Annotated in this window: 100 protein-coding genes (2 of these 100 only partly in view); 39 read left to right on the top strand and 61 right to left on the bottom strand. The window is 71.4% G+C overall.

Going from position 1 to position 115343, the window contains the following annotated elements; all coding sequences use genetic code 11:
- On the top strand, positions 1-283 hold the final stretch of the coding sequence (locus tag M1L60_RS05125) for an amidohydrolase family protein (RefSeq protein WP_253236110.1). Its footprint begins 659 nt before the window's first position; the window shows 283 of its 942 coding nt (coding positions 660-942); its start codon lies off the left edge, out of view; the stop codon is at positions 281-283.
- Here the strand turns inward: M1L60_RS05125 and M1L60_RS05120 are convergent.
- Positions 270-1070 (bottom strand): IclR family transcriptional regulator, encoded by an 801-nt coding sequence (locus M1L60_RS05120; protein ID WP_253236109.1) that lies wholly within the window; start codon positions 1068-1070, stop codon positions 270-272. The two genes, M1L60_RS05125 and M1L60_RS05120, sit on opposite strands and share 14 nt — an antisense overlap.
- 69 nt (positions 1071-1139) lie before the next feature.
- On the opposite strand from M1L60_RS05120, the gene M1L60_RS05115 reads away from it, so the two are divergent.
- A complete protein-coding gene (locus M1L60_RS05115; protein ID WP_253236108.1) occupies positions 1140-1463 on the top strand; it encodes a putative quinol monooxygenase in 324 nt (107 codons plus the stop codon).
- 83 nt (positions 1464-1546) lie between these two features.
- Positions 1547-3493, top strand: coding sequence for a hypothetical protein (locus M1L60_RS05110; protein ID WP_253236107.1), 1947 nt, complete (start codon positions 1547-1549; stop codon positions 3491-3493).
- Positions 3494-3498: 5 nt separating this feature from the next.
- On the opposite strand, the gene M1L60_RS05105 is transcribed toward M1L60_RS05110, so the two are convergent.
- From M1L60_RS05105 to M1L60_RS05090, 4 genes are all read right to left on the bottom strand, one after another.
- Entirely contained in the window at positions 3499-4653 is a 1155-nt protein-coding gene (locus M1L60_RS05105) for a sugar ABC transporter substrate-binding protein (protein WP_253236106.1), read from the bottom strand.
- A 318-nt stretch (positions 4654-4971) separates the two neighbouring features.
- Positions 4972-5571 (bottom strand): mycothiol-dependent nitroreductase Rv2466c family protein, encoded by a 600-nt coding sequence (locus M1L60_RS05100; protein WP_253236105.1) that lies wholly within the window; start codon positions 5569-5571, stop codon positions 4972-4974.
- A gap of 41 nt (positions 5572-5612) precedes the next feature.
- Complete coding sequence (locus tag M1L60_RS05095; RefSeq protein WP_253236104.1) at positions 5613-6296, bottom strand: class I SAM-dependent DNA methyltransferase; 684 nt, start codon at positions 6294-6296, stop codon at positions 5613-5615.
- A gap of 5 nt (positions 6297-6301) precedes the next feature.
- Entirely contained in the window at positions 6302-7729 is a 1428-nt protein-coding gene (locus M1L60_RS05090) for an NAD-dependent succinate-semialdehyde dehydrogenase (RefSeq protein ID WP_253236103.1), read from the bottom strand.
- 47 nt (positions 7730-7776) lie between these two features.
- Here M1L60_RS05090 and M1L60_RS05085 point away from each other — a divergent pair, with 47 nt between their 5' ends.
- Positions 7777-9210 (top strand): peptide MFS transporter, encoded by a 1434-nt coding sequence (locus M1L60_RS05085; protein ID WP_253236102.1) that lies wholly within the window; start codon positions 7777-7779, stop codon positions 9208-9210.
- Here M1L60_RS05085 and M1L60_RS05080 read toward each other — a convergent pair whose 3' ends face one another.
- The 3 genes from M1L60_RS05080 to M1L60_RS05070 are packed head-to-tail and all read right to left on the bottom strand — an operon-like array spanning position 9211 to position 10513.
- Positions 9211-9654: a DUF1707 SHOCT-like domain-containing protein gene (locus M1L60_RS05080; RefSeq protein WP_253236101.1), complete on the bottom strand. Its 444-nt coding sequence runs from the start codon at positions 9652-9654 to the stop codon at positions 9211-9213.
- A gap of 51 nt (positions 9655-9705) precedes the next feature.
- Entirely contained in the window at positions 9706-9948 is a 243-nt protein-coding gene (locus M1L60_RS05075; protein WP_253236100.1) for a hypothetical protein, read from the bottom strand.
- A gap of 31 nt (positions 9949-9979) precedes the next feature.
- Entirely contained in the window at positions 9980-10513 is a 534-nt protein-coding gene (locus M1L60_RS05070) for a GNAT family N-acetyltransferase (protein WP_253236099.1), read from the bottom strand.
- A gap of 3 nt (positions 10514-10516) precedes the next feature.
- Between M1L60_RS05070 and M1L60_RS05065 the strand changes: the two genes are divergently transcribed.
- A complete protein-coding gene (locus M1L60_RS05065) occupies positions 10517-11428 on the top strand; it encodes an NAD(P)-dependent oxidoreductase (protein ID WP_256516026.1) in 912 nt (303 codons plus the stop codon).
- A gap of 9 nt (positions 11429-11437) precedes the next feature.
- Entirely contained in the window at positions 11438-12061 is a 624-nt protein-coding gene (locus M1L60_RS05060; RefSeq protein WP_253236097.1) for an L-threonylcarbamoyladenylate synthase, read from the top strand.
- 1 nt (position 12062) lies between these two features.
- Here M1L60_RS05060 and M1L60_RS05055 read toward each other — a convergent pair whose 3' ends face one another.
- From M1L60_RS05055 to M1L60_RS05045, 3 genes are all read right to left on the bottom strand, one after another.
- Positions 12063-13451, bottom strand: a complete 1389-nt coding sequence (locus M1L60_RS05055; protein WP_253236096.1) for a WD40 repeat domain-containing protein — start codon at positions 13449-13451, stop codon at positions 12063-12065.
- A gap of 62 nt (positions 13452-13513) precedes the next feature.
- A complete protein-coding gene (locus tag M1L60_RS05050; protein ID WP_253236095.1) occupies positions 13514-18079 on the bottom strand; it encodes a PDDEXK-like endonuclease domain-containing protein in 4566 nt (1521 codons plus the stop codon).
- A gap of 41 nt (positions 18080-18120) precedes the next feature.
- On the bottom strand, positions 18121-19119 hold the full coding sequence (locus M1L60_RS05045; RefSeq protein WP_253236094.1) for an oxidoreductase: 999 nt from the start codon (positions 19117-19119) through the stop codon (positions 18121-18123).
- A 51-nt stretch (positions 19120-19170) separates the two neighbouring features.
- Here M1L60_RS05045 and M1L60_RS05040 point away from each other — a divergent pair, with 51 nt between their 5' ends.
- Together M1L60_RS05040 and M1L60_RS05035 are read left to right on the top strand one after the other, a co-directional pair.
- Positions 19171-19542 carry a MerR family transcriptional regulator gene (locus tag M1L60_RS05040; RefSeq protein ID WP_253236093.1) on the top strand — a complete coding sequence of 124 codons (372 nt, stop codon included), beginning with the start codon at positions 19171-19173 and terminating at the stop codon, positions 19540-19542.
- Between the two features lie 59 nt (positions 19543-19601).
- Complete coding sequence (locus M1L60_RS05035) at positions 19602-19817, top strand: hypothetical protein (RefSeq protein ID WP_253236092.1); 216 nt, start codon at positions 19602-19604, stop codon at positions 19815-19817.
- Between the two features lie 33 nt (positions 19818-19850).
- Here the strand turns inward: M1L60_RS05035 and M1L60_RS05030 are convergent, their stop codons facing one another.
- The 3 genes from M1L60_RS05030 to M1L60_RS05020 form a co-directional block, all read right to left on the bottom strand.
- On the bottom strand, positions 19851-20408 hold the full coding sequence (locus M1L60_RS05030; RefSeq protein WP_253236091.1) for a hypothetical protein: 558 nt from the start codon (positions 20406-20408) through the stop codon (positions 19851-19853).
- 67 nt (positions 20409-20475) lie between these two features.
- Positions 20476-20919 (bottom strand): HNH endonuclease, encoded by a 444-nt coding sequence (locus tag M1L60_RS05025; RefSeq protein WP_253236090.1) that lies wholly within the window; start codon positions 20917-20919, stop codon positions 20476-20478.
- Positions 20920-21088: 169 nt separating this feature from the next.
- Positions 21089-22051 (bottom strand): zinc-dependent alcohol dehydrogenase, encoded by a 963-nt coding sequence (locus M1L60_RS05020; RefSeq protein ID WP_253236089.1) that lies wholly within the window; start codon positions 22049-22051, stop codon positions 21089-21091.
- A gap of 58 nt (positions 22052-22109) precedes the next feature.
- Here M1L60_RS05020 and M1L60_RS05015 point away from each other — a divergent pair, with 58 nt between their 5' ends.
- Positions 22110-23948: a glycoside hydrolase family 5 protein gene (locus tag M1L60_RS05015; RefSeq protein ID WP_253236088.1), complete on the top strand. Its 1839-nt coding sequence runs from the start codon at positions 22110-22112 to the stop codon at positions 23946-23948.
- A 24-nt stretch (positions 23949-23972) separates the two neighbouring features.
- Here M1L60_RS05015 and M1L60_RS05010 read toward each other — a convergent pair whose 3' ends face one another.
- The 4 genes from M1L60_RS05010 to M1L60_RS04995 are packed head-to-tail and all read right to left on the bottom strand — an operon-like array spanning position 23973 to position 30081.
- Entirely contained in the window at positions 23973-24824 is an 852-nt protein-coding gene (locus tag M1L60_RS05010; RefSeq protein WP_253236087.1) for a carbohydrate ABC transporter permease, read from the bottom strand.
- Positions 24821-25738: a carbohydrate ABC transporter permease gene (locus M1L60_RS05005; protein WP_253236086.1), complete on the bottom strand. Its 918-nt coding sequence runs from the start codon at positions 25736-25738 to the stop codon at positions 24821-24823. The genes M1L60_RS05010 and M1L60_RS05005 overlap by 4 nt, the downstream gene beginning before the upstream one ends.
- Positions 25732-27057 carry an ABC transporter substrate-binding protein gene (locus M1L60_RS05000; protein ID WP_253236085.1) on the bottom strand — a complete coding sequence of 442 codons (1326 nt, stop codon included), beginning with the start codon at positions 27055-27057 and terminating at the stop codon, positions 25732-25734. The genes M1L60_RS05005 and M1L60_RS05000 overlap by 7 nt, the downstream gene beginning before the upstream one ends.
- A 12-nt stretch (positions 27058-27069) precedes the next feature.
- On the bottom strand, positions 27070-30081 hold the full coding sequence (locus tag M1L60_RS04995) for a family 78 glycoside hydrolase catalytic domain (RefSeq protein ID WP_253236084.1): 3012 nt from the start codon (positions 30079-30081) through the stop codon (positions 27070-27072).
- Positions 30082-30286: 205 nt separating this feature from the next.
- On the opposite strand from M1L60_RS04995, the gene M1L60_RS04990 reads away from it, so the two are divergent.
- The gene (locus tag M1L60_RS04990; protein ID WP_253236083.1) at positions 30287-31183 is read left to right on the top strand and encodes a helix-turn-helix transcriptional regulator; all 897 of its coding nucleotides are present in this window, start codon (positions 30287-30289) and stop codon (positions 31181-31183) included.
- 222 nt (positions 31184-31405) lie between these two features.
- Here M1L60_RS04990 and M1L60_RS48225 read toward each other — a convergent pair whose 3' ends face one another.
- From M1L60_RS48225 to M1L60_RS04975, 4 genes are all read right to left on the bottom strand, one after another.
- Complete coding sequence (locus M1L60_RS48225) at positions 31406-31606, bottom strand: pentapeptide repeat-containing protein (protein ID WP_369077212.1); 201 nt, start codon at positions 31604-31606, stop codon at positions 31406-31408.
- A 247-nt stretch (positions 31607-31853) separates the two neighbouring features.
- Complete coding sequence (locus M1L60_RS04985) at positions 31854-32531, bottom strand: TetR/AcrR family transcriptional regulator (protein ID WP_253236082.1); 678 nt, start codon at positions 32529-32531, stop codon at positions 31854-31856.
- 4 nt (positions 32532-32535) lie between these two features.
- Positions 32536-33144, bottom strand: a complete 609-nt coding sequence (locus M1L60_RS04980; protein WP_253236081.1) for a hypothetical protein — start codon at positions 33142-33144, stop codon at positions 32536-32538.
- The gene (locus M1L60_RS04975) at positions 33141-36140 is read right to left on the bottom strand and encodes a PEP/pyruvate-binding domain-containing protein (RefSeq protein ID WP_253236080.1); all 3000 of its coding nucleotides are present in this window, start codon (positions 36138-36140) and stop codon (positions 33141-33143) included. The genes M1L60_RS04980 and M1L60_RS04975 overlap by 4 nt, the downstream gene beginning before the upstream one ends.
- A 134-nt stretch (positions 36141-36274) precedes the next feature.
- Between M1L60_RS04975 and M1L60_RS04970 the strand changes: the two genes are divergently transcribed.
- Both M1L60_RS04970 and M1L60_RS04965 read left to right on the top strand, forming a co-directional pair.
- Entirely contained in the window at positions 36275-37159 is an 885-nt protein-coding gene (locus M1L60_RS04970) for a hypothetical protein (protein ID WP_253236079.1), read from the top strand.
- A complete protein-coding gene (locus M1L60_RS04965; protein ID WP_253236078.1) occupies positions 37156-37305 on the top strand; it encodes a hypothetical protein in 150 nt (49 codons plus the stop codon). The genes M1L60_RS04970 and M1L60_RS04965 overlap by 4 nt, the downstream gene beginning before the upstream one ends.
- Here M1L60_RS04965 and M1L60_RS04960 read toward each other — a convergent pair.
- Positions 37302-37901, bottom strand: coding sequence for a TMEM175 family protein (locus tag M1L60_RS04960; protein ID WP_253236077.1), 600 nt, complete (start codon positions 37899-37901; stop codon positions 37302-37304). The two genes, M1L60_RS04965 and M1L60_RS04960, sit on opposite strands and share 4 nt — an antisense overlap.
- Before the next feature lie 111 nt (positions 37902-38012).
- Between M1L60_RS04960 and M1L60_RS04955 the strand changes: the two genes are divergently transcribed.
- The 3 genes from M1L60_RS04955 (at position 38013) to M1L60_RS04945 (ending at position 39117) form a co-directional block, all read left to right on the top strand.
- Positions 38013-38201 carry a hypothetical protein gene (locus M1L60_RS04955; RefSeq protein ID WP_253236076.1) on the top strand — a complete coding sequence of 63 codons (189 nt, stop codon included), beginning with the start codon at positions 38013-38015 and terminating at the stop codon, positions 38199-38201.
- A gap of 67 nt (positions 38202-38268) precedes the next feature.
- Positions 38269-38688, top strand: coding sequence for a YidB family protein (locus tag M1L60_RS04950; RefSeq protein ID WP_253236075.1), 420 nt, complete (start codon positions 38269-38271; stop codon positions 38686-38688).
- 57 nt (positions 38689-38745) lie between these two features.
- A complete protein-coding gene (locus M1L60_RS04945) occupies positions 38746-39117 on the top strand; it encodes a VOC family protein (protein ID WP_253236074.1) in 372 nt (123 codons plus the stop codon).
- Positions 39118-39123: 6 nt separating this feature from the next.
- On the opposite strand, the gene M1L60_RS04940 is transcribed toward M1L60_RS04945, so the two are convergent.
- A complete protein-coding gene (locus M1L60_RS04940) occupies positions 39124-40041 on the bottom strand; it encodes an AraC family transcriptional regulator (protein ID WP_253236073.1) in 918 nt (305 codons plus the stop codon).
- 59 nt (positions 40042-40100) lie between these two features.
- Between M1L60_RS04940 and M1L60_RS04935 the strand changes: the two genes are divergently transcribed.
- Positions 40101-40982, top strand: coding sequence for an SDR family NAD(P)-dependent oxidoreductase (locus M1L60_RS04935; protein ID WP_253236072.1), 882 nt, complete (start codon positions 40101-40103; stop codon positions 40980-40982).
- A gap of 137 nt (positions 40983-41119) precedes the next feature.
- On the opposite strand, the gene M1L60_RS04930 is transcribed toward M1L60_RS04935, so the two are convergent.
- On the bottom strand, positions 41120-42736 hold the full coding sequence (locus tag M1L60_RS04930) for a glycoside hydrolase family 10-like protein (protein ID WP_253236071.1): 1617 nt from the start codon (positions 42734-42736) through the stop codon (positions 41120-41122).
- A gap of 102 nt (positions 42737-42838) precedes the next feature.
- On the opposite strand from M1L60_RS04930, the gene M1L60_RS04925 reads away from it, so the two are divergent.
- Positions 42839-43747, top strand: coding sequence for an NAD(P)/FAD-dependent oxidoreductase (locus M1L60_RS04925; RefSeq protein WP_438862071.1), 909 nt, complete (start codon positions 42839-42841; stop codon positions 43745-43747).
- 367 nt (positions 43748-44114) lie between these two features.
- Here M1L60_RS04925 and glgA read toward each other — a convergent pair whose 3' ends face one another.
- On the bottom strand, positions 44115-45314 hold the full coding sequence (gene glgA, locus M1L60_RS04920) for a glycogen synthase (RefSeq protein ID WP_253236070.1): 1200 nt from the start codon (positions 45312-45314) through the stop codon (positions 44115-44117).
- 135 nt (positions 45315-45449) lie between these two features.
- On the opposite strand from glgA, the gene glgC reads away from it, so the two are divergent.
- Positions 45450-46682, top strand: a complete 1233-nt coding sequence (gene glgC / locus M1L60_RS04915) for a glucose-1-phosphate adenylyltransferase (protein ID WP_253236069.1) — start codon at positions 45450-45452, stop codon at positions 46680-46682.
- An 89-nt stretch (positions 46683-46771) separates the two neighbouring features.
- Here glgC and M1L60_RS04910 read toward each other — a convergent pair whose 3' ends face one another.
- From M1L60_RS04910 to M1L60_RS04890, 5 genes are all read right to left on the bottom strand, one after another.
- Positions 46772-47788, bottom strand: a complete 1017-nt coding sequence (locus M1L60_RS04910) for an AraC family transcriptional regulator (RefSeq protein WP_253236068.1) — start codon at positions 47786-47788, stop codon at positions 46772-46774.
- A 27-nt stretch (positions 47789-47815) separates the two neighbouring features.
- Complete coding sequence (locus tag M1L60_RS04905) at positions 47816-48130, bottom strand: phospholipase (RefSeq protein WP_253236067.1); 315 nt, start codon at positions 48128-48130, stop codon at positions 47816-47818.
- A gap of 74 nt (positions 48131-48204) precedes the next feature.
- Positions 48205-49599, bottom strand: a complete 1395-nt coding sequence (locus M1L60_RS04900) for a DUF4331 domain-containing protein (protein ID WP_253236066.1) — start codon at positions 49597-49599, stop codon at positions 48205-48207.
- A gap of 10 nt (positions 49600-49609) precedes the next feature.
- Entirely contained in the window at positions 49610-49849 is a 240-nt protein-coding gene (locus M1L60_RS04895; RefSeq protein ID WP_253236065.1) for a hypothetical protein, read from the bottom strand.
- A gap of 118 nt (positions 49850-49967) precedes the next feature.
- The gene (locus M1L60_RS04890) at positions 49968-50873 is read right to left on the bottom strand and encodes a lytic polysaccharide monooxygenase auxiliary activity family 9 protein (RefSeq protein WP_253236064.1); all 906 of its coding nucleotides are present in this window, start codon (positions 50871-50873) and stop codon (positions 49968-49970) included.
- 109 nt (positions 50874-50982) lie between these two features.
- Here M1L60_RS04890 and M1L60_RS04885 point away from each other — a divergent pair, with 109 nt between their 5' ends.
- Positions 50983-51351 carry an FKBP-type peptidyl-prolyl cis-trans isomerase gene (locus tag M1L60_RS04885; RefSeq protein ID WP_253236063.1) on the top strand — a complete coding sequence of 123 codons (369 nt, stop codon included), beginning with the start codon at positions 50983-50985 and terminating at the stop codon, positions 51349-51351.
- A 63-nt stretch (positions 51352-51414) separates the two neighbouring features.
- Positions 51415-54135, top strand: coding sequence for an ATP-binding protein (locus M1L60_RS04880; RefSeq protein WP_253236062.1), 2721 nt, complete (start codon positions 51415-51417; stop codon positions 54133-54135).
- Here M1L60_RS04880 and M1L60_RS04875 read toward each other — a convergent pair.
- The 4 genes from M1L60_RS04875 to M1L60_RS04855 all read right to left on the bottom strand — a co-directional run bounded on the left by M1L60_RS04875 (position 54125) and on the right by M1L60_RS04855 (position 58311).
- The gene (locus M1L60_RS04875) at positions 54125-54664 is read right to left on the bottom strand and encodes a sigma factor-like helix-turn-helix DNA-binding protein (protein WP_253236061.1); all 540 of its coding nucleotides are present in this window, start codon (positions 54662-54664) and stop codon (positions 54125-54127) included. The two genes, M1L60_RS04880 and M1L60_RS04875, sit on opposite strands and share 11 nt — an antisense overlap.
- A gap of 1849 nt (positions 54665-56513) precedes the next feature.
- Positions 56514-56801 carry a hypothetical protein gene (locus M1L60_RS04870; RefSeq protein ID WP_253236060.1) on the bottom strand — a complete coding sequence of 96 codons (288 nt, stop codon included), beginning with the start codon at positions 56799-56801 and terminating at the stop codon, positions 56514-56516.
- 407 nt (positions 56802-57208) lie between these two features.
- Positions 57209-57829 (bottom strand): ribonuclease FAU-1 family protein, encoded by a 621-nt coding sequence (locus tag M1L60_RS47535; RefSeq protein ID WP_308208426.1) that lies wholly within the window; start codon positions 57827-57829, stop codon positions 57209-57211.
- A complete protein-coding gene (locus tag M1L60_RS04855) occupies positions 57826-58311 on the bottom strand; it encodes a GNAT family N-acetyltransferase (RefSeq protein ID WP_253236059.1) in 486 nt (161 codons plus the stop codon). Before M1L60_RS04855 ends, M1L60_RS47535 begins: the two co-directional genes overlap by 4 nt.
- Positions 58312-58403: 92 nt before the next feature.
- Here M1L60_RS04855 and M1L60_RS04850 point away from each other — a divergent pair, with 92 nt between their 5' ends.
- Complete coding sequence (locus M1L60_RS04850; RefSeq protein WP_253236058.1) at positions 58404-59264, top strand: UbiA prenyltransferase family protein; 861 nt, start codon at positions 58404-58406, stop codon at positions 59262-59264.
- Between the two features lie 66 nt (positions 59265-59330).
- Here M1L60_RS04850 and M1L60_RS04845 read toward each other — a convergent pair whose 3' ends face one another.
- The 4 genes from M1L60_RS04845 to M1L60_RS04830 all read right to left on the bottom strand — a co-directional run bounded on the left by M1L60_RS04845 (position 59331) and on the right by M1L60_RS04830 (position 62948).
- Positions 59331-60188 (bottom strand): carbohydrate ABC transporter permease, encoded by an 858-nt coding sequence (locus tag M1L60_RS04845; protein ID WP_253236057.1) that lies wholly within the window; start codon positions 60186-60188, stop codon positions 59331-59333.
- Positions 60185-61144 carry a carbohydrate ABC transporter permease gene (locus M1L60_RS04840; RefSeq protein WP_253236056.1) on the bottom strand — a complete coding sequence of 320 codons (960 nt, stop codon included), beginning with the start codon at positions 61142-61144 and terminating at the stop codon, positions 60185-60187. Before M1L60_RS04840 ends, M1L60_RS04845 begins: the two co-directional genes overlap by 4 nt.
- Before the next feature lie 70 nt (positions 61145-61214).
- On the bottom strand, positions 61215-62555 hold the full coding sequence (locus M1L60_RS04835) for an ABC transporter substrate-binding protein (protein ID WP_253236055.1): 1341 nt from the start codon (positions 62553-62555) through the stop codon (positions 61215-61217).
- Positions 62556-62735: 180 nt separating this feature from the next.
- Complete coding sequence (locus M1L60_RS04830) at positions 62736-62948, bottom strand: RNA-binding S4 domain-containing protein (protein ID WP_253236054.1); 213 nt, start codon at positions 62946-62948, stop codon at positions 62736-62738.
- A gap of 70 nt (positions 62949-63018) precedes the next feature.
- On the opposite strand from M1L60_RS04830, the gene M1L60_RS04825 reads away from it, so the two are divergent.
- Entirely contained in the window at positions 63019-63843 is an 825-nt protein-coding gene (locus M1L60_RS04825) for a DUF1775 domain-containing protein (protein WP_253236053.1), read from the top strand.
- A 152-nt stretch (positions 63844-63995) separates the two neighbouring features.
- Here M1L60_RS04825 and M1L60_RS04820 read toward each other — a convergent pair whose 3' ends face one another.
- Positions 63996-64934: an exopolyphosphatase gene (locus M1L60_RS04820; RefSeq protein ID WP_253236052.1), complete on the bottom strand. Its 939-nt coding sequence runs from the start codon at positions 64932-64934 to the stop codon at positions 63996-63998.
- A 127-nt stretch (positions 64935-65061) separates the two neighbouring features.
- Here M1L60_RS04820 and zwf point away from each other — a divergent pair, with 127 nt between their 5' ends.
- Complete coding sequence (zwf, locus tag M1L60_RS04815) at positions 65062-66555, top strand: glucose-6-phosphate dehydrogenase (RefSeq protein WP_253236051.1); 1494 nt, start codon at positions 65062-65064, stop codon at positions 66553-66555.
- Here the strand turns inward: zwf and M1L60_RS04810 are convergent.
- Complete coding sequence (locus tag M1L60_RS04810; protein ID WP_308208425.1) at positions 66552-67022, bottom strand: peroxiredoxin; 471 nt, start codon at positions 67020-67022, stop codon at positions 66552-66554. The two genes, zwf and M1L60_RS04810, sit on opposite strands and share 4 nt — an antisense overlap.
- 56 nt (positions 67023-67078) lie before the next feature.
- Here M1L60_RS04810 and M1L60_RS04805 point away from each other — a divergent pair, with 56 nt between their 5' ends.
- The gene (locus M1L60_RS04805; RefSeq protein ID WP_438862070.1) at positions 67079-67474 is read left to right on the top strand and encodes an STAS domain-containing protein; all 396 of its coding nucleotides are present in this window, start codon (positions 67079-67081) and stop codon (positions 67472-67474) included.
- A gap of 28 nt (positions 67475-67502) precedes the next feature.
- Here M1L60_RS04805 and M1L60_RS04800 read toward each other — a convergent pair whose 3' ends face one another.
- Both M1L60_RS04800 and M1L60_RS04795 read right to left on the bottom strand, forming a co-directional pair.
- On the bottom strand, positions 67503-69485 hold the full coding sequence (locus M1L60_RS04800) for a PPC domain-containing protein (protein WP_253236050.1): 1983 nt from the start codon (positions 69483-69485) through the stop codon (positions 67503-67505).
- 162 nt (positions 69486-69647) lie between these two features.
- The gene (locus M1L60_RS04795; RefSeq protein WP_253236049.1) at positions 69648-70691 is read right to left on the bottom strand and encodes an ROK family protein; all 1044 of its coding nucleotides are present in this window, start codon (positions 70689-70691) and stop codon (positions 69648-69650) included.
- 115 nt (positions 70692-70806) lie between these two features.
- Here M1L60_RS04795 and M1L60_RS04790 point away from each other — a divergent pair, with 115 nt between their 5' ends.
- From M1L60_RS04790 to M1L60_RS04775, 4 genes are all read left to right on the top strand, one after another.
- Entirely contained in the window at positions 70807-72318 is a 1512-nt protein-coding gene (locus M1L60_RS04790; protein ID WP_253236048.1) for a DUF1800 domain-containing protein, read from the top strand.
- Positions 72319-72324: 6 nt separating this feature from the next.
- Positions 72325-73560: a DUF1501 domain-containing protein gene (locus M1L60_RS04785; RefSeq protein WP_253236047.1), complete on the top strand. Its 1236-nt coding sequence runs from the start codon at positions 72325-72327 to the stop codon at positions 73558-73560.
- Between the two features lie 144 nt (positions 73561-73704).
- Positions 73705-75117, top strand: coding sequence for a DUF2252 domain-containing protein (locus M1L60_RS04780; protein ID WP_253236046.1), 1413 nt, complete (start codon positions 73705-73707; stop codon positions 75115-75117).
- 103 nt (positions 75118-75220) lie between these two features.
- Positions 75221-75628 (top strand): pyridoxamine 5'-phosphate oxidase family protein, encoded by a 408-nt coding sequence (locus M1L60_RS04775; protein ID WP_253236045.1) that lies wholly within the window; start codon positions 75221-75223, stop codon positions 75626-75628.
- Positions 75629-75658: 30 nt separating this feature from the next.
- On the opposite strand, the gene M1L60_RS04770 is transcribed toward M1L60_RS04775, so the two are convergent.
- The 4 genes from M1L60_RS04770 to M1L60_RS04755 form a co-directional block, all read right to left on the bottom strand.
- Complete coding sequence (locus M1L60_RS04770) at positions 75659-75940, bottom strand: DUF1905 domain-containing protein (RefSeq protein WP_253236044.1); 282 nt, start codon at positions 75938-75940, stop codon at positions 75659-75661.
- Positions 75941-76005: 65 nt separating this feature from the next.
- Positions 76006-77547, bottom strand: coding sequence for a dolichyl-phosphate-mannose--protein mannosyltransferase (locus tag M1L60_RS04765; protein ID WP_253236043.1), 1542 nt, complete (start codon positions 77545-77547; stop codon positions 76006-76008).
- Positions 77548-77991: 444 nt separating this feature from the next.
- Entirely contained in the window at positions 77992-78429 is a 438-nt protein-coding gene (locus M1L60_RS04760; RefSeq protein ID WP_253236042.1) for a hypothetical protein, read from the bottom strand.
- A gap of 1155 nt (positions 78430-79584) precedes the next feature.
- Complete coding sequence (locus M1L60_RS04755) at positions 79585-80538, bottom strand: pirin family protein (RefSeq protein WP_253236041.1); 954 nt, start codon at positions 80536-80538, stop codon at positions 79585-79587.
- An 825-nt stretch (positions 80539-81363) separates the two neighbouring features.
- Here M1L60_RS04755 and M1L60_RS04750 point away from each other — a divergent pair.
- The gene (locus tag M1L60_RS04750; RefSeq protein WP_253236040.1) at positions 81364-87906 is read left to right on the top strand and encodes a hypothetical protein; all 6543 of its coding nucleotides are present in this window, start codon (positions 81364-81366) and stop codon (positions 87904-87906) included.
- Here M1L60_RS04750 and M1L60_RS04745 read toward each other — a convergent pair.
- From M1L60_RS04745 to M1L60_RS04715, 7 genes are all read right to left on the bottom strand, one after another.
- The gene (locus M1L60_RS04745; protein WP_253236039.1) at positions 87890-88939 is read right to left on the bottom strand and encodes a GGDEF domain-containing protein; all 1050 of its coding nucleotides are present in this window, start codon (positions 88937-88939) and stop codon (positions 87890-87892) included. The genes M1L60_RS04750 and M1L60_RS04745 overlap by 17 nt on opposite strands.
- Positions 88940-89100: 161 nt before the next feature.
- On the bottom strand, positions 89101-89922 hold the full coding sequence (locus tag M1L60_RS04740) for an EamA family transporter (RefSeq protein WP_253236486.1): 822 nt from the start codon (positions 89920-89922) through the stop codon (positions 89101-89103).
- 26 nt (positions 89923-89948) lie between these two features.
- Complete coding sequence (locus M1L60_RS04735) at positions 89949-91133, bottom strand: ABC transporter permease (protein ID WP_253236038.1); 1185 nt, start codon at positions 91131-91133, stop codon at positions 89949-89951.
- Positions 91134-91194: 61 nt separating this feature from the next.
- Positions 91195-91893 carry an ABC transporter ATP-binding protein gene (locus M1L60_RS04730; RefSeq protein WP_253236037.1) on the bottom strand — a complete coding sequence of 233 codons (699 nt, stop codon included), beginning with the start codon at positions 91891-91893 and terminating at the stop codon, positions 91195-91197.
- Positions 91890-93212, bottom strand: a complete 1323-nt coding sequence (locus tag M1L60_RS04725) for an efflux RND transporter periplasmic adaptor subunit (protein WP_253236036.1) — start codon at positions 93210-93212, stop codon at positions 91890-91892. The genes M1L60_RS04730 and M1L60_RS04725 overlap by 4 nt, the downstream gene beginning before the upstream one ends.
- Positions 93213-93506: 294 nt before the next feature.
- The gene (locus M1L60_RS04720; protein ID WP_253236035.1) at positions 93507-94238 is read right to left on the bottom strand and encodes a L,D-transpeptidase; all 732 of its coding nucleotides are present in this window, start codon (positions 94236-94238) and stop codon (positions 93507-93509) included.
- Positions 94239-94370: 132 nt separating this feature from the next.
- Positions 94371-95423 carry a CAP domain-containing protein gene (locus tag M1L60_RS04715; protein WP_253236034.1) on the bottom strand — a complete coding sequence of 351 codons (1053 nt, stop codon included), beginning with the start codon at positions 95421-95423 and terminating at the stop codon, positions 94371-94373.
- 274 nt (positions 95424-95697) lie between these two features.
- On the opposite strand from M1L60_RS04715, the gene M1L60_RS04710 reads away from it, so the two are divergent.
- The 8 genes from M1L60_RS04710 to M1L60_RS04675 are packed head-to-tail and all read left to right on the top strand — an operon-like array spanning position 95698 to position 106264.
- The gene (locus M1L60_RS04710; RefSeq protein ID WP_253236033.1) at positions 95698-97065 is read left to right on the top strand and encodes an acyltransferase family protein; all 1368 of its coding nucleotides are present in this window, start codon (positions 95698-95700) and stop codon (positions 97063-97065) included.
- Positions 97066-97118: 53 nt separating this feature from the next.
- A complete protein-coding gene (locus M1L60_RS04705) occupies positions 97119-97622 on the top strand; it encodes a chemotaxis protein CheW (protein ID WP_253236032.1) in 504 nt (167 codons plus the stop codon).
- Entirely contained in the window at positions 97619-99031 is a 1413-nt protein-coding gene (locus tag M1L60_RS04700; protein ID WP_253236031.1) for a CheR family methyltransferase, read from the top strand. The genes M1L60_RS04705 and M1L60_RS04700 overlap by 4 nt, the downstream gene beginning before the upstream one ends.
- Complete coding sequence (locus M1L60_RS04695; protein ID WP_253236030.1) at positions 99028-99597, top strand: chemotaxis protein CheW; 570 nt, start codon at positions 99028-99030, stop codon at positions 99595-99597. The genes M1L60_RS04700 and M1L60_RS04695 overlap by 4 nt, the downstream gene beginning before the upstream one ends.
- The gene (locus M1L60_RS04690) at positions 99594-101066 is read left to right on the top strand and encodes a methyl-accepting chemotaxis protein (RefSeq protein WP_253236029.1); all 1473 of its coding nucleotides are present in this window, start codon (positions 99594-99596) and stop codon (positions 101064-101066) included. Before M1L60_RS04695 ends, M1L60_RS04690 begins: the two co-directional genes overlap by 4 nt.
- 1 nt (position 101067) lies before the next feature.
- Positions 101068-103203 carry a hybrid sensor histidine kinase/response regulator gene (locus M1L60_RS04685; protein WP_253236028.1) on the top strand — a complete coding sequence of 712 codons (2136 nt, stop codon included), beginning with the start codon at positions 101068-101070 and terminating at the stop codon, positions 103201-103203.
- Positions 103203-104276, top strand: coding sequence for a chemotaxis-specific protein-glutamate methyltransferase CheB (gene cheB, locus M1L60_RS04680; protein ID WP_253236027.1), 1074 nt, complete (start codon positions 103203-103205; stop codon positions 104274-104276). The genes M1L60_RS04685 and cheB overlap by 1 nt, the downstream gene beginning before the upstream one ends.
- A complete protein-coding gene (locus M1L60_RS04675; RefSeq protein ID WP_253236026.1) occupies positions 104273-106264 on the top strand; it encodes a response regulator in 1992 nt (663 codons plus the stop codon). The genes cheB and M1L60_RS04675 overlap by 4 nt, the downstream gene beginning before the upstream one ends.
- 3 nt (positions 106265-106267) lie before the next feature.
- Here M1L60_RS04675 and M1L60_RS04670 read toward each other — a convergent pair whose 3' ends face one another.
- The 4 genes from M1L60_RS04670 to M1L60_RS04655 are packed head-to-tail and all read right to left on the bottom strand — an operon-like array spanning position 106268 to position 112514.
- Entirely contained in the window at positions 106268-108517 is a 2250-nt protein-coding gene (locus M1L60_RS04670; protein WP_253236025.1) for an N-acetylmuramoyl-L-alanine amidase, read from the bottom strand.
- A 54-nt stretch (positions 108518-108571) separates the two neighbouring features.
- On the bottom strand, positions 108572-109204 hold the full coding sequence (locus M1L60_RS04665) for a GNAT family N-acetyltransferase (protein ID WP_253236024.1): 633 nt from the start codon (positions 109202-109204) through the stop codon (positions 108572-108574).
- A 41-nt stretch (positions 109205-109245) separates the two neighbouring features.
- Entirely contained in the window at positions 109246-111762 is a 2517-nt protein-coding gene (locus tag M1L60_RS04660; protein ID WP_253236023.1) for an ABC transporter permease, read from the bottom strand.
- Positions 111759-112514 (bottom strand): ABC transporter ATP-binding protein, encoded by a 756-nt coding sequence (locus M1L60_RS04655; RefSeq protein ID WP_438862078.1) that lies wholly within the window; start codon positions 112512-112514, stop codon positions 111759-111761. The genes M1L60_RS04660 and M1L60_RS04655 overlap by 4 nt, the downstream gene beginning before the upstream one ends.
- A gap of 155 nt (positions 112515-112669) precedes the next feature.
- Here M1L60_RS04655 and M1L60_RS04650 point away from each other — a divergent pair, with 155 nt between their 5' ends.
- Complete coding sequence (locus M1L60_RS04650) at positions 112670-113857, top strand: sensor histidine kinase (protein WP_253236021.1); 1188 nt, start codon at positions 112670-112672, stop codon at positions 113855-113857.
- Positions 113854-114492 (top strand): response regulator, encoded by a 639-nt coding sequence (locus M1L60_RS04645; protein ID WP_221379588.1) that lies wholly within the window; start codon positions 113854-113856, stop codon positions 114490-114492. The genes M1L60_RS04650 and M1L60_RS04645 overlap by 4 nt, the downstream gene beginning before the upstream one ends.
- On the opposite strand, the gene M1L60_RS47705 is transcribed toward M1L60_RS04645, so the two are convergent.
- From M1L60_RS47705 to M1L60_RS04630, 3 genes are all read right to left on the bottom strand, one after another.
- Positions 114489-114632, bottom strand: a complete 144-nt coding sequence (locus M1L60_RS47705; protein WP_253236020.1) for a LuxR C-terminal-related transcriptional regulator — start codon at positions 114630-114632, stop codon at positions 114489-114491. The genes M1L60_RS04645 and M1L60_RS47705 overlap by 4 nt on opposite strands.
- Before the next feature lie 68 nt (positions 114633-114700).
- Positions 114701-115222, bottom strand: coding sequence for an ATP-binding protein (locus M1L60_RS04635; RefSeq protein ID WP_253236019.1), 522 nt, complete (start codon positions 115220-115222; stop codon positions 114701-114703).
- Positions 115223-115278: 56 nt separating this feature from the next.
- Positions 115279-115343, bottom strand: the 3' portion of a protein-coding gene (locus M1L60_RS04630) for a hypothetical protein (protein WP_253236018.1). It continues 130 nt past the right edge of the window; the window shows 65 of its 195 coding nt (coding positions 131-195); its start codon lies off the right edge, out of view; it ends in the stop codon at positions 115279-115281.

The raw sequence follows: 115343 nt of genomic DNA, 5'->3' as shown, positions 1-115343 counted from the left end.
GCCCAATGTGTACGGCGGTCTGGCGGTGGCCCTGCCGTTCCTGCACACCCGGCCGCGCTACTTCGCGCGGATCATCGGCGAGCTGCTCTACTGGATCGGCGAGAACCGCATCCTGTTCGGCAGCAACTACGCCGTCGGGCACCCGAAGTGGCTGGTCGAGCGGTTCGTCGACTTCCAGATCCCGGACGACCTGCAGAGCGAGTACGGGGTCCTCACGCCGGCCATCAAGCAGAAGATCCTGGGCTTGAACGCCGCCCACCTGTACGACCTCAAGGTGGAGTGATGCGGCCGGTGCGGGCGGCGGTGGTGAGGGCGACGGCCCGCGTGGCGCGGACGGCGCCCAGCCGCACCGCCCGCTCGACCGACCACCTGTCCGCGCGCAGCCGGGTCGTCGGCATGGAGACGGCCACCGCGCCGACGAAACGTCCGGCGGCGTCCGTGACCGGGGCGGCCATGCAGCTCAGACCGGCCTGGAACTCATCCACCTCGACCGCCAGGCCGGTGCCGCGGACCTGCCGCAGTTGCCGGGCGAGCAGGTCGCGGTCGGTCACCGTGGCCGGTGTGACGGCCGGGGTGCCGGTGTGCTCGAGCAGGGTCTCGCGGTCGTCGGCGGGCAGCTGGGCCAGCATCAGCTTGCCGAACGCGGTGGCGTGCGGGGCCTGATGGAAACCGATGGCGAGCGGCTGGATGCGCGGGTGCAGGGCGCACTCGACGACGTGGGCGACGATCATCTCGGCGTCGCGCAGCGCGGCGTAGTAGGCCGCGGCCTGCGCCTCGCGGTGGATCACCGAGGCCACCCGCTGCACCTCGGGCGACGCCTCGATCTGGCGGTGCAGGCCGCGGGCCAGGTCGTCGACGCGGTGGCCGAGGGCGTAGGCCCGCTCGTCGGTCAGATGCACCAGATAGCCGCCGGTGACCAGCGTGGTGAGCAGGTGGTACGTGGTGGGCAGGGTCAGCCCGAGGGCCGCGGCGACCTGTTTGGCCTGCACCGGACCGGGTGCGGCGGCGATGTGGTCGAGCACGCGCATGGCCCGCTCGACGGACTGCAGGACCCCGGTGCCCTTGTTCATCACCCCAGCCTGCGGCCCTGGTACAGATGGTGGAAGACCGTTGACTGATCGCGCGAAAGGGAGTTCGACATGATCTTCATTACGGCCAAGTTCCCGATCAAGCCCGAGTTCGCGGACAGCTGGCCCGAGATCGCGGGCCCGTTCACGACCGCGACCCGCGGCGAAGCGGGCTGCCTGTGGTTCGACTGGTCCCGCAGTCTCGACGACCCGACCGAGTACGTGCTGGTCGAGGCGTTCCGCGACGGTGACGCGGGCGCTGCGCACGTCGGCTCGGCCCACTTCAAGCAGGCCCAGCAAGACCTGCCACAGTATCTGCGGGCGACTCCCAAGATCGTGAGTCAGACTGTTGACCAGGACGGCTGGTCCGAACTGGGGGAGCTCGCCGTCGAATAGGCGCACGGTCGTGCCCGACCGGAGGTTCACCGCACTTGAGAGCCCTTCCTACCGTGGGTCCCCCGGGACCCAGGAGGAGATTCGTGCGCGTGGCCCTGGCCGCGATGGTGGCGGCCGTGTTGCTGGCAGTCGGTGGCGTCGTCGTGTGGTCGCTCCGCTCGCCGGTGACGGCCGTCCAGGTCAGCGCGCTCCGGGGCGGCACGGTCACCACCGACGAGGGTGTCGCGGTGCGGTTCGCGCCCGGCGCGCTGAGCCAGGACACCGAGGTCCGGGTCGTGCCGCGGCCGAGCGTGGCCGCCCCGCACGGGCTGAGCTGGCTCACCGAACCGGTCGACATCGAGCTCGGCGGGGCCCGGCTGCTGACCTCGGCCACGCTGCGGCTGCCGCTGCGCGAGGCCGCCACCGACGACCTCATCACGGTGGTGTCGCGCGGCGAGGACGGGGTGTGGAGCGGTCAGGGCGGCCTGGTCGACCCCACGGCCCGCACGATCACGACGATCGTCGGCCACCTGTCGATCGTGTCGGCCGGGCACACGAGGGTCACCGCCCCCGACTTCTCGTCCGGGTCCGGCGCCGAGGACGCCCCGGACCCGGAGTGCGGCACCACCCGCTCCGACCGGTGGACCGCCCGGGCCGAGGGCGAGGCCGTGAAGACCTGCGTGGCCGCGGGCGCCGTCGACCGGCCGGCCCTGCTACGAGTGACCGGCAACCGGGCTTACGGCCAGTTCGCCGAGCTCGGCGCCTACCCGCCGATCACGGTGGCCCAGCCCGGCGACACCGGCCTGGCCGACGAGGTCTGGCGCGGGGTCGCCGCGGCCGATCGTGATCACACGTTCCTGCCCGGTCAGGGCGCCCTCGACCTCACGCTGCCGGGCAACTACCGCACGATCGAGTTCGTCACCCGCACCGGTCCCGACGTGGCCGTGGCCGAGTACGTCGTCGAGGTCATGAGCCGGGCCTTCGTCCCGGCCGAGGTGACCGTGCAGGCCGTCCGGTGCGTGCTGGACCGGCCCGCGGCCGATCCGGCCCGGGGCGATCGGGTGCTGCTGTGCGTGACCGCGGCACTGGCGGCCGAGCGGATCCTGCCCGAGAACGTCGCCGGAACCGACGAGAAGCTGGCCAAACAGGACCGCGACGGGATGGCCCAGGCCGTGCTGACGGCGATCCGCGAGCTGCCCGCCGGCGTCGCCGGCCGGCCCGACGACGGCGCCGGGGCGGGCTGGCGGGTGACCGCCGAGCGCAGCCCGGTCATCCCCCGCAAGGCCCTCAACGAGCCCGGCGGGTCCATCCCGGCCTCCGTCGTGGCGACCCAGGAGAAGTTGTACGCGGCCGCGCTGCGCGACGCCCTGCCCGGCGCGCTGCCCCCGCCCGGCCTGGTGTGGTCGAACACGACCCTGACCGGCCGGGCCGTCACCGAGGCCGTGGCCGCCCTGGTCACCACGCCGCCGCTGCGCTGGCCGTGCGACGAGACGGCCCGCGACGGGTACGTCTACGGCCTGGCCGACCCCGACCTGCTCACCTATCCGGCCCGCCTGTCCGACCTGGGCCTGCCGCCCGAGGACGTCGGCATCGTGCGGCAGACCGCCGCCGGTGGCCAGAACTACCGGCTGTGCGTCGCCCTCGACGGCACCTGGACCGCGCTGACCCACGACCAGCCGGCCGGCGGTTTCCCGGCGGACGAGGCGGAGCGGATCGGCGCGATGGGCCCGGGGGTCTGCCGGCCCGGCCTGGGCGGCGCGTTCGTCCCGGCCGACTCGACCTGCCGCACGTCGGTCCGGGCCGACCTCGACGGGGACGGCCGGACCGACACGGTGCTGATCTACGAGCGGGCCGGGACCTGGACGGCACGGGCGGTGCTCACCGCGGGCCAGGTCTTCGACCTCACGCTGCCGTACCGGCGGGACGAGAAGCCGGTTCCGGTCCGCGCCCTCGACCTCGACGGCCGGCCCGGCGCCGAGGTCGAGCTGCGGAGCGGCTCGACCTCACGGCTGCTCCGGTTCGACGCGGGCGGCCTGGCGCTGAGTGACTGACCGGCTCAGCGGTCCTCGTCGTCATCGTCGGCCTTGACGAAGGTGCCGACCTCGTGCTGCTTGCAGAGCGCGAGGTACTTGCCCTTGCACAGGGTGGCCTGCGGGACGTACTTGTCCTCGGCCACGACCTTGTTGATGTTGGCGAGGGTGATCGCCTGGGGCTCCAGGCTCACGAACGGCACGTACGCGCCCGACTCCGGGTCCTTCAGCTGGTTGGCCACGGTCGGCTTCTCGTTGTTGAAGAGCTTGACCGCTAGGCTGGCCGCGTTGACCGCCTCGAGCTTGGTCGCCTTGTAGACCGTCATGCACTGCTCGCCGGTCAGCAGGTTCTGCAGGCCCTCGAGCGTCGCGTCCTGCCCGGTCACCGGGACGATGCCGTTCAGCTTCTTCTTGCGCAGCACCTTGATCACGGCGTCGCCGATGCCGTCGTTGGCCGCGAGCACGCCCCGGATGTTCGGCGCCTGCGAGAGCATCTGCTCGAAGAGCTTGGTGGCCTCGTCCGGGTCCCAGTCCGTCACCCACTGGTCGGGGCCCTTGGTGAACTCGCCGGCGTCGTACTTCTCGTTCAGCGGGATGTCGTAGCCCTCTTTGAACAGGCGGGCGTTGTTGTCCGACGGCGAGCCGTTGAGCTGCGCGACGATCGGGTTCTGGGCGCCCTTGGCCTCGAGGCACTTGATCAGGCCGTACGCCTGGAGGCTGCCGACCTTGTTGTTGTCGAAGCTGACGTAGTAGTCGGCCCCGCCGTTCAGGGTCAGACGGTCGTAGTCGATCGTCGGGATCTTCTTCTTCTTGGCCAGGTCGAGGGCGGCCTTGCCGCTGATCGAGTCGAGGTTGGCGATGATCAGCACCTTGACACCGCTGTTGACCATCGACTCGGCGGTCTGCACGAACTTGGCCCGGTCGCCCTGGGCGTTCACGATCTCGACCGGCACCTTCGCCTCGTCGAACGCGGCCTTCAGGAACTTCGGGTCCTCGTTGCCCCACCGCTTCGAGCTCTCGGTGTCGGGCAGGATCACGCCGACCCGCGCCTTGCCGTTGCCCGACGACGTGTTGCCACTGCCACTACTCGTGTCACCCGAATCACCGGAGTCATCACACGCAGTCATGGTGGCCGTCGCCATCAGGCCGACGGCGGCGATAGCCAACAGTTTCTTGCGCATTTGGTGAGTCGTCCTCTCCGGTGAAACTCGACCTCGGCCCGGGCGATGGGCCGACCAAGTATCAGGCAGACCCGGGCGCGCCCGACAGGGGGTACGGCGCCGGGAAGAAAAATAGTTCATTTCCGGTCCGTGAGCACACTCGCATCACAGACTGTGCAGAACCTGACGATCTTGCCTGGTCATCTTCGTCGGCGAGGGTACTCGTCAAGCGGCCCGTCGCCGGCCGGCGGCGGAAAAGACGATCAAGTTCGGTACGGACGGACGATCGGACCGGCTCACCCGGCCGGGCGAATCGGTCCGATCGTCGTGGGGCCGCGCTCAGGTGAAGTTCAGTTCGCCCGTACGCGTGCGCTTGAGCTCGAAGAAGTCGGGATAACCGGCCAGGGCCACGGCGCCATCGAAGATCTTCGCGGCCTGCTCGCCGCGCGGGATGCTGTTGAGCACCGGGCCGAAGAAGGCGACGCCGTCGATGTGGATGGTCGGGGTGCCGACGTCCTCGCCGACCGGGTCCATGCCCTCGTGGTGGCTCTTGCGCAGCGCCTCGTCGTACTCGGTGCTCGCCGCCGCCTCGGCCAGGCCGGCGGGCAGGCCGACCTCGGCCAGCGCCTCGGCGATGACCTGCTCGAAGTCCTTGTTGTCGTTGTTGTGGATGCGGGTGCCGAGAGCCGTGTAGAGGTCGCGCAGCACCTCTTCGCCGTGCTGCTGCGCGGCGGCGGTGACCACGCGGACAGTGCCGAGCGAACGGTCGATCAGGTCGCGGTACCACTCGTCGAGGTCGCGGCCCTCGTTCAGCACGTACAGGCTCATCACGCGGAACCGCAGGTCGAGGTCGCGCTGCTGCTCGACCTCGAGGATCCAGCGGGACGAGATCCAGGCGAACGGGCAGGCCGGGTCGAAATAGAAATCAACTTTTGTCACGCCTCTACGGTACGAGGCGATCGGCTCGACCCGGCCGCCAATCATGACCCTTCTGAGTGGGCCAATTTGCGGGCCAGCAACAGGCCCGGCCGATGCTCCACGGTGAAACCGGCGGCCCGCAGATCCGCGGTGACTGCCGGCCGCGGGCTGACCCGGTAGTACATGACGAACGGGGGCCGCCACACCGCGTTGCGCACCCGCATGACCAGGTCGAAGCCGACCGTGGCCCAGTGCGCGAGCGAGATCACCGGCGGCGGCGCGCCCAGGGCCAGCGCGAACAGCCCGCCCGGGCGCAGCGCGCGCCACACCCCGTCGAACAGCGCGGGCCGTTCGGCCGGCAGGAAGTGGCCGAGCGCCCCGAACGACACCGCGAGGTCGAACCCCTCGGTGAACGGCAGCGCCCGTGCGTCGGCCCGGACCAGGGTGGCCCCGGGCCGGGCGGCACGAGCCTGCGCGAGCATGCCGGCACTGAAGTCGACGCCGGTCATCCGGTCGCACAGCGGCTCGAGCACGGACAACCCGGCGCCCGTGCCGCAGCAGACGTCCAGTCCGGCGCCGAACGGACCGAGGCCCGACAGCGCCCCGGCCGTGGCGGCGAGGATGCTGTCGGGCGTACGGAAAGGGGTGAAATCGAACTTCGGCGCCAGCAGGTCGTAGCCGCGTTCGACCGACGACAACGCCTGCACCGCGAGCTCGCGCAGCGACGGCCCCCGAGGTGAGAACACCGGCGTCACCAGTTGACGGCGATGTACTTCGACTCCAGGTATTCGAGCAGGCCCTCATGGCCGCCCTCACGGCCGATGCCGCTCTGCTTGACGCCGCCGAAGGGCGCCGCCGGGTCGCTGACCAGGCCCCGGTTGAGCCCGACCATGCCGGCCTCGATGTGCTCGCTGACCCGCAGGCCCCGGGCCAGGTCGCCCGTGTAGACATACGCGACCAAGCCGTACTCCGTATCGTTGGCCAGCCGCACCGCTTCGTCCTCGCTCGTGAACGTGACGATCGGGGCGACCGGGCCGAAAATCTCCTCGCGCAGGATCGGCGCGTCGGGCGCGACCCCGGTCAGCACCGTCGGCGGGTAGTAGAAGCCGTTGCCCTCGGGCCGGCTGCCCCCGGTCTCGGCCTTGGCCCCGGCCTCGAGCGCGCCCCGGACCAGCGAGTCGACCTTGGCCACGGTGTCCTCGTTGACCAGGGGGCCGACCTGCGTCGACTCGTCGGTGCCGGGACCCACCCGCAGCTGCGACATGCGCGCGGCGAGCCGCTGCGAGAAGTCGGCCGCGACCGACGACTCGACGTAGAACCGGTTGGCCGCGGTGCAGGCCTCGCCGCCGTTGCGCATCTTGGCGATCATGGCGCCCTCGATGGCCGCGTCCAGGTCGGCGTCGGCGAAGACCAGGAACGGCGCGTTGCCGCCGAGCTCCATCGAAGTGTTGACCACGCCCTCGGCCGCCTGCGCGAGCAGCAGCCGGCCGACCTCGGTCGAACCGGTGAAGGACAGCTTGCGGACGCGCGGGTCCTTCAGCATCCGGCCCACGGTTTTGCCCGAGCTGCGCGACGGCAGCACGTTCACCACGCCCGACGGCACCCCGGCCTCGGCCAGGATGGCCGCCATGGCCAGCGCGGTCAGCGGGGTGTCGCTGGCCGGCTTGAGCACCACCGTGCAGCCGGCAGCCAGGGCCGGGCCGATCTTGCGGGTGGCCATCGCGGCCGGGAAGTTCCAGGGCGTGACCAGCACACACACGCCGACCGGCTGGCGCGTGACCAGGATCCGGTTGGCCCCCGAGGGCGCGGTCGCGAACTCGCCGGCGCCCCGGACGGCCTCCTCGGCGAACCAGCGGAAGAACTCAGCCGCGTACGTGACCTCGCCCTTGGCGTCGGTCAGGGCCTTGCCGTTCTCGAGGCTGATCAGCTTGGCCAGGTCGTCGGCCCGCTCGGTCATGAGCTCCCAGGCCTTGCGCAAAGCCTCCCCCCGTACGCGGGGCGGGGTGGCCGCCCAGGCCGGGCCGGCCTCGGCCGCCGCGTCCACGGCCGCGATGGCGTCGCTCTCACCACCGTCGGCCACCGTGGCGATCACGTCGCCGGTGGCCGGGTCGAGCACGTCGAAACGGTTCCCGGACGACGCGGGAACCCACTTACCGCCGATGAAGAGTTCAGTTTCCACAGCCCCAGCATGGTGCAGGTCGCTTTTCGGCGCCACGGTTGTGGGGTATGCGACGCCGCATGACCTTCTTCGGGCAGCCGCGGCCCCTCGCCAACCTCTTCGGCGTGGAGCTGTGGGAGCGGTTCTCGTTCTACGGCATGCAGGGCATCCTGCTCATCTACCTGTACTACGAGTCCTCGCGCGGTGGCCTGGGCATCAACGAGGCCACGGCGACCAGCATCGTCGGGGCGTACGGCGGCTCGGTCTATCTCTCGACGGTGGTCGGCGCCTGGCTGTCGGACCGCCTGTTCGGGCCCGAGAAGGTGCTTTTCGGCAGCGCCGTCCTGGTCATGGCCGGGCACATCGCGCTGGCCGTCATTCCCGGCATTCCCGGCGTGGCGGTCGGCCTGGTGCTGGTGGCGCTGGGCAGCGGCGGCGTCAAGGCGACCGCGACCACGATCGTCGGCCTGCTCTACGAGGCCGGGGACGAGCGCCGCGACGCCGGCTTCTCGATCTTCTATCTGGGCATCAACCTGGGCGCCTTCGCCGGTCCGCTGCTGACCGGGGTGCTGCAGTCCGAGGCCGGGTTCCACTGGGGCTTCGGTCTGGCCGCGGTCGGCATGGCGATCGGCCTCATTCAGTACGCCGTCGGCCGCCGCAACCTGCCGCCGTCCGCCCGCGAGATCGCCAACCCGCTGCCGGCCGGTCGCCGCCCGCTCGTGTTCGGGGCCGCGGCCGTGGTGGTGGCGCTCGTGGTCGTGCTCGCGCTGACCGGCGCGGTCAAGGCCGACTGGCTGTCCAACATCGTGGTCGTGCTCAGCATCCTGGCCGCGGTCGCCTACTTCGCGGTGATCCTGACCAGCCACCGGATCAGCGACGTCGAGCGGCGCCGAGTGCTCGCTTTCATTCCGATGTTCATCGCCAGCGCCGCGTTCTGGTCGCTCTACCAGCAGCAGTTCACGGTGGTCACGATCTATTCGGACAAGCGCCTCGACCGCGACCTGTTCGGCTGGGAGATGCCGGTCTCGTGGGTCCAGTCGATCAACCCGGTCTTCATCATCATCCTGTCCGGCGTGTTCGCCGCGATCTGGACCCGGCTCGGCGACCGCCAGCCCTCGACCCCGGTCAAGTTCGCCGCCGGCACCGCCGTCATGGGCGTGGCGTTCTTGTTGTTCCTGCCGTTCGCCGGCACCGCGAGCGTGCCGCTGCTCGGCCTGACCGGCATCCTGCTGGTCTTCACGATCGCCGAGCTACTGCTCTCCCCGGTCGGCCTGTCGCTGACGACCAAGCTGGCCCCGGAAGCGTTCCGGACCCAGATGGTCGCGTTGTTCTTCCTGTCGGTCGCGCTGGGCACAGCTTTGTCGGGCACGCTGGCCGGCTACTACAGCGAGGACAACGAGGTGCCGTACTTCGGCATCCTGGGCGCGATCGCCATCGTGCTCGGCGCGGCCCTGCTGGCCCTGGCCAAGCCACTGCGCGAACTGATGGGCGGGGTCAAGTGACTACGGTTCGGCCTTCGGGGGCGTGCGCAGGTGCTCGATGTAGGCCATCGCCACGGTGACGGCGACCGGCACGGCCAGGGACCACCAGGCGCCGTACGCGAAACCCAGCACCACCGCCACCGGCAGCCCGAGCGCGAGGGTCAGGCAGCCGGCGAAGAACACGGCCGGCGGATCCTCGTCGTCGACGGCGGTCGCCGCGGGCGGGCCGGCGGGCGGCAGTTCGGGATGCGGAACGGGCAGGTCGGCGAAGATCCGCATCAACTCGGACTGGGTCCGGGCCCGTTTCGAGGCTTCCACGCGCCGCTCGTACTCGGGAGGGTCGAGTCGCTTCTCGGCCAGGTGATCCTCGAGCGCCTCGCGCGCCGACACCCGCTCCGGAGTGCCGATCAGCCGATCGGCCCCGGGCACGTAGTCCTCCGGAACGTCGTGCTCCACCCCCGTCACGACGACAGCGTAGCCAGCCCGGCGGGACAGCCGCTTCGGCCGAGCGGGCGGTTATTGCGGGGGTGGCGGGGCCTGGGTGACTTCGGCCAGGCGGGCGATGGCGGTGGCGGCACGGACAAAATCGTTGGCGGCGAGATCGCCGATCGTGGCGATGCCGAAGGCCAGGCGCAGCCCCTCGGCCTCCTCGTCGCTGACGCCGGAGAGGGCGGCGACGGGCGCGTTGACGAGCTCGGCCAGGGGTAGGTCGCGGAACGGTTCGTCGAGCAGGGCGTCCAGGTTCACTGAGACGGGCATGCTTCGAGCATCGCGGTCCACTGTGTACCCGTCAACCGCCGATCTGTTTGCGCATGCGAACAATCGGGACGGGGGCGCCGCCGCGGTCGTCCTCGATCCGCTCGACCTCGCGGAAGCCGTAATGGCGGTAGAGCGGCTCGCCGGCCAGGGTGGCCATCAGCTCGAGCCGCGTGTAGCCCTCGGCCGCAGCGGCCTGCTCGCACAATGTCAGGATCAGCCGTCCCACCCCGCGGCGGGTGAAGCCGGGATGGGTGTACATGGCCCGCACCTTGGCCGGGTCCTTCATGGGGTCGAGCAGGGCCGAGTCGCGGGTCGTGGAGTGGTCGCCGCCGTAGAGGGTGGCCCGGCGGCTCCACCCACCGCAGCCGGCCAGCTGCCCGTCCGACTCGATGACGAAGTACGTGCCGTCGTCGATCAGCTGGGTGTCGAGGCCCATGATGGCCACGCTGCTGCGGATCTGGTCGTCGCTCAGGAAGTCTTTCTGCAGTTCGGCGATCGCCAGGTTGACCAGTGCCTCCAGCGAGCCGATGTCGTCGCGGGTCGCCAGTCGGTGAGTGAGTGCCACCGCATGATCACACCACAGCCACGAACCGGCAATTGGCTGCCTCGGCCGGGCCGGGTGCGGTCGTACGGTAGCGGCATGACCGTGGGGTTTCTGGGGCTCGGCGTGATGGGGCGGCCGATGGCGGCCAATCTCGTGCGGGCCGGCGTCGATCTGGTCGTCTGGAGTCGTACGGACCGGGGTGACACTCCTCCGGGCGCGACCCGCGTGGCCGAGCCGGGCGAGGTGTTCGCCCGGGCCGAGGTCGTCATCCTCATGCTGGCGACCGAGCAAGCCATCGACAGCGTGCTGCCCGCGGGACTCAACGGCACCGTGGTCGTCCACATGGGCACCACCAGCCCGGAATACTCGGCCGCGCTGGGGGCCCGGATCCAAGCCGCCGGCGGACGGTACGTAGAGGCGCCGGTCTCCGGCTCGCGCGGGCCGGCCGAGGCGGGTGAGCTCGTCGCCATGATCGCCGGAGAACCGGAAGACCTTTCCCGCGTACGCCCGATTCTCGCGCCCCTGTGCCGCCAGGTGTTCGAGTGCGGCCCGGTGCCGGGCGGGCTGCTCATGAAGCTGTCGGTCAACACGTTCCTGATCAGCCTGGTCACCGGGCTGGCCGAGGCCTTCCACTTCGCCCGGGGGCACGGGGTCGACGCCGACCTGCTGCGGCAGGTGCTCGACGCCGGGCCGATGGCCAGCGCCGTCTCCCGGGGCAAGGGCGGCAAGATCGCCGACGGGGACTTCGCGGTGCAGGCGGCCATCCACGACGTGCTCAAGAACAACGAGCTGATCGTGGCGTCGGCCCGGCGCCGGGGCATCCCGTCACCGCTGCTGGACGTGTGCCGCGACCTGTACGCCGCAGCCGCCGCTTCCGGTCACGCCGAGGCGGACATGGCGGCGGTTGTGCACGCCTTCCCGGAACGGACTCACTAGGCTGCGCTGGTGGCGAAGTACTTCGACGTGCACCCGGACAACCCGCAGGCGCGCTCCATCAAGCAGGTGGTCGACATCATCCGGGCCGACGGGGTGATCGCGTACCCGACGGACTCGCTGTTCGCGCTGGGGTGCCGCATGGGCAGCAAGGCCGGGCTGGACCGGATCCGCGAGATCCGGCACCTGGACGACCGGCACCACTTCACGCTGATGTGCCGGGACTTCGCCCAGCTGGGCCAGTTCGTGCAGATCAACAACGCGGCCTTCCGCGCGGTGAAGTCGGCGACCCCCGGCCCGTACACGTTCATCCTGCCCGCGACCAAAGAGGTGCCACGGCGCCTGCTGCACCCGAAGAAGAAAACGGTCGGCGCGCGCATCCCCGACCACGTGGTGGCCCAGGCCATCCTGGCCGAGCTGGGCGAGCCGCTCGTGTCGACCACGCTGCTGCTGCCCGGTCAGGACGAGCCGATGACGATGGGCTGGGAGATCAAGGAGACCCTGGACCACGCCGTCGACGCCGTGATCGACTCGGGCGAGGGCGGCGTCGAGCCGACCACCGTGGTCGACCTCTCCGAGGGCGAGCCCGAGGTGCTGCGGGTCGGCGCGGGCGACCCGTCGCGCTTCTCGGCCTGAATCAGCTCGAGAGCGCGCCGTCCGCGCCCAGCGCGAGGATGACCAGTTCGCCGCGGTGGTCGGTCGCCGTCAGCCGCTGTTCGTCGAGCCGTTGCAGCGCGGCCACGCCGGCCGGGAACTCGCCGGCCGGGGTCGGGCCGACCGGCGGGCCGGACCAGTCGACGGTCCACGAATAGAGCCGGAACTCGTACGACGCGGCCACCACGACCGTGGTCTCGGGCGTGCCGAGCAGGGCCACCGTGCGTACGGGTTCGGGCGCCCGCAGGGTGATGCCGCGTTCCACCTCGTACGCCATCGGGTCGAGCCGGGCCACGCGCACCGCCTGATGGGCGGCCGACACGATCACCCGGTCGGCCAGCGAGTCGATCGCGCCGACCCGCAGGTCGTGCTCGACGACCACCGACCGGTTGTCGGGCGGCCCGGCCGTGACCACGCGCCCCTCCGCGGCCAGCACGCCGTTGCGGAACGGCCGGGTCGGCGCGGGCAGCGCGGGCAGCGACAGACCGGGCGTCAGCGGTACGCCGGAGGTGCCGTCGAGCAGGTAGGGCCGGGTGGCGAACGTGGCCGTGGCCAGCACCGGCCCGCCCACCGCGAGTGAGCGGGTGCGGATCGTCGGGTCGGTCAGCCGCCACACCGGACGGCTCGACGGGTCGAGGGCGAACACCGCGCCGTCGTACGCGCCCGCGAGCACGTGCCGCCCGTCGGCCGACCAGGTGACCGAGCGCAGCGGCGCGTCCCCGGCCCGCAGCGTGCGGATCGGGTCGAGGTGGGTGTTGCGCAGCTCGATCGCGCCGTCGCGACGGGCCAGGGCCAGCGTCGACGAGTCGGGCGACCAGGCGCAGGCCTCGACCGCGGGCGCGGCCCGGCCGGCCAGCGGCGAGCGGTCCTGAGCGAGGTCGCGCACGGCGACGAACCCGCTCGTGCCCACGGTGGCCACGAGACCGGCGGCGCTCACGTCGAGGCGTACGCAATCACCGATCTCGCCCAGATAGGTCTCGCCGAACGCCTGCCACACCGCCGCCCGCCCGTCGCCCAGCTGACAGAGCAGGTGCTGGCCGTCGGGCATCCAGCTGACCCCGGTGACGGGGGCCGGGTGACCACCCAGCACCTTCATCAGGTGGGGCGGCCGGTCGTCGACGACCCGCCACACCGCGGCCGTGCCGTCGGCCGACCCGGTGGCCAGCAGATCGGACGCGCCCGGGTTCCAGGACGCGGCCAGCACGGCCGAACGATGGGCAAATTCGGTCAGGGTCACGGGGCGGGCGGGGTCGCTGGTCTCCCACACGGTCACCGCGCCGGCCTGGGTGCCGCTGGCCAGCCGCCGGCCGTCGGCGCGGAAGGCGACGCAGCTGACCGGCGCGGCTGGCGCCGGGGCGCTCCCTGCTGTCACGCGACATATGCTGGACACCAAGGCGCAATGAGTCAATACCGCAGTCGGTCCTTAGCGGTCGGTCAGCCCACCGGCTGCAGGCGCAGCAAACCTTTGCGACGCGCGGGCAGCGGCCCCACGGCGGCCTCGATGGCCGCGCGCAACCGGTCCTGTTCGCTCACCCGGTCGTGGTGCCAGGCCGTGCCCCAGACGCGGTGCCGCCGCCAGCCGAGCCCGGTCAGCACGTCGTGGGTCAGGCGGTCGCGGTCGCGGGCGGCGCCGATCGCGCCGTAGCGCGGGCCGTCGCATTCGATGCCGAGCACGTAGCCGTGGCCCGGCGTCGGATGCCGCACGCCGATGTCCACGCGATACCCCTGACCTCCCACGGAGACGTTCGCGTCGTACCCCCACGACCGCACGGTCGCGAGCACCGAGGACACGAAAGGATCGGCGGTGACGGCCCGGACCGGGGCGGCGGCGAGGCCGCGCTCGGCATGTTCCAGGTACGCGGCCAGGTGTCGTACGCCCGGATTGGCCGACTCGGGCAGGTCGCGCGCGCGAATCGACGAGATGATCTCGACGCGCCGCCGGGCCCGGGTGATGGCGACGTTGAGCCGCCGCCAGCCGTTGGGCTGATTGAGGGCGCCGAAGTTGGTGCTGACCCGGCCCTGCTCGTCGCGGCCGTACCCGATCGAGAAGATCATCACATCGCGCTCGTCGCCCTGCACCGACTCGAGGCTCTTGACGAAGAAGCCGGTGAGCCGGTCGCCGTCGAGGAACCGTTCGAGCCCCGGATGCCGGGCGGCGGCCCGTTCCACGGCCGCCTCGATCGCCTCGGCCTGGGCCACCGAGAACGTGACCACGCCCAGCGACAGCTCGGGCCGCGTGGTCAGGCACGCGATGATCCGCCCGGCGACCGCCTCCGCCTCGACCGGGTTGTCCCGCGCCCCGCCCCGCCGGTAGACGCCGGCCGCCGGTACCAGCTCGACGCCGGTCTCGGGGTCGGCGTTGGCGCCCGGGAAGGTGAGCAGCCGGCCCTGATAGAAGCGGTGGTTGGCGAACGCGATCAAGGCCTCGTGCCGGCTGCGGTAATGCCAGCCCAGCCCGAGCCCGGGGAACGCGCCGCACGCCTCGGCCAGCTCCAGCACGGACTGGAAGTCGTTGACGTCGGTGCCGTCGTCCCGGTCGGACCGGGTCGAGAAGAACGACGTCGGCGGCAACTGACGGTCGTCGCCCGCCGCGATCAGCGCGCCGGCCCGGTAGATGCAGTTGATGGCGTCGGCCGGCGCGATCTGGGACGCCTCGTCGAAGATGACGACGTCGAACGTCAGGTCGGGCGGCAGGTACTGGCTGACCGCGAGCGGCGACATCAGGAAACAGGGCTTGGCCGTCTGCACGGCCGTCCGGGCCTGGCCGATCAGATCCCGTACGGGTAGATGCCGGCTCTGCTTGCGGCCCTCGCGCCGCAGCAGGGCGATCTCGTCCGGCCCGCCGGCCCGGCGCGCGTCGACCGCGGCGCCGATGACGGCGGGCGCCTCGACGGCCAGCGCCGCGTCCAGGGTGCGGAACTCGTCGACCAGGCGGTCCCGCTCGAGCCCGTCGACGGGTCGCAGGCGCTTGTCGTCGCGGACCACGGCGTCGACCCAGGCCGTCCACAGTGCTCGCTCGACGACCGGCCGGATCTGCTCGGACGGCAACTCCAGGCAGAACTCGGCCGTGCTGTCGGCCAGAACCGTCCGCGCGTGCGCGTAACCGAGCCACTCCTGCTGCCCGTGCGGGTCGTCCCGCAGCCGGGTCAGAAGGTCCTCGTCGATCTCTGTGCCGGGGGCGAAGGCCGCGGCCACGGCGTCGCGGGCGTTCTCCCAGGCGTCGACACACCCGGTGAGGGCCGGGCCGTCGCCCTCGATGAGCGTCTTCCCGCGCGCCTCCCGGGCCCAGGCGACCGCATCCTCGTCGACATCGGTCGCGTGGAAGACCACGGTGGCGCGCAACCGGGCCAGATGGTCGGCCTCGGCCAGGTCGACGTGCCGGCCCAGGGCCGTGTCGAAAGCCGCGAGAACCGTGGCCGCCTCGGTCAGCGGCCCGATGGCGGCGCGGCGACGAGCGGCGGCGTAGCTCAAGGTCTCCGCAGGCGCCTCCCACCCGGCGACGATCCGGGCCTGGGTGGCCAGCCGGGCCAGGACGGGGTCGGGGCGGCAGATCAGGTCGGCCGCGGCCGGCAGCGCGTCGGGCGGGCACAGCCGCACCAGGTCGGCCGCCGTCCGCAGCGCGTCCTCGACCGCGAACTCGTCCCGCCGGTAGCGCCCGAGCAGCGGGGCGTACTGGCGCTCGGCCGCGGCCCGTTCCCGCAGCGCCCGCTGCCAGGCCACGGCCGCACCGACATGGGCCACGGCGTCGCCCGGCGACACCGAGGGCAGCGCGAACCCGGCGACGGCGTCCCAGTCCCGGCGGTACGCGGGCAGCAGCTTGCGCAGGCCGCGGTGCTCATGGGCGAGCCGGTCGGCCAGCTGCTCCACCGGCTGGTCGACGATCGTGTCGAGGAACCAGCGGCGGCACTCGGCCCCGGTCGCCCCCACCGCCTCGGCGCAGCGGCGCAGCACGGCCGCGGCCTCGGCCACCCCGCTCAGCACACCCGGCCCGAACCAGAACGGCTCGGGCCGGTGGGTCCGGGCGGCCAGCTCGGCCAGCGCCCCGAACCGGGCCAGCTCGGCGAACGTGGCCACCTCGGTCAACCCGAGCCGGACGGCGAGCGGGGCCGCCTCGCGCAGCATCTCCTCGAGGGCGGCCGCCTCCACAGTGTTGCGGCGGGCGGCGGCCTCGGCGGCGGAGGCGGTCAACGTGGTCTGTTCCAGGGCGGGCGGATTGAGGTCGGGCAGCTCTTGCCAGTCGACGCCGGCTGCTTCGCGCGCCTGGCGGGCCGCGTCGGTGAAACTGCGCAGCTGGTCGGCGGCGCGGTCGATCGGGTCGGTGGTGGGGGCCGACAGCCACTCGTCGGGAACGGTGGTGGGGCGGTTACCCGTGAGCGTGACCAAGGCGGCCAGGGTGCGAGGGTCGTGCGTCTCGTCGTACGGCTCCAGGGCCGCGTCGAGAGCGCGTCGTGCGGCCGCGGCTCGGCTGACTGTGTCGTGCAGGGGCTCGGTGGCGATGACTCCGCGCCAAGGGAAGTCCTCGGCGGCCGCGCGGCGGCAACGGGCCAGCTCGTCGGCGGCGTCCAGCATCTGGCGCAGGCGTTCCGGGTCGAGTCCGGGGTCGGGGGGCATGGGGGCGGCGGGGAGGTCGGCCAGGCGGACGCACTCCCCCAGGGCCTCGTGGAGCGTGCGGCCCAGGGGGTCGCGGCGCTCGTTCATCGCGCGGGCGTAGTCGTCCAGGAGCCGGGTCAGCTCACGCAGGCGGGCCCGGTCCACCCGGCCGGCGGTGGGCGGGACGGGTGTCCGCTCGATCGAGTCGGCCAGGGCCCGGGCCACCTCTTTGCGGGTCGCCTTGTGGCTGTGCAGTTCCAGCAGGTACGGGTCGAGGCCGACCGCGGCCAGCCGGTTCCGCACGACCTCGAGGGCGGCGGCCTTCTCGGAGACGAACAGGACGCGCTTCCCGGCGTGCAGGAGGCAGCCGATCATGTTGGCGATCGTCTGCGATTTACCGGTGCCGGGCGGGCCGTCGAGCACGAAGCTGCGGCCGGCGACGGCGGCCTCGACACAGGCCCGTTGCGTGGCATCCGCATCGAGCACGAACGGCAGCTCGAAGACGCCCGGGCTGTTCACGGTCCGCTCGCCACTGTGCACGGCCCGCCCACCAAGGGTGGGGGAGGTGGTGGCAGATTCTACGCCGCCAAACTCGTCAAAAACCGTTTGTCCACAGGCAATCCCGCCCGCAGCCGTGCCAACTTCTGCGCTCCTGCCCTCGCCCAGCGCCGCCCCGCCCAGCGCCGCCCCGCCCGGCGCAGCACCGGCCGGTGCCACCCCGGCCAGCGCCGCCACCAGCGGATGTCCCACGATCCGCGCCTCGTTGTCGAGCAGGTCGCGATACATCGCCTCCTTGTGGAAGCTGAAGCACGACAGGATCAGGCTCTCGTCCGCCCGCCAGTCCCGGTTACTGACAGTCGCGCGCAACTCCTCCAGGTACCCCCGCACGTCCAGCCCCGAGAGCCCCGGCGCCACGATCCCCATCCGCCGCAACCGCAACACCAGCGCCGGATTCACCACCGCCTCGTCGTCCCGCCCGCGCAGCTGCGGCACGTCGCCCGGCCCCCGTGTCACCAGCTCGACCGGCAGCAGCAGGACCGGACTGGCGTACGGAATCTCCTCCTCGTCCCGCCAATGCAGCGCCCCCACCGCCAGGTGCAGCGTGGCCACCCCCCGATCGAGCAGGTCCTGCCGCGATCGACGCAGCAGCCGCCGCAACGTCGTGCCGAGCGGCACCGCCCCCAGCCCGGTGCGGAACAGGCACCCGGGGGCCGGTTTGGCGCCGGCCGGCAGGAACCCGTACGCCCGCCCCTCCCCCAGCGCCGCGACGAGCTCCGGGGCGGCGGGCCCGGTGATGGCCAGGCTCCCGGTCGCGGACGGGCGGTGGTTCAGCAGCCGGTTGCCGGCGTCCAGGTTGACCAGCCCGTCCCGCCAGGCGCGGACGGCCGCTCGCGGCGTTTCTGCACCCATGGCGACAATTGCACCAAGCGGAGCACACGTCCCGCTGGATTTCAGGAGTACTGGTCCTGGTCAGCCTTGCGGTAGTCGTTGATCTCGTCGAGCCGGCCCGCCTCGGCCAGTCGCACCCAGGCCGGGTTGCCCAGCAGCACCCGGCCCAGCGCCATCAGGTCGTACTCGCCGCGGGCGCGCCGGTCGAGCAGTTCGCGCATCCGGTCGGAGCGGGCGAAGTCGCGGGTGAGCCCGATCGAGCCGACGGTGATCGCCGGCAGGCCGGTGAGGTGTTTGGCCCAGCCGGCCAGGTTGCGGTCGCTGCCGTCGAACACCGGCTCCCAGAAGCGGCGTTGCGAGGCGTGCAGCACGTCGGCGCCGGCGGCCCGGAATCCCTCCAGAAGGAGGCCCAGCTCGTCCGGCGTCGAAGCGATGCGGGCGCTGTAGTCGCGCTCCTTGAACTGGGAGAACCGGACGATCAGCGGCACGCAGGCGGGGATCTCGGCCCGGATCGCCCGCACCACCTGGGCCGGGAAGTCCCGGTGCCGTCCGCCCGGGTTGGTCACCGGCCACAGGAACTCGTCCAGCAGGTAGCCGTGCGCGGCGTGCACCTCGACCGCGTCGAATCCGGCCCGGACGGCGACGCGAGCGGCTTCGGCGTACGCCCGGAGGAGGGTTTCGCGGTCGGCCGTGGTCATGGTCCGCGGCGTCCAGGCCTGGTCGCCCTCGAACTGGCTGCCCAGGTGCCACAGCTGGGCCGCGATCCGGCCGCCGGCCGCGTGCACCTCGGCCGTGACGTGGCGCCACCCGGCCTCCGCGGCGCCCGGCGTGAGCCGCGGGACGTCGCGCTGGTGCCCGGCGCTGGGGTGGTCGACGAGCACGCCCTCGGTGATGATCAGGCCGACCCCGTTCTCGGCCCGGCGGCGGTAGTAGGCGGCGACCTCCGGCGTCGGCACCCCGCCCGGCGAGTGTTCGCGGGTCATCGGGGCCATGACGAAGGGGCTGGTCAGCGACAGGCCGGCGAGGGTGACGGGCTCGATCAGGGCCGATGTGGTGGTCATGGCACCACGCTAAAACTTGACATCCGTGTGAGGGTCAAGCACTTTCGGAAAATGCGTATCGGCGATCTTTCCGCGGCGACGGGGGCGAGCGCCCGCTCGTTGCGCTACTACGAGGAGCAGGGCCTGCTGGCCAGCACCCGCAGCGGCGGCGGGCAGCGGCACTATCCGTCGACGGCGGTGGACCGGGTCTCGCTGATCCAGTCGCTGCTCTCGGCCGGTCTCAACAGCGCGGCCATCCTGGACGTGCTGCCCTGCATCAGCAACGAAGCCATCCGTACGCCTTGGCTGGCCGACCGCCTGACCTCGGAACTCGACCGGGTGAACAAACAGATCGAAGACCTCCACCGGACGAGGGACATCCTGGCCGGCCTGGTCGAGGAATACCGCGTGGACCAGCCCCGGTCTCAGGAAACAGCCAGCTAGGTCACAGGCTGTACTGGACTTGGCCACCTACCGTGGTAGTCACCAGTCGAGGAGGCACGTTGAGCGGTTCCATCAAGAGAATGCTGATGTCGCTGATCGCGTCGAAGCTGCAGAAGCGGGGCCACCACGGTCACTACCGCCAGGGTGGCTACGGCCACGGCGGCTACGGCCACGGCGCGTACGGGCCGCCGCCCACCTACGGCCATCACGGCCACTACAAGCATCACGGTCACTACCGGCACCACGGCCACTACAAGAAGCGCCGCCGCTGGTAGCAAGCCGGGGCCGTCCGTCCGTTGGTCCCCCGGCTACGGACGGGCGTGCCCTGTGAACCGCCCCGGCGCTGCGCCAGCGCGCCGGGGCGCCTTCGTGAGCTGAGCCTTCGTGAGCTGAGCCTCGACCTCGCGCCAGGTTCGGGTGGGCACGACTCCGGCCGGTGCCGGGGCTCGCTGCGGCCCGAAGAGATACCTGTGCTCCACGATGCCGCGCAGCGCCGTGTGCACGTCCGCCTTGTCGTCGACGAAGTGCGTGATCCTGAGTTCGGCGCAGTGGATCGCCTTGTCCGGCCGGCGCCGGCAGAAGCGCAGGTGGTCGCGCGGGATGCCGGTACGGGCGGCGAAGTCGTGGTGGTCGAGCCACTGCCGGGTGCGGCGCTGCACCCGCTCGCCGCACTTCGAGATCAGCCACACTTCCTCGAAGAGCGGCACGAGCCGGGCCAAAGTCTCCAGAGCTTCCGGTACGGCCGGAGTCGCCAGCATCCGAGCCGTGTCCCCGCTGAAGAACTGTGTGTCGGCCCCGCCCGGGCCACCACCGTCGATGATGACCCGGCCGATGTCGACGCCGAGTCGTGCGTTGCCTGTGGTCATGACGATCAGCGTGGCGGGGCCGGCACTGCAGCGGAACTATTGATGACGCTTGAGCAATAGTGAGCGGTTATAGCCGGGCGAACGACACCCACGTCGGGCCGACCGGCGTGACACGCAGGGGCATGCGCGCCTCGGCCGGCGTACGGTCGCCTTTGCGCTGGTTGCACGCGTAACAGGCGGCCACCGTGTTGAGCCAGCTGTTGGCGCCGCCGCGCGAGCGGGGCAGCACGTGGTCGATCGTGGACGCGGCGCGGCCGCAGTAGGCGCAGCGCCGGCCGTCGCGGGCCAGCACCCCGGCCCGGGACCACGAGGGGCCCCGGCTGTGACGCCAGCGGGTCACCACGTACGAAACGAGCCGCACCACCGTCGGGACCGGCCACACGCCGATGACACTGTCGGGGCGGGCCTCGTGCACCTCGGCCACCTGCCGCACCAGCATCCGCACGGCGTGGCGCAGACTCACCCGGTGCAGCGGCCCCAGGTCGGCGTTGAGCACCAGCACATCACTCACCGGGTCACCTCCTTGAACGTACGTCCGGGAAGCGCCGCTGGAGCGTCACCCGGATATGCGGTCGGGACACACGGCGGCCACGCCACCGTGCGACTTGAGAAAGAGCATCCGAACTCCCGACCCGTTGGTGATCTCTACGGTAGGGTCCGGCTCGCTGCCGGACAATGGATTAACCGTTGGGGTGGACAACCACCTTCAGGCCCGTACGCGCGGCCGCCGCCCCGAACGCATCGGCCACCGCCGAGAGTGGATAGCTGTCGCTCACCACCGAGCCGAGATCGACCAGCTTCTGTTCGGCCAGGGCGATCGCCCGCGGATAGACCTCACCCATCCGCCGGGCCGTGACCAGGGTCAGCCCCTTGCGGCGGGCGATCGAGGCGCTGAACGTCGTGGTGTCGCCGTCCGGGATGCCGACCAGCACCACCCGCGCCCCGGGCCGGGCCACCCGCAGCGCCCGGTCCACGGCCGCCTCTGAGCCCGACACCTCGAACACCACGTCGGCGGCGGCGTCGTCCTCGATCGGGACGGCGCCCATCTCGACCGCAGCGGCCAGCCGGTGCGGCAGCGGTTCGGCCACCAGCACCCGGGTCGCGCCACCGCGGAACGCCAGCTGCACGAGCAGCAGGCCGATCGGGCCGCACCCGACGACGGCCACCGTCGACGCCATCCGCACTTTGGCCAGGTCGTACGCGTGCAGGGCCACCCCCAGCGGCTCGAGCATCGCGCCGTCGTCGTCGGAGAGCGAGTCGGGCAGCCGGTGCAGGCGGTTCGCGGGCCAGGTCAGCAGCTGGCGCAGGCCGCCGTCGGTCGCCCCGTGCCCGGCGAAGACGATGTTCAGGCAGAGGTTGGGCCAGCCGGACAGGCACGGCTCGCAGTGGTGACACGGGATCGAAGGGTCGATCGCCACGCGTACGCCGTCGTCGGCCCCACCGCGGATGACCCCGGCCATCTCGTGCCCGAGCACCAGGGGCTTCGCCGGCACCGCGTCGCCTATTCCGCCCTCGGTGAACCAGTGCAGGTCCGACCCGCAGATCCCGACCGAGGTCACCTCGACGAGAGTGCCGTCGCCGGACGGCTCGGGCTCCTGGTGCAGGCGTACGTCACCAGCGGCGTGCAGACGGGATACGAGCATGCTGCAACGTTACGGGAAGCCGGAAGGATCGCCTTCGGCCGCCGGAGACGATATATAGATGCTCATGCGTGTCCCGCTCGTATTGGCCCTCGTTGCCACCGCTCTGCTCGTTCCGCAGCCGGCGCAGGCTCAGGAAACCGGCTGGACCGCCCCGCTGAGCACCCGCGGGCGCTACATCGTGGATGCCGACGGCCACCGCTTCAAGCTGCGCTCGGTCAACTGGCACGGCGCGAGCGGCACCTGGAACGGCTCCGGCGACGTCGACACCGACGCCAACCACCACGCCGGCGAGAACTCGGGCCGGGTGCCGATGGGCCTCGACCGGGCGCCGATCGCCGGCATCGTCGACAGCTTCCGGGCGATCGGCGTCAACAGCGTGCGCCTGCCGTTCTCCAGTGCGATGGTCTCCGATGCCACCCCCGTGGCCGACCGCTACGTGGCCGCCAACCCGCAACTTCGCGGCAAGACCCCGCTTCAAGTGTACGACGAGGTGGTGGCCGCCCTGACCGGCGCCGGGCTGGCCGTGATCCTCAACAACCACACCAACACGACCCGCTGGTGCTGCGCGGTCGACGGCAACGAGCGCTGGAACACGTCCCAGAGCGCCCAGGTCTGGGCGGACACCTGGCTGACTATGGCGCGGCGCTACCGGGACAACCCGCGTGTGGTCGGCGCCGACCTCTACAACGAGGTGCGCCGCACGGTGCTGGACGACCCGAACTGGGGCTGGGGCAACGACCACGACTGGTTCGCGGCCTCGCAGCGCCTGGGCGACCGGATCCTGCGCGAGGCCGACCCCGACCTGCTGATCATCGTCGAGGGCATCAACTGGACCGGCATCCCGGTCGACGGCTTCGCCCACGAAAGGCCCACCCTCAAGCCCGTACGGTCGTTGTCGCACACGCTCGTGCGATCCGGCAAGCTCGTCTACGCGGCCCACTTCTACGACTACACCGGCCCCAACCACAGCGGCGCCACCGGCACCGGCGAGACGACCGATCCCCGCTACCGCGACTTCAGCCGCGACGAACTGTTCCAGGTGCTGCAACGCGACGCTCTCTACGTGGCCACCGAGGCCGGGCAGCACTTCACCGCGCCGGTCTGGATCAGCGAGTTCGGCGTGGGCGGCAACTCGCCCGCCGGCTCGGCCCAGCGCACCTGGTTCACGAACTTCACGGACTTCCTGATCCGGACGGACGCCGACTTCGCCTACTGGCCGGCCGTGGGCTTCACCGAGCAACGCGGGAGCAATGGCTGGGGCCTGCTCTTCTGGGACAAGGCGGGCGTGCTGAGCGGCTTCGACGACTGGCGGACCCCGATCTGGAACCGCCTCGTCGCCTCGGGCCGCACGGGCCCGATCGAGCCGGTGATCCCGTGGTCGATGCTCAGCCCCGATCACGGCGACTTCATCGCGTCGCAGCGGATGCGGTCCGAGCCCGACTGGGACAGCGGCGCCCGCAAGGCCACCTGCCCCGACGGCCAGCGCCTGGCCGGGCTGGCCCACACCGGTAACCGCGCCCTGTGCACAGGCGGCTCGCCGTGGACCGGCTATCAGGTCGTGAAGGGCGAGCAGCACGTGACGACGGACTGGGCGAGCGGTTACACCAAACTGCAGTGCCCGGCCGGTTCCCTGCTGGTCGGTCACGCCGTACGCGGGGCCGCGATGTCGAGCGTGCTCTGCGGGTCCTCCCCCACTGCGGCCGCGGGCACCGGGCGCGCGGTCTGGTTCGACCGCGGCGACAACCGGCCCGCCGGCAACCCGGGCGGGGAGTTCGCGACCGGCAACTACAAGGGGCAGTGCGCGGCCGACGAATACGCGGCCGGCGTCGCGTACACGGGAAGGATCTTCTCCTCCCGGACGCCGGACGCGCTGCTCTGTGTGAGGGGGCCGCGCTGAGGCAACAGCGCGACCCCCGGCTCGTCAGCCCTTGATGGCGCCCGCGGTCATGCCGGCCACGATGCGCTTGTTGAAGAACAAGAACATGATCAGTGGCGGGATCGTGATCAGCAGGATGTCCATGAAGAGCAGGTTGTACTGGGTCGAGTAGGCGCTCGAGAAGTTGTAGAGCGTCAGCTGGACCGTGGCGTTCTGGTCGCCCGGCAGGAAGTACAGCGGGTTGACGAAGTCGTTGAAGACCGTCACCGACTGCACCACCACACACGTGATGATCACCGACTTGAGCAGCGGCAGCACGACCCGGAAGAACAACCGCATCGGCCCGGCGCCGTCGATGATCGCCGCCTCGTCGAGCTCGCGCGGGATGGTCGCGATGAACGCGCGGAACAGCAGGATGCAGAACGACAGGCCGAACGCCACCTCGACCAGGATCAGGCCGGGCATCGTACGGAAAAGGCCCAGTTTCTGCAGAACCCAGATCGTCGGCACGACCGCGGGCGGAATGATCAGACCCGACAGTACGAGGAAATTGACGAACCCGGTCCACCGCGTGCGCCGCCGCTGCAGCACGAACGCCACCATCGCGGCCAGCACCACCATGATGCTCACCGAGGCCACGGTGAGGATCGTGCTGTTGATGAACGCGATGATCAGCATGTAGTCGCGGGCCTGCACCACGTCCACGAAGTTCTGCACGAACTGGAACTGCGTGGGCCACGAGAAGTCGAGCTGCGAGGCTTCCTGCCGGCTCTTCACCGCGGTCAGCAGGATGAACGCGAACGGCACCAGGAACACCACGATGGACAGCAGGATCGCCACCAGGCTGAGCACGACGTTCTTGCGCGGCTTCCGGCGCACTTCGACCGCGGCGGTCACAGGTCCACCTCCTTCTTGTTCAGGTACCGCGACAGCGGGAAGATGATCGCCGTCACCAGCAGGAACAGCACCACGTTGCCCGCGGTCGACAGGCCGTAGAAGCCGGCCTGGTACTGCTTGTAGATCACCGACGCGATCACGTCCGAGGTGAAGCCCGGACCGCCGCGGGTCATGGCCCAGATCAGGTCGAACGACCGCAGACCGCCGATCAGCGACAGCAGGATCACCGTGAACGTGGCCGGGCGGGCCAGCGGCAGCACGATGCTGCGGAAGTTCTGCCAGGCCGTGGCCCCGTCGACCCGGGCCGCCTCGAAGTACTCCTGCGGGATCGAGACGATGCCGGCGATGTAGATGAGCGTGGCCAGGCCGACGCCCTTCCACACGTCGACCAGCGCCACCGAGAAGAGCGCGAAGCTCGGGTCGGTGAGCCAGCCCGGGCCCTGGATGCCGATCAGCGACAGGGACTCGTTGATCAGCCCCTCTTCCGGGTCGAGCAGGATCGTGAAGGTCAGGCCGACCCCGATCGTGCTCACCAGCACCGGGAAGAACACGACCGAGCGCAGGTAGCCGCGGCCGATGATCTGCGAGGTGAGCAGCACGGCCAGGCCGAGGCCGAGCACGACCTTGAGCCCCGAGGTGATCACCGCGTAGACCACGGTGTGCCACAGGCCCGAGACCAGCGCGGGCTCACGGAAGAACGTGACGTAGTTGTCGAACCCGATGAACTGGGAGTCGAAGATGCTCCACCGGGTCAGGCTGAAGTAGAACGACGTCACCGTCGGCACCAGGAACAGCACCGCGTACACGATCGCGGCCGGCAGGTAGAACCAGCTGGGGTACGGGCTCCGCTTGCGACCGGCGGCCGGGGCCAGCCCGGCCACGCTGGTGCGTGGCCGGGCCTGGGTGCTTACCAACCCTCGAGTCCCAGCTGCTGGGCCTGCTTCTTCACGTCCTCGTCGTAGAGCTTGGCCGCGGCGTCGGCCTTGCGGATGCCGGAGCCGACCTCGACGCAGATCTGCTCGAGGGCCGGGCCCTTGACCGGGGAGAGGAACTCGAGGGCCAGGCTCGACGCGCCCTGCTTGTCGATGTAGGTCTGCATGTCCTTGACCGCCTGCGGCACCGAGTCGGGCAGCTTGCAGCCGGTGACCGCGTACGGGCCGGTCGGGGTGGACGCCTTGCCCATCGAGGCGCAGCCGTCGGGGCTGGCCACGAAGCCGGCGAACTTCTTGGCCGCCTCGAGCTTGTCCCCGGTGGTGCTGCTCGGGATGTAGAGGCCGTTGGGCGCCCACACGGTCAGACCGTTCTTGGCCGCGTCGGCGCCCGGGATGGCGAACAGGCCGATCTTGTTCTCGCTGCCCGGGTTGTCGGCGATGAGCTGGCTGACCATGGCCGACAGGATCGGGTACTGGGCGCCCTGCCCCTTGGCCAGCTTGTTCAGGCCGTCGGTGAGCTTGGCCGAGGCGAAGTCCTTGTTCACGTACCCGGCGTCGTGCACCTGCTGCAGGTGGTCGAAACCGGCCTTGGCCGCGGGCGTGGTGGCGTACTTGGCCTGGTTCTTGGTGTATTGATCGGCCCAGCCCGGGGTGGCCGCCTCGACGTTGTGGTAGTCGCCGAGGATGAACAGCTGCGAGGTCCAGGTCTCGCCGTAGGTCTGGATGACCGGGTCGACCCCGGCCGCCTTGAGCTTGGCGTTGTTGGCCTGGAACTCGTCCCACGTGGTCGGGACCTTCAGCCCGTTCTTGTCGTACACCTCCTTGTTGTACAGGATCGCGCCGGCCATGTAGTTGCCGAACGGGACGCCGTAGATCTTGCCGTCCGAGCCGACTGCCTTCTTGAAGTTGTCGTCGAGCTGACCGGCGAAGTCGTCCAGCGCGGTCAGGTTCTTCTGCGGCGCCAGCGCCTGCATCAGCGAGCCCGAGTTGTACATGAAGATGTCGGTCATGTCGCCGGTGGAGAGCCGGGTCTTGACGATGTTGTCGCCCTCGGTGCCCTGCGGCCGGGTCTCGACCTTGATCGTGATGTCGGGGTTCTTGGCCGTGAAGTCCGCGGCCAGCCCTTCGGCGATCTTGACCGTCTCGGGCTGGTTGTCGGTCAGGAACGAGAGCGCGACCTTGCTGCCGCCGCTGCCTTCGTCGTCGCTGCTGCCGAGGCTGCCCGCGCTGCACGCGCCGAGGGCCAGGGTGGCGGCGGAGAACACGGCGATCGCTATGCGTGGTGTGTGGCGTCGTGTCATGGAGTGGCTCCCTTATTTGTCGGAAGAGGGGGAGAGAAGGGCGGTCAGTCGGGCGGCGAGCTGGTCGCCGCCGGGGATGAAGCCGTGCGCGGTGGCGGCGTCGGCGAATTCCGTCGCGGGCGCGTCCAGGTAGCGCTGGACGCTGTCGGCCAGCGCGGCTTCGCCGTCGACCACGCCCGCTTCGCGAGCGGTGGCGACGAGCTTGTCCCAGGTCGGCGCGTGATCCATGAGCTGCCGGATGGTCGGCTCGGCGGGTAGGGCGGCTTCCCCGGCGTACGGGTCCTCGACCACCCACGCGTGCGTCCCATGGCGTACGTCTTCTTTTTCGCCGCCGGGCAGGTGCACCGAGGCCGTCGCGCCGACCGGCACCACCACCTCGAGCCGCAGCTCACCGCCGTCGCGCTGCCAAGAGACAGAGGCTTCCCCGTACGGGGTGAGGTGCTTGGCGGCAGCGCGGGTGAGCTGCCGGTCGGGCTGCGGGCGCACGTCGATCCGGCGGTAACCGGGTTCGCCGGGCGCGAGGCCGGCCACGCGCCGGTGCAGCCAGTCGGCCACCGCCCCCAGCGCGTAGTGGTTGAACGAGGTCATCTGGCCCGGGTTGATCGAGCCGTCCGGGAGCATGCTGTCCCAGCGCTCCCAGATCGTGGTCGCGCCCATGGTCACCGGGTAGAGCCAGCTCGGCACGCCCGTCTGCAGCAGCAGCCGGTATGCGAGCTCGGGCTGCCCGGCGTCGGTCAGCGCGTCGGTCATCAGCGGGGTGCCGACGAAGCCGGTGCTGATCCGGAACCCGGACGCGCGGACCAGATCGGCCAGCCGCTCCCCCGCGTGCTTGCGCTGCTCGGGGGTGGGCAGCAAAGCCCACTGCAGGGCCAGGGCGTACGTGGTGGTGGCGTCGCTGAGCACCCGGCCGCCCGCCGTCACGTACTCGCGGGCGAACGCGGCCCGCACCTGCTCGGCCAGCTCGCCGTACTCGCGGGCCACGTCGTCGTCGCCGATCGCCCGGGCGGCCCGGGCCACGATCTCGGCCGAGCGGGCCAGGTGCGCGGTGGCCACGACGTCGGGGTCGGCCTTGGCCCGGAACGGGTCCTCGGGCGGGGCCGCCGGGTCGAGCCAGTCGCCGAACTGGAAGCCGCCCGCCCACAGCCGGCCCGCCCCGGCCAGACCGGCGATCCGGTCGACCCAGGCCCGCATACTCGGCAGCTGCCGCTCCAGCAGGCCGGCGTCGCCGGTGCGCTGGTAGACCACCCAGGGCACGATAGCGGCGGCGTCGCCCCAGGCCGCGGCGGCCGGGCCGGTCTGCCGGATCACGTCCGGCACGACATGCGGCACCGAACCGTCCTTCTGCTGCTCGGCGGCCAGGTCGGCCAGCCAGTTGGTGAGGAAACCGGCCGAGTCGAACAGGAAAGACGCAGTGGGCGAGAAGACCTGGATGTCGCCGGTCCAGCCGAGGCGCTCGTCGCGCTGCGGGCAGTCGGTGGGCACGTCGACGAAGTTGCCGCGCATGCCCCAGACGACGTTCTCGTGGAACCGGTTCAGCAGCTCGTGCGACGATTCGAACCAGCCGGTGCGGCGCAGATCGGAGCCGACGACCACGGCCTCGATGTCGGCCGTTTCGAGGTTGTCGACGCCGGTGACCTCGGCGTACCGGAATCCGTGGAACGTCAGGCCGGGCTCGAGCACCACCTCATCGTCGTCGCTCAAGATCCATTCGTCGGTGGCTTTCGCCTCCCGCAACGGGCGGACGCCCAGCTCCCCGTCCTCGAGCACCTCGGCGTGCCGCACTGTCACGGGCTGACCTTGCTGGGCGCCGCGCACGGTGAGTCGGACCCAGCCGACCACGTTCTGGCCGAAGTCGACCAGCGTCCTCCCGGACGGCGAGGTGGTGACGGCGACGGCCGGCAGCACGTCGGTGACGCGGACGGGCGGGCCGTCCGGCGCCACCAGCCGACCGAGGTCGGCGTCGAGGACGTCGACCGGGCTTTGCGGGCCGAGCTCGCGGCGCAGGTCGATGTGCTGGCCGTTGTAGAGGTCGTCGCTCGTGGTGGTGCCCTCGCGAGCGGTCCAGGAGCCGTCGGTGGCGAGCGTGTGGACGCGGCCGTCGGCGGTCTCGACCTCGAGCTGGGCCAGCAGCGCGAGGCGGTCGCCGTAGAGGCTGTGCTGGTTGCGGAAGCCCAGGTAACCACGGAACCAGCCGTTGCCGAGCTGCACCTCGAGCCGGTTCACACCCTCGGCGAGCAGCGCGGTGACATCGTGCGACTGGTAACGCAGCCGGTGTTGGTAGGCGGTCCAGCCCGGCGCGAGCTGCTCATCGCCGACCCGGGTGCCGTTGAGCGTGGCCTCGTAGAGCCCGTGCGCGGTGGCGTAGAGACGCCCCTTCACAACGCCGGCCGGCAGCTCGACCGTGCCGGTGAGAATCGGCGACGGGCTTCCCCAGGCGCCGATCTCCCGCGCGGCGACAAAGCGGGCGCTCCAGTCGGCTGCGTCGAGCAGCCCGGTCTCGACCGTGGCCGCCTCGCTCCAGTCGCTCCAGCCGTCGTCGTCCCCGACCCGCACCCGTACGGATGCCGCCTCCCGCGACACGAGCGGCGCCCCCGGCCACGGCACCAGAACCTGCTCCCCCGACACAACCGTGAAGACCTCGGTGGCCGCGCCACCGGCCGGCGCGCTGCTCGCCTGGGCGGCCGGCCCGCTGTCCGCGCTGCCTTCGGCACCCAACTGGGCGGCCGGGCCGCTGTTCCCGCTGCCTTCGGCGGCCGGCTGGGCGGCTGCGCCGCTGTTCGTAGACGCCGGGGCGGCCGGACCGCTGTTCCCCCTGCCTTCGGCGGCCGGCTGGGCGGCTGCGCCGCTGTTCGTGGAGGCCGGGGCGGCCGGGCGGGTGATCTCGATTTCGTATCGAGTCTGTGTGTAGGTGGCGGGGGCGGACGACACCTGCCAGGAGAGGCGCGGGGTGGGATTGCCGAGGCCGAGCACAGGGGCGGGGTGATGGTCGAAGCGAAGGGCGGCGGGTGGAGAAATGTCCGGCATGTCACTCCTGTGCGGGCGTTACGTACCGCCTTCCGCCGGTGAAACGATTCAAGAACCGACGCGACGAGAAGGCGATCACAATGTTTCGTTTTGGTGGCGAGAACGTTTCGCCGTGCCCCCGATCCTCTGGGTCGGTGTGGCCCACGACATAGCCCGTGATGAACCGGAGGTAGCACGAAATTCACCTGGGGGCCTACGGTGAGGCATGACCGAAGAGCCCCCGGTCGAGAACACCCGGACGTTGCTGCACTTCATCGACGGTTCGGTGGCGTACGCCGGCCACTATCTGCACGAGGACACACATCCCGTGCACACGCACAGCTTCGTCGAGATCGCCGTGGTCATGTCCGGCTCGGGTGTCCATCACAGTCTCGCCGGCCGCCAGGAGCTGCAAGTCGGCGACGCCATCCTGCTCCGCCCCGGCGTCTGGCACGGCTACGAGAACTGCCGCCACCTGGACCTTTACAACTGCTGCTTCTCAACGGAGTTGCTCCAACGCGAGCTGGCCTGGACCCGCCAGGACCCGCACCTGGGCCACCTGCTCTGGACCGGCCCCTACGCCAACCAGCGCCGCGGCATCCTCTACACCCACCTGCACGACGACGCCCTGACAGCAAGCCTGGAACACCTGGACGGCCTGCAGAAACTCCGCACGCTACCCCCCGGCAACTACCGCGGCGACCTGATCGGCCGCCTGATGCTGTTCCTGAGCGGCCTGGCCCGAGCCGTGGCCGACACCGACCAGATCGCCGAGGTCACCGCCGGCACCCACACCGCAGTCCTGGACGCCATGCGCATGATGGAGGACCGTCCCGCCCACCAGTGGACCCTGACCGAGCTGGCCGCCGACCTGCACCTGGCCCCCGGCTACCTGGTCCGCCTGTTCAAGTCGGCGACTGGCCTGCCGCCCATGGCCTACCTGTCCCGCTTCCGCGTAGAACTGGCCGCCGACCGCCTCCTCCACACCGACCAGCCCATCAACCGCATAGGCGAGTCCGTCGGCTGGCCCGACCAGAACTACTTCGCCCGCCGCTTCAAGTCCCACTACGGCCTGAGCGCCTCCACCTACCGCGCCCGCTTCACCGGAGCCGTCAAACACTGACCCCCGCACCCCACACCCCGCCACCCCACACGCGCCACCACAACACCGCGCCACCACAACACCGCGCCACCCAACACCGCGCCACCCAACACCGCGCCACCCAACACCGCGCCACCCAACACCGCGCCGCCGAACACCACGCCACCACAAAACCGCGCCACCCAGCACCACGCCACCGAACACCACGCCACTTAGCACCGCACCACCGAACACCACGCCACTTCACACCGCACCACCGAACACCACGCCACTTAGCACCGCACCACCGAACACCACGCCACTTAGCACCGCGCCACCGAACACCACGCACTCATCGCCGCGCCACCGAACACCACGCCACTTAGCACCGCACCACCGAACACCACGCCACTTAGCACCGCACCACCGAACATCGCGCCGCCCCAACACCGCGCCACCCAGCATCGCGTTGCCGAACATCGCGCCGCCCTAATGCGGCCCTGGTCGACGGATCGCCGGTCTGGGTGCGCCGACGCCGTACGCACGAGAACGCCCTGCTCGCGGGGCCTACGGCACCGCGCGCCGCCCCGCATCGCGCCGACCCAACACCACGCCGCACAACCCCGTGCCGCACAGCATCCCGCCGCACAGCATCCCGCCGCACAGCATCCCGCCGCACAGCATCCCGCCGCACAGCATCCCGGGGTTCCGGCTATCGCCGCTCGACGCGGTCGGGTTCGTCGGCCAGCTCGATCGACGGTGTGTTGCTGGAGGCGAGGCCGGTGCGGAACTCCCAGCCTGGTTTGGCGGTCCGGTCCGGAGCAGGCGCGCCGAACAGCAGGTCGAGGTGGGCGTCGAGGGCGTCGAGGGCCTGTTCGGCCTCGTACTGGCCGCCGAGCAGGTAGACGCCCAGACCCTCCATCAGCGCGAGCAGGCCTGTGGCCTGGCGGATCTCGCCGCTCGGCAGCTGGCGGGCTATGAAGTGGACGAACTCGGCCGTGCTCGGGTGCAACTCGGCCGACGCCGCCGGCCGCACCGCCGTGTAGGCCAGGAACGCGAGCGCCACCCGCCCGTCCTCACGGGCCGCGTCGTCGAGCGGCAGCAGCGCGGCGATCATCGTGCGCAACAGTGCCCGGGGCGGCGGGTCGGCCCCGAGCGCCCCCACAGCGACCCGCACCCGGGCCTCGCTACGCTCACTCACCGCCGACAAGGCGAACGACATCATCTCGTCCTTGGTGCGGAAGTAGTGCTGCACCATCCCGGCCGAGACCCCCGCCGCGGCCGCCACGTGCCGCAGGCTGACCGCTTCGAGCCCCTGCTCGGCGGCCACCCGCATCAACGCGTCGGCGATGAGCCGGCGACGCTCGTCATGGTCGACCTTCTTGGGCATGTCGTCACTCCGCGTACGCCTCGAGGTGGGCCCGGGCGGCCCGCACCAGACCGTCCGGATCGTCGGCGTACAGCCGTACCTCATCGACCTGCTCGCCCGTCCCGCGGGGCAGCTCGAACGACAGCGGCCGCCGCAGACGCACGTCGACACTGGTCTGACTGCCGACCACGATATGCAGCGCGCCGTCCTCGTACTGCACCGCCTTGCTGGACGGCATGGACCGGTAATGCTTGCTGACCGAGACGACGTCTTCCCAGGGCACAACGATGTCTACGCTGGACGCCATCCGAACGCGCAGCCCCTCGGCGACGACCAGATGCGGGTTCCGGATCAGCCCACCCAGGAAGCCGAGCATCCACAACAGACCCCACACACTGATCACCAGCATGATGAGACGAGCCGGACCCCACGGAATCACATGCTTGACGATCAGGTCGAGCACCGGGATCTCGACCACCGACAGCCCCAGGAAGACCCCGAGGATCGGCTTGACCACCCCGAGATACCCGAAGGCCTGACCCCCGTGCAGCTCGACCGGCCGCCGGGTGACCCAGAGGGCCAGATTCCGCCAGGTCGCAGCCTCAGCCGCAGCAGCACGACGCAAAACACTCACGACAGTCCCCTCGCCACAGCACCAGCACCATCCGCGTCACCCGGTCCACCCGCAGCACCAGCAGAACGCTTGTCGGCCGCGCCAGCCCCGACACCGGCCGCCCCACCGGCCGCCGCCCGCCCCGGGTCGGCGCCGACTTCCGCAGCGACCGATCCGCCCGTACCAGTCGAGCGCTCGTCGGCGCCGGCCACCTCATCAGCGGCCCCGCCATCCGCGGCCTCCAGGCCTGCAGCCAGCCGGCCCGCGTGGGCGCCTACGTCTGCGCCGACCGATCCGCCTGCGGCAGCAGCCGACCGATCGCCGGTGGCACCAGGCACAACACTGGAGGCTCCGCCATCTGCGACTTCCCGGTCCGCGTCGGTGCCGGCTTCTTCAGCGACGGCGTCGGTCTCGATGGTGACAATGGAAGCCCCGTCGGTCACGACGGTGACGGTGCCGGCCGCGGCGTCGACCGTGACGAGCTGGCCTGTGCGCAGGCGTTCGGTGGCGCCGGGGACGCAGATGACGGCGGGGATGCCGTACTCGCGGGCGACCGTGGGGCCGTGGGCCATGACGGCGCCGGTCTCGGTGACGAGGGCGGCTGCCGTCAGGAAGAGCGGCGTCCACCCCGGATCGGTCGTCGCGGTGACCAGCACCTCGCCCGGTTCGAGGTGGGCGGTGGCCGGGTCGTGCACCACACGAACCCGCCCCGTCGCCCGTCCCGCCGACGCGCCAACGCCCCGCAGTGCCCCGGGATCGTGCGCGGCCGGCAGCACCGCCTCGACATCGGTGCCATCGGAAAGCAGCGCCACAGGCACCGACCGGCGACGCAGCTCACGCTCATGTTCCGCGCGGCGCTCAGCGACCAACTGCCGATAGTCACCGGCCTCGAGCGGCTCGCCAACGCCATGCGACCCGCCAGCGACCCACCGCCCGTCAGCGCCGTGCGGCTCGCCAAGGCGGTGCGACCCGCCAGCGAAGTCCGGCCCGCCGGATTTGCGCAACTCGACAATGCCTTGCGGCCCGCCGGGCCCTCGCGATCCGCTGACGCCGTGCGGCCCGCCAGCCCCACGCGACCCGTCGACGCCGTCCGGCCCGACAGCCCCGCGGGACTCGCCAGGCCGGCGCGGCTGGTTGGTGTCGCGCGACTCGTTGGCGTCGTGGTGTCCGCTCGCATCGGCGTTGAGGGGGTCGGACGAGAGCCGGTCGGCGAGGCGGGCGGCGGTTTCGGCCTCGTCGAGGGTCAGGAACATGATGTCGTCGGGGTGGGACAGGACGGCGGCGTTGGTCAGGTCGGTGCCGATGGCCAGGAGGTGGCGGCGCATTTCGGCGATGCGGTAGAGGCCGGCGAACTTGCCTGCCTCGCGCAGGCCGGCCAGGCGCCGGGCGCGGTTCAGCAGGAAGATGGCCAGCCGGCCGCGTACCGGGCGACGGCGGCGGGCCCGCGCGCCGAGGGTGACCAGGGCTGCCTCGGCCTGTTCGGCGGCGCGGGCGAAGCGGTGGTCGGGGGCCTGTTCGGGGTCGGTGAGCCGCATCAGGTTGGCCAGGGCGGCCCGGACCGGGGCCGGGTCTTCCGACCAGCGTGGGACGCCCAGGTCGACCTCGGCCGCGGCCCGATGGCCGTAGCGGGCGAGGAAGCCGGTGAGGTCGACGGTTTCGGGGTCGGCGGCGTCGCGGGCAAGGGCCCAGAGGGCGAGATCCATCTCGATCGTGACGTTGTGCGGCATGCCGCCCAGCACGGTGTGGATCTCGCCCGGCTGGGCGACGTCGCCGAGCAGCCGGGGTGGAAGGGCGCCGGCCAGCATGCCGGCCACGATGGGCCAGATGATCGCGTCGGGTCCGTCGGTCTGGTCGTGGTCGCGGACCAGGCGCAGCCGGTCGGCCGTCGTCAGGTGGCCGGCGTCGCTGACCGAGGAGAGCCGGATGCGCTCGACGGCGGCGTCGAGGCGGGCTCGCGCCTTCTCGGGGTCGGCCAGCGCGCCGAGAACGCCGCGGACGGCTCGGCCGATCGGTGGCAGGTTGCCCTCACGCTTCTTTTTCGGGCCCTTTCCGGGGGCGAAGCGGGGGTCGTCGAGCACGTGGCGCACCACGGCCTGGGCCCGCGGACCGAAGTCGACCGCCATCAGTGGGATCAGGCGGCGGCGCGCGACCGGGTCGCGGACCAGATCGCTCAGGTCACCGTAGAGGCGACCGCCGATGTCGATGATCTCGACCCGCAGCCCGAGCGGCGCCAGCATCGCCTTGATCAGCTGGCGGAGCGTGTCCATGCCCATCGGGGTGGCCGGCTGCAGCATGCCCTGGACATGGCCGAACTCGAGATAGAGGCGGGGCGGGCCGTCGGTCGGTGGGGGTGCCGGGAACAGGGTGGTGATCGGCCGCGACTGCAGGATCCACAGCTCGCCGTGCTCGTCGACCGCCCACTCGACGTCTTGCGGCGAGCCGAACAGCGCTTGGAGCCGCTGCCCCACCGCCCACAACGGGTCGGCCGACGTGAGCACGTGGCGATCCACGTCGGTGTGGCCGTCGACAACCGTGGAGCCGGGGCCGGGGGCGGATTCGACCAGCATCTCGGTGCGGCAGCCGGTCAGCGGGTTGGCCGTGAACAGCACGCCGGCCCGCTCGGCGGGGACCATGCGCTGAACGACGACGCCCATGTGGATCTCGCCCGGGGCGTAGGCCGCCGCGTGCGCGTTGGAGGCCGACGCACGGCACGCCTCGATCGCGGCGAGCAGTGCCTCGGGACCGTGGACGTCCAGGACGGTGTCGAACATGCCGGCGTAGCTCGCGCCGGGCGCGTCCTCGACGGTCGCGCTCGAGCGCACGGCCACCGGTCCCCCGCCCAAACGGTCGTACGCCGCAATAATTTGACCTTTGGGAAGGTCGGTGACCTCGGCCGGGAGGCAGAAGCCGGGTGGCACCCGCTCGCCGGCCCGCAGCAGTTCGCCCAGGTTGGCGGCCTTGCCCCCGACCCGGTCGACCAGGTCGGCCGACACGTCACGCAGATCGAAGATGGTCACCGCGCCTCCTTTGGCAATACGACTGCATCGCCAAGGCTAACCTCTTTCCAATACGACTGCAATGCATCGGTCGGGATGGGCGAAATTCCTGACACGGCCGGAACCACGGACGCCCCCAAATCGTCTGAAGGGGCATGACTCGTCTCCGCGGCACCCTGATGGCCGCCGCCGTTCCCCTGTTCCTGCTCGCCGCATGCGCGCAGCCCGGCACCACCGGCGCGGGCGCGCCGGACTCCCGCGAGAGTCCCTCCGCCTACCCCCAGGGCGGAGACGAACTGGTCCTGCGCGTGGAGTCCTCCGGCGGCTTCGTCCCGCCGGACCGCACGGTCGGCACCCTGCCCGCGATCAGCATCTACGCCGACGGGCGGCTGATCACCCAGGGCCCCGTCCCCGCCATCTATCCCGGGCCCGCGCTGCCCAACCTCCAGGTCGTCACGCTCGAGCCCGACCAGGTGCAACAGTTGGTCAAGGAGGCGACCGACGCCGGGGTGCGCTCCGGCACCGACTTCGGGCGGCCCAACGTGGCCGACGCGCCCACCACCCGGGTCACCGTCGCCACCGCGCAGGGTACCCAGGCCGTCGCGGTCGAGGCGCTCAACGAGGCCCAGAAGGACGACCCGATGCTCACCGCCCCGCAAGAGGCGGCCCGGTCCACGCTGGCCGCGTTCGTCAACAAGCTCAGCGACCTGTCGTCCAGCGGCGACCCCAAGGCGGCCGGCCCGTACGAGGCCGAGTCGATCGCCGCACTGGCCCGCCCGTACGTCAAGCAGGGGGCCGACCAGCCGGCCCAGCCCGAGGTGGCCTGGCCCGGTCCGGCGCTGCCCGGCGACTTCATCAACCCGGCCTTCAAGATCGGCTGCGTGGTCGTGACCGGCGCTGACAGCGACAAGGTCGTCGCCGCGGCCAAGAAGGCCAACCAGCTGACCCCGTGGACCGCCGACGGTGTGAAATACCTGATCACCTTCCGGCCGCTGCTGCCCGACGAGAAGGGCTGCGTGCAGTTCAAGGGAAACCGATGACTCCTCTCGGGGAGCCGTTCGATTCCGGCCGCGACGACGTCGCGGGGGACGACGGAATCGATCGCGGGCCGGAGCGGACCGAGTCCGTTCCGGCCCGCCAGGGCTGCCGTCCCCCGCTCACCGCGCCCCGCACCGGCCGTCGTTAGTCGACCGGTTCCAGTTCGTGCACCATCCGATCGATGCGGCGGTCGGGGATCAGCCACAGCAGCGCGCAGGCGGCGAAGAAAGCGACGCCGATCGCCGCGTGTTCGACCAACAGAGCGGTGAGAACGCCGGCCAGATAGAAGAACGGCGAGATCTTGCCCTTGAGGTCGCTGCCCACGGCCTGCCGCAGCGGCGACTCGGCCCCCTGGTGCCTGATGATCAGCTTCTGGAGCACCAGGTAAGCCAGCGCCGCGGCGGTCAGGTTGAGGCCGTAGACGACGACCGGGGTGCGAGCGAAGGCCGACTCGTCCATCCAGGCCGTCGTGAACGGCAGCAACGACAGGGTGAACAACAGCGCGAGGTTGGCCCAGAGCACTCCGCCGGCTACGTGCCGTACCAAATGGAACATATGATGATGGTTGACCCAGTAGATGCCGATCCAGACGAAGCTCAGCAGATAGGTCAGGAGCCCGTCGCCGGTGTCGTGCAGGAGGCCGGACAGGTCGTGGCTCTCCGGGATCTTCAACTCCAGCACCATGATCGTGATGATGATGGCGAGCACGCCGTCACTGAACGCCTCGAGCCGACTGGTGCGCATCGCGACCGCCCCTCCTTTGATGACCCGCTTCGTCCGGCAAGACCGGACAGCCGCCGGAACTGTGACGAGCCCGATGTCACGGAACCGGCCTGCAGTCCTGTCCTTGTAGGCATGGCTGTCATCACGAAGACCCATGCGCTCACCGTTCTCCGCCGCGCCTACGGGCCCGACTACGCCGAATCCGTGAAAGGCCGGCTGCCCGACCGGATCGACCTCGACGAGCCGAAGGACACGGCGATGCTCTATGAGCTGGGCCTGACGCCGGACCGCTTGGTCAGCGCGCTCGGCGGCGAATACTGACGACGGACTGTCACAGATCTTCCGGCCGCGCGGTCTGAGAGGGAAACCGTGCGGAGGGAGACCGGTGATGACCGATATCGCCAAACTGTCCACGTTGCTCGACGACCCCGAGGTGCGGGACCTGCTCTTCGGCCTCGCGCACACCGGCGCCCGTCCGACCGGCCCGGCCCATCTGCACTCCGTCGTGCTGCGGCTGGCCGAGACGACCACCCCTGAGCAGTACGGCAGTTGGCTCTCCGATGCTGCGCACAACCAGCCGATGACGGTCGACCAGGTGCGCTCGACGGTCGGCGAGGGACCGCTCGATGATCTGGCGACGTTCGCCGGGGGCAGCTCGGCCGCCGTGGCCTGGCAGCTCGCCTCGATCCTGCCCGACCTGGTCGACGCGGCCAGCCCCGGCGGCACGGTGATCGGCGCCGACCAGCTGGGCCGTCACATTCTCGAGGCCATCGACGCCGACGACCGGTCGGCCGGCGCCTTCGGCTGATTTCCGCCGGCGCGCACGGGGCGGAAAACTGTCGCACCCGAGGCCTACGGTGAGCCCATGGACATGAAGATTGAGCTCATCCCCGTCCCCGTGACCGACGTCGACCGGGCCAAGACCTTCTACGAGCGCGCGGGCTTCAACGCCGATCACGACTATCGCGTCCACGAGGGATTGCGGTTCGTGCAGCTGACACCACCAGGCTCGGCCTGTTCCATCGTGCTCGGTGACGGCATCACCGAGAAGACGCCGGGCACGCAAGAGATCCAGTGCGTGGTGGCCGACGCCGAGGCCGCCCGGGCCCGCCTGGCCGAGGCGGGCATCGAGGTCAGCGAGGTCGACAAACAGGCCTGGGGCAACTTCGTCCACTTCCGCGACCCCGACGGCAACAGCTGGTCGCTCCAGGCGATCGAGAGCCGCCCCAACGGCTGAGGGCGGTCAGGCGACCCGCGCGGCTCGGTAGGCGCGCGGCGACGTGCCCGTGACGCGCTTGAAGGCTGTGCTCAGGGCGCTCTCCGAGCTGTATCCGACCTCGCGCGCGATGGCGGCCAGCGTGTGGTCGCCGTGGCGCAGGCGGGCCGAGGCCAGCTCGATCCGCCACTGGGTCAGGTAGTCGAGCGGGCCCTGGCCGACCACCCGCTTGAAGCGGGCGGCCAGGGTCGACCGCGAGACCGCGGCCACGGCGGCCAGGTCGGCCACCGTCCAGGCGTACGCCGGTTTGCCGTGGATCGCTCGCAGCGCGGACCCGACGACAGGGTCGGCCAGGCCGGCCAGCCAGCCCCCGGCCGGCGGCGCCGCGGCCAGGTGCAGTCGCAGCAGGTGGATGAGCATGACGAGGGCGAGGTGTTCGGTGAGCAGACTCGAAGCGGGTGGGCGGTCGCGCATCTCGGTGTCGATCTGCTCGAGGGCCCACCGCACCGCGGCCGCGGCCGTGCTGGCCCCGGGCACGTGCACGACCGGGGGCAGGGCGTCGAGCAGCAGTTCCTGGGCCCGTTCGCCGAAGCCGAAGCGGCCACCGATGAGCACGACGTCGTCGCCGCGGCCGGCTTGGGCGATGCCGTCCTCGCCGGCCGCCCGGAAGAGCGGGCCGGCCGGCTCGGGCGTCACGTCGGGGCCGCTGGCCAGCGTGAACGCGATCGGGCGGGTCAGCAGGAAGCAGTCGCCGGCCTGCAACTCGAATTCCTGCCCGTCGGCCCGCAGCAGGCAGCGGCCGCGGCGCACGGCGTTGAACTTGACCGCGGGCGGCGGCTCGAACGCCACCGCCCACTCGCCGCCGGCGATCAGGCCCGCGGAGAGGCTGCTGGTGGTGCCGACGAGGGCCAGGACGTCGTCGAGCGGATCGGCTTGGACTCTCACGCAACTATGTTGGACCCTGAGCCATTCAGAATCCAAGTGTGCCGCCGCACACTGGGAGCATGACAACGATCAAGACTCCGTTCACCGCCCGGTCCACCGCCGCCGAGGTGCTCGCCGGGATCGACCTGACCGGTAAGCACATTCTGATCACGGGTGGCGGTTCGGGGCTGGGCCGCGCCGCCGCCGACGCGCTGCGCGACGCGGGCGCCGACGTCATCACGCCGGCCCGCAAGGAGCTCGACCTGGCCGACCTCGACTCGGTGCGCGCCTACACGGACGCCTGGACCGGGACGGTCGACGCGGTCATCGCCAACGCCGGGATCATGGCCGTGCCCGAGCGCCGCACCGCCGCCAACGGCTGGGAGCTGCAGCTCGCGACCAACTTCCTGGGCCACTTCGCGCTGGTCAAGGGGCTGCAGCCGCACTTCGCCCCGGAGGCCCGGGTCGTGCTGGTGAGCTCGGGCGCGCAACTGCGCGCGGGGGTCGACCTCGACGACCCGCACTTCGAGAAGCGGGCGTACGACCCGTGGGTGGCCTACAGCCAGTCCAAGACGGCGGTGGTGCTGCTGGCGGTGGCGATCGGCCGGCACCTCGACGGGGTCACGGCCAACGCTATGGCGCCGGGCAGCATCCACACCAACTTGCAGCGGCACATCGACCAGGCGACCATGCAGGCGCTGGGCGCGATGGACGACGACGGCAACCTGATCCACCCCGACGGCTTCAAGACGCCGGAGCAGGGGGCGGCGGCCGAGGTGCTGCTGGCCGCTTCGCCGCTGCTGGCCGGCGTCACCGGCCGCTACTTCGACGAGGACAACCAGGAGGCCGCGGTCGTCCCCGGCGGCCCCGAGCCGATGATGGGCGTCGCCGAGTGGTCGGTCGACCCCACCACCGCCGACCGCCTGTGGGCCCTGGCCGAGGAAGCCGTCAAGGCCCACTGACCGCCCACGACTTCAGACGCAGGGCCGCCATCGTCCGCCGACCGTCCCACCGCTTGGGGCCATGGCCGTCAGCCGCCCCACGGCCTGGAGTGGGCCGAAGGAGCGGTCGGCCCGCAATGGCTGTCGGTCGTCGGCTGTCAGGATGTGGCCAGGGGTGGGCTGATCGGGCCCTCGTTGGCGGAGCGGTCGAGGCCGCTCAGGCAGTAGGTGGCGGGGCCGGCCGGGGCCGCGGGGTCGATGACCGCGGAGCCGGCCCGGCCGGTCGCCACCAGGGACGCGGCGTCGCCGGTGACGCGGTAGAGGGCCCAGCTCGTCGCGCCGTCCGCCGAGGCCTCGAACTTCATGGCCGGGCCGGAGCGGGTCGCCGCGATCAGCCGGGGAGCCGCGGGCGGGTCGGCGGGCAGGCGGGACATGCGCGGCAGCAGGGCCGGGGACGCGTAGTGGTTGTCCTTGTAGCGGGTCACCGCACCCAGACGGTCGGCCCGGATCTGTTTCGCGCTGAAGTGGACCTGGCCCTGGACACCGGCCTTCTCGTTCAGGGTCATCTGGCGGTCGAGCTGGCCCGGGTCGCTCCAGGCGCCGTCCTCGCCGATGCGGTAGTCGGCCATGCCGATGTAGAGCTGCACGTCGGTGCCCTTGATGAGCGCCGTCCACCACGGCAGCAGCTTGGTGTAGTCGGCTTTGTCGAAGCCCATGGTCCAGTACAACTGCGGCACGATGTAGTCGAGCCAGCCCTGCTGCACCCATTTGCGGGTGTCGGCGTAGATCGCGTCGTACGCCTCGAGGCCCTTGCTGTCGGAACCGGCCGGGTCGCTCGTCTTGTTGCGCCAGATGCCGAACGGGCTGATGCCGAACTTGACCCACGGCTTGAGCTGCTTGATCCGCTCCTGCATCTCGCGGACCAGCGTGTCCACGTTGTCGCGCCGCCACTGGCCCCGCGACTTGCCGGCGCCGTAGCGGGCGAAGCTGGCGTCGTCCGGGAAGTCCTGGCCGGCCTGCGGGTAGGGGTAGAAGAAGTCGTCGAAGTGCACGCCGTCGATGTCGTACTTCTGCACCGCCTCGAGCATCGAATCCTCGACGAACTTGCGCGCTTCCGGAATGCCCGGGTCGAAGTAGAGGCGGCCGTTCTTGCCCTTCGGATACGAGATGGCCCAGTTGCGGTGCTTGATCAGCGGGTGGTTGGGGGCCAGCTTCGCGAAGTCGGCCCCGGGGCCGGCCGGGCCGGGCTGCGTACCTCGGTAGGGGTTGAACCAGGCGTGGAACTCGAGGTTGCGAGCATGCGCCTCACGCACCATGTAGTCCATCGGGTCCCACCCGGGCGATTTGCCGTCGCGTTTGCCGGTCAACCACTCGGACCAGGGTGCGTACGCCGAGGGCCAGAAAGCGTCGCCGCTGGGCCGCACATGCACGAAGATCGCGTTGTGGCGCTGGGCCACGGCCAGGTCGAGCCAGCGCTGGTATTCGGCCTTGACCTGGGCCTGGCTCAGCCCTCGCTTGCTCGGGAAGTCGATGTTGGTCACCGTGGTGAGCCACATGCCCCGCAGCTGCCGGGCCGCCTTGACGGGCACGGTGCCGCATCGGCCCTCGACGCCCGGCACCGGCGCCACCGACGCCGACGACCAGGGCGCACCAGCCGCCGGGGCCGGCTTGTAGGTGGCCGCCCGCAGCAGGCCGGCGCCGAGGACCGCGGTCGCGAAGAACACCGAGACGACGACGAGAGTCAGCCGTACGGGTGGGCGGGGGACGCGGAGCATGGGGACCAGTGTGCCTTGCCCCGACGATCTCCACGAATCACCGTAGATGCCGCGTCGCCGGACGTCACCCGGATCGGTAGGCGCGACCGTAGAGTCGTGCGGGTGACGGTCGTGGTGGTGGGAGCCGGGATCAGCGGTCTGGCCTGCGCCCGGGAACTGGTCGACGCCGGGGTGCCCACGCGCGTCCTCGAACGCGGGAACGAACCGGGCGGGCGGCTGGCCAGTTCGTATCTGGGCGGCCGGTATGCCGATGTCGGCGCGGCCTATGTGACGGCCGATGACCGTTCGTTCCAGGGCCGATTGCAGAGTTGGCGGATCGAGGGGCTGACCCGGCCGTGGACCGACACGTTCCGGGGCCAGCACGGGCCGGGGCCGATGCGGTGGTCGGCGCCGGGCGGGCTGCGCAGCCTCGCGGTCAGCCTGGCCGCCGAGCTCGACATCACGTACGGCATCGAGGTCGCGGAACTGCCCGAGGCCGAGTACGTGGTGCTGGCCATGCCGGGGCCGGAGGCGCTCCGGATCACCGACTTTCCGGCGGCCCGCGAGCAGTCGTGGGATCCGGTGCTGACGGCCGTGCTGACCTACCCGCGCCGCACGTGGGACGACTTCGGCGGGCTGTTCGTCAACGACCACCCCGTCCTGTCCACGGTCTGCGACGACGGCGACCGCCGCGGCGACCGCGCCCCCGTGCTGGTGGCCCACTCGACCCCGAAGTTCGCCCGAGACGAAACGGATCGTCTCGCCCAGCACACGCGAACGAAACGGATCGTCTCGAGCAGCGCGGGCGAGACGAAACGGATCGTCTCGCGAGGGGTGACCGGGATGAGGGGGGCGCCGAGATGGCGGCGGCGGTCAACGCGCTGCTCGGCATTGAGGGGGTGCCGGAGATCGCGCTCCGCCGGTGGCCGTACGCGCAACCGAAACCGCTGCCAGGGGACTTCGCCCGCAGCGGCAACGTCTATCTGTGCGGCGATGTTTTCGGCCGGCCGCGGGTGCAGACCGCCTGGTTGAGCGGCCGCGCGGTGGCCCGCGACATTCTCAGGGCGCGGACAAGCGTGGGGCGCTAGTTCGCGCCCTTGTCACAGCACGGAACCATAGACGCGCGTCCCGGCCAGAACACGGCGCGCAGGACGCGGCCGGTCAGAGCCCGGCAAGCGGCCGATCAGAGCATCGAGCGGTCGACCGGGTGTCAGCCAGAACACATCGCCGCAGGACACGTCCCGTCAGAGCCCGGCAAGCGGCCGACCAGAGCATCGAGCGGTCGACCGGGTGTCAGCCGGAACACATCGCCGCAGGACACGTCTCGTCAGAGCCCGGCAAGCGGCCGATCAGAGCGACGAGCGGTCGACCGGAACACGGCGACGCAGGACGCGGCTGGTCAGAGGACTGAGCGGTAGACCGCCAGTGTTTCCTCGGCGATTCGGGACCAGCTGAATTTGTCGACGGCGCGGCGGCGGCCGGCCAGGCCCATTTCGCGGGCTCGGGCCGGGTCTTGGATCAGCTCCGTCATGCCGGCGGCCAGGTCGGCGATGAACTTGTCGGGGTCGACGGGGGTGCCCGTGCCGTCCTGCACCTGCTCGATCGGGACCAGCAGGCCGGTTTCGCCGTCGGCCACCACCTCAGGGATGCCGCCCGTCGCTGTGGCCACGACCGCCGTCTCGCAGGCCATGGCCTCCAGGTTCACGATGCCCATGGGTTCGTAGATCGAGGGGCAGACGAAGACCGTGGCGTGCGTCAGGACCTGGATGACCTCGTGTTTGGGCAGCATCTCCTGCACCCAGATCACGCCGTGCTCGTCGCGGGCGGCGCGCAGCTCGTCGGCCAGCGCCGTCACCTCGGCCGCGATCTCGGGGGTGTCGGGGGCGCCGGCCAGCAGCACGATCTGCGTCTCGGGCGGCAGCGACCGGCAGGCGCGCAGCAGGTAGGGCAGGCCCTTCTGGCGGGTGATGCGGCCGACGAAGACCACGCTGGGGCGGTTGAGGTCGATGCCCAGGCGCTCGATGACGTCCGTGTCACGGTTGGGCGCGTACAACGTGGTGTCGATGCCGTTGTAGACGACCTGGATCTTGTCGGGGTCGACCGAGGGGTACGCGGTCAGAACGTCCCGCTTCATGCCGCCCGAGACGGCGATGACCGCGTCGGCGTTCTCGATCGCGACCCGCTCGCAGAACGACGAGAGCGCGTAACCCCCGCCGAGCTGCTCCGCCTTCCACGGCCGCAGCGGCTCGAGACTGTGCGTGGTGACGACGTGCGGAACCCCGTACAGCAGCTTGGCGGTGTGCCCGGCGAAGTTGGCGTACCAGGTGTGGCTGTGCACGATGTCGGTGCCCTCGGCCCCGGCGGCGATCTCGAGGTCGACGCCCATCACGCGCAGCGCGGCGTTGGCCCCGGCCAGCTCGGCCGGCTCGGGATAGGCGGTCACGCCGGGCTCGTCGCGCGGGGCGCCGAAGCAGTGCACGCGGACGTCGGCCAGGTTCCGGAGGTCGCGCGTCAGGTATTCGAGGTGCACCCCGGCCCCGCCGTACACCTCCGGCGGGTATTCCCGGGTGATGAGGTCCACGCGCAGTCTCTCGGTCACGTCCGCAGCCTAATGCTTGTTCCGATCCCTCGCCTCAGGGGACCAAGATCAGTTACCCTGGCCGTCGCCGCGATGACCACGGCGAGTTCCCTTCTTCGGCTGGCGCTCCGGCTGGCGGAAAGTTAGCGTCCTTCCATGGCTGTCAAGGTGCTTGCGATCGTTCTGGCCGGTGGTGAAGGTAAGCGCCTGATGCCCCTGACGGCCGACCGGGCAAAGCCCGGCGTCCCGTTCGGCGGCATCTACCGCATGATCGACTTCGTGCTGTCGAATCTCGCCAACGGCGGCTATCTGAAGATGGTCGTCCTGACTCAGTACAAATCCCATTCGCTCGACCGGCACATCTCCAAGACGTGGCGCATGTCGACCCTGCTCGGCAACTACGTCACGCCGGTGCCGGCGCAGCAGCGGCTCGGCCCGCGGTGGTTCGCCGGCTCGGCCGACGCGATCTACCAGAGCCTCAACCTGATCAACGACGAGTCGCCCGACTACGTGATCGTGTTCGGCGCCGACCACATCTACCGCATGGACCCGAAGCAGATGGTCAACGACCACATCGCCTCGGGGGCCGCGGTCACGGTGGCCGGCATCCGGCAGCCCAAGTCGATGTCCGACCAGTTCGGCGTCATCGACGTGGCCGAGGACGGCAAGCGCATCAAGGCCTTCCGCGAGAAGCCGAAAGAGGTCGACGGCCTCCCGGACGCTCCCGACGAGATCTACGCGTCGATGGGCAACTACATCTTCACCACGCGGGCGCTGTGCGAGGCCGTCACCAAAGACGCGCAAGACCCCGACAGCAAGCACGACATGGGCGGCAACATCATCCCCATGCTGGTCGAGCGGGGCGAGGCCAACGTCTACGACTTCCGCGACAACCTGGTGCCGGGCAGCAGCGACCGCGACCGTGGCTACTGGCGCGACGTGGGGACGCTCGACTCGTTCTACGAGGCCCACATGGACCTCATCGCCACCGAGCCGATCTTCAACCTCTACAACCACGACTGGCCGATCTTCACGAACTACGGTTCGTGGCCGCCGGCCAAGTTCGTGCACGGCTTCGACGATCGGCAGGGCCGCTCGATCGAGTCGATGATCTCGCCCGGGGTCGTGGTGTCGGGCGCGCTGGTCGAGCGGTCGGTGATCTCGCCCAACGTGCGGGTCAACTCGTGGGCCCACGTCGAGGGTTCAGTGCTGATGGAGGGCGTGAAGGTCGGCCGGCGGTCGGTCATCCGCAACGCGATCATCGACAAGAACGTCATCGTGCCCGAGGGCGCCCAGATCGGCGTCGACCTCGACCGCGACCGGAAGCTCTACACGGTCTCGGACAACGGGGTGGTCGTGATCGGCAAGGGCCAAAAAGTAGAGCTCTAATCCGGTTCAGGGGTGGCGGCCGGGGTGGTTGGAAGGGGAGCTCTAATCCGGTTCAGGGGTGGCGGCCGGGGTGGTTGGAAGGGGGAACTCTAGCGGCGTTCGCGGAGGGTCTGGGACGGGGGTACGCCGTACCGGGCCCGATACGCGCCGGCGAACCGCCCGAGGTGGGTGAACCCCCAGCGGTAGGCCACCTCGGACACGTTCACCTGCCACGGGTCCGAACGCGACAGTTCCGCGTGCACCCCGTCGAGGCGTAATCGGCGCAGGTAGGTCAGCGGCGACATGCCCACGTGCTGGCGGAACGACTCTTGCAGCACCCGCACCCCGACCCCGGCGATGCCGGCCAGGTCGGTGGCCGTGAACGGGCGCCAGGGCTCGGCGTGCATGGCGTCGAGCGTGCGCTTGACCGTCCGCGGGCGGTTGGGCCCGCGCATGCCGTGCGGCTCCTCGCCGTACGGGTGCTCGACCGTCAGCGCCAGCCCACTGACCACCATGTCGCGCCAGCGGCCGGCCATCCGGGGCTGGGTGGCCAGGCCGCGGCCCCGCAGCAGCTCACCGAAGAACAACTGGACCAGCGCCATCCACGTACGCCCGGGGGCCTCCGTCAGATTGAAGCTGTCGCCCAGCAGCAGCGGGCTGACGATCTGCTGATCCAGGGCGGCGTCCAGCTCGCGCTCGAGGGCGGCCCGCTCGACCTTGACGCTGAGCAGGCGGCAACTCCCCGGCCAGTCGAGGTCGATGTCGCCGACCGGACGGTAGACCGCGGCCCGGGTCTGGTCGGCCAGCACCGTGGTGCCCCGGTGGCGCGACCGGAGCACACCCGTCAGTGGTGCTAAAACGTGGTAGGACGTCTCGAGGTCGGCTATGGCGACCCGGATGTCGCTGCCGTAGCTGATCTCGCCGACGGTGATCGACCCGAGCGCCACCACGTCGCCGTGGAAGGCGAACCCGGACCGGTCACCGACCGGGTCCACCCGCAACGGACCGTAGAACATGCGGCGGCAGAAGGCCCGCGCCTCGTCCACATCGGTCGTGTCCAGAGAGAAGTGGACGGGCGCGTCCGCACCGGGTGTGCCCGGAAGAGTCGTCAGGGGGACGCCGACCATGGCGTCCACCCTAGACCCGACGGGCGCCTATCCGACGAGGGAAGCCACCGGCCAGGTGAACTCGGCGACCGCGCCGCTGCGGACGTCGATCTCGCCCAGCGGCGTCACCGGGTCGTCCCAGACGGTGTAGCGGCCCTCGGGCAGGCTGTCGAGCACGACGCTGAAGCAGACGCCGCCCCACACGTAGCGGGCGCGAACGGCCGCGTGCGTACGCCGGGCCGGATCCTCGACCGGGCTGACCTCGATCTCCCGGCCGTGCATGCCACCAGGCGTATTGATGATCAGCGCACCGATCCCGTCGCCGATGTTGAGCATCACTGTGCCCTGCCCGGACGGGGTCATGCTGTGCCAGCTGTGATCGGCAGAAGGACCTGATTCCGGTTTAGGGGTGGTGGCCGGGGTGGTTGGATAGGGGCTCATTTGGGGTTACCGAATCCGTCGAAGGGGGTGCCGAGGTAGGGGAACTTCTTGAGCAGGCCGGCGCTCGCGTCCTTGATGCTGAGGCCCTGCTCGACCAGCGCGGCCGCGGCGTCCGGCTCGAAGTCCTTCTCGACCAGCGGCAGTGTCACGCCCGCGATGGCCCGGATCGAGATCGACACCACGTCGTCGGCGATGCGGCGCCCGTTGGGGAAGCCGGCCAGGTCGCCGCCGACCAGGCCGAACTTGCTGGGCTCCTTGGACGGCGGGATCGCCGTGTTGAGGCGCAGCATGTCGGCCTGCACCTCGCCGGTGTTGTTCTGGAAGTTCTCGATGATCCCGTCCGGGATGCCGGTGAGCAGGATCGCCACCAGGTCGGCCCGGGGCTTGTCCTGCTTGTCGCGCTCGGCCAGGTTGTCGAACAGGCCCGGGTAGAGCACCGGCAGCAGCGTCTGCAGCTCAGGCTTCTCGACGAACTGGGCGAACCGCTTGTCCTCGGCCGGCGAGAGGCTGTTCCACTTGTCCTTCTCGGCCATCGGCACGATGACCTCGTTGAACAGCGGGTTGCCGAGCCGCGAGACCTGCACCTGGGGGCCGACCACGACGTCGTCGTTCTTCTTGTCGCCGTTGCGCACCTGCACCTGGCGGCGGCTGGCCGAGGTCCAGACGCCGATGACAGCCTCGGGGTCGCGGCCGCGGACCTTCTTCTTGCCGTCCCGGCGTACGGCGCTCAGGGGCACCTGGATGGCGATGCTGTGCACGTTCAGCTTGTCGGTGGCGTTGACCGCCTTGCCCGCGTAGTTGAACAGGGTCTGGCCGACCAGGTGCTTGTCCTGGAAGGGGCGCAGCGTGCCCAGGTCGAAGATGGCGCCCAGGTCGACGAAGAACGCGTCGGCGCGCTGACCGGCGAAGACCTTCTCGCCCGTCTTCAGCTTGGCCACGGCGTCGGCGGCCAGGCCGTCGTAGTCCGGGATCGACAGCTTGCCGACGTTGCAGGGCGGGCAGGGCAACTTCTTGGCCAGTACGGTGCTTTTCCCGTACGCGTCGACCTTGGTCACCGAGTAGAACTGGCGACGGTTCCAGTTCTCGCTGTCGAGCGCGTCGATCGGCCCGGTGTTGTAGAGGAACGTCTTCTCGTTGCGCAGCTCGGTGCGGAACCGGAACTGGTACGTCAGGTCGGGCCGGGCGTCGCCGTTCGAGTCGATGTGGATCTCGTAGAGGACGTCGTCGCCGAACTCGAAGAAGTTCGGGCCGCTCGACGGGAGCTGGAGCGGCACGTAGTTCGCGATGATCGTCACGGTGTCCGGGTCGTCGGGGCTGACGAACGCGTACAGGTCGGAGCTGTCGGCCACCGGATCCTTGCTGATCTCGGGCGCTTCGCGGTGCGATGACATGGATTCTCCCTCAGCCCTTCGCCGACTTGAGCAGCTTGGCCGCGAGCTTCTTGTCGGTGAGCGTGCTCCTGGAGCCGCCGACGAAGACGTCGAACGTGCCCTTCTCGGCGTCGCGCAACGACAGGACCAGCGGACCGGCGCCCTTGGGGGTCTCGCCGTTCTCGCCGGCCAGGCTCAGACCGGCCACGCCGGCCACCGAGACCCCGACACCCGCAGTGGCGGCAATCGCCAGTACGCGGCGGCGGTTCACTCCTTGGTGACCGTAACGAACTCGCCTCATTGCTCGGCCTTTCGTGTTTCCTCAGGGGGAGAAACGGACTTGCTTGTGATGTCGACGCCCATCAGTACGAGGCGCGAACCGTTGCGGTTCAACGGTTTTCGCGGCGTCTGCGAAGAATTGCTCCCGTGCCTGCCCAGGCCACTGCGCCGGAACCCAGGACCACGGCGCCGGCGACGATCCAGTGGCCCAGAGTGACCCGGCTGTTGTCACTCACCGGCGTGATGGCGCGCGGCGCGGGGGCGGCGGCCGACGTCTTGGGAGCGGTCGCCCGCACGACCGCGGGCGCGGGCGCCGTACTCGTGGCCTTGATGATCGGCTCGGCAGTTTTCGGGGTTTCTGCGGCTTTTGTCGCGGGAGCGGGCACAGACTTGGGCCCGGCCGGGAACGCCAGATCCGAGCACGAGTAGTACGTGTCGGGCGTGCTCGACGTCTCCCACACGATGTAGAGGATGTGGCGGCCGGTCCGCTCGGGCAGCTTCGCCCTCAACTCGTACGCCCCGTCCTCCAACGACGGGTCGGTCACCGCCACCAGCGGCTTGCTGCCGAGGTCGGCCCAGGTGAGGCGCCGGCTGGGGTCGTACGAAGGCTTGGTCAGGAAGACCCGGAACTGGCCCGCGTGCGCAATGGTGGCCCGGTAGCGGATCGTCAGGTTCTTCCCCGGCGTGACCTCGGTGGCCGGGAAGTCGTCGCGCGGCAGGTCGAGGCCCTGGAAGGGGGCGAGCCCGCCGCTGCACAGCTGCCCGTCCGGCACGACCTGGCGGTCCTTGCCGTCGACGTTCGCGATGCGCAGGTTGTCGAACTTGCCGAAGCTGCGGCCGTTCGCCTTCCGGGCCGCCTGGCAGGCCTTACTTCCTGTTTCCGAACCACCGGCAGCACACGCCGAGGTGCGGCTGATCGGCGTGGTCGGCGACCCGTGGGCTTGGGCCGCCGAGGGCGCGAGCGCGGCGGCGGCGGTCACAGCCAGTGCCGCCGCGGCCAGACGATGAATCCTCACGCCCGTGCAATACGGATAACTCGCGTGAGTCGTTCAGCACGTCCACCACCAGCTGTGACGAAGCGTGTGATTGCATGGCGGGGCTCGACTGTCAACGAATGGAGTTCCCATGGACAAGCCCGACGTCGGTCCGATCGAGGGCGCACCCCCGGCCGACCTCGTGATCGAGGACATCACTGTCGGCGAGGGGCCCGAGGCGACGCCCGGTCAGAACGTCAGCGTCCACTACGTGGGCGTGGCGCACTCGACCGGCCGCGAGTTCGACGCCTCCTACAACCGTGGCGAGGCGTTCGCGTTCCCGCTCGGCGGCGGCCGGGTCATCGGCGGCTGGGACCAGGGTGTGGTGGGCATGAAGGTCGGTGGCCGCCGCAAGCTGACCATCCCGCCGCACCTGGGCTACGGCGCGCAGGGCGCCCCCGGAGTGATCAAGCCGAACGAGACGCTGATCTTCGTGGTGGATCTCCTCGGCGTGCAGTGACCTGCACCGCGGCGCTGCTCACGGGCAGCGCCGCGGTATACCCTCGCCCCGGGGGGCGATCGGATGACAGACCGGCAGCCACGGCTGCGCGGCCGGCAGGGCGAGAGCGCGACGTTGGATCGGCTCGTCGGCACCGTGCGCGGCGGACACAGCGCGGTGCTCTTGCTGCGGGGCGAGGCCGGCATCGGCAAGACCGCCCTGCTCGGTCATCTGCGGCACACCGCCGCCGGGCTCCGGATCGTGCGCGCGGCCGGCGCCGAATCCGAGATGGAACTCGCCTTCGGCGGCCTGCACCAGCTGTGCGCCCCGTTCCTCGACCGGCTCGACCGCCTGCCCGGCCCGCAGCGGGAAGCCCTCGCCACGGCGTTCGGGCTGAGCGCGGGCCCAGCGCCCAACCGGTTCCTGGTCGGGCTGGCCGTGCTCAGCCTGCTGGCCGAGGCGGCCGACGAGCAGCCGCTGCTCTGCCTGGTCGACGACGCCCAGTGGCTCGACCGGGTGTCGGCGCAGACGCTCACCTTTGTGGCCCGGCGGCTGCTGGCCGAACCGATCGGGCTCGTTCTCGCCGTACGGGAACCCGGGGTCGACCCTGATCTGCGGACCCTCCCCCAGCTCGAGGTGGGCCGGCTCAGCGACCTCGACGCGCGCGGGCTGCTCGACTCCGTGACCCCCGGGCGGCTCGACGAGCACGTCCGCGACCGGATCGTGGCCGAGACCCAGGGCAACCCGCTCGCGCTGCTCGAACTGCCCCGCGGGCTGACCGCGGCCGAACTGGCCGGCGGCTTCGGGCGGCCGGACGCGCGGCCGCTGGCCAACCAGATCGAGCTCAGCTTTCTGCGCCGGGTCGAAGCGCTTCCGGCCGAGACCCGCCGGGTGCTGCTGATCGCCGCGGCCGAACCGGTCGGCGACGTGTCGCTGCTGACCCGAACGGCCGGACGGCTCGGTCTCGACCCCGCCGCCGTCGCCCCGGCCGAGGCGGCCGACCTGATCACCGTGGGCACCCGGGTGCGGTTCCGGCATCCGCTGGTGCGCTCGGCGGCCTACCGGGCCGCCACCCCCGCGGACCGGCAGGCCGTGCACGCCGGCCTGGCCGACGCGACCGACCCCGCGGCCGACCCCGACCGCCGCGCCTGGCACCGCGCTCAGGCCACCACCAGCCCCGACGAAGCGGTGGCGGCCGAACTCGAACAGTCCGCGGGCCGAGCCCAGGCCCGGGGCGGGGTGGCCGCGGCCGCGGCCTTCCTCGAACGCTCGGCCGAGCTCAGCCCCGACGCCGAGCGCCGCGGGGCCCGGGCGCTGGCCGCGGCCCGGGCCAAACACCAGGCCGGGGCGTACGACGCGGCGCTGGCGCTGCTCGACGCGGCCGAGCTCAGCCCCCTCGACGAGCGCGGGCGGGCCGAATCGGGCCTGCTCCGCGGTCAGATCACGTTCGCCTCGCGCAGCGCCGGGGCCGGGCTGCCACTGTTGCTGCGGGCGGCCAAGCAGCTCGAACCGGTCGACGCCGGGCTGGCCCACGAGACGTACCGGGACGCGCTCTACGCGGCGATGACCGCGGGCCGGCTGCCGACCGGGGCCCAGGTGCTCGACGTGGCCCGGGCCGCCCGCGGTGCCCCGCCCCCGGCGGTGCCGCTGCTCGAAGGCTCGGCCGCCATGGTCACCGACGGCTACGCGGCCGGGGCCCCGATCGTCCGCGCCGCCCTGACCCGCTTCCGGGCCGAGCCGATGGGTCTGGGCTGGCTGCCGCTGGCCTGCCGGATGAGCCACAACGTGTGGGACTTCGAGGCCTGGTCGGAACTGTCGGCCCGGCTCGTCGACCAGGCCCGGGCCACCGGCGACCTGTCGATCCTGCCCTCGGCGCTGCTGCTGCGGCTGTCCAACCGGGTCTTCGCGGGCGAGCTGGGCCTGGCCGAGTCGCTGGCCGTCGAGGCGGTGACGATCGGCGAGGCGACCGGCAGCCGGTTCTTCGCCCAGTACGCGTCGATGGTTCTCGAGCCGCACCGGGGGCGCGAGGCGCCGACCCGGGCCGTCCTCGAGCCGATCATGCGGGACCCGGTGCTGCGGGGCGAGGGCAAGGTGATGAGCGCGACGCAGTGGGCCCTGGCCGTGCTCAACAACGGGCTCGGCCGCTACGAGGAGGCGTACGCCGCGGCCGAACGGGGCTGCGCCCACCCCGAGGAGTTCGGCCTGGCCATCTCGTCCACTGTCGAACTGGTCGAGGCGGCCGCCCGCAGCGGCCGTCCGGCCGAGGCGTCGGAGGGGGCCCGCCTGATCACCGAGATGGCCGAGGCGGCCGGCACCGACTGGGCCCTCGGCACGGCGGCCGGGGCGCAGGCCCAGGTCAGTTCCGGGGCCACCGCCGACCGCCTCTATCGGGAAGCGCTGGGGCGGCTCGAACAGACCGAGGTGCGCACGGCGTTGGCGCGAACCAGGCTTCTGTACGGCGAGTGGCTGCGCCGCGAAGGCCGGCGCACGGACGCCCGGCGGCAGCTCGGTCTCGCGTACGAAAGCCTGAGCCACATGGGCGCCGAGGCGTTCGCCGACCGGGCGCGCCGCGAACTGCAGGCCACGGGCGAGACGGTCCGCCGCCGGGCGGTGGCGACGCACGCCGCCCTGACCGCGCAGGAGGCGCAGATCGCCCGGCTGGCCGGCGAGGGCCTGACCAACCCGGAGATCGGCGCCCAGCTGTTCATCAGCCCGCACACCGTCGAATGGCACCTGCGCAAGGTCTTCACGAAGCTCGGCATCACGTCCCGGCGCGAGATCCGCGGCCTGGCCGCTACGGCCTGAGCACCGCTTCGAGCTCGGCCAGATTTCCCGTACGCGCGGCCGCGAGCACAATACGCACGAGCCGGCGGTGCTCGGCCTCGTCGACGACCCGCCGCCGCCCCGACCCGAGCCCCTCGTGCGCCCGCCGCACGAGCTGGCGGGCGCTGTCCCCGCTGACCCCGAGGATCTCGGCGATCCGCTGGTAGGGGTAGTCGAACGCCTTGCGCAACAGGTAGGCCGCACGCTCGGGCGCGGTCATCTTCTGCAGCATCAGCCGCACCGCACCGTCCAAGGCGTCGTGCCGCTCCACGGTGACCGCGGGGTCGGCCTGCCGGTCCACGGGCTCGGGCAGCCAAGGGCCGGCTACCGTCTCGCGTCGTTTCCGCGCCGACTGGGCCACGTTGATGGCCAGGCGCGTGGTTGTGGTGGCCAGGAAGGCGGGCGCATTGATCACCCCCGACCGGTCCTCCCGGCGCCAGCGCAGCCACGCCTCCTGCACCACGTCCTGCGCCTCGCCGGGATCGCCCAGCACCCGCAGGGCCAACGCCATCAACCGCGGCCTCGCCGCCACGAACTCCTCTGCCTCAACCGCGCTCCTCGCACGCGGCCCTACCGCCATGACACTCACGGTCCCGGCTCCGATCCCCCAACGGCATCCCCGCCGATGCCTCTGAGATCACCGTCGCCCGCGACAACCCGCCCCCGCGCCCCGGAAACCACGTGGCCACCCCCGTGGTCCGTAGCTCCGGGCGTTGCACCCAGGACAGTTCCCGAATGGCGGCCGCCCGGCAGCCGCACCCGGGCCCGCGAACGCTGGATGGAAGCCGCACCGGTCTCGAGTTCCCGGACCTGCCGAGAATCGGACACCCGATCAAGGGCCCGTGCACGTCACAACGACACCACAATATCGGCAGCGCCGTCCCTGAACCGTTCACGAATAAGGCAACCTGCCGTGAAGCGCCTACCGGGTAAAGTAGATTAAAGACAGGCGAAAACTCCGACCAGGGCGGCATTCCCGAGCCGTGCACCGATGACCTGACGCGCTGCAAAAGCGTACTGATTCGCGCGGATGAGTGCACGTCGTTATGTCATCGAAGATGGCGAAACGGTTGCTGGAATTGTTGCCTGCGTCCCGGCCGGTGGCGGAATTCCGGTATAGGGCAGACCGTTGGTCCAGCCGGTTCCCAAGGGCAGTCTTCTGCTGGTCGACAGTAGGCGGCCTGTTGTTGACGCAGTCTGATGTCGGTTTGGTGTACCGGTGGGACGGTCGTCGGTGGTGCTGTGACGCCGTCGATGGTGTCGGTCGGCGGGGTGTCTGGCTGGGATGCCGTTGCTGGGCGAGTCGGCCAGGCACCGCAACGTCAGCGCGGCCCGCACCTGCGGCGGCAGCGTGGCGCCGGCCGCGGGCCGATCAACAGGTGGCGCTGGGTTATGCGGTTGCGGCCTGACCGGCTGTGGTCGACCGGCTCGCTCCCGCGGGTGAGCAGGTGATGCGTGACCGGTCGCGGCCGGCGGATCGGCTGATGCCGCCCGGACGACACGTATCCGTGCGCTAACCGGCGGCGACCGGTCGAGGGCAGGCCCCGTCGGTCTCGCCACTGTCACCGGCATTACCGCGCCAACCAGGCCCGATGCGCCCACAGCCCCCAGCACCGCCACCGGCGTTCCCGCGCCAACCAGGCCCGCTGTGCCCGCGATTCCCGGCGCAGCCACCGGAATTGCCGCGGTGGCCAGGCCCGCTGTGTCGGGTGTCCCGGTCTGTGGTGGCGGTGTCGTAGCGGTGTCCTGGCCCGATTCGTCGGCTTTCGTGTCTGCCGGGTGTGGCGTCTTGGTCTGAGGGTGCCCGCCGTGCGGAGCAGGCTCTGCCACAGCAGCGCGATCTGCGGGCAGTGCGTGATTGACGGGCGGGGGCCGGTCGGCTGGGTCCGTGGCGGTGGGCGGGTGTTGCGGACCGGCCGGTGCACCGCCACGGGGCACCGGGCGGGTGGCACTGGTTTGGTCGTCCCAGATCAGCGGTGGTATCGGATCTACCGGATCATGCAGTCCCAGCGCTCCGCATTCCCGCGAACAACCTTGCAATCGGCACAGCTTTGTTGCGTGCCGTCTTTTCAGCCCCCAGTTCCGGCGGCGTGCATGATCGCGGCGGAATTCTTCTTTGTCCGGCGAATAACGGCGTGACCGGGTTCGATCCCGCCAGGCCGTGATCTGCGACCGGGAGAACAGACTCAATTGCGCCATGCACTATTATCCCGAACCCGGGCCGCGACACGCCAAACAAAGTCCATGCCAATTCCGGAAAGTGCGGGAAGGCGGAGCCAGAAGTCCGGTAACAGGAAACACAGCACCAAACCGAACACTCGCGTAAGACGGACCTTGACCGCGGATCTTGGGCACGGGGTTCATGCGGCTGACGCCGGCGTAGCCGGCGTTGTTCGGATGTTGATCTCGTAGTTGATCGGGGATTGCTGCTCGAGCCGGGAGTGTCGGCGGACGGTGTCGTAGCGGTGCAGCCACCGGAACGAGGTCAGCCAGGCCTCGCGTTCGTCGGTGAACGCGCGGCGGCCGTGCAGGGTCTCGCGCTCAAGCTCCCGTCGTGGCCCTCTGCCGTGACAGCCCAGCCGACCGCCGGCGTGCCTGAGCGGGTGTTCCGGCGGCTCGTGCTCGTTGCGACGGCGTACGAGCTGCATCAGCTGCCACAGCTCAGTGGCTCCGAGCCCGTGAGTTCACGCGGGCCTGTGGCGCAGACGAATTGCACTTCGCCGGTGAACGGCTCAGCGACCCTGTCATCGATCTATGGGTGGGATCAGCTGATCCCGGTGGTGCAGCGTGCTCTCTGGGCACGAGGCGGTGTCCGCCTGGCTGTGGAAGGCGAGTGGGTGGGGTCCGCGTCCGCTTCTGCCGGCGCTGGGCGGTGAGGCGTTTCGCTCTGATCTGGCATGGGGGGAGGCCTGGTCGAGCAGACTTCGATTGTGTTGAGGCGATAGTGGAGTGGCAACGTCCGCGCAGGCGGCGGACGTGACCTGGACGACGTGTCATGTCAATGCCCCCGTCGGTCGAAGAGACCGGACAACCGACATGATCGGAGCGTGGTGGCTCAGGGGGTGGCCAGATGCGGGTCGTCCCAGTTCGGCGGCAGGGTGAGCGGGGGCCACGTCGGGTCGGGGCGGTAGTCGGTCCAGCGGCCGTCGAAGGGGAACTCGGCGGCTGCGGCCCTGGACACGAGAGCCGTGGCGGTGGCGCGGATGGCGGTGGCTTCGGTGGTGGTCCAGCGGCCGGGGCGGTCGGTGAGGTGGGCGAACTCGTCCTCGTCCTTCCAGTGGGGGATGCGGTCGGGGGTGATCCAGACGTCGAGGGCGCGGTCGGTGCTGTCGATGAAGTGGTCGTGGCGGACGGGCTGGGACTCCAGGTTGACGTACCAGCCCTCGAAGTCGCCCTGGTCGGTGAAGAACCACGAGATGGAGAACTCGCCGGCGGTGGGGGCGAACTGCACGATGCCGGGGCCGCGCCACGTGGTTTCGCGGCGGATGCGGGGCAGGGCGAAGCGGTCGGCCACCGGGACCGAGCGCAGCGGGCGGCCGTCGGCCAGGAGCGACTCGATCTGCGGGGAACCGGCGGCTGTCCACAGTGTGACACCGTCGGCGGTGTCGGCTATGACGCGGCCGGTGCGGGCGAAGCGGGTGCGGCCGTCGCGGCCGTAGCGGTACAGCACGGTCACAAAGGCGCGTACATGATGTGGAGGCCGACGCGGCCCTCGGTGGGGTGGGCGAAAGCGCCAGGGACGGTGCCGATGATGGTGAAGCCCTCGCGTACGTAGAGGCCGACGGCGTTGCGGTTGGACTCGGCCACCGCGTTGAACTGCATGCCGGCGTACTTGTGAATGCGGGCCCACTCGAGGGTGTAGCGCAGCAGGGCCGTGCCGACGCCCTGGCCGCGGCTGGTCGCGGCGACCATGAAGCTGGCCGTGGCCACGTGCGCGCCGGGGCCGGGCTTGTTCGTGCCGACCTTGGCCGTGCCGAGCACCTCGGTGCCGTTGACGGCGACCACGGTTTCGCCGGGCGGGGATTCGAGCCAGGTCGCCCGGGCCTCCGGTTCGGTCATCGCGGGGTCGTAGGTGAACGTGTCGGCCGGGCGGACCACCGACCGGACGATCCCCCACACCTGCGGCCAGTCGGACTCGGTGAACTGCCGGATCTGCACGATACTCAGTGTTCTCCCCTGGCGCTGACCCGTTCGCGGGTGGGGTCCGGGTTCTCAGCGACCTGTCAGCGGCGACGGCCGAGGATCCGGTCATGACAACCGCCACGCTCGTGGTCGCCGTGTCGCGGCCCTGGTTCTGGCCCGTGTCGTGGGTGCCGGCCTATCTGGGCACGGTGCTGGCCGGCGGGCGGTGGGTGCCGGCCGATCTGCCCCGGGCGCTGATCGCCCTGCTGGTGCTGGGCCCGCTGGTGTGGGGCGCGGTGCTGGCCCAGAACGACCGGCACGACCTGACCAGCGACCGCGCCAACCCCCGCAAGGCGACGGCGCCCCTGGTCACCGGCGCGGTCGACGAGGCCACGCTGCGCGCCTGGTACCGCCGGATCGTGGTGGTCACGCTGATCGCCGCCATCTTCGTGGGCCCGCTGTTCGTGCTCGGCGTGGCCGGGGTGCTGCTGCTGGGCTGGGCCTACAGCGCTCCCCCGCTGCGCCTGAAGACCCGGCCGGGCTGGGACGTCACCGTTAACGCGCTGGTCGTGGGCGTCGTCTCGCCGGCCGCGGGCTGGTCCATCACCCGCGACCCGTGGGACTTCCCGTGGCAGTTCGGCCTGATCGGACTTCTGTTCGCGGCCGCCCTCTACGTGCCGACCACGGTCACCGACCGGCCGGCCGACGAGGACGCGGGTGACACGACCTTCGCCGTACGCTTCGGAGCCCGCACCGCGTACGTCACCGGGCTCGCCCTGTGGGCCGCCGCCCTGGCCGTCAGCGTGGCCTGCGCCGCCGCCGACGTGGTCGTCCCCCGCTCCACACTGACCGGGCAGCTCGTGACGATCCCGGTGCTCCTCACCGCGTACGCGATATTGACCCGCCGCCCCTCGATCCCCCGCCTGGCCGTGCTCTCCCTGTTCTTCGCCATCCCGACCGCCGGGTTCGCGCTGGCCGTCGTCGGTTGAGAACAGATGGGTGGCCGGTCCCGGCAATGGACCGGCCACCGTTCATCGGGGGCGGAGTTGACGCTTTTACTTCACCGAGCCCAGCGACAGGCCCTGCACCAGCTTGTCCTGGGCGGCGAAGCCGGCCACCAGGACGGGCAGGCTGACCACGAAGGCGGCCGCGCAGAGCTGGGCCAGGAACAGGCCCTGGCTGGTGACGAAGCTGGTCAGGAAGACCGGCGCGGTCTCGGCGACCGTGGCCGTGAGGACGCGGGCGAACAGGAGCTCGTTCCAGCTGAAGATGAAGCAGATCAGGGCGGTGGCGGCGATGCCGGGGGTCACCACGGGCGCGATGACCGAGCGCAGCGTCTTGACCAGGTTGGCTCCGTCCATCTGGGCGGCCTCGAGCATCTCGACCGGCACCTCGGACAGGAACGAGCGCATCATCCAGACCGCGATCGGCAGGTTCATCGAGGTGTAGAAGAGGATGAGCAGCCAGATGTTGTCGAGCAGGCCGGCGTTCTGGGCGAACAGATACAGCGGCAGCAGGCCCGCCACCACCGGCAGCATCTTGGTCGACAGGAAGAAGAAGAGGACGTCGCTCCACTTCTTGACGGGCTTGATGCTCAACGCGTACGCCGCGGGGATCGCCAGCAGCAGCACCAGCGCCGTGGAGAGCACGCTGGCGGTCAGCGAGTTGAGCAGGGGCGGCCACGGGGAGGCGCCGCCGCTGAAGAACTCGCGGTAGCCCTCCAGGGTCAGCGGGGCGAAGACGGCGGGCGGGTTCTGGGCGGCCTCGGCCTCGCTGTGGAACGAAGTCAGGACCATCCACAGGACCGGCAGCACGAACAGGATGCCGATCACCCAGGCCAGCAGCGAGAGCCAGGCTCCGCCGCGGCCTTCCTTCTTTCCCGGAGGTGCGGTGCGCACAGCAGTGGCAGTCATCGGCGGGTCTCCTCCTTGAAGAGCGACGAGACCGTACGCAGGGCGAAGGTCGCGATGATGATGGTGCCGATGACGACCACGACGGCGGCCGCGGAGGCCCGTCCGTAGTCGTGGGCCTGGTAGAAGATCTGGTAGATCGTGTACGGCAGGTTGGCCGTGCCCAGGCCACCGGACGTGATCGTGAAGACCGCGTCGAAGTTCTGCACGATGTAGATCGAGCCCAGCAAAGCACCCAGTTCGAGGTACTGCCGCAGGTGGGGCAGTGTCATGCTGCGGAAGATCTGCCAGTTGTTGGCGCCGTCGATGCGGGCCGCCTCGATCACGTCGAGCGGGCGTCCCTGCAGGCCGGCCAGCAGGATCAGCATCATGAACGGGGTCCACTGCCAGACCAGGGCGAAGATGACCGCCCACAGCGGCGCGTTGCTGATCCAGTCCGGCTGGGGCGGGTTGTCCGAGCCGAACAGGCCCCAGATCCAGGTCAGCGCGCCGTTGAACAGGCCGTACTCGGGGTTGAAGAGGGCGTGCTTCCAGATCAGCGCCGCGGCCACGGGCACGACCAGGAACGGCGCGATCATCATCGTGCGCACCCAGCCCCGGCCCCGGAACTTGCGGTCGAGCAGAAGAGCAATGCCCAGTCCCAGTACGAGGCTGATGAGCACGACCCCGGCCGTGAGCAGGATCGTCGTCCAAACGGCGTCGCGCATGTTGACGTCGGTGAACACGCGCACGAAGTTGTCGAACCCGGCGAAGCCGCGCTCCTCGGGGTAGTACGCGTTCCAGTCCATGAACGAGATGACCAGGGTGGCCACGAAGGGCAGCTGGGTCACGACGATCATGAAGATGAGCGCGGGCAGCAGCGGTGCGCGGCGGACCCAGGCCGACGCCCGGCGAGCGGCGCCCGGCGCGGGTTTCGGCGCGTCGGTCGTAGTCCCGGCTTGTTCGGCGACCGATGTCATGCTGAGCCTCCTGTGACATGCCTTCCCGGCCCTACGAACGCTTCACTGACTCCGGTGCAGTCAGTCATGTCTAGCCCCCCTCGCGGGACTGGTAGCGCTCGGCGACGTCCTCGGCCAGGCGCTGGCCGCGTTCCAGGGCTTCGTCGACGCTCATCTGACCGGCGATCGACGAGCTCACGTACTGCGACACCTGCGTGCCGAGGTCGGTGAACTCGGGGATGTCGATGAACTGAATGCCGATCGCGGGCCGGGCCTGCACGCCGGGGTTACGCGGGTCGGCCGACTCGATGGCGGCCTTGGTCGGCTCGGCGAACGACGACGCCACACCGAGGTAGTCCTGGTTCTCGTAGGTCGAGGCGCGCTTGCCGGCCGGGACGCTGGACCAGCCGACCTGCTGGCCGACCAGTTCCTCGTACTGCTTGCTGGAGGCCCACGAGATGAACTTCCAGGCGTTGTCCTTCTTGTCGCTGGCCTGCTGGATGCTCCACGACCACGCGTACAGCCAGCCCGAGCTGTCGGTCTTCACGACCGGGGCCGGGGCGTATCCGATCTTGCCCTTGACCGGCGAGTCGTCGGCCTCGAGCGAACCGGCGGCGCTGGTGGCGTCGTACCACATCGCCACGTTGCCCTGGATCAGGTTGTTCAGGCATTCGGTGAAGCCGGCCTGCGGGGCGCCGTTCTCGCCGTGCGAGCGGACCAGGTCCACGTAGAACTTGGTGGCCTCGGTGAACTCGGGCGCGTCCACCTTGGGCGTCCAGTCCTCCTCGAACCACGTGCCGCCGAAGGTGTTCACGACCGTGGTGAGCGGCGCGAAGATCTGTCCCCAGCCGGGCTGGCCGCGCAGGCAGATGCCGCGCATGCCGGGCTGCTTGTTGTCGACCTGGGCCGCGATGTCGGCCACCTGCTGCCAGGTCGGCTTCTCGGGCATCTGGACGTTGTTCGACTCCAGGACGTCCTTGCGGTACATCAGGAACGAGGACTCACCGTAGAACGGCTCGCCGTAGAGCTTGCCGTCGTCCGCGGTCAGCGACTGGGTCATCGGGGCGAGGATGTCGTCCTGGTCGAACTGCTGGTCGGCGGCGACGTAGTCGTCCAGCGGGGCGATCCACTTCGACTTGGCGTAGATGGGGATCTCGAAGTTGCTCAGCGAGGCGACGTCGTACTGGCCGGCCTGGCTCGAGAACTCCTGACTGATCTTGTCGCGGACGTCGTTCTCGGGCAGCACGGTGAAGTTGACATTGATACCGGTCTGCTTGGTGAAGTTGTCCGCGGTGAGCCGCTGCAGGTCGATCATCTGCGGGTTGTTGACCATCAGGACGTTGATGCTGTTAGGACCACCACCACCCGGCCCGCCGCCCCACCCGGCGCACCCGGTGAGGGTGAGCACGAAGGTGGCGGCGGCAGCGAGCACGGCGCGTGTGTGCCTGCGTGACATAGGGCCTCCCCGGCGAGGCTTGCTGGTCCAGCGGCACTACCCAAAGCTGTGACGCCGGTAACATCCGGGCCTCAGTACATGCCTGAGATCGACAGGATGTCAACCGTTCGTCACGCTCCGTGGGACATAAGGGCATTCGCCATTCGGCCGAACGTCCTAACTGGAGGCGACCCGCGCCTCGTTGCCGAAGACCTCGACCACATCGCCCGGGTGCAGCTGGCGGCCCCGGCGGGTGTCCACCTCGCCGTTGACCGAGACGTCCCCGGCGGCGATGAGGACCTTGCCCTCGCCACCGGTGTCGATGAGGTCGGCCAGCTTGAGGAACTGGCCCAGCCGGATCATGTCGCCGTCGATCGGAACGTCACGCATCCCGACATCATCCGGCAAAACTTTTCCGCGGGCGTTGAACCTTTGACGCCTGTGATCCGAACTACCCCTCGTGAGGCACTTTCAGCTGGCCCGCCGCGCGGGCGTCCCGGTCGTCGCCGCCGCCCTCGGCGCGCTCGTCGCCACCCCGGCCCTGGCCGACGCCAAGGTCGTGGCGCCCGAGACGGCCTATCAGGGCAGCGGGCAGAACGTGACCCTGCGCGTCACCAACGACGGCACGGCGCCGATCCACACGATCACGGTGAAGTTCCGCGACGACACGCCGCTGGCCGAGGCCTATCCGCTGTCGGTCGAGAACTGGGCGCCGAGCATCAAGATGCGGAAGATCAACACGCCGCTGAAGACCCTGCACGGCGGCACCGAGACGACCGAGGTCGCCGCCTCGATCACCTGGCTCGCCATGCCCGGCAAGGATCTTCCCCCCGGATCGAGCACCGACCTGAGCGTCGCGGTCGGCCCGCTGCCGCAGCTGAGCGCCGTTCAGCTCGACGTCGCGACCACCCTGGCCGACGGCAAGCCCGGCCCGGCGATGCCCCCGGCCACCATGGCGCTCACCCCCGACCCCACCGGCGCTTACGCCGCGGCGGCGCACGCGCACGGTGGCGGCGGCGCCACCTCCAGCGGAACGACCGCGAGCGGCGAGGAGCAACTGTTCCAGCAGGCCATCGAGAACGCGGACCGCGGCTCGTCGATCTGGTCGTACGCGGGCTGGGTCGTGGCTGCTCTGGCCGTGGCCGGCGGCGCCGTCATGATGCTGCGCAACCGCCACCGGGCCGAGGACGACGAACCCGACGAGGAAGAGACCGTCGAGGAACCGGCGGCCGAGGAGAAGGAGCCCGTCGCGGCCGGCAGCAGCAAGTGGGCCTACAAGGGCTGATCAAGACTCCCGCGATGGTGGACGCGGGACACCGTCGTGATGGCGCGCGTGGGGCGCGGCGCACGACGTGCGGGTGGGGCCATTGGGCATGGCACGCGACCCGCGGACGAGGGGCGGAGGATTCACTTCTTCCGCCCCTCGAGTATGTCTGCCTACACCGAAACAGTCCGCGGTGACTTGAGCGCGTCGACGATCTCGCGCTCAACCCGTTCAGCTTGATCGTGCGGCACCTGGCACGTGCCGGCCGCGATGTGCCCGCCGCCGCCGTAGCGCAGCATCACCTCGCCCACGTCCACCGGCGAGGTGCGGTCGAGGATCGACTTTCCGCAGGCGAAGACGGTGTTGAGCTTCTGGCGGCCCCAGATCGCGTGCACCGACACGCGCGACTCCGGGAACAGCGCGTACACCATGAACCGGTTCCCGGCGTGGATCACCTCTTCGTTCCGCAGGTCGACCACGACCACGTCGCCGTCGACGTGGCTGACCCGCTTCAGCTGCTCGACGAACAGGTCGTGCTGGGCCCGGTACAGGTCGGCCCGCTCGGCCACGTCGGGCAGGGCCAGGATCTCGCGGACGTCGTTGTGCGCGATGCAGGCGTCGATGAGCTGCATCATCAGGTCGTAGTTGGAGATCCGGAACTCGCGGAACCGGCCCAGCCCGGTGCGGCTGTCCATCAGGAAGTTCAGCAGCGACCAGCCCTGCGGGTCGAGGATGTCCTCGAGCGCGTAGTCGGCCGAGTCGGCCTGGTCCACGGCGTACATGAGGCCGTTGGAGACGTCGGGGAAGCGCTTCTGGCCGCCGTAGTAGTCGTAGATGACCCGGGCCGCCGAGGGCGCGTCGGCATCGATGATGTGGTTGTCGAGGTTGCCCTCGTTGCGCAGCGTCTCGGAGTGGTGGTGGTCGAAGACCATGTAGGCCCCGGGCGCGTACGGCAAGTTGGTCAGGATGTCGTTCTCGGTGACCTCGACCTCCCCGTCCTGCACGTCCTTGGGGTGGACGAACTTGATGTCGTCGATCATGTCGAGGTGCCGCAGCAGCACCGCGCAGACCAAGCCGTCGAAGTCGCTTCGGGTCACCAGCCGATACTTCATTGCCTTAGTTTGCCACTTTTGTCGGTGTATCCCGGGTCGCATCGGGGGATGGAAGTGAACCTTTCCGACTCGACGCTGCGTAAAGTTCTGCTGGACGGTCCCAACGGTCGGAGGACACGTAAAAACCATGGACAACGCCCCACAGCTCATCCAGGAGCGCAGCGCCCCACCCGCCACGCTGGTGATCTTCGGCGCCTCGGGCGACCTGACCCGGCGCAAGCTGCTCCCGGCCGTGGAGAGCCTCGCCCGGCACAATCGCCTGCCCAGCCAGTTCGCCCTGGTCGGCGTGGCCCGCACGCCGATGGGCGACGAGCAGTTCGCCGACAGCCTGCTGGGCGACCGCCGCCTGCTCGACAAACCCCAGCTTCAGGGCGGCATCAGGTACGTATCGGGCGGCTACGACGACCCCGACACCTACAAGCGGCTGGCCGAGACCCTCGACCTGCTCGACGCCGAGCGGGGCACCGCCGGCAACCGCCTGTTCTACCTGTCCACCCCGGCCGAGGCGTTCGAGCCGGTGATCAACGGGCTGGCCGGGGCCGGTCTCAACCACGCGCGCGAGGGCTCGTTCTCGCGGCTGGTCATCGAGAAGCCGTACGGGCGTGACCTGCCCAGCGCCCGCGAGCTGGACGCCGTCGTGCACGGGTCGTTCGACGAGCCCCAGGTCTTCCGGATCGATCACTACCTCGGCAAAGACACCGTGCAGAACGTGCTCGCGCTGCGCTTCGCCAACTCGATCTTCCAGCCCATCTGGGACCGCTCCTGGGTCGACCACGTGCAGATCACCGTGGCCGAGACGCTCGGCGTCGGCACCCGGGGCGGCTTCTACGAGCACGCAGGCGCGATGCGCGACATCGTGCAGAACCACGTGCTGCAGGTGCTCGCGCTCGCCCTCATGGAGCCGCCGGCGTCGTTCGAGGCCGAGGGCCTGCGCAACGAGAAGGTGAAGCTGCTGCAGGCGATCCGGCTGCCCACCAACCGCGACATCGCCGACCTGGCCGTGCGCGGGCAGTACACGCGCGGCGGCACCCGGGACGACCTGATGGCCGGCTACCGCGAAGAGGTGGGCGTCGACCCGTTGTCGCGCACCGAGACGTACGCGGCCATGCGGCTCAACGTCGACAACTGGCGCTGGGCCGGCGTGCCCTTCTACGTGCGCACGGGAAAGAGGTTGCCGGCCCGGGTGACCGAGGTGGCCCTGCAGTTCCAGCGGCCGCCGCACCTGCCCATCCCGCAGGACCAGCTGACCGGGCTCGAGGCCGACGCGCTCATCCTGCGCATCCAGCCCAACGAGGGCATCTCGCTGCGCTTCGGCGCGAAGGTGCCGGGCCACTCGTTCCGGGTCCGCACGGCGTCGATGGACTTCTCGTACGAGCAGACGTTCGCCGAGGAGAGCCCCGAGGCGTACGAGCGGCTGCTGCTCGACGCGCTGCTGGGCGACCCGACGCTGTTCATCCGCAGCGACGAGGTCGAGCAGTCGTGGCGCGTGGTCGACCCGATCATCGAGCACTGGGCCTCGGACAACTCGCCGATCCCGACCTACGAGGCCGCCTCGTGGGGCCCGACCGACGCCGACCGCCTGATCGGGCGCTCCGGCCGGGCCTGGAAGAACACGATTTAGCTGGGTTTACGCGCGGCGAGGGTCTGCAGAGCCTTCGCCGCATGGTCGTTCATATTGGTTTCGGTGTGGATGATCTCGAGGATCGAGCGGTCGGTGTCGATCACGAAGGTCATCCGCTTCGAGCTGAGCGGGCCCAGCGGCAGCTTGCGCTTGACGCCCAGGGCCGAGGCGACCGAGTAGTCGGGGTCGCTGAGCAGCGGGTAGTCGAAGCCGTGCTTGTCCGAGAACTGCTTCTGCTTCTCGACCGGATCGCGGCTGATGCCGACCCGCTGCGCGCCGGCCTCGCGGAACTCGGCCGCCAGGTCGCGGAAGTTGCAGGCCTCGGCCGTGCAGCCGCTGCTGAGGGCGGCCGGGTAGAAGAACAGCACCACCGGGCCGTCGGCGAGCAGCGCGCTCAGCCGCCGCGGCGTGCCGTCCTGGTCCGGAAGCTCGAAATCATCGACGACGTCGCCCGCTTTGATGCTCACCGGGCAAACTTACCGCCCAGTAGGCGATTCGGCCATCGGGCATCGTCTCCCCTAGGGTGAGAGACATCGAAGTCCCACCCACCGGTCCCCCGCACATCTCCACCGAAAGCGACACACCCATGCAGGTCTCGGTCGCGCACCACCCGCCGAACACGGCCGTGCTGGTGCTGCGAGGTTCCCTCGACATCGACACCGCACCCGTGCTCAAGGCGAATCTGGCCCGTCTCGTCGACCGGCCCGCGCCCCGGGTCGTGGTGGACGTGTCGGGGCTCGACTTCTGCGACTCGATGGGTGTCGGCGTCCTGGTCACCGCGCACGGCCGGGCCCAGGAGAAGGACGGCTGGGTCCGGCTGGCCGCGCCGTCGGGCTTCCTGCGCCGCCTCTTCGACACGCTGGGGCTGACCGACTACCTGGCCCTGTTCCCCGACGTGGAAACCGCCCTGAAGGATTAACCCCCAAGGCGGTTTCCCGTACGGTGTTCTAGCTGGTCAGGCCGAAGACGATCCGGCCGAGGGTGTCCTCGGTGCCGACGAAGCCCTCGGCGGGCAGGAACGTGCTGTCACCGAAGTCGACGTCGATGTCGTCCGCGGTGCCGCCCACGCCGTCCGGCCCGACCCCGAACAGGGTGCCGAAGCCGGTGCCGCCCGCGTCCATCAGGTTGGGCAGCGCGTCCTGGTTGTCGGTGTGGAAGTCACCGAAGAAGTGACCGGCCTCGTGCGAGATCACGTTGGCCAGGCCCTGGGCGACGAACGCGAGCCGGTCGCTCTCGCTGGTCAGGTACGAGTTGAGCGACGCCGGCGACGAGCCCGCGGGCTCGCTCAGCACGTCCAGCAGCACCAGGGCGGTCTCCTCGGTCTCGAAGTTGCCCGGGTCGATGCTCTGGGCGATGCCGATCGTGTCGACGCCCGACTCGTCGATGGTGCCGCCGACCACGACGCGGCTGACGTTGGCCTTGCCCCACTGGTCGGCGTTGTCCTTGCTGTTGGCGATCTTGACCTTGAACTTGGGGTTGAGGCCGCTCTCCTCGAGGTCGTGCTTGATGTTCTCGGTGACCCCGGCGACGACGGCGTCGATCAGCGCGTCCTCGTCGGCCCGGGTCAGGCCCCAGCGGGTCAGGAACGCGGCCAGCGGCGAGAGGTCACGGTTGCCGGCGCCACCGAAGACGCCGGTGTTGACCCGGGCGCCGTCGAAGTCCAGGTACAGCGTCTGCTGCGGCTTGGCCCCCTGCAGCACCGGCCGGTACGCCTCGACCGTGATCTGGTAGGCGCCGGAGCCACTGGCCACGCCGACGTAGTGCCAGCCGGCCTTGGTCGCCACGTAATCGGTGACCGCGTTGCCGCCGGCGGGCAGCGGCGAGTCGACCGGGTAGATGTACGACGCGTCCTGACGCGACCCGTGCACCTCGCGCGGCTCGGTGTCGTAGACGGTCAGGTAGGTCGCCGAGCCGGTGACCGAGCCGCCGATGACGTCACCGGCCCGCAGCTTGATCGCGTAGAAGTCCTCGTCCACGCCGCCCGAGGTCAGGGTCAGCGTGTACGGGCCCTCGGTGGGCGGGGTCGGATCGCCGATGCCGCCGCCACTGCCCGAGTCGAACGGGTCGGCGGGCAGGCCGCCGTAGGCCGCGACCGCGAGGTAGTAGTCGCCGGTGGCCGGCACGCGGTAGACGATGCGGCTGTCGACCCCGGAGAAGTCGTCGTTGACCGCGACCAGGGTGCCGTCCGGCGTGAACAGCTGCAGCACCGTGTCCAGCGGACCGGTCGGCGTGGCCGTCGACAGGGTCAGCACCTTGCCGGCGGGCGCGGTGAGCTTGTAGAAGTCGAAGTCGTTGCTGCCGTCGCCGGTCTGCCGCCCGTGCGGGCCGTCGCCGATCTGCGAGGTGATGACCGCGCCGCTCTGGGTGCCGACGCCGATCCCGGTCGGGCCGGCCAGCGGGATCGCGCCGTTGTCCTCGGGCGCGGCGGCCACGGTCGGCGTGCTGACGACCTCGTTGTCCAGGCTGCCCAGGATCCGGATGTTCGGGAACTGGTTGGCGCCGGTGCCGTAGCCGTTGATCCGCTGCGCGTTGACCGGGACGTCGTTGCCGCCGGAGGAGCCGGGCAGTTCGTCCTCGTCGACCACGACCGCGGGCTTGGCCGCCGCGGCCTTGACGGCCGCCGACTTTGCGGCCTTGTCGCGCGTGGCCGCCTTGGCCTTGGACTGGGTCTTCATGTAGTTGGCCCAGCCCGAGTAGTCCACCTTGGCCGGATCGGCCACCTCGGCCAGGTACGGGTTCGGGCCCTTGGGCTTCGACCCGTACGGCGCCTTGGGCGCGATGCCGACCCCGGCCGCGAGCGAGGCCTGGTCGGCCGGGCTCAGCTTGTCGCCGGACGGCGCAAGAGCCTGCGGCCCCGCCTGCGCGGCCCCGGGCGTGATCAACGCGAGACCGAGAACCGCCACGGAGACGGTCGCGATGCTTCGTCGCATCTATTTCCCCCTTCAGCTCGTCGGCGGCCCCCCGGCCACCCAACGGCACCGCCGACGTTACTGAAGACGATCGTCAATATCTACATATGTCGATAGGGCGAAACACAGGTGACAAAAAGCCGCCCCGGAACCGGTCCGGGGCGGCTTTCGCGTACGCGGTGATCAGCTGGGCTGAACGGCCTCCAGGGCGGCCACGGCGGCGCCGCGGGCGCCGGCCATGTCGAGATCGGCGACCAGGGCGAAGGTGGCGGCGGCCTGCTGCTCGGCCCGCAGCTCGGTGCTCTCGCGGACCGTGTTGAGGAACCACTGCCGGAACTTCGGGGAGGCCTCGACGACACCGCCGCCCAGCAGGTAGGCGTCCGGGTCGGTGAAGTTGGCGGCGATCGTGAACAACTTGCCGATGGCCTTGGCCTGCTGCCCGAAGACGGCGAGGGCCAGCGGGTCCTCCTTTTCCGCGTACGACCGCAATTGCTTCGCCGCCTGCGGCAGGGGCTCGGCGGCCAGCGGGTGGTCGGGGAAACGGGTCAGCCAGTACGGCAGGAGGTTCTTCTTGATGCCGGTGAGCGACGCGATGCTTTCCACGTCGCCGGTGAAACCGCAGTTGCACTCGGGTACCGGCTGACCGACCTCGAGCACGCCGTGCAGCGGGATCTGCACGTGGCCGAGCTCGCCGGCCATGCCCGCGGCCCCGCTGACCACCTTGCCGTCCTCGACGACGCCGCCGCCCAGACCCGTGCCGACGATCGCCGCGACCGACGACTTGGTCATCGCCTCGGCCCCGAAGAGCTGGTGGTGGGCGTACAGGGCGGCCGCGTTGGCGTCGTTCAGATAGAAGACGGGCAGACCGATGCGGGCCTCGAGCGCGCTGCGGATGTCGAAGCCGTGCCACGACACCATGCTGAAGTTGGTCGCGCCCTTGGACGAGATGACGCCCTGGGCGCTGGCCGGCCCGGGGGTGTCGAGCCCGACCGCGCGGACCAAGGTCAGCGGGGTGCGGGTCAGCTCGAGAATGTTGTGGAAGGCGCCGGCCAGCTGCTCGATCGCCGATTCCGGGCCGTCGGTGACCAGGCTCGGATTCTCGACGAGGCTGTCGACCAGATATCGCCCCGTGGCGTCCAGCACCGTGGCGTTGTTGCAGGTGCCGCCGTTGTCGAGACCGACGACGACCCAGGAGGCGGGGGTCCGTACCGATTCAACCTGATCCACACCGGTGAGCGTACGTCCGACTTCGCCCCGGCGGTACGGGTGCGGGCGGATTGCGGGTCCGTTAGTCATGGTTGCAGCCGCGACGGACCGGCCGGGGCGGGTCGAACAATCTGGCATGACGACCCGACGCACGCTTCTCGCCGCCGGTGCCGCCACTGCTGTCGCCACCGCCGTGGCCGCTCCGGCCGCCGCTGCCCCGACCGCCTTGAGCTCCGCCCAGTTGGTCTCGGCCGACCCGTTCGCGCACCTGCTGCGCCGGGCCACCTTCGGCCCCACCCCGGCCACGCTGGCCGAGGCGGCCAAGCTGGGCGTCAACGGCTGGCTCGACCGGCAGCTCAACCCGTCCGCGATCGAGGACGCCGCCTGCGACAAGCTCGTCGCGCGGCTGCCGCTGGCCGGCGCGAGCATCGCCACCGTGCGCTCGTCGATCGCCAAGAACTCGTACGACGCGTTCAAGCAGCTGGGCCGGGCCGCGGTGGCCCGCGCCGCGTGGAGCAACCGGCAGCTGTTCGAGGTCACTGTCGCGTTCTGGGCCAACCACCTGCACGTGGCCGCGCCCTCCAGCGGTGTCTGGGACAGCCGTTCCGACTACGACACCCAGGTCATCCGCAAGCACGCGTTCGGCACGTTCGCCGACATGCTCAAGGCGTCGATGAAGCACCCGGCGATGCTGACCTACCTCGACAACCGCTCGTCGACCAAGGCCCACCCCAACGAGAACTACGCGCGTGAGCTGATGGAGCTGCACACCGTCGGCCTGGTCTACACCGAGCAGGACGTCTATGCGGCGGCCCGGCTGCTCACCGGCCTCACCGTCAACAGCAATGGCTCGTACGTGTACGAAGGTTCCCGCCACATCGTCGGTGCGGTCGAGATCGTCGGGTTCAAGCACGCCAACGCCACCCCGGCCGGGGGCGAGGCGGCGGCGCTGGCGTTCGCCGACCACCTGGCCCGGCACCCCGCCACCGCGCAGCGTCTGGCCGTCAAGCTGTGCCAGCGGTTCGTGGCCGACGAGGCGCCGGCGTCGCTGGTCAGCAAGCTGGCCAAGGTCTACCTGGACAACGGCACGGCGATCAAGCCCGTGCTGAAGGCCCTGTTCACCTCGCCCGAGTTCGCGGCGGCTTTCGGGCAGAAGGCACGGACGCCGTTCGAGGACCTGATCGCGACGATCCGGACGCTCGGGCTGGGACCGGAGTCCTCGGGCGTCAAGGCCCTCGATGCGCTGTACAACGGCCTGGTCAACGCGGGTAACGCGCCGTTCCGGTGGAGCCCGCCCAACGGCTTCCCCGACGTGGCCGCGGCCTGGGCGTCGCCGTCCGGCTTCCTGATGCGCTGCAACAACCACCTCAACCTGGCCGCCGGCTGGTACCCCACTTCCTTGGTGCGACCGGCCGACATGCTGAAGTCGCTGGTCCCGGCCCTGCCGGGCACTTACGGCGGGTTGGTCGACGCTTTGGCCGTACGCCTGATCGGGGTCAAGCTGCCGGCCGCGCACACGGCCGCCGTGCTCAGCGTCGCGGGCAAGCTGCCGACCAGTCCTCTGACCGCATCCGACAAGTCGCTCGCCGGCCACGCGCCGTACCTGATCGCGCTGGTCCTCGACGCGCCGTCCTTCCAGCTGAGGTGATCACTGATGTTCGATTGCGGTGAGAAGACGCTTTCGCGGCGTGGGCTGCTCGGCGCGGCCGCCCTGACCGGGCTGGCCGGCGCGGGGGTGTCGACCCAGCTCGCGTACGCGGCGCCCGGTTACACCGGCGACACGCTGGTCGTGCTGTCGCTGCACGGGGGCTTCGACGGGCTGTCGGCCCTGGCCCCGATCGGCGACCCCGACTACTACAAGGCGCGCCCCGGCATCGCCGTGCCCAAGGCCCAGGTCATCGCCGGCGACGGCAGTTTCGGCCTGCACCCGGCGCTGGCCCCGCTGCTGCCCCTGTGGAAGAGCGGCAAACTGGCCGGGGTGCACGCGGTCGGCCAGTCCAACCCGACCCGCTCACACTTCGCGGCCATGGAGGCGATGGAGAACGCCGCCCCCGGCACCTCGCTGCGCACGGGCTGGCTGGGCCGCATGCTGGGCGCGACCGGGGCGACCGGGGCCCTGGCCGGGGTCTCGGTCGGCGCGGCCATGCCCGACCGCCTGTTCGCCGGGCCCACGCCGTCGGTCTCGATGGCCGGGATCGACAAGTTCACGCTGGCCGGCGACTCCGCGTCCCGCCCGCGGGCGGCGGCGCTGCGGGCCATGTACGCCGACGCGCCCGCGCTGCAGGCCGCGCCCGCCCTGGCCGCCGACAAAGCGCTGACGGCCTCGGCCGCGGTGCGCTCGGCCACGTACACCCCGGCCAACGGCGCTGTTTATCCCGCGACCGAGCTGGGCGGGGCGCTGCGCGACGTGGCCCGGCTGATCAAGGCCAAGGTCGGCCTGGCCACGGCCGCGGTCGACTGCGGTGACTGGGACATGCACGAGGGGCTCGGTCCGGCCGTCAAGGGCCAGCGGATGTACGACAACCTGACCGACCTGGCCCTGGCCCTGGCGGCGTTCGCGGCCGACCTCGGCCCCGAGGGCATGAACTCGGTGACCCTGCTGACGATCAGCGAGTTCGGCCGCCGTGTGCAGGAGAACGGCTCACGCGGGGTCGACCACGGGCACGGCAACGCGATGCTGCTGCTCGGCGGCGGGGTCAAGGGCGGTCAGGTGTACGCGAAATGGCCCGGCCTGGCCCCGGCCGCGCTCGTGGCGGGCGACCTGGCGGTGACCACCGACTACCGGTCCGTGATCGGCGAAATCCTGCAGAAGCGCTGCGGGCTCGGGTCCCTCGACGGGGTGTTTCCCTCGGTCGCACCGTCGACGTTCGGCCTGGTCGCGGCCCGCTGACGAGGCGCCGGCGTCCGGCCTGGCCACGGTCTCGACGTTCCGGTGCGCGACCACGTTCTGACACCGGGTGTTGAACGAACGTTAACCTGATCGAGGAGTACTGGACCTCATAGCCCTCCCACCTCTGCGTTTAGGGTGGCCGTGATGGAACCAGCAACCGGGCACGTCGTCCTCGAGAGCGCCGTCGACGAGGGCTTCGCCTCGTTGCGGCTCCCCGCGCGCCCCCGGGCCGAGCGGTACGAGTTGGGCCGGTCACTGCGCGAACGCGCGCACCGGTCCGACATGGCGCACTGGTCGGCGCCGGCGACCCGGGTCGACCCGGTCACCCAGATCCAGCGGGCCAATGCGGGCCGGCAGCCCTGGCTCGTACCTGTGCGGGTCGGCCGGATGATCGCCTCGCCCTACGCGTACCTGCGGGGTTCGGCCAACGTGATGGCCGACGACTTCGCCACCCTGCCCGCGACCGGCATCACCCCGGTCATCTGCGGCGACGCCCACCTGGGCAACTTCGGCTTCTACGCCTCGCCCGAGCGCGAGCTGGTGTTCGACCTCAACGACTTCGACGAGGCCCACCCCGGCGCCTGGGAGTGGGACCTGCGCCGGCTCGTGACCAGCGTGTACGTGGCCGGCCGGCAGAACGGCTTCAAGGAGCACGCCTGCGCCGACGCCGTGCGGCACTGCGTCGAGGAATACCAGCTGCAGATCCAGCACCTGGCCGACCAGCCGCTGCTGGCCCGCTCGTTCGCCCAGATGGACGTCGACCGGCTGCGCTCGGCGGCGTCGCGGCCCAGCTTCCGGGCCGAGATCGACCGGGCCGCCCGCCGGGCCCGCCGCCGCACCAGCGACCGGGCGCTCCCCCGCTTCACCGAACGGCACGACGGCACGGCCCGCCTGGTCGAGGAGCCGCCGCTGATCACCCGGCCCAGCGACGGCGAACGGGAGCTGCTGGCCGAGGCGCTGGACGGCTACCTGAACACGTTGCCGCCGCACTGGGCGCGCATCCTGGCCGGTTACCGGATCGTCGACATCGCACACAAGGTGGTCGGCGTGGGGTCGGTCGGGCTCCGGGCGTACGTGGCCTTGTGCGAGGGTTCGAGCTCTTCGGACGTGCTGTTCCTGCAGCTCAAGCAGGCCCGGCGGTCGGTCGTGGCGCACCACCAGCACGGCGACGCGGCCTGGCACCGGCACCAGGGGCAGCGGGTGGTCGAGTATCAGCAGGCGCTGCAGACGGTGTCGGATCCGCTCCTGGGCTGGGCCACGGTCGGTGACATGCAGTTCTATGTGCGGCAGTTCCGCGACATGAAGGGCGCGATCGTCGTCGAGGGCATCGACGCGCCGGCCCTGGGCGACTACGCGGGCATCTGCGGCTACCTGCTGGCCAAGTCGCACGCCCGCACCAGCGGGGCCTCGATGATCGCGGGCTACATCGGCGGCAGCAGCAAGATGGCCGACGCTTTGAGTCGCTTCGCCCGCACGTACGCCGACCAGGTCGAACGGGACCACGCCGAGCTCTCCGCCGCCGTCCGCCAGGGCATCCTCCCGGCTCAGACCGCCTGACCCCGCCGCTGTTCCGCAGTTCGCCGCACCCCGGTTGCGGCTCGTCGCGGCCCGGCCCACATCATGATCGGGTGAGCATCCGAAACCGCGGGGCGGGCCCCCGATGAGCGGCCGCGTCAAGATCGACCACCCTGAGCTGCTGGAGTTCTGGACCGAGCGGCACCTGTGCACGCTGACCACGCTGCGCGCGGACGGCTCGCCGCACGTGGTCGCGGTCGGCGCCACCCTCGACCCGGCGGCCGGCCTGGCCCGGGTCATCTCGTCCTCCACGTCGGCCCACGTCCGGCACGTCCGCGCCGGTCAGACACGGGTGGCGATCTGCCAGGTCGAGGGCCCGCGCTGGGCCACCGTCGAGGGCCTGGCCGTGGTGCGCGACGACCCCGACGCGGTGGCCGAAGCCGTCGAGCGTTACGCCGCCCGCTACCGCACGCCCCGCCCCAACCCGGCGCGCGTGGCCATCGAGGTCACGGTCACCAAGATCCTCGGCTCGAGCCGCTTCCTCGACTCCTGACCCGCCGGCGGTGCGCGCCGATGGGAGCTGCTAGTAGCGGCGGCGGGCGAGGTGGACGACCACCTCGTCGCCGTCGGTCTTGCCGATCGCTTTGCGGACGGCGCCGTTGACGGGGAGTTTGTGGGTGCCGTCGCCGAGTGCCATGAAGGCCCCTTCGAACGGCTCGCCGTCGACGGTGCCGGCCACCTTGACCAGGCCCCGCGTCCCGAAGATCTCGGCCGAGCCGGGCAGCTGGACGCAGGTCCAGGTGTCGCGCTCCCGGACCTTGCCGAGCGTCGCGGTGAACGTGATGTCGAGCGGTCCGGCGACCATAGCGGGTCCTTTCCGTATGGGGCGTGTCCTGCCGATCACGCGGGCTACTGCGTGATCGACACGCCTTAGATCCAGCGGCTGCCCAGCCACATGCGGGCGCTCCAATCCTCGTACGGAATGGATATGCCCACAAATATCGGGAAGAAGTAGGCGAAACAGAGGGCCACGATGGCCACGTACATGCCGACGACTACCGTGCCCACGAGCTGGCGATCTGTTCGTGCCTTGCCCTGGGCTATGCCTTCGCGCGGGGTCATGATCGCGCCGAGGGCGTAGACGACGGCCAGGATCAGGAACGGCAGGGCCGGCAGCGCGTAGAACGAGAACATCGTCCGGCCGTCCTTGATCGCGTAGTAGAACCACGGGAGCAGGCCGGCCGCCACCGGGACCAGGATCGCCCACGCGCGCCAGTCGCGGCGGGCCAGGCCGAACCACAGCACGACAGCCAATGCGGGCAGGAACGACCACCACAGGATCGGCGTGCCGAGAAGAATGATCTGGCGGGCGCAGTTCGGCGCGCCGCAGTCGGTGCCACCCGGCCAATAGAAGTTGACCGGCCGGCCGATCAGCAGCCACTGCCACGGCCACGACTGATACGGGTGCTTCGAGGTCAGCCCGCTGTGGAACGAGTAGGCCTCCTGGTGGTAGTGCAGCAGGTTGAGCAGGGCGCCCAGGATCGGCGGCTCGCTCAGGCCGTTCGCCTCGCGGTAGTGCCGGAAGTAGCCGGTGTTGGTGACGAACCAGCCGGTCCAGGTGGCCAGATAGAAGATGAAGGTCAGAACGACACTGAGTACGCCCCAGCCCAGGTCGGGCAGGATCGAGCGGCGCAACCCGGCCGACTGGCGGGCCCGCACCCGCCACACCAGCACCAGCCCACCGAAGAAGGGCAGGAAGAACAGCGCGCTCCACTTCACGCCGCAGGCCAGGCCGAACAGCACGCCCGCGACCAGCAGCCACCACGGGACGATCCAGCGCTTCTGGCCCGTCTCGAGCTGCCGCAGCAGGCTGCGCCGGTAGTGATCACGGTCGAGCAGCACGGCGGCGAACGAGGCAAGAATGAAGAGCCCGAGGAAAATGTCGAGCAGCGACACCCGCGAGAGCACCAGCTGGAAGCCGTCGAGCGACAGCAGCAGCCCGGCCGTGCCGGCCAGCAGGATCGAGTGGAACAGCCGGTAGGCGACCCGGATCAGGATCAGCACCATCAGCGTGCCGGCGATCGCGGTCGGGACCCGCCAGCCCCACTCGTTGTTGCCGAAGACCAGCTCACCCAGCGCGATCAGCCACTTGCCGAGCGGCGGATGGACGACGTAGGCCGGGCCGTTGGTCTTCTCGGCGTCCCACTCGACCCCGTGGGTGAGCATGTCCCAGGCGTCGGTCGGGTAGTACACCTCGTCGAAGATGTACCCCTTGGCGTCGGCCAGGCCGTTGAGCCGCAGAATGCCCGCGATCACCACGACGACCGCTGTGACCAGCCACGAGTACGGGTTGAGCCAGTTCTCCAGGGTGGCCAGGCGCCGCCGCACGACGTCGGGCACGGAGCCGGCCGGTTCCGGGCTCCCCGGCGGTTCAGGATTCAGCTCGGTCTCTGCCGTCGCCGCAGTAGTCACCCCGGGATCGTAGGGCCTGCCGCCCGTTCGTGGCGCGCCAGATCAGCCCCGCGTGAATTATAGATCTGAATGCCTGGAGTTCTAGATCGTGCAAGCCACACCATCCACGCAGTTCCAGATCCGGCGACCAGGTCATCTAGGCCCGTCACTGAGGCGTGGCCGGCGAACCGGCGGTTGCCGGAGCACACCTGGGCTGCGCACCGGCGGGATGCGGGCCCGGCTGACGTCAATGCTGTCGGCGCTTCTACACGCAGCCGTCCCCACCCAACGCGGCGGCCGCTTCCAATACAGCTGCCACCTCTAGCGCCGCTACTGTCTCTATCGCCCCTACTGTCTCTAGCGCCCCTACTGTCTCTAGCGCCGCTGCCGCCTGCAACGCCGCTGCCGCCTGCAACGCCGCTGCCGCCTGCAACGCCGCTGCCGCCTGCAACGCCGCTGCCGCCTCTAAATGCGGCCGTCCGAGGTGAAGGGGCCGACGCGGGCGGGCAGCACGAGCCCGGCGGCGGACAGGCGCATCAGCAGGTCGTGCAGCTGGCGGCGGGGCAACGTCTCGTGCCGGGCGATCTCGGGATAGGCCACGCCCAGAGCCTGGGCCGCCTCGACCGCCCGGGTGCCAATGGCCGCCTCTACCGCCCACAGGCGATGGGCACGCATCGCGAGGTGGGCCGAGGCGGTGAGCTCATTGTGCAGACGCAGCAGACGGCGCAGATCGGCGGCGAGCTGCTCGATCGGCGGCCCGAACGGCTCCGGCGGACGCGGCCGGGCCGCCTCCCAACGGTCGGCGATCGCACCGCACCACTTCGGCGCCCAGACCACCACCGCGCCGAGCAAGGTCGGTGCGGCCACGATCAGCGCGAGCTTTCCCACATCCCAGAGATCCACTGACGCTCCCGGTTCGTTCCCGGCGTACTGATTTCTCCCAGCCCTCGGCCTCAGCCCGACACCCGGCTTCCCCGGCCCCCGGCCCCGGCCGGCACCCGATTCCCCCGGCCCCAGCCCGACATCCGGCTTCTCCAGCACCCGGCCTCAGCCCGGCACCCGGCTTCACCAGCACCCGGCCTCAGCCCGACACCCGGTTCCCCCGGCCCCCGGCCCCAGCCCGACACCCGGCTTCCGCCGGCTCCCGACTCCGCCCGACACACGGCTAGTTCTGTTTCCGGCGCTCGTGCGGCCCCCGGCTCACGGCTGCTCTCGCTCCGGCTCCGGGCTCGCTGCGGCGAGGCCGTCCTCCGACCATCCGTCGCACCGCGATCAGCGTCAACCCGATTGCCTCGCACAACGCACCCGTGGTGCGTCACGTGCGAAAACACGACACGCAACTCAGGGCGCGAAGCCGTCGACGGGCACAGTCCGCCAACATCGCCGGGCGGCACAGCGGACGGACTCCGCAAGGTCAACAAGCGCAGCTCCTCACCGGTATCGGGAGATCCGCAGCGCCAACCCGCACCGCTCCCCAACCAACGGAATGTCGGCCCAGTCGACAGCGGCACAGCGGAAGAATCCGCATGGTCAACGAGCGCGGCTCCACAACACCGCCGGAAGATCCGCAGCGCCAACCGACACCAATCGGAACGTCGTTGCAGTCGACAAACGCCCCCGCGGAACGCCGGAAAAATCCGCACGGTCAACGACCATGGCTCCACAACACCGCCGGAAGATCCGCAGCGCCAACCGACACGGCTCCCAACACCAACCGGAACGTCGTCGCAGTCGACAAACGCCCCCGCGACACACCGGAAAAATCCGCACGGTCAACGAGCACGGCTCCACCACACCGCCGGAAGATCCGCATGGCCAACGAGCGCGGATCCTCGACACTGCCGGAAGATCCGCAGCGCCAGACGACACCGCCCCACAGCAACTGGAGCGTCAGCGCAATCGACAACGGCACACGGGAGACATCCGCATGATCAACGAGCCTGGCTCCACAACGCCGCAGGAAGATCGACAGCGCCGACCGACACCGCTCCCCCATGTGGGCCGGAACGTCTGCGCGATCGGCAACGCCCCCGCGGTGCCGGGTCAGGGACTGTGTGGTCAGCGGACGCGGCCCCGGGGGACCAAGCGGGAGATCGGCATGGGTGGGGCGGGCAAGGGTGGGCCGTCGTAGCCGTGGACCTCGCCGAAGCGGGGGGTGTGGTCGGACCAGTCGGCGCGCATCTGGACTATTTCGTCGTGGTCGCGGGCGACGAAGTTCCACCACATGACCAGGCGTTCCTCGAAGGGCTCGCCGCCCAGCAGGAGCAAGCGGGACGGGGACTCGGTGGCGGCGGCCACGGACGTGCGGCCCGAGCCCAGATAGAGCAGGGGGCCCGGTTTGAGCGTGACGTCGTCGATCACGGGAGCACCGTCGAGCGCCAGCACGGCGTACTCGAAATCGGGTTTCAAAGGCAGCGTGGCCTGGGCCGATGGGGCGAGGGTGAGCTCGGCACCGATCAGTGGGGTGTGGCAGCGGGCCGGTGACGTGACGCCGGCGAACGTACCCATGATGACCTTGGCGGTGTAACCGGGCTCGGTGACGACCGGCAGATCGGCGTGGTGGGCGAAGGCCGGTGGCATGTCGCGGACGGCGTGCGGCAGCGCGACCCAGAGCTGGACGCCCTGCAGGACCGGGGTGTGGGCGGCCGGCGTCTCTTCCGAATGGGAGATGCCGCGGCCCGCGGTCATGAGGTTGAGCTGGCCGGGGCGGATCTCTTGGGCGTTGCCCAGGCTGTCGCGGTGGAAGACCTCGCCCGCGACCAACCAGGTGACCGTCTGCAGGCCGGTGTGGGGATGCGGGCCGACCCGCATGCCCTCGGACTCGGCGAGGTCGTGCGGGCCGTAGGCGTCGAGGAAGCACCACGCGCCGACCATGCGGCGCTGGCGGTTGGGCAGGGTGCGGGTGACAGCGAAGCCGCGGGGGCCGCCCAGCGCGACGGGGGCGCCCTCGAGCAGCTCCATGGCGGCCGGCGCGGACAGGCCGACCTCGGGATCCGCTTCGAAGCTACTCACACCGGGGACGCTACGCCCCGGGTGTGACAAAACAATGATGAGGCGAAACGGCGGCGGGGTGATACCCCGCCGCCGTTCCTGGTCCCGGCACTACCGCGCAGGCACGACCTCACACCGGCATGGGGGGCAGGACGATGTGAGCGTTCGCGTAACTGATGCGCGGCGGCGGCCTTCAGAGACGGGGGCGACGGCCGCCGGCCGGGGAGTTGAGGGTCTCGAGCGTCCAGACGTCGAGGCGGCGCAAGGCCGCCCGCCAGGTGGCGCGTACGGCGCCGAGGTCGAGGCGCGGCATGTACCGCTCCTTTCTATCGGTGTCGTGGCTCCACCCGGGACACCGTCGTCCCGGGCGCTCCTCCACCGTGACATCCCTTAGCACCTTGATCCGTTTCTGGGGAGCGTGTGTTGCGCCACTGCTGGAGCGGGAGGTTACTCGTCCGTATCGCCGGAACGGGTTTAAGTGTTGCTTAAGTTCGGCGCACGACGCTTGGTGACAGCGCGGTCGCTCCGCCTACTGATCTGTCGGCCCGCTGACAGCATTTGAACTGTTCGCCGCTGGTCCGCGTACTCTCCGCCGACGAATCAACACGGCTTGGCCACGAGCCGGGGGTCCAGCGCGCCCCCGGTCACCGGGCGACGCCGCGGGAAGCGCTCGGCCGGGTGCTGGCGCGGCCCGCAAATCCGTGGTTAACCTTCCACATCCACCGCGTGGGAGGGGACGATCCGGGCACGCGCGACGAACGGGGGGCGAGGCATGCGGCGATGGGGTGGGGTGCACTCCCGCTGGTGCCGTTCGCACGTTCGTCGGCACCGCCCGGGGGCCGCGGCATGAGCTTCGAGGACGACGAATACTGGGAGGACGAGTACTCCGAGTACTCGATCATGCCGCAGTCGGCGGTCGTCCAGGAACGCCAGTTCCAGCGGCGCGACACTCCCGACCCGATCATCCCGACCCGCCGCGGCGACGGTCAGGTCGACGAGCTGGCCGCCCGCCGTCAGCGCCGGGCCCACGGCAACGCGGGTGGCGAGCCGCGCGCGGCGTTCGACACGCAGCGCCCGAGCTGGCTCGACGACCCCGACTTCGCGCCGGTCGACACGTCCCAGCCCAACCTGGCCGGCGACGACTTCAGCGACGTCGACTTCAACCGGCCCGAGCTGGGCGCCGACTTCGACGCGCCGGACACGTTCGCCGACGCGGTCCAGCGCCGCCACAACGAGCGCTACGACCTGCACGACGACATCGACGAGCCGTACGACCACCGCGACCTGGTCGCGTACGGCCACGGGCCCAATCCGGGGGCCCGGACGGTCAGCCGCAGCGACGAGGACGAAGCGGCCGGTCGGCGGCGTCAGCAGCGGCGCTCCCCCGAGCCGCGACGCACCTCCGATTCGCGTCGCCCGGCCGATTCCGGTCGCCCGGCCGACACCCGCCGCTCGCGCCGCTCGGACGACTCGCGCCGCTCGGACGACTTGCGTGGCTCGCGCGACTTGGCTGACTCGCGTGGATCCGTTGACTCGCGTGGCTCGGCCGACGAGTTCGACTCGCGGCGCTTCGGTGACGAGCGTGACGCCCGCCGGTTCGAGCAGGACCCACGCCGGTTCGCCGACGATCACGACCCGCGCCGTTCGGGTGACGGACGCCGCCCGCGCCGGCCCGAGGAGCGTCCCGGGCCCGCCGCCCCCGCGGCGAGCGGCCGGGCCCGCGTACCGGAAGAATCGCACAACATCTATCGGCGACCCGCCTCGCGGCGCGACGACGCCTACGACTACGACGACCGGCCCCGCCGTTCCCGCAACGACGAGGGTGTGCGCTCCGGCGGCCGGGCCGAGATGCTTTGGGACGAGCCTGCGGTCACGCCGCCCGGTCAAGACGACAATTCCGACGTACGGGGCCGGGGGCGCGGCGAGCGCCGCCGTCCCGACGCGTACGAGTTCGACGAGCGCCGCCGTCCCCCGCGCGACGACCGCCGCACCATCGACGGCGAGATCCTCGACGAGCGGGCCCCGCGCACCATCGAGGGCGAGATCGTCGAGGAACGCCGCCGCCCGGACCGCGACGACCGCCGCGCCCCGGCGGCCCGCCAGACGTGGGACGACCAGCAGGGCTGGGTCTCCGACGAGCGCTGGGACGACGGCCGTCCCGTCGGCGGCCAGGGCTGGGTCGAGGAGACGCCCCGCACCAGCGGCCGCGCGCGGGTGTCGCCGGCCTGGGTCGGCGAGGGCACGGCCGAACACGACACTGTCGCTGCAGCCTCCGCCCCGGTGCCGCCGGTTGCGGCCTCGGCGCCGGTGCCCCCGGTTGCGGCCTCGGCACCGGTTCTCGAGCCGGAGCAGGACGACGCGCCTCGGGTGATCAGCAAGGCCGAGCCGCCCGCCCCGCCGCGGGTGGTCGGCAAGGAGGAGCCGCCGCCGGCGCCACGCGTGGTCAAGGCCGACCCGCCGACCGCTCCGCGGGTGGTCGGGACGCATGCGCCGACCCCGGCCGCGCGGGTGGTCAGCCCGCCGCCGGTGCCGCCCACTCCGGCTGCTTCTGCTCGACCGGTCGCGCCGCCGACCCGGGGCGCGGTCCCGACGCCGGCTCCCAGCGTGCCGCGCCCGGCTCCGGCGCGGCCGTCCGTGCCGCCGCAGCCGCCGGGCCTGATCCCGGCCGACGGCCGCACTCCGGCCGGCCCGGAGCAGCCGGCCCGGCCCGAGCCCGGCTCGACGACGCTCGACCTGCCCGGCACTCATGGCTCGGTGCCGACCGGCGACGAGGGCCGGCATGGTTCTGTGTCGCCCGCGCAGCAGCCCGCAGCACGCGGCCCGCTCCCGGACGGCGTCCCCGGCCAGCGCGGGCGAGGGCCGGACGTCGCGCCGGGTCAGCGCGGTCACGACTTCGGGCCTGAGCAGCGCGGGCAACTGCCAGACGTCGCGCCCGGCCAGCGCGGCCACGACTTCGGGCCTGAGCAACGCGGGCCGCTGCCGGACGTTGCACCGGGCCAGCGTGGGCCGGTCCCGGACGGCGGGCCGGACCAGCGCGGACATCGACCGGATGTCGCTTCAGGTCAGCGCGGGCCCGAGCAGCGCGGACATGCGCCGGGGCGGCGTGGGCACGGGCCGGACGTTGCGCCGGGCCAGCGCGGGCCGGCTTCGGACGGCGGGCCGCACCAGCGCGGGCAAGCGCCGGATGTCGCGCCAGAGCAGTACGGGCCGGAGTTCGGGGCTGGGCAGCGCGGGTCGACTTCAGGTGGTCAGGGGCATCAGCCTGCCGCGCGTGGGCCGGTGCCTTACCCGGCTGGTGGGCGGGCTGACCGGGCCCCCGACGCTCCGGGACCCGAGTCGCGTCCGAGGCAGGCTCCTGATCAGGCCGCCTCGGCGCAGGGCTCCGGGCCGGCGGCGCGCGGGCCTGTCGACCCGTCGCTCATGGCGACCGACCCGCGGCTGCAGATGCCGCGGTCGCGGCGGAGCCCGCGTACGGCTCACCTCTTCCTGGCCGAGGGCGACGATCCGTGGTCGATGGTGGCCGACGAGGCTCCGCCGGCCGCGTTGCCGAGCGGTGGGCTCGGTCGCCCGGTGTCGCCGGGTGCTCCCGGTCATGGGGGCCAGCCGCAGCCGCAAGGTGGGACGCCTCCGGGCGCGATGCCGCCGGCAGTCCACGGCCCGGCACCCGAGTCCTATCGTCCGGCGGCGCCGCAGGGTCCGGTTCCGCATGGCGCCGGCTCGGTCGCTGCGGACGGTGGCCCACAGGGTCCGTCGCCGCGCAGTGGTATTCCGGCCGGCCAGGATCCGCGCGTCAACGCTCCCGCTGCGCGCGGCGCCCAGCCGGGCCAAGGCGGCGCCCCGGCCATGCCTGGCCCATCCCACGGACAGGACTCACGCGGGAACACGCCCGGCACGCCCCAGGACCCGCGCGGCAACGGCCCCGGCGCGCCGTGGGCCCAGGACGCACGTGGTGGCGCCTCGGCCGTGCCCGGCCCGCCGCAGGGTCACGACCCGCGCGGCAACGCGCCTGACACGCCGCATGGACCCGACCAGCGCGGCAGTGCTCCGGCTATGCCGGGCACGCCGGACCCACGCAGCTACGTCCCGACCACGCCGGGCACGCCACGCGGGCAAGAACCGCGCAGCAGCGACCCCGCTGCGCTTGGCGCGCAGCAGGGTCAGGACCCGCGCACGCCCAGCGCGTCTCAGGGTCAGGACCCGCGTCACGACGTCTCGGCCGGGCCGGGACAGGGGACGCGTGGGGACGCTCCGGCTGTGCCTGGCGACTCGCAGAGTCAGCGGCCGTTCGGCGAGACGCCGGGCGCTGGTCGGCACGGCGCGCCGGAGGCTCAGGCTGCCCGCAGCGATGCACCCGCGATGGATGGGCTGCCGATCAAGCAGTACGGTCCGGCGGGGGTCGGGCCGGACTCTCCTCAGGAGTCCGCGTTCCCGGCGGCGGCCCACGGCGATCCGGCGACGACTGATCCGCGGGCCCGGCTCCAGCCGGGGCGCGACAACGGGTTTGCTCCGGGGCAGCCGGCTTCCGAGTGGGCGCCGCGGAACGACGAGCAGAACGTCGCGCAGCCGGCTGAGGAGCATGCCTCCGGGCACCACAAGACCGGTGACTTCTTCCGGCGGGCCGTGGACAAGCTCTTCGGCGGCTCCCACGACACCGACAAGCACCCGCAGGGTCAGCCCTCCCCCGCCGCGCCGCCGGACCGGGGCTGGCCGACCGCGGGCCACCCCGTCGTCGATCGACCGGTGCCCGGCCAGCGGAGCCCGGCCCAGCCGGCACCCCAGCAGCCCGCCGCCGACCGGCGTGGCCCGGGTCAGCACACACCCGCGCCGGCCGCGCCCGCTCCCGGTCAGGCCGCCCCGAACCGGCACGCGTCGGACCAGTCGATCCCCGGCCAGCACGGGCCCGACTACCGCCAGGCCACGCCCGGCCAGCAGGAGTTCGGCTACCCCCAGGCCACTCCCGGCCAGCACGCGCCGCACGCACCCGCACAGCAGGCACCTGGTCAGCATGTGCCGGGTCAGCATGTGCCTGCCCAACACGGACCGGGTCAACACGCACCTGGCCAGCACGCACCTGGCCAGCACGTGGCCGGCCACGGACCTGGTCAGCACGCACCTGGTCAGCGCATTTCTGAACAGCACGCGCCGGACCAGCAGGTTCCCGGTCACCGCGAGTCGGTTCAGTCCGCGGCGAACCAGCACGCGCCGGGTCAACAGACGACCGACCCGGCGAAGCACGGTCAGAACTTGACGGGTCAGCACACGCCCGGTCAGGACGCGACCGACCCGGCAATGCGCGGTCAGCACGCAACGGGCCTGGACGTGGCCGGTCAGCATGCGTCCGACCAGGCGACGCACGGTCAGCACGTAACGGGCCAGGACGCGGCCGAACCGGCCGTGTCCGGTCAGCGCCCGGCGCCCGGGTCGGATCTTCACGGGCCTGGGCCGCAAGCGCCGCAGCAGCAGGTTCCCGGTCAAGCCGCCGGCGAGTGGCCCGCGCCCGAGCAGCACGGGCCGGCGGCGCAGGCTTCCGGTCCCCACGGGCCGGGGCAGCACGGGCCGGGGCAGCACGGGCCGGGGCAGCACGGGCCGGGGCAGCACGGGCCGGGGCAGCACGGGCCGGGTCGGCCGCCGGCGCCGGAACAGCACAGGGACGGCCAGCGCGCGGCCGGTGAGCAGGTTGCCGCGGCCGCGTCCGATCCGGCCGTCGAGCGGGTCGGTGGTCCCGAGGCCGAGTCTCCGTGGGCGCGGGTTGCTGAGCGGCCTACGTCGCTGGCCACAGCGCCGGTCAGTGCACCTCGTGGTCCGGCGCCCGTGGTGGCGCCGCGCAGCCCGGCGGCGGATGGTCAGCCGCAGGGCGATGTTCCGACTCAGTCGCTGGGCGCTCCCGGTGGCAGCCAGACGGCCGACGGCGAGAATGGTGCGCCGGGTACGTCGTCGCAGATCGGCTTTCCGCTTCGTCCGCGGCCGGCCGTCGACCCGGATCTGCGCGTGGCTGGTACCGACACCGAGCAGCGTGGGGTGGAAGTGCCCGCCCAGCGGCCTCCGTCCGAGGGTCCGCTCGCCGTCCCGGAGGCTGATGCTTCGGCCCCGGCTCCCGAGTCGGAGCGGGTCTCCCGGCACGGGGGCCCGGACGACGAGCCGCACAGTGCTGACACCCCGCCGCCGGACGCCACACGGCTGGGTGCGCACGCGGCGCCGTACATGGATCCGGACGGCACGCTGCACAACCTGCGGCCGATCGGGCGGCTGGCCGTGTCGGGGGCGGACGAACCGCAGCGGATCGCCGACACCGCGTTCGGCGGCATGTGGTTCACCCGGCCGGCGGAGGACGAGCCCGCAACAGCCGCGCCGGACACCCCGGACCCGCCGACCGAGGTCGCCACGGCCGTTCAGCCGGACGCGAACGACCCGGTTCAGGCCGAGGAGCCGAGCCGGCAGCCCACTCCGCCCGGGAAGGCGGCCGCAGAACAGCAGGCAGCACCTGGACAGCAGGCCAAGCAGGCGGAGGCGCCGTCCGAACCCGTGGCTGCGCAGCGCGAGCCGGATGAGGCCGGGGCTCAGGACGGGCGGGTCATCGACCTCGATGTGTCCGAGCTGTTCAAGGGTGTGACGATCACCGGGGAGCAGCCGGCCGTCCAGGACGAGCCGGTGGATCCGGCGTCGGTGCGGGCCCGGATCGACGAGCGGATGGCCGCGCCGCGGATGCCCCGGGAGCGGGAACCCGAGCCCGTCAAGGAACGTCCGGCGCTGTCGGCCGCGGACCTCGAGGCGATCCGGTGGCGGCTCGACGGCGGCACCCTGCGCGAGGTCGTCGACGACCGCGAGGCGCTGCGTGAGCTGGGTGAACGGCTCGACGGGCCGCTGGCCGACGAGGTCGACAACGTGGCCAAGGCGGGGCTGCTCAGCGTGCGGGCCGAGGTCTACCGGCTGCTCGGCGAGCTCGGCATGGCCGCCGCCGCGAGCCGGCTCGCTCTGGCCCACGCCGAGTCGGCCCGCGACCTGCAGTCCGAGGTGATCGCGCAGGCCGAGCTGGCCCACATCCTGCGGCTGCGCGGGGACTTCAAGGAGGCCGACCGGCTGTTCGCCAAGGCCACCGGGTCCGAGGTGCCGGAGGCGCTGCGCAGCGTGGTGCACGAGAACGCCGGGCGGTCCTGCTTCGATCAGGGGCGGCACATGGAGGCCCTCGATCACTTCGCGCGGGCCGTACGGCTCGGGCGGGCCGAGGACGCCGAGCTGGCGGCGCGGGTCGGGGTCTGCCTGGAGGCGGTCTACATCCACGTGCTGCGGGACGGCTGGGGCCCCTACCCGCGCACCCGCGAGGACATCCTGGGGCTCCAGGCCGCGCTCGAGGAGTCGACGGCCGAGCAGCCGATCATCCCGCCGCGCTGATCTCGTCGGTCCGGGCCGGCCTCGGTGGGCGGGCCATCGCCGTGCGTCCGCGGCCGCCCTGTTTGGCCTCGTAGAGAGCGGCGTCGGAGGCCGCCCGCAGCTCGTCGGCCGTGGTCGCGTGGTCGGGCAGCATGGCGACGCCGATGCTCAAGCCGGGTGGGCCGCACGGCAGACCCTCAACTGCGGCCAACACCGTACGCACCTCTTCTGATGCCTTCGCCGCGCTGACCCGGTCGGTCCGCAGAAGCACCACGAACTCGTCGCCGCCGATGCGGGCCACCAGGTCGTCCTCGCGGCGCGCGACCACCCGCAGCGCGTTCGCGACGACCTGGATGGCCTGGTCGCCGACGCCGTGCCCGTACGTGTCGTTGATCTTCTTGAAGTAGTCGATGTCGACCGTGATCAGGGCCAGCGATTCGCCGCTGCGCCGCGCCCACGTCACCGCCCGGGCCAGTTCGCCGTCGAAGGACCGCCGGTTGGCCACCCCGGTCAGCGGGTCGGCCAGCGCCTGCGACTCCAGCACCAGGCGCAGCCGGTCGTGGCGGTTGCGCAGGGAACCCACGACGAACGCGGTCAGGCTGAGCGCGACCGTCACCGACACCCAGTCCGAGAGCGCCTTGGTCGGGGTCAGCGTCGAGAACGCCACCGCCGCGTGCCCGGCCGAGATCAGCACGAGCACGACGGCCACGATGCGGTTGCTGAGAAAGTTGGCCGCGTACAGCACCGGCCACAGATAGAAGAGCTGCGCCCCGGCGCTGGCGTCATGCGAGGCGAAGTTCATCCCGGCGATGATCGCGATGGCCGCGAACGGCGCGATCAGCCACCAGACGCGCGGGATCCAGCCCGGCCGCCACCGCGCCGCCGACCCCGCGCCTGCCATGAACACGCAGGTCGCCAGGATGGCGACGACCCAGCCGGTCGGGTGGGTGTCGGGCAGCACGATGCCGGTGAGGAAGACGACGGGGGCCGCGGCCAGCATCAGGTACGCGACGCTGTGGGTTGCCCCCTGCTCGTCGCGGAGCTGGTAACGCACCGTCCGCCCTCCCTCGTCACCCCACCGTTCGGCCGCCCCGGCCAAATCATGAGCCGCCCCGCACACGCAACGGCGCAGCGCGCCAGCGTAACGACCTGCCGCACAGGGTCGGCGCGAGTGCGGAGCGACGCCCCAGGGCTCGAACCGTGGGCCTGCGCGGGTCAGGTGGGGGTGCGGTCGCGGTGGGCCAGGGTTACACCGGCGCTGGCCAGGGTGACCAGGAGCAGGGCGACGATCTCGGTGGGGCCCAGGCGTTGGGCGAGCAGGATCAGGCCGGCTACGGCGGCGGCGGCTGGTTCGAGGCTCATCAGGATGCCGAAGACTCGGGTCGGGATTCGGCGTAGGGCGTTCAGTTCCAGGCCGTACGAGAGTACGGACGACAGCAGGGCCACGGCGGCCACGCTGAGCAGCAGGGACGGGTGGTCGGCGACTGCGGTTGCGCCGGGCGCTCCGAACGGCAGCACGAGGGCGGCGGCCACGGCCAGCGAGACGGCCAAGCCACCGGTGCCGGGGACCAGGCCGCCCAGGCGGGCGCTGAGCACGATGTACGAGGCCCAGAACAGGCCGGCCACGAACGCGAGCAGCAGGCCGAGTGCGGGGGCCGAGTCGCCGCTGTCGACGCCGAGCAGCAGTACGCCGGCCGCGGCCAGGGCGGCCCACAGCAGGTCGAGGGCGCGGCGGGTCTGGACCACGGCCAGCAGGAGCGGGCCGAGGAACTCCACGGTGACGGCGATGCCCAGGGGGACCATGGAGAGGGACAGGTAGAAGATCAGGTTCATGCCGGCCATGGCCACGCCGAGCAGGGTGGCGGCCCGCCAGGCGGCCGGTGTCCACGTACGGATCCTGGGGCGGGTCACGGCGGCCAGGATCAGCGCGGCGAAGGTCAGGCGCAGCAGGGTCACGCCGGACGCGCCCAGCTCGTCGAACAGACCGGTGGCGATCGCGCTGCCCACCTGCACCGAGATGATGGCGGTGAGGACCATCAAGCCCGAGACCGGGGCCGAGGACTTCACTCGGTGCGCAGGGCTACGACGGGGTCGAGCCGGCCCGCCCGTTGAGCGGGGACGACGCCGAAGATGATGCCGACGATCGCGGAGACGCCGAACGCGAGCGCCAGCGACCACCAGGTGATCGCGGCCGGCACCGGGGAGAGCGCGTCGACCAGCAGGGCGGCGGTGACGCCGAGGGCCATGCCCAGGACGCCGCCGATGGTGGTGAGCAGCACCGCCTCGAGCAGGAACTGCACGCCGATGTCGCGGGGGCGGGCGCCGACGGCCTTGCGCAGTCCGATCTCTTTCGTCCGTTCGCGCACCGAGACCAGCATGATGTTGGAGACGCCGACGCCACCGACGAGCAGGCTGATGCCGGCGATCGCGGCCAGCACGCCGGTGAGCACGCCGAGGATGTCGCCGAGCACGCCCAGGATCTGTTCCTGGGTGACGGCGCTGAAGTCGGAGTCGGGGTGGCGTTCGGTCAGGGTGTCGACGACGGCCGTGCTGAGCTGGTTGATGCGTTCGCGGTCGGGAGCGCGGATGGCCAGGCCGTCGATGCGGTCGGTGCCGAGCAGGCGCTGGGCCGCGGTCACCGGTACGTGGACCTCGCTGTCGCGGTCGACGCCGAGGCTCTGGCCGAGCCGCTCGAACGTGCCGATCACCCGGAACCGGACGCCGCCGATGGTGATCTGGCGGCCGATCGGGTCGCGGTCGCCGAACAGGGCGGTCGCCGTGCCCGCGCCCAGCACGGCCACGCGGCGGCCGGTCGTCACATCCGTACGGGTGAGGTAAGAACCGCGGTCGAGTTTGCGCACGAAGACCGTCGGCGTGTTCTCGAGGACGCCCTGCATGCTGGCGAAGGCCGACCGGGAGCCGGCGCGCAGGGTCTCGCCCGAGGCGATCGTGGCCGCCACCCGGTCGCGGTCGCCGACCACGCGGGCCACGGCCTCGACGTCGTCGATGGTCATGGTCGAGGCGGCCGGGGCCGAACCGGCCTCGAGGCGGCCCGGAACGACCAGCAGCAGGTTGGAGCCGAGCCCCTCGACCTGCTGCTCGATCTGCCCCTTGGTGCCGGTGCCGATGCCGACCAGGGCCACCACCGCGGCCACGCCGATGACGACGCCGAGCATGGTCAGGACGCTGCGCAGCCGGTTGGCCCGCAACGCGTCCAGGGCGACCCGCCACGCCTCGGCGACCCTCACGACGTCACCCCGGCGACGAAGGCGGGAATCACTGCGCGACCGCCGCGGACGAGGGTGGGGATCACTGCGCGACCGCCGCGGACGAAGGGTCGGGGACGATCACGCCGTCTTTCATGACGATCTGGCGGTGGGCGCGGGCGGCCACCTCGCGGTCGTGGGTGACCAGGACGACGGCGACGCCCTCGGCGTTGAGCGATTCGAGCAGGGCCAGCACGGACTGGCCGGTGGCCGAGTCGAGGTTGCCGGTGGGCTCGTCGGCCAGCAGCACCGACGGGTCGGTGACCAGGGCCCGGGCGATCGCCACGCGCTGCTGCTCGCCACCGGACATCTGGTTGGGCCGGTGGTCGACCCGGTGCGACAGCCCGACCCGGTCGAGCATCTCGGTGGCCCGGGCCCGCCGCTCGCGCCGGCCGATGCCGCGGTAGACCAGGGGCAGGGCCACGTTGTCGCGGGCCGTGGTGCGGGCGAGCAGGTGGAACGACTGGAAGACGAAGCCGATGGTCTCGTTGCGCAGCTTGGCCATCTCGCCGGGGGTGAGCCCGGCGACGTCCCGCCCGCCGATCAGCAGCGTGCCACCGGTGGGCCGGTCGAGCCCGCCCAGCAGGTGCATCAGCGTCGACTTGCCCGAGCCCGAGGTGCCGACGATGGCCAGGTAGTCGCCGGGTTCGATGGTCAGCGACACCCCGCGCAGCGCGGGCACGGAGACGCCGTCGAGGTCGTACGTGCGGCTGATGCCGGTCGCGACGATGGCCGCCGTCATGAGGCTCGGTCGCCCGGCTGGATCTCGTCGGCGCCGGCCACGGCGATCCGCTGGCCGGCGTCGAGACCGTCGGTGACCTGCACGACGTCCTCACCCTGGACGCCGAGCGTCACCGGCACACGCTCGTAGCTGTCGCCCCGGACCGCCCACACGGTGTCGCGGCCGTCGACGTTGATGATGGCCGAGGCGGGCACGGTGACGGCGTCGTCGGCCTCGCGCACCTGCAACCGGATCACGGCGCTCATGCCGGGCCGGGGCGTCGGCGCGTCCGGGCCCGGGGTCAGATCCAGACGTACCTTGTACGACACCCCGCCGCGGGCCGACGTCGTCGGGAGCAGGTCGATCGAGCGCACACTGGCCGCATAGGTCGAACCCGTGGCCGCGTCGAGCTCGACGGTGGCCTTGACCCCGGGCTTGACCAGCAGCACATCCGTCTCGTCGACCTCGGCCAGCAGCCCCAGCCGCGACACGTCGACCACGGTGAACAGCGGCGTGCCGGCCGCCACGAAGGCGCCCCGGGGCACCGCGGTGTCGACCCCGGGCAGGCCGCTGCCCCCGCCGGCCGCGGGCGGAGCAGCGCCCCCGCCCGACAGCAGATCGCCCAGCGACGAGGGACTCGCCCCGGCCGTGCCACCGAACTGCACGACACCGGCCACCGGCGCCCGCAGCGTCAGCGCCTCGACCGCGGCATCGGCCAGCTCGTAGGCCTGCTGGGCCTGCAACCGCTGGGCCGCCGACAGCGAGCTGACCGCCTCGCCCAGCGACGCCACGCCCCGCTCGACCGAGCGCAGGGCGGCGGCGGCCGCGGACGAAGCGGCCGCGTACTGCTCGTTGGCCGCGTCGACCTGCTTGAGCAGCACCTCGCGCAGCGCGGGGTCGGTGATCTTGGCGGCGGCGTCACGGGCCTGCTTGAACGCCTCGGCCGCCTGCTTGTCGGTTTTTCGCCGCACGGAAGAAAAGCCCGAAGTGCCGCCGACCGAGCCACCACCGCGGGACGCCTGGTCGAGCGCCCGCTCGGCCGACAAACGCCGAGCCTCGACTTCAGGCGCGTCGATGACCGCCAGAACCTGGCCCTTGCTGACCCGTCGGCCCGGCTCGACGCGCAGGTCATCGAGGGTGCCGGCCGCTGGGGCGCTCACCGTGGCGGCGGCCCGGGCCGTCACCGAGCCCGGCGCCTCGACGATCTCGGCCACCGTGCCGCGCGCGGCCGCACCCAGGCGCACGTCACTCGGCTCGTCACCGCAGGACGCAGCGGTCGACGAGACCAGCAGCGTCCCAGCAACAGCAAGGACAAAAGGGCGGCGGCGGTGTTCGGACACGCACGCCACTCTATGTCGACCCACCGACAAGAACCGGCGATGCCGACGCCACAGGACCCAGCCCCAGTGAAGAGGGCACGATCGAAGGCAGAAGACGGCCCTTACGAGGGAGGGACGCGGCGGGAGGGAGAAAGGAAGAAAGGAGAAAGAAGGGAAGAGCAGTCAGGTCGACAGGCAGGCAGGCGGCAGGAGCGAGGTGGGAGAGCGGGAGGCAGAGAGGCGGGGAGTGGGCGGGAAACCAAGAAGGCGGGCCCCCGTGGAGGCCCGCCTTCGTCGTTGCGCTCAAGCTGCAGATCAGGTGCCGGGACGACGCCCGATCAGCTTGACCGTCATGCCGATCTTGCCGACGTTCCAGTAGGTGCGAGCGTCGCTCTGGAGCAGATTCACGCAGCCGTGCGACCCGCGCCACTTGTCGTGGATGTAGGTCGTCGTCTGGTGGAAGCCCTTGCCGCCCTGGAAGCGCTGCCAGTAGGGCAGCCACACCTCGTACGGGTCGGACCATTCCTTCTTCGTCCGCTTATTGATCTTGTATGTGCCGGACGGCGTGCGGTAGTTCTTCATGCCCGTGCGGACCACGGTCGGAGCGGCGAACTGCTTGCCGTTCTTCATGATCCACGACGTCTGCTGAGTCAGGTTCACGCAGAACGTGTAACCCGACTTCTTGGGCTTGCACGCCGCCACCTTGGTCGAGGCGAGCCGCTTGGCCACGTCGTGCGTCGTGGGCCCGGCCAGACCGGCGGCGGGCAGAATGCCGTACCGCTTCTGGAACTTGATAATGATCTTGCAATCGGCGGCCGACTGCTTGCCGTCGACCTTGGTCTTGCCGAACATGCCGAGCTTGTTGATGTAGCCCTCGACCTGCTTCTGGTACTTGCCGGTCGAACAGCCCGCCGCGGCGGCCTTGGTGACCACTGTCGTCGTGGGCACGGCAGCACTTGCCCCGCCCGGTGACAGCGCCACCGCGCCGAGACCGCCGCCGACCATGGCCGCCAACGCGACCCCGGCCGCAACCCGTCTGGATCCCACTGTGGTTCCTCCCCAGGAAACGTGTGCGCACATAGAAGCACAGCAGTGCCGCTCACGACTCCACGGGAAGGAGCGTGGCACGGAACCGGTAGGTCATTTCGGTCCGTGCGCACGCCGGTTGAGAGAAATTGGTCAGGATCGTGGGGTGGCGAAGTCCTGCACCCAGTACGGGGTCCGGCCGCGCCCGATGGCCAGGCCGACGCCCATCTCGTGCAGCCGGCAGTCCATGATGTTCTCGCGGTGGCTCGGGCTGTTCATCCAGCCGTTGACCACCTCGTACGCGCTGTCGGCGCCGCGCGCGATGTTCTCGCCGTAGCGCTTCCACCGGTAGCCGGCGTCGCTGACCCGGTCCCCCGCGTTGTCACCCCGGGGCGACCTGTGCGCGAAGTAGTCGCGGCGGGCCATGTCGGCCGCGTGGTCGTTGGCCGCCTCGATCAGCCGGCGGTCCAGAATGAACGGACGGCAACCACCGTGCCGCCGCTTCTGGTTGATCAGCCGCAGGACACGCTGCTGCACGGGCGCGGCCGGGCTGGCCGAGACGTCGCGGGCGGTCACGGCCCGGCGGGCGCCGGCCATCACGTCCATCGCGGGCTGCTGCGCCCGCCGCGGCTGCTCACGAACCTGCTTCGGCTGCGCCTGATGTTTCGGCTGAGTGGGGGCTTGCGCAGGCTTTTGTACGGAATTCTGGGGCTGAGCCGGAGGCAGAGCGGCCCGGTCCTGGGGCTGCTGCACCTGGTCCTCTCCCTGCGCCGAGTCGCCGTCCACCTCGTAACCGTCCGGCGAGTTGCCGTCCGCCGAGTCGCTGTTCGTCGTGCCGCCGTTCGCCGAATCGTTGTCCGGCGAGTCCCCGTCCGCCCCGGGGTCGTCGAGCCCCGGCCCCTCAGCCGGCCCCTCGTCGTCCGAGGAGTCCGAGCCGCCCGGCCCGTCCGAGCCGTCCGAGCCGTCCGGAGAGTCGGAGGAGTCCGAGCCGTCCGAGGAGTCGGAGTCGTCCCAGGAATCCGATCCGTCCGCGAAGTCCCCGTCCGAGGAGTCGGCGAAGTCGTCGTCCTCGCCGAACAGGCTCGGCCACCAGAAGCTGCTCCAGCCCGACGAGGGCCTCTCGTCGGCGGCCGCCGAGGTCGCCACGAAGCCGCCCCCGAGCAGGAGCGCCGCCGCCGCACTGACCACCACGACTGGTTTCCGCATACCCCGTGATCCCCGTCCTCCACGGCCACCCGGCCGCTCCGGGTCGCCTTCCATCGGAGGTCAACGGCACAGACCGGGCCCGGTCACTTGGCATCTGTCCGCCCGTCACCGGCGACGCACCGGCCGCAGTCGCTCTTCCGGGTACTGCCAGCAGGCGTTATGCCGTTCCGGTCCGATGCACGGACGTCGCACAAGCGCACAGACAAACCGGACAGTTCATGCGTACGGGGTAAGCCTGCGGGGCGATTGTTCCGATCCGCCCGGAGGTCGCAGCGTGTCGCCCCGGACTGGCAACCTCGTCGCGGTGCGCAATCGCTACCTGGATCTTCTCCGTGCCGCCGCGATCGTCCGGGTGATCGTCTACCACTTGTTCGGCTGGCCCTGGCTGTCCGTCCTGCTGCCCGCCATGGGGATCATGTTCGCGCTGGCCGGCTCGCTGACCGCGGCCTCCCTGACCAAGCGCGACGCGGCTCGGGTGGTCAGCTCCCGCCTGCGCCGCCTGCTGCCCCCGCTGTGGCTGCTGGGCGTGATCGCCGTGCCGGTCATGCTGGTCGCCGGGTGGACGGCCGAGAGCGACGGCGAGCACCCGTTCAGCGTGGCCCGGCTGGCCTTCTGGATCCTGCCGCTGGGTGATCCGCCGGGCAGCGACCAGGCCGCGGACGTGTGGGAACCGCTCTGGTACCTCCGCGCGTACCTGTGGTTCGTCCTGCTCTCGCCGGCGCTGTTCGCCCTGTGGAAGCGGATCGGCTGGGCCGCCGTGGCCCTGCCCCTGGTCGTCATGGCCGGGCTCGACGTCACCGGCTTCGAGCTGCCGGAGACAGCCGACGCCGCGCTGTGGGACTTCGTCGCGTACGGCGCGTGCTGGATCGCCGGTTTCGCCCACCAGGACGGCCGGCTACGCGCGCTCCGGCCGTGGGTGTCGTTCCCGGTCGCGCTGGCCATGGCCGCGGGGGCGGCCTATTTCGCGTACGACTACGGCACGTACGACCTGAACGACGTCCCCGAGTCGCAGGCGCTCTGGTCGCTGGCGTTCGTGCTGGTCGTGCTGCGCTGGCAGCCGCCGATGGGCTGGCTGGCCCGGATCCGGCCGCTCGACCACGCCGTCTCGGTGCTCAACGCGCGGGCTGTGACCGTGTACCTGTGGCACAACACTGCGATCGCCGCCGTGTGGCCGGTGCTGGCCTTCGTGGCGCTGGACGACCTGGGCGACCGGGCCGGGGCGGCCACCGATCTGGTGGTGGCGTTCGCGCTCACGCTGGGCGCGATGGTCGCCTTCGGCTGGGCCGAGGACGTGGCCGCCGGCCGCCGCCCGCGCCTGTGGCCCGAGACGAAGCCGTCCGCCGCTCCGGCGCCACCCGAGCCCGAGCCGGTGCCGGCGACGACGGCCCCGGACCAGCCGACCGGCGCCGCGATGGCCCGCTTCTCGGCCGCGGCCGCGATGACCCGGGCCCCCGCCAACTGGCCACCGATCCCCCGCGGCGGTGAGGAGGAAGCGGCCGCGCCCGGTCCCGGCTTCCCGGTGGCCGGCCGCCGTCCCGGCCCGGTCGGCGAGGCGCCCGATCGCCGTACCGAGCCGCTGGACGCGGCTGGGCCCGTCGACTGGTTCCGGTCGCCGCCGGAGCACGGCGACGAAGCGAGATGAGCCGTGTGAAGGAATCTCGGAAAAGGGGGATGAAGTCTCGCTAATCTGAGCGAATGCGGCAGTACGGACAAGCACCCGCACTCGCCGACGAGGCCGAGGGCGCCGGAGTGGTGGCGCTCGTCTTCCGGGCCGGGCCGCTGCTGTGCGCCATTCGGCTCGACGAGGTCATCGAGACCATGCGGCCGCTCGCGACCCGGGCCCTGGCCGGCACCCCGGCCTTCGTGCGCGGCATCACCGTGCTGCGCGGCGTGCCCACCCCCGTCGTCGACGTGTCGCGGCTGCTCGGCGGTGGGCCGGCCGATGCCGAGCGCTATCTCGCCGTACGCACCGAGCGCGGGGCCATCGCGTTCGCCACCGGCGAGATCCTGGGCATCCGGCAGGTCGAGGCCGAACCGACCGGCGGCCACCCGGCCCTGCTGGGCGGGGGCAACACCCAGCTCGTGGCCGGTGTCGGCACGCTCGGGGCCGAGCCGCTCCTGCTGCTGCAGAGCATGCGCACCGTGCCCGACGAGGTGTGGGAGGCGGCCGCCGCCGTGAGCACGGGCGAGCCGTCGTGAGCACGCCGGCCCACATCACCCGCTTCCGGGATCTGCTGGCCCGGTCGCTGGGCTGGACGTTCGCCGACAACGACGCGCCACCGCTGGGCGGCCTGCTGCGCGACCGGGCCGCCGACAACGGGATGAGCGTGGACGCCTACCTGGTCCGGCTGGCCGCCCGGTCGTGGGACGCCGAACTGTCGGTGCTGGTCGAGCGGCTCAGCATCACCGAGACCTACTGCTTCCGGCACGGCGAGCAGTTCGCCGCCCTACGCGAGGACGCCCTGCCCGAGCGGGCCGACGCGCGGTCGTCGCAGCGCACCCTGCGGATGCTCTCGGTCGCGTGCTCCTCCGGCGAGGAGGTGTACTCGCTGGCCATCACCGGGCGCCAGGTGCGGCCCGACCCGGACTGGATCATCAGCGTGACCGGGATCGACGCCAACCCGGCGGTGCTGCGCAAGGCCGAGGCGGCCTGGTACTCGGCGTGGTCGCTGCGGGAGACGCCGGACGGGGTGCGGCGGCGCTGGTTCCGGCCCGACAACGGCGGTTTCCGGGTGGTCGACGAGATCCGCAAGCTGGTGCGGTTCCAGCGGGCCAACGTGGCCGAGTCCGGCGACGGGGTGTGGAACCCCGGCCAGTACGACGTGATCTTCTGCCGTAACCTGCTGATGTACCTGACCGCGGACGTGACCTCGGCCCTGGTCGAGCGGATGACCAACGCGCTGGTGCCCGGCGGCTACCTGTTCCTCGGGCACACCGACTCGCTCGGGCGCGACCCGGCCGGGCTGGAGCTGCGGCACACCCACCGGACGTTCTACTACCGGCGCAACGGCGGCCCGACCCCGGCCCAGCGGATCTCTTCGCTGCCCGCCCCGGCCGAGCCCGCGTCACCCGACCGGGCCCCGGAGAAGGCGGCCCCACCCGTCGACGAGAACGTCTACGAGAAGAGCCTGGAGCTGCTGCGCCAGGAGCGGTTCACCGCCGCCCTCGAGCTGATCGCCGCGCCCCGCACCGGTCCCCTGCGGGCCCGCGACCAGCTGTTGCACGGCGTGCTGCTGGCCCAGTCGGGACGGCTGGACGAGGCGATCGTGCTGGCCCGCCGGCTGAGCGACGAGAACGGCCTCAACCCTGACGCGCATCAGCTGCTGGGGCTCTGCCTCGAGGACGGGTCGGCCGTGGCCGAGGCCGTCGGGCAGTACCGCCTGGCCGCGTACCTGGACCCGGGTTTCGCCCTGCCCCGGATGCGGCTGGGCCAGCTGGCCCGGCGGCAGGGCGACGACCGCACCGCGGCCGGCGAGCTGGAACGGGCGCTGGAGCTGCTGGCCCGGGAGGACGACGAGCGGATCACCCTGTTCGGCGGCGGGTTCGGCCGGATCGCGCTGACCGTGCAGTGCCGGTCCGAGCTCGACGCGTGCGGGGTCCACCCGTGACCGCGCCCAGCGGCAGCGTGTCGCGGCGGCTGCGACGGCTGCGCGACGACTTCGACCATTCTTTCGCCGAACCCGCGCGCAGCCACGACGAACAGCATCTGGAACTCCTGACGATCCGGGCCGGTGGACGCCCGTACGCGATCAGGCTCTCGCAGAGCTCCGGGGTGCACCCCGACCGCCCGGTGACGCCGCTGCCCGGCCCCCTGCCCGCGCTGCTCGGCCTGGCCGGGTTCGCCGGCGCCGTGGTGCCCGTCTACGACCTGGCCGCCCTGCTCGGGCATCCGGTGGCCGAGGTGCCCCGCTGGCTCGTGCTGGCGGCCGGCGCCCCACAGCTCGGGCTGGCCTTCCACGAGCTCGACGGGCACGTGCGGGCCACCACCGACGACCTCATCCGCGAGACGGGCGAGGACGGCAGCGACGGCGGGCACGGGCGCGGCGGCACCCTGCGCGGGCTGGTCGACCTGCCGGGCGGCAGCCGCCCGATCATCGACATCCCGGCCACGCGGGCCCTGGTTCACGCGCTGACCGGGCACGCGCAAACCACCGACGAGGGAGACGCACCATGATGGCCGGACGCACCTTCGGCACGAAGCTCGCCGCGGGCTTCGGCCTGACCCTGGCCCTGACCCTGATCATGACGGCGACCTCGGTGGCGGCGCTGCGCTACGTGCTGACCACGAAGGACAACGTGATCACGTCGGCCCGGGTCAACCTGGTCGGCACCGAGATGCTCAGCGCCCTGATGGAGTCGCGGATCGCCGACTACCGCGGCTACCTGCTCACCGGCACCGACGAGTACCTCAACGCGACCAAACAGGACCGCGAGAACTTCCTGGCCGAGGTGTCCAACCTGCGGGCGTCCATCACCGATGCGCAGTCCCGCCGGCTGCTCGACGACGTCACCGCGGCCGAGGAGAAGCACGCCGGGATCCTGGCCCCGGTCATGGCGCAACGGGCAGGAATCACCGATCTGCGCAGCGTCAACCAGATCACCGGCAACGAGCAGGTCAAACCGGCGCGCATCGCCGTGCAGGACGCGATCAAGGCGCTGATCGCCCGGCAGTCGACAGTGGTCGACTCCCGCAGCAGCGAGGCGTCGGATCGGGCCACCGCGGCCAGCATCTTCATCATCGTCATCGGTCTGTTGCTGATCGCGGCCTCGGCCCTGGTGGCCTGGAAGCTCAGCCGGAACCTGCGGCGGGAGGTGGGCGCCGCGGTCGGCCACATCCAGAGCTCGTCGGCCCAGCTCGAGGCGGCCGCGGCCCAGCAGGCCTCGGGCGGGCGCGACCAGGCCAGCGCGATGAACGAGATCACCACGACGATCAGCGAACTGCTGATCACCTCGCGGCAGATCGCCGACAGCGCCCAGCGGGTGTCCAAGATCGCCGAGGAGACGGCCGACGCGGCCCGCACCGGCGACGCCACCATCGACCAGACCCGGGCCTCGATCACCGCCATCCGCACCCAGGTCGATCAGATCGTGCAGCACATGCTGGCCCTGGGCGAGAAGTCGCAGCAGATCGGCGGGGTCGTCGATCTGGTCTCGGAGCTGGCCGAGCAGACCAACATCCTGGCCATCAACGCCACCATCGAGGCCAGCGGGGCCGGCGAGTGGGGCCGCCGGTTCGCCGTGGTGGCCGAGGAGATCCGCAAGCTGGCCGACCGGACGGCCGGGTCGGCCAAGGAGATCCGGGCGCTGATCGAGGACGTGCGGGGCGCGGTCAACACGACAGTGATGGCCACCGAGATCGGGGCCAAGGCGGTCGACTCCGGCTCGCGCCAGTTCGACGACGCCACCAGCTCGTTCCGCCGGATCGCGGGGCTGGTCGCCACCACCAGCGACGCCACCCGCGAGATCGAGCTCTCGACCAAGCAGCAGTCCACCGCCGTCGAGCAGGTCAACGTGGCCGCCTCGGACACGGCCCGGGTCACCCGCGAGACCGAGGCCAGCGCCGTGCAGACCAAGCAGACGGCGGCCCACCTCAGCACGCTCTCCGGGGAGCTGCTCGACCTGGTCGGCACCGGGCGCCACTGACATGGGGGAACGCGATCCGCTGCGCTACTTCCGGATAGAGGCGAAGGAACTGGTCGACCAGATCAGCGCCGGCGTGCTCGACCTGGACCAGCAGCCCGGCGCCGACGTGGTGGCCCGGCTGCTGCGGTTCGCGCACACCCTCAAGGGCGCGGCCCGGGTCGTGAAGCAGCCGGAGATCGCGGACCGGGCCCACGAGTTCGAGGAGGTGCTGGTCCCGCACCGCGACGAGGCGGTGCCGGCGCTCCCGGCCGACCAGATGCGCGAGCTGCTGCGGCTGAACGACGAGATTTCCGCGTACGTGGACTCGCTGTCGGCGCCGGCGGCCGAGCCGGCCCCTCCTTCCGCGCCGGCCGCGCCGGAGCACGTGCGCACGGTTCCGCTCAACGCCCCCGACACCCAGGCCCAAGTCGACCAGGCGCACGAGGACGCGGAGCTGGCCCGGGGCGCCGACGCCGCCTCGGACCGGCCCGAACGGGCCGCCACCGCCGACCTCGACGAGCTTCTCGACGCGATCAGCGAGGCCAGCGCCCGGATCGCCCCGCTGCGCGACGGCAACCGGACGCTGGGCCGCCTGCACCGCAAGGTCGAGACGCTGGGCGAGCGGATGCGGGTCGGCCGCACGACCGTCTCCGACGCCACGGCCCGGACGTCGGTGCGGCGCCTGGCGGGCGAGCTGGGCGCGCTCGGCCGCCGCCTGACCGACGCCGTCGACCAGGTCGAACGCGAGCTCGACGAGGTGCGGGGCCGGGCCGAGGGCCTGCGCCTGGTGCCGGCCGGATCGATCTTCACGGCGCTGCGCCGGGCCGTCCGCGACGCCGCCGACGCGGAGGGCAAGCGGGTGCGCTTCCAGGCCACCGGGGCCGACGTGCGGATGGGCCCCAACCTGCTCAACCTGATCAGCGGCGCGTTCCTGCACGTCGTCCGCAACGCGGTCGTGCACGGCATCGAACCCGAGGAACAGCGGGTGGCCGCGGGCAAGCCGGCCGAGGGCACGGTCGGCGTCCACGTCGAGCGGCGCGGCCGGTACGCCGAGTTCCGCTGCGTCGACGACGGCCGCGGCTTCGACCTGGCCGCGCTGCGCCGCACGGCCGAGGAGCGCGGACTGCTCGCCCCCGGGGTGAATCCGGGCCCGCAGGGGCTGATCGACCTGGTGCTGCACGGCGGGATCAGCACCGCGCCGGGCGTGACCGAGGTGGCCGGTCGCGGCATCGGCATGGACGTCGCCCGCGACGTGGCCCTGCAGCTGGGCGGCGAGGTCACCATCGCCAACCGGCCCGGCCAGGGCGCCACCGTCCGCCTGGTCGTGCCGCTGACCCTGCTCAGCATGAACGGCTTGATCGTCGAGTCGGGCGGCACGACGGTCACGATGCCGCTGGACGCGGTGCGCCGCTGCGTGCGCCTGGCCGCCGACGAGATGGCCGCCGCCACCGCCAGCGCCCGGCTCGCCCACGAGCGTGAGGTGCTGCCGTTCCTGCCGCTGGCCCAGGCCCTGCAGGCCGTCCCGGCCGAGGCCGAGCCCCGCTCCGGGGTGGCCGTGGTGCTCGCGGCCGACCGGGACACGGTGGCCATCGGCGTCGACCGGCTGGCCGGCATCTCGACCCTGGTCGCCCGGCCGCTGCCCGACCTGGCCCCGGCCGCCCCGGTCATCGCCAGCGTCTCGATCGACCTCGACGGCAATCCCCGGCTCGTGCTGGACGCGCACGGGCTGGTGGCCGAGGCCCGGCAGGAGAGCTCGACCGCGCGCGGGGACACCTCGGCCTCGGCCAAGCCGCGGATGCCGATCCTGGTCGTGGACGACTCGCTGACCACCCGCATGCTCGAGCGCAGCATCCTCGAGTCGGCCGGCTACGAGGTCGACCTGGCCGCGTCGGGCGAGGAGGGGCTGGAACGGGCCCGCAGTCGCGAGTACGGGCTGTATCTGTCCGACATCGACATGCCCGGCATCGACGGCTTCACGTTCGTCGCCCGGGCCAAGGCCGACCCGCAGCTCGCGCACGTCCCGGCCATCCTGGTCAGCTCGCGGGCCAGCGCCGAGGACAAACGCCGGGGCACCGAGGCCGGCGCGGCCGCGTACGTGATCAAGGGCGAGTTCAACCAGGAGGAACTGCTGGCGCACATCCGGAGGCTGATCCTCTGATGATCCGTGTCCTGCTCGTGGAGGATTCCGCGACCATGCGTCACCACCTGCGCGAGTCGCTCGCCGCCGACCCGGAGCTGCAGGTCGTGGGCGAGGCGACCGACGGCGGCCAGGCGGTCGAGATGGTGGCCCGGCTGCGACCCGACGTGGTCACCATGGACATGATGCTGCCGACGATGACCGGTCTGGTCGCCACCGAGCACATCATGGCCGAGCACCCGACGCCGATCCTGGTCGTCTCGTCGGCCGACCGCAAGGAGCTCTTCAGCACCTACAACGCGCTGGCGGCGGGCGCGGTCGACGTGCTCGAGAAGCCACGCGGCGACGCCTCGGACTCCGACTGGGGCCGGCGGTTGTGCGCGGCCGTGCGCCTGGTCTCGCGCATCCGGGTGATCACCCACCCCCGGGCCCGGCTCGACGGCCGTGGCCGTACCCCGGCCGAGCCGGCCCCGCCACCGGCCGCCGCGCCGGCGCTGCCGCCCACCGACGGCCTGCGGGTGGTCGCGCTCGGCGCCTCGACCGGCGGTCCGGGCGCGCTGACCGAGCTGCTGCGCGCGTTGCCGGCCGGTTTCCTGCCGCCGGTGCTGTGCGTGCAGCACATCGCGGCCAGCGAGCCGTTCGCCGTCGCGTTCTCGGACTGGCTGGCCGGGCAGACCGGCCGGGACGTCAGTTATGCCCGGGACCGGACGCCGGTGGCCGCCCTGACCGGCCGGGTCGTGCTCGCCCCGCCCGACCGGCACCTGATCGTGCGGGACGGCCTGGTGCGGATCAGCGACGGCCCGCCCCGGCACTCCTGCCGCCCCTCGGTCGACGTGCTGTTCGACTCGGTGGCCGCCGAGTACGGCCCGACCGCAGCCGGGTGCCTGCTCACCGGCATGGGCCGGGACGGCGCCGAAGGCCTGCTGACCATGCGGTCGCGCGGCGCGGTCACCTTCGCCCAGGACGAGGCGAGCTGTGTCGTGTACGGGATGCCGCGCGAGGCCGCCCTGCTCGGTGCGGCCGCCTACGTGCTGCCCCCGGCCCGGATCGCGGCCCGGATCGTCGAGCTGCAGCCCGCGGGGAGCCGGCGATGACCCAGCGCGTGCTGATCGTGGACGACAGCCTGACCGTGCGGATGGACCTGCACGAGGCCTTCGAGGCCGACGGCTTCGGCACGATCCTGTGTGCCACCGGGGCCGAGGCCCGGGCCGCGTTCGTCGGCGACGACTTCGACGTGGCCGTGCTCGACGTGCTGCTGCCCGACGCCGACGGGCTCGAGCTGCTGACCGAGCTGCGGGGCATGCCGAGCCGGGCCCGGGTCGTGACCGTGTTGCTGAGCAGCGAGGACGAGGTCGCCGACCGGCTGGCCGGGTTACGCACGGGGGCCGACGAGTACGTCGGAAAACCGTACGATGCAGGATACGTCGTGGCCCGGGTGCGCCAGTTGCTGCGGGAGGGCCCGGCGCTCCCCGACGACCGCACGACCGTGCTCATCGTGGACGACAGCATGACCTTCCGCGAGCAGCTGCGTGAGCTGCTCGAGGCCGAGGGCTACGCCGTGCTGACCGCCCCCAGCGGCGAGGACGGCCTGCGGGTGGCGGCCGACCGGCGGCCCCAGGCGATGATCGTGGACGGTGTGATGCCCGGCATCGACGGCGCCACGGTGATCCGGCGGATCCGGCTCGACCCGGCGCTGCGCGACATCCCGTGCATCCTGATGACCGCGGCCGACGACTACGCCACCGAGCTGCAGATGCTCGACGCCGGGGCCGACGCGTTCGTGCGCAAGCAGCAGAACCTGGCCATCGTGCCGGCCAAGCTGAACGCCGTGCTGCGGCAGACCTCCGAGCAGCTGCCGATCGATCTCACCGGCAGCACGCACGGGCCGAGCAAGGTGCTGGCCCTCACCCCGGACCGGCAGCGGCTGGCCGAGCTGGCGTCGGCGCTGCGCGACGAGGGGCACGACGTGATCACGGTGGCCGACACCGCCGACGCGCTCGACCTGCTGGCCGCGCAGCCGGTCGACTGCATCGTGCTCGGGCTGGGCCTGTCGGGCGACCTGGGCCGCGAGGCGTGCCGGCGGATCAAGGAAGTGCCGGTGATCGGCGAGACCCCGGTGGTGATGACCGGGGCCACCGACGACGACATGCTGGCCTGTCTGGAGGCGGGGGCCGACGACTACGTGCGGGCGGATTCCGGCTCGGACGCGCTGCGGGCCCACGTGCGTACGCAGATCCGGCGCAAGCAGTCGCACGACGAGAGCCGCCGCATCCGCGAGGAGCTGATGCGCCGCGAGCTGGACGCGGCCGAGGAACGGTCGGCCCGGCAGCTGGCCGAGACCCGGGCCGCCCTGGTCGAGGAGCTGGAGTGGCGCAACCGCGAGCTGGAGGCGTTCTCGGGCTCGGTCTCGCACGACCTGCGCGGCCCGCTCCAGGTGATCAGCAGCTTCGCCGAGCACATGCTGGACGACGAGGACGACCCGCTCAGCACCGAGATGCGGCGCCGGTTGAGCCGGATCCAGGCCGCCGCGCACCGGATGGCCGACCTGGTCGAGTCGCTGCTGATCCTGGCCCGGGCCAGCCGGGGCGACCTGCGCCGGGCCGAGTTCGACCTGACCAGCACCACGTGGTCGGTGATCGGCGAGGTCGAGGCGCGCGACCCGGAACACAAGGTCGCGTTCACTGTGCGCGAGGGCATGGGGGCGGACGCCGACGAGGGTCTGGTCCGGGTGATCCTGGAGAACCTGATCAACAACGCGGTCAAGTTCACGCGCAAGGTCGAGCGCCCGGCGATCGAGGTGGGCGAGGCGCCCGAGGGCTTCTACGTGCGGGACAACGGGGCCGGCTTCCCGGCGGGCAAGGCGGGTGAGCTGTTCCGGCCGTTCGCCCGGCTGCACAGCGCCGAGGACTTCCCCGGCACCGGCATCGGCCTGACCACGGTGCACCGGGCGGTCGAGCGGCACGGCGGCGAGATCTGGGCCGAGGGCGAGGACGGGCGCGGCGCGACCTTCTGGTTCACGCTGCCCCCGGCCCCGGACCCCGGCGGACCGGACCGGCGGGCCCAGGCCCGCCGGAACGGCTGAGCACTACTTGACGTACGTGAGGCCGTCCGAGATGACCGTCGGGCGGCCCTTGGTGCCCACGACCACGACCGAGACGGTGTGGGCGCCGGCGGTCAGCGCCTTGACCCAGATCGTCTGCCGGTGCGCGGTCGCCGTGCCCTTGGTGTCCACTGTGGTCACCTTCTTGCCGTCGACGTAGACGGCCGCCTGGCCCGTGGCGGTCGTACGGGTGAAGGTCAGCGCGGCCGAGCGGCCGTTGAACACATACGCCAGCTTGGCGTTCTTGGCCGAGGAGGCGAGCGCCTTGCCCCCCAGGTAGGTGGTGGCGGCCGAGCGGGTGCTCCAGGTGCCGGTGCGCTTGGCCGACGTCTCGGGCATCTGGACGATCGTGCGGGTCACGGTCGAGACGCCCTCGTTGTAGGCCATGTCCGAGGCCTGCACGGTGTACTTCACGGCCACGTTCGGCTTGACCGTCGCGTTCCACACCGTCGAGGTGCCGAGCATCGGGACCTCGTTCGGCGACAGGGCGAACTGACGGGCGATCCTGCCGTTGTTGTCGGCCGACTTGAAGTTCACCGCGACCGGCACCGAGGTGGCGGAGTACGTGCCGGTCTTCAGGGCCACCCAGGGCGGGGTCGGGAAGGTCGGCTTGGTCACGTCGCCGATGACCTTGGTGACCGGCGTGATGTCGGTCGCGCCGGTCACGTGCACCACGCGGACCGCAACGTTGTGCGAGCCCGGGGTGACGGTGATCTTCGCGCTGCCCGTGAGGCTGCCGCCCGGGCCGGTCGCGACGACCTTGCTGTCGATCAGCACGTCGAAGCGGCTGACGTCGGCCGCCTGGCCGCCGACCCGGTAGTAGACGGTCCCCTCTTCTCGCACGTAGAAGGGCGGGCTGGTCGGCTCGCCGCCGCTGACCGAGACGAGCTCGAGGCCCGGCAGCGCCGCCCGGCCGCGGACCTGGCCCAGCAACGGGTGGAACAGGTCGCCCGGGCACTCCGTCTCGGCGCCGTCCCGGTGACCGGCGATGCGCGGGAAGGGCACCACGGTGCCCTTCGGCCACTTCATGCCGTCGATGCCCGCGACCAGCGTCGTGGTGCTGGTCGGGTCGTTGCCGTACGCGCCGAGGCGGGCCGCCGCCAGTTTGGCGATCGAGGTGAGGGCCGCGTTGCTCGGCCGCACCGTGGTGTAGTCGCCGATCAGCGCGATGCCGGCCGTGGCGGTGTTGAAGCCGGCCACGTGCGCGCCGACCACGGCCTTGCCGACGCCGCCACCGCGACCCTCGTAGATCGTGCCGCAGTTGTCGACCAGGAAGTTGTAACCGATGTCGTCGAAGCCCTCGGAGATGTCGGTGGCCATGATCGCGCGGACGAAGTCCGGGGCGTCGGCACAGGTCTTCGGGAACTCGGTGCCGGTGTGGTGCACCCAGACCAGCTTCACGCCCTCCGGGGCGATCGTCGGCGGGGCCTTGACCAGCTTCTCGTTCGCCTTCCAGCCGGCTCGCGAGACGTAGGCCGGCATCCCCGGATTCGGCACCGGCGGGGGCACCGACGTGGGCGGCGGCGTCGGCGTGCCCGGCGGCGGCGGAGTCGGTGTCGTGGCCCTCGGGGTGGGCGGCGTAGCCGTGGTCGCGGGCGGCTTGGTGGTGGCCTCCGCCGCCGGGTCGGTGCTCGCGGGCGGCGGCGCCTTGGGCACAGTGGTCGTCGGAACCGGCTCACCACCACCGCGGCCACCGGACTCGGGGGCATTGGGGTCGATGAGCTTGAGCAGCAGCCCGGCGGGCAGCGGCTTGGCGGCCGCGCCGACGAGCCGGGCCGCCACGCCGTCGGACGGGCCGGTCCAGAGCGGGGCGGTGCGGCCACGGGCGCGGGCCCGCTCGCCGGACAGGTCGGCCGCGTCCTCGGCGATCGACAGGTTCTTCCAGCCCGTCCATTGACCGCTGCGGGCGTCGCGGGTGCGCACCTGCACCGTGCCGTCGGGCGCGTCCTTTGGGCTGTTCCAGCTGACGCTGACCATGCTGAAGTTCTTGGTCGGCCGCTGCGGCAGCGAGAACTTGCGGCCCAGACTGCCGAGGTCGACCTGGTCGATGCGGATGCCGGCCGGCTTGGCGGCGGCCGCGACGGCCTTGACCGGCGCCGCCTTCTTTCCGGCCGCCGGCTCACCGGAGATGAACCGCGCCACCGCGTCCCCGGGCCCGGTCAGGACGGCGATGCCGCCCCCGGCCGCGAGCACCGCCGCCGCGGTTCCGATGCCTATCGCCAGTCGACGCCTCACGCTGACCCCCGTTTATGTTGTCCAAAGCCGGGCGTGAGGGTATCGAAAGCGAAATCAGCTCGCCATCCCGAACCAGGCTCGGCAGGGCGGGAATCCGGTCACATCGACGCCGGCCCCGGACCAGCGCTCGGCGGTAAGCCGGAAATGCAGTAGTTCGGCCACGTCACCGCCGGTGTCGACGATGGTGCTGACCCCGTTCTCGGCGTACCCGACCCGGCGCGAGACACCCGCCGAGGCCGCGTTCGTGGTGACGGCCGAAGTGATCGCCGCGGCCGCGCCGAGCTCACCGAACGCGAACTGCAGCACGGCCGTCCGCATGGCCACCCCGACCCCTCGGCCCCGCACCCCGGGCACCAGCCACGACGCCGAGTCGACGGTGCGCAGGACCGGGAAGTTGTCGCCCTCGAGGGTCTGCACCCCGACCAGGTCGCCGCCGTGCTCGACCGCGAAGTGCAGCACCCACGACTCCGGCGACCAGGTGCCCAGGGCCTTCCAGTAGCCCTGGCAGAACAGGCGGCGCTCGTTCTCGGCATAGCTCTGCGACTCGAACAACGCCAGCCGCGGGTCGTGCCCGACGTCGCCCGGCAGCACCGCGGCCAGCCGCGGCAGGTCGGTCTCGGTCATCGGGCGCAGCACCACGTCACGAAAGGCCAGCCGGAGGCCGAACAGGGGCCAGAACTCGTCCACCCCTGTTTCCTAGCGCAACCGGCCGACCTTCCGCCTCTGTATTACTCGGCGCCCAGCGCGGCCACCGGGCTCACCTTCGCGGCGCGGCGGGCGGGCAGCACCCCGGCCAGCGCGGTCAGCACGACCAGGACTCCGAACACCGCCGCCAGCTGGGCGACCGGGACGGTCAGCGGGGCGTTGACGCCCAGTGCCTTGACGGCCAGCCAGGCGTACGGGACCCCGAGCGCGAGACCGATGGCCGCGCCGATCACCCCGTACAGTGCCGATTCGGCCGTCAGCATCGTGCGCAGGCCCGCCTTGGACAGACCGACCGCCCGCAGCACCCCGGACTCGCGGACCCGCTCGACCACCGACAGCGCGGTCGTGGTGCCCACGCCGACCACCGCGATGATGACCGTGAGCCCGATCAGGCCGATCGCGATCACCAGCAGCAACGTCACGTTGTCGTTGATCTGGTCGCGCTGGTCGGCCAGCACGTCGACGCGCCACTTGCCGCCGGCCGCGGTCTGCACGTCCTGGATGGCCCGGTTGCCGTCGGTGCGGGCCTTCTCCCCGCTCGCGGCGGCGTCGGCCAGCACCCCGGCGTACGTCGCGGCAGCGCCCAGCTTCGTCAGGTCGGACGGGTCGAGCACGGCCGAGGCGTGCAGCGGCGCGTCGTCGGGCAGGATGGCCGCCACGGCCAGCTTCACCGTGCGCTTACCGGCCTGGAAGGCCACCTGGTCGCCCACGCGGGCCCCGGTCACGTCGCCCGCGAACCCGGAGAGCACCACCTTGCCCGGCCCGGCGTCGGCCAGGGCGCCCGAAGCCGCGTCCAGCTTCTTCAGCTGCGGCAGCCCGGTCATCACGAGGTCGGTGACCGGCAGCTCCATCTGCCCGCCGATCTTGGCCTCCAGCCGCCGGTACGGGCTGACATTGCTGACCTTGTCGTTCTTCCGCAGCTGGTCGACCAGCGCGGCCGGCACCGGGTCCTGGTTGACCCCGGTCAGCTCGTAGTCCGAGGGCGAGGAGGCGGCCGTCTCGCGGTCGACCAGCACCCGGAACGACGCGCCGCCGACCAGGGCGCCGGCGATCAGCGTGACGCCCAGCGCGACCACGACCGAGACCGCGGCGGCCCGGCGCGGGGCCGAGCCCACTCCCCCGGCGGCCAGCCGGCCGACCGGGCCCGAGCGGCGGATCGGCCAGCCCAGCAGGGCCAGCACCGGCCGCACCAGCACCGGGCCCAGCGCGACCAGGGCGAAGAAGGCGAACGCGCCGGAGGCGACGATGGCGAACAGCATCGGCTGGGCCCGGTAGTTCTCCGGGTCCCGGCCGGGCAGGTTCATGATCACGTACGCCGCGAGCAGCACGGCCCCCGCGGTCAGCAGGATGCCGGTGGCCCAGCGCAGCTTGCCGATGTCACGCCGGGCGCCGGTCGTGCCGGCGCCGCGCAGCGCCTCCAGCGGCGAGACCCGCGAGGCCGAGGCGGCCGGGGCCAGCACGGCCAGCACGGTGATGACGACGGCGAGCAGGATCGTGCCGAGCGCGGCCGGGACGGGCACGCCGGGCGAGGCGATCTGCTTGTCGAACCAGCCGGCCGCGGTCGGCACCAGATGGCCCACGCCGAGCGCGATCAGCACGCCCACCGTGCCGGTGACCAGGCCGGTCAGCGCACCCTCGGTGGCCAGGGCCCCGGTGATCGACCTGCGGCCGGCGCCGACCGCGCGCAGCAGGGCCAGCTGGCGCATCCGCTGGGCGAAGACGATACGGAAGGTCGAGGTGGCGACCAGTCCGGCCGCGACCACGGCGATCGCGACGAACATGGCGATGACCGCGAAGATGGCGTTGACGTCCGAGACCTTGGCCTGGGCCTCGTCGTGCCGCACGGTCGCGCCGTCGCTGACCTCGGGGTGGTTCTCGCCGGCGGGGAAAAGTGCGTCGAGCCGGCCCTGCACAACGGCCGGGTCGGTGCCCGGAGCAAGGCGGACGTCGATCTGGTTCAGGAACTCCGCGCCGGTCAGCTTCACCAGTGCGCCCGATGGCGCGTACGCCTGGAAACCGAAGTCGTCGCGGGCCTGGACTATGCCGACCACCTTGAGTTTCGACGTGGCCAGGGGTTTGCCCTCGTCGTCGTAGCGCAGCTGGGCGTCGACGGTGGTGCCCAGCTTGAGGCCCATCCGCTCGACCGTGCGCGGGGTGACCGCGACCTCGCCCGGCGCGGTCGGGAACCGGCCCTCGCTGACCGAGGTCAGCGCCAGCGGCCCGGTGCCCGGGTCGGACAGCAACTGCAAGTACTCGCCGCCGACCTGGCCGCCGTAGTCGATCCGGCCCACGGCCTCCTCGACCCCGGCCACCTTCTGCACGGTGGCCAGCTCGGCCGTGTCGATCGTGCCGTTGCGCACGACCACGTCGACCGCCTCGGGTGTGCCGCTGAGGCCGTTGAGGACGCTGCGCTCGGTGATCTGCTGCGCGAGCACGGTGGCGTAGACGACGAACGAGACCACCAGCACGGCCAGGCCGGTCAGCAGCAGGCGCGACGGCCGGCGGGCCACACCCCGCAACTGGGTCCGCAGGACGCTCATCGGGCGACCGCCAGGCTCTGCAGGGCGTCGGAGACCGAGGTGATGTCGGGGCGGTCGAGCTCGCCGGCGACCCGGCCGTCGGCCAGCAGCACGACGCGGTCGGCGTACGCGGCGGCGCTCGGGTCGTGGGTCACCATGACGATCGTCTGGCCCAGTTCGCGGACCGAATTACGCAGGAACAGCAGCACCTCGGCCCCCGAGCGGGAGTCCAGGTTGCCGGTCGGCTCGTCGGCGAACACGACCTCGGGCCGCGACATCAGGGCCCGGGCGATGGCCACCCGCTGCTGCTGACCGCCGGAGAGCTCGCCCGGCCGGTGGTCGAGCCGGGCCGTGATGCCCAGCGACTCGGTCAGGTGCCCGTACAGGTGCGGGTCGGGCCGGCGGCCGGACAGCTCGAGCGGCAGCATGATGTTCTGGGCCGCGGTCAGCTGCGGCAGCAGGTTGAAGGCCTGAAAGACGAAGCCGATCCGCTCCCGGCGCACCTTGGTCAGCACCTTGTCGGACTGCTTGGTCAGGTCGGTGCCACCGAGCAGCGCCTGACCCGACGTGGCGGTGTCCAGGCCGGCCAGGCAGTGCATCAGGGTGGACTTGCCGGAGCCGGACGGCCCCATGATGGCGGTGAACTGGGCCCGGGCGAAACCGACGGTCACACCGTCCAGCGCCCGCACCGCCGTGTCCCCACTGCCGTAGACCTTGACCAGGTCGACGGCGGCGACCGCGGCCAACGTGTCCACGCTCTGCGTCTGCATGATTGCTCCACTTACCTACTCGGTGGCGTTCTCGACGCGGCAAATCATGTGGGGAGCCGCACGACCGGCACATCAGCCGCAGGCCAGGCCCGCGATCGGCGGCGGATCTGTCTTTCGGCCGATGAGAGCCCCCTTACCAGCGCTTACGCTGGACGGCGATGCAGACCAACCCCAACCGGATCATCCTTCGCCGCCTGGCGCAGTTCCTCGCGCTCTTCGGGATGGCGATCCTCGGCCTGTTCGACGTGGCCCAGGGCCTGTTCAGCGGGTCCGAGGTCGCCGGGCTGGCCCAGGTCGTGCTGGCCGTGGCCGCGGCCGCCGTCTGGCTGCCCATGCACCGCACCGGCTCCCGGCGGCTGCCCAAGGCGGCCATCGCGCTGGGCTCCGCCTCGCTGGTGGCGACCCTGCTGCTGAGCGCTTCGGCCGACTCCTCGTACGGGACGAGCTGGGGCCTGGCCGAGTCGGCGGCCCTGCTCGGCGTCTGTTACGTCCTGGCCCGCCACTCCCCGCCCGGCCTGGCGGTGACCGCGCTGTTCGTGGTGGGGGCGGCGGTCAGCTTCATGCCGCTGCGCAGCGCGCAGACCGCCGTCTACGTGATCTTCGGTCTGATCCAGGCGCTCGCGGCCGCGGCCGCCATCGGCCTCGGCATCTACCTGCGCATCATCGAGGGCTCCCGGCAGCGCGCGGTCGACGCCGTCCGGGCCGAGCAGCGGGCCGAGTTCGCCCGCGACCTGCACGACTTCATCGCCCACCACGTCACCGGCATCGTCGTCCAGGCCCAGGGGGCCAAGTTCATCGCCGAGCAGGACCCGAAACGGGTGCTGCAGGCGCTCGACCAGATCGAGCAGGCCGGCGCCGAGACGATGACCTCGATGCGGCGGATGGTCGGCGTGCTGCGCGACCCCGATTCCAAGCCCGACGCCCCGCTGGCCCCGGTGGCCGGCGTGCACGACCTGGGCGCACTGCTCGAACAGTTCAACGCGGCCGGCAAGGCCACGGCCCGCATGCACCTCGACGGCGAGCTCGGCGGCCTGCCGGTCGAGGTCTCCACGTCGGCCTATCGGGTGGTGATGGAGGCGCTGACCAACGTCCGCCAGCACGCGCCCGAGGCCTCGGCCGCGGACATCTGGATCAGGCGTACGCCCGAGTGGCTGCTGGTGCGGGTGGCCAACGACGGCGTGGTTCCGGCCCGCACGGGCGCGCCGCGGGAACGGGCGGGGTACGGTCTCGTGGGCCTGACCGAACGGGTCCGCGCGGTCGGCGGCCGCATCACGGCCATGCCGGGCATCGAGGGCGGCTGGGTGGTCGACGCCGCGTTCCCGATCGACCCCAGGACGGACGCATGATCCGCGTACTGATCGCCGACGACCAGGCCATGGTCCGCACCGGCTTCGGCATGATCATCGGCGCCCAGCCCGACATGGAGGTCGTGGGCGAGGCCGCCGACGGCGTCGAGGCCGTGGCCATGGCCCGCAAACTGAAGCCGGACGTGGCCCTGCTCGACATCCGCATGCCGAAGATGGACGGGCTCGAGGCCCTGCGCCTGCTCTCCGGCCCCGGCGTGACCGACCCGGTCAAGGTCGTCGTGGTCACCACCTTCGACCTCGACGAGTACGTCCACCAGGCCCTGCGCAACGGCGCGGCCGGCTTCCTGCTCAAGGACTCGGGCCCGGCCCTGCTGGTCGAGGCGGTGCGGGCGGCGGTCTCGGGCGACGCCCTGATCAGCCCGTCCATCACCGTCCGCCTGCTGGAACACCTGTCCCCACCGGCCCCGTCGGGCGACGACGGCGGTCTGTCGCCGCGCGAGCTGGACGTGGTGCGGCTGGCCGCCAAGGGCCTGACCAACGCCGAGATCGCGGCCCAGCTGTTCATCTCGATCGGCACGGTCAAGACCCACGTCGGCAGCGTCATGACCAAGCTGAACGCCCGCAACCGCGTCGAGATCGCCGCCTGGGCCTGGGAACGCCGCTTGCTCGGCTAACCGCGGCGGCTGGCCAGCTCAGCCAGTCCGGCCCGGCTCGCCGTCCCGGTTTTGCGCAGCATGTTCGACACGTGCACACCGATGGTCTTCCCACTGAGCACCAGGGCGTGGGCGATCTCGCTGTAGGTCCGCCCGACCACGAGGTGAGCGCGGCCACCCACCGCCGCGTCAGGTCGTCGAGGCCGCCCTCGCTGAGGACCACGAACGGTTAGCGCTGCCGGAGGTCCCGCAGTCGGTCCAGGCCGACGCGCCAGTCCCCGGCCATGAGCAGGAGTTCGGCCTCGACGGAACAAACCTCCGACACGTGGACGTGCAGCGCACCGGCCCGCTCGAGCTCCGTCCGGCTGGCGCGGACGTCCTCGGCCATCGCCTTCCAGGTCGGCCCCTCGTGGTTGTCGAGGATGCAGTAGATGGCCTCGACGGCCATGCTGAAGTTCTGCTCGTCGAGCCACGTGTCGAACGCGAGCAGGGCGTCCGCGTGGCCGAGCTCCGGCGGGTCCGGAGCGCTGCGGAGGGCCGTACGCAAGGGAAGCAATGGAACGGAAAGCGAGGTCAGCGGCAGGCAGGGCGCCCACAACACGTGGCCGCGGGTGGCGGCGCACGCCTCCCGGACCAGCGTCGTCTTCCCGACGCCGGCCTCGCCTGAGATCAGCAGCGTCCCCGAGTGCCCGCCGGCCGCGCTCTCGATCACCGCGAGCACAGCGGCGGCGTCGTCCGCCCGGCTCCCCACAGCCCGAGTCTGCTCGTCACCCGGGACGCCGGAATCCCCCGAACCGGTGACCTCGCCTATCGCGGCCCGGTGGAGGCGGCCGACTCGTCGAGTTTGTGGCCGACCCAGGCGTTCAGGGCGA

The sequence above is a fragment of the Paractinoplanes aksuensis genome (genome assembly GCF_024137025.1).
GTDB classification, from domain to species: Bacteria; Actinomycetota; Actinomycetes; order Mycobacteriales; family Micromonosporaceae; genus Actinoplanes; species Actinoplanes aksuensis.
The sequence above is the reverse complement of the archived record's forward strand: the minus strand, read 5'-3'. Positions and strand labels throughout refer to the sequence as shown.

What these genes read in the sequence shown, in the direction of transcription:
- M1L60_RS05120 (WP_253236109.1), bottom strand. Translation starts at nt 1,070, where the DNA reads ATGAACAAGGGCACCGGGGTCCTGCAGTCCGTCGAGCGGGCCATGCGC.
- M1L60_RS05115 (WP_253236108.1), top strand. Translation starts at nt 1,140, where the DNA reads ATGATCTTCATTACGGCCAAGTTCCCGATCAAGCCCGAGTTCGCGGAC.
- M1L60_RS05105 (WP_253236106.1), bottom strand. Translation starts at nt 4,653, where the DNA reads ATGCGCAAGAAACTGTTGGCTATCGCCGCCGTCGGCCTGATGGCGACG.
- M1L60_RS05085 (WP_253236102.1), top strand. Translation starts at nt 7,777, where the DNA reads ATGCGACGCCGCATGACCTTCTTCGGGCAGCCGCGGCCCCTCGCCAAC.
- M1L60_RS05075 (WP_253236100.1), bottom strand. Translation starts at nt 9,948, where the DNA reads ATGCCCGTCTCAGTGAACCTGGACGCCCTGCTCGACGAACCGTTCCGC.
- M1L60_RS05065 (WP_256516026.1), top strand. Translation starts at nt 10,517, where the DNA reads ATGATCACACCACAGCCACGAACCGGCAATTGGCTGCCTCGGCCGGGC.
- M1L60_RS05050 (WP_253236095.1), bottom strand. Translation starts at nt 18,079, where the DNA reads ATGGGTGCAGAAACGCCGCGAGCGGCCGTCCGCGCCTGGCGGGACGGG.
- M1L60_RS05045 (WP_253236094.1), bottom strand. Translation starts at nt 19,119, where the DNA reads ATGACCACCACATCGGCCCTGATCGAGCCCGTCACCCTCGCCGGCCTG.
- M1L60_RS05040 (WP_253236093.1), top strand. Translation starts at nt 19,171, where the DNA reads ATGCGTATCGGCGATCTTTCCGCGGCGACGGGGGCGAGCGCCCGCTCG.
- M1L60_RS05030 (WP_253236091.1), bottom strand. Translation starts at nt 20,408, where the DNA reads ATGACCACAGGCAACGCACGACTCGGCGTCGACATCGGCCGGGTCATC.
- M1L60_RS05020 (WP_253236089.1), bottom strand. Translation starts at nt 22,051, where the DNA reads ATGCTCGTATCCCGTCTGCACGCCGCTGGTGACGTACGCCTGCACCAG.
- M1L60_RS05015 (WP_253236088.1), top strand. Translation starts at nt 22,110, where the DNA reads ATGCTCATGCGTGTCCCGCTCGTATTGGCCCTCGTTGCCACCGCTCTG.
- M1L60_RS05000 (WP_253236085.1), bottom strand. Translation starts at nt 27,057, where the DNA reads ATGACACGACGCCACACACCACGCATAGCGATCGCCGTGTTCTCCGCC.
- M1L60_RS04995 (WP_253236084.1), bottom strand. Translation starts at nt 30,081, where the DNA reads ATGCCGGACATTTCTCCACCCGCCGCCCTTCGCTTCGACCATCACCCC.
- M1L60_RS04990 (WP_253236083.1), top strand. Translation starts at nt 30,287, where the DNA reads ATGACCGAAGAGCCCCCGGTCGAGAACACCCGGACGTTGCTGCACTTC.
- M1L60_RS48225 (WP_369077212.1), bottom strand. Translation starts at nt 31,606, where the DNA reads ATGCTGGGTGGCGCGGTGTTGGGGCGGCGCGATGTTCGGTGGTGCGGT.
- M1L60_RS04985 (WP_253236082.1), bottom strand. Translation starts at nt 32,531, where the DNA reads ATGCCCAAGAAGGTCGACCATGACGAGCGTCGCCGGCTCATCGCCGAC.
- M1L60_RS04970 (WP_253236079.1), top strand. Translation starts at nt 36,275, where the DNA reads ATGACTCGTCTCCGCGGCACCCTGATGGCCGCCGCCGTTCCCCTGTTC.
- M1L60_RS04965 (WP_253236078.1), top strand. Translation starts at nt 37,156, where the DNA reads ATGACTCCTCTCGGGGAGCCGTTCGATTCCGGCCGCGACGACGTCGCG.
- M1L60_RS04960 (WP_253236077.1), bottom strand. Translation starts at nt 37,901, where the DNA reads ATGCGCACCAGTCGGCTCGAGGCGTTCAGTGACGGCGTGCTCGCCATC.
- M1L60_RS04955 (WP_253236076.1), top strand. Translation starts at nt 38,013, where the DNA reads ATGGCTGTCATCACGAAGACCCATGCGCTCACCGTTCTCCGCCGCGCC.
- M1L60_RS04950 (WP_253236075.1), top strand. Translation starts at nt 38,269, where the DNA reads ATGACCGATATCGCCAAACTGTCCACGTTGCTCGACGACCCCGAGGTG.
- M1L60_RS04945 (WP_253236074.1), top strand. Translation starts at nt 38,746, where the DNA reads ATGGACATGAAGATTGAGCTCATCCCCGTCCCCGTGACCGACGTCGAC.
- M1L60_RS04935 (WP_253236072.1), top strand. Translation starts at nt 40,101, where the DNA reads ATGACAACGATCAAGACTCCGTTCACCGCCCGGTCCACCGCCGCCGAG.
- M1L60_RS04930 (WP_253236071.1), bottom strand. Translation starts at nt 42,736, where the DNA reads ATGCTCCGCGTCCCCCGCCCACCCGTACGGCTGACTCTCGTCGTCGTC.
- glgC (WP_253236069.1), top strand. Translation starts at nt 45,450, where the DNA reads ATGGCTGTCAAGGTGCTTGCGATCGTTCTGGCCGGTGGTGAAGGTAAG.
- M1L60_RS04910 (WP_253236068.1), bottom strand. Translation starts at nt 47,788, where the DNA reads ATGGTCGGCGTCCCCCTGACGACTCTTCCGGGCACACCCGGTGCGGAC.
- M1L60_RS04905 (WP_253236067.1), bottom strand. Translation starts at nt 48,130, where the DNA reads ATGACCCCGTCCGGGCAGGGCACAGTGATGCTCAACATCGGCGACGGG.
- M1L60_RS04900 (WP_253236066.1), bottom strand. Translation starts at nt 49,599, where the DNA reads ATGTCATCGCACCGCGAAGCGCCCGAGATCAGCAAGGATCCGGTGGCC.
- M1L60_RS04885 (WP_253236063.1), top strand. Translation starts at nt 50,983, where the DNA reads ATGGACAAGCCCGACGTCGGTCCGATCGAGGGCGCACCCCCGGCCGAC.
- M1L60_RS04880 (WP_253236062.1), top strand. Translation starts at nt 51,415, where the DNA reads ATGACAGACCGGCAGCCACGGCTGCGCGGCCGGCAGGGCGAGAGCGCG.
- M1L60_RS04875 (WP_253236061.1), bottom strand. Translation starts at nt 54,664, where the DNA reads ATGGCGTTGGCCCTGCGGGTGCTGGGCGATCCCGGCGAGGCGCAGGAC.
- M1L60_RS04870 (WP_253236060.1), bottom strand. Translation starts at nt 56,801, where the DNA reads ATGCAGCTCGTACGCCGTCGCAACGAGCACGAGCCGCCGGAACACCCG.
- M1L60_RS04850 (WP_253236058.1), top strand. Translation starts at nt 58,404, where the DNA reads ATGACAACCGCCACGCTCGTGGTCGCCGTGTCGCGGCCCTGGTTCTGG.
- M1L60_RS04845 (WP_253236057.1), bottom strand. Translation starts at nt 60,188, where the DNA reads ATGACTGCCACTGCTGTGCGCACCGCACCTCCGGGAAAGAAGGAAGGC.
- M1L60_RS04840 (WP_253236056.1), bottom strand. Translation starts at nt 61,144, where the DNA reads ATGACATCGGTCGCCGAACAAGCCGGGACTACGACCGACGCGCCGAAA.
- M1L60_RS04830 (WP_253236054.1), bottom strand. Translation starts at nt 62,948, where the DNA reads ATGCGTGACGTTCCGATCGACGGCGACATGATCCGGCTGGGCCAGTTC.
- M1L60_RS04820 (WP_253236052.1), bottom strand. Translation starts at nt 64,934, where the DNA reads ATGAAGTATCGGCTGGTGACCCGAAGCGACTTCGACGGCTTGGTCTGC.
- zwf (WP_253236051.1), top strand. Translation starts at nt 65,062, where the DNA reads ATGGACAACGCCCCACAGCTCATCCAGGAGCGCAGCGCCCCACCCGCC.
- M1L60_RS04800 (WP_253236050.1), bottom strand. Translation starts at nt 69,485, where the DNA reads ATGCGACGAAGCATCGCGACCGTCTCCGTGGCGGTTCTCGGTCTCGCG.
- M1L60_RS04790 (WP_253236048.1), top strand. Translation starts at nt 70,807, where the DNA reads ATGACGACCCGACGCACGCTTCTCGCCGCCGGTGCCGCCACTGCTGTC.
- M1L60_RS04785 (WP_253236047.1), top strand. Translation starts at nt 72,325, where the DNA reads ATGTTCGATTGCGGTGAGAAGACGCTTTCGCGGCGTGGGCTGCTCGGC.
- M1L60_RS04780 (WP_253236046.1), top strand. Translation starts at nt 73,705, where the DNA reads ATGGAACCAGCAACCGGGCACGTCGTCCTCGAGAGCGCCGTCGACGAG.
- M1L60_RS04775 (WP_253236045.1), top strand. Translation starts at nt 75,221, where the DNA reads ATGAGCGGCCGCGTCAAGATCGACCACCCTGAGCTGCTGGAGTTCTGG.
- M1L60_RS04770 (WP_253236044.1), bottom strand. Translation starts at nt 75,940, where the DNA reads ATGGTCGCCGGACCGCTCGACATCACGTTCACCGCGACGCTCGGCAAG.
- M1L60_RS04750 (WP_253236040.1), top strand. Translation starts at nt 81,364, where the DNA reads ATGAGCTTCGAGGACGACGAATACTGGGAGGACGAGTACTCCGAGTAC.
- M1L60_RS04740 (WP_253236486.1), bottom strand. Translation starts at nt 89,922, where the DNA reads ATGGTCCTCACCGCCATCATCTCGGTGCAGGTGGGCAGCGCGATCGCC.
- M1L60_RS04730 (WP_253236037.1), bottom strand. Translation starts at nt 91,893, where the DNA reads ATGACGGCGGCCATCGTCGCGACCGGCATCAGCCGCACGTACGACCTC.
- M1L60_RS04715 (WP_253236034.1), bottom strand. Translation starts at nt 95,423, where the DNA reads ATGCGGAAACCAGTCGTGGTGGTCAGTGCGGCGGCGGCGCTCCTGCTC.
- M1L60_RS04705 (WP_253236032.1), top strand. Translation starts at nt 97,119, where the DNA reads ATGCGGCAGTACGGACAAGCACCCGCACTCGCCGACGAGGCCGAGGGC.
- M1L60_RS04690 (WP_253236029.1), top strand. Translation starts at nt 99,594, where the DNA reads ATGATGGCCGGACGCACCTTCGGCACGAAGCTCGCCGCGGGCTTCGGC.
- M1L60_RS04685 (WP_253236028.1), top strand. Translation starts at nt 101,068, where the DNA reads ATGGGGGAACGCGATCCGCTGCGCTACTTCCGGATAGAGGCGAAGGAA.
- cheB (WP_253236027.1), top strand. Translation starts at nt 103,203, where the DNA reads ATGATCCGTGTCCTGCTCGTGGAGGATTCCGCGACCATGCGTCACCAC.
- M1L60_RS04675 (WP_253236026.1), top strand. Translation starts at nt 104,273, where the DNA reads ATGACCCAGCGCGTGCTGATCGTGGACGACAGCCTGACCGTGCGGATG.
- M1L60_RS04660 (WP_253236023.1), bottom strand. Translation starts at nt 111,762, where the DNA reads ATGAGCGTCCTGCGGACCCAGTTGCGGGGTGTGGCCCGCCGGCCGTCG.
- M1L60_RS04650 (WP_253236021.1), top strand. Translation starts at nt 112,670, where the DNA reads ATGCAGACCAACCCCAACCGGATCATCCTTCGCCGCCTGGCGCAGTTC.
- M1L60_RS04645 (WP_221379588.1), top strand. Translation starts at nt 113,854, where the DNA reads ATGATCCGCGTACTGATCGCCGACGACCAGGCCATGGTCCGCACCGGC.